Annotated in this window: 73 protein-coding genes (1 of these 73 cut by a window edge); 31 read left to right on the top strand and 42 right to left on the bottom strand. The window is 35.2% G+C overall.

The features are described from left to right. The 3 genes from CG11_RS15635 to CG11_RS15645 all read right to left on the bottom strand — a co-directional run. Positions 1-305 carry the 5' portion of a hypothetical protein gene (locus CG11_RS15635; protein WP_052597719.1) on the bottom strand. 91 nt of this gene lie to the left of the window's left edge, so 305 of the gene's 396 nt are visible here — the first part of the coding sequence; it begins with the start codon at positions 303-305; its stop codon lies off the left edge, out of view. Positions 306-397: 92 nt separating this feature from the next. Further along, positions 398-1,150: a bifunctional 2-polyprenyl-6-hydroxyphenol methylase/3-demethylubiquinol 3-O-methyltransferase UbiG gene (locus CG11_RS15640; protein WP_052597720.1), complete on the bottom strand. Its 753-nt coding sequence runs from the start codon at positions 1,148-1,150 to the stop codon at positions 398-400. A gap of 6 nt (positions 1,151-1,156) precedes the next feature. Beyond that, the gene (locus CG11_RS15645) at positions 1,157-1,663 is read right to left on the bottom strand and encodes a hypothetical protein (RefSeq protein WP_052597721.1); all 507 of its coding nucleotides are present in this window, start codon (positions 1,661-1,663) and stop codon (positions 1,157-1,159) included. 603 nt (positions 1,664-2,266) lie between these two features. Here CG11_RS15645 and CG11_RS15650 point away from each other — a divergent pair. From CG11_RS15650 to CG11_RS15665, 4 genes are all read left to right on the top strand, one after another. Further along, positions 2,267-2,713, top strand: a complete 447-nt coding sequence (locus tag CG11_RS15650) for a hypothetical protein (protein WP_052597722.1) — start codon at positions 2,267-2,269, stop codon at positions 2,711-2,713. Positions 2,714-2,779: 66 nt separating this feature from the next. Beyond that, on the top strand, positions 2,780-3,196 hold the full coding sequence (locus tag CG11_RS15655; RefSeq protein ID WP_052597723.1) for a hypothetical protein: 417 nt from the start codon (positions 2,780-2,782) through the stop codon (positions 3,194-3,196). 4 nt (positions 3,197-3,200) lie between these two features. Then, complete coding sequence (locus CG11_RS15660; RefSeq protein WP_052597724.1) at positions 3,201-4,085, top strand: FKBP-type peptidyl-prolyl cis-trans isomerase; 885 nt, start codon at positions 3,201-3,203, stop codon at positions 4,083-4,085. A gap of 13 nt (positions 4,086-4,098) precedes the next feature. Further along, entirely contained in the window at positions 4,099-5,103 is a 1,005-nt protein-coding gene (locus CG11_RS15665; protein WP_156039793.1) for a tol-pal system YbgF family protein, read from the top strand. A 66-nt stretch (positions 5,104-5,169) separates the two neighbouring features. Here the strand turns inward: CG11_RS15665 and CG11_RS15670 are convergent, their stop codons facing one another. Then, complete coding sequence (locus CG11_RS15670) at positions 5,170-6,963, bottom strand: acyl-CoA dehydrogenase family protein (RefSeq protein WP_052597726.1); 1,794 nt, start codon at positions 6,961-6,963, stop codon at positions 5,170-5,172. Between the two features lie 475 nt (positions 6,964-7,438). Here CG11_RS15670 and CG11_RS15675 point away from each other — a divergent pair, with 475 nt between their 5' ends. Then, positions 7,439-8,206, top strand: coding sequence for a TatD family hydrolase (locus tag CG11_RS15675; protein WP_052597727.1), 768 nt, complete (start codon positions 7,439-7,441; stop codon positions 8,204-8,206). Positions 8,207-8,321: 115 nt separating this feature from the next. Here the strand turns inward: CG11_RS15675 and CG11_RS15680 are convergent, their stop codons facing one another. Continuing rightward, positions 8,322-10,706: an outer membrane beta-barrel family protein gene (locus tag CG11_RS15680; RefSeq protein ID WP_052597728.1), complete on the bottom strand. Its 2,385-nt coding sequence runs from the start codon at positions 10,704-10,706 to the stop codon at positions 8,322-8,324. Positions 10,707-11,071: 365 nt separating this feature from the next. Here CG11_RS15680 and CG11_RS15685 point away from each other — a divergent pair, with 365 nt between their 5' ends. Further along, positions 11,072-12,106, top strand: a complete 1,035-nt coding sequence (locus CG11_RS15685; RefSeq protein ID WP_052597729.1) for a sensor histidine kinase — start codon at positions 11,072-11,074, stop codon at positions 12,104-12,106. On the opposite strand, the gene CG11_RS15690 is transcribed toward CG11_RS15685, so the two are convergent. Continuing rightward, the gene (locus tag CG11_RS15690; RefSeq protein WP_052597730.1) at positions 12,103-12,798 is read right to left on the bottom strand and encodes a LytTR family DNA-binding domain-containing protein; all 696 of its coding nucleotides are present in this window, start codon (positions 12,796-12,798) and stop codon (positions 12,103-12,105) included. The two genes, CG11_RS15685 and CG11_RS15690, sit on opposite strands and share 4 nt — an antisense overlap. Positions 12,799-12,938: 140 nt before the next feature. Here CG11_RS15690 and CG11_RS15695 point away from each other — a divergent pair, with 140 nt between their 5' ends. Beyond that, the gene (locus tag CG11_RS15695; RefSeq protein WP_052597731.1) at positions 12,939-13,373 is read left to right on the top strand and encodes a DoxX family protein; all 435 of its coding nucleotides are present in this window, start codon (positions 12,939-12,941) and stop codon (positions 13,371-13,373) included. Positions 13,374-13,449: 76 nt separating this feature from the next. Here the strand turns inward: CG11_RS15695 and CG11_RS15700 are convergent, their stop codons facing one another. The 4 genes from CG11_RS15700 to CG11_RS15715 all read right to left on the bottom strand — a co-directional run bounded on the left by CG11_RS15700 (position 13,450) and on the right by CG11_RS15715 (position 19,428). Further along, positions 13,450-14,778 carry an ABC transporter permease gene (locus CG11_RS15700; RefSeq protein ID WP_072011002.1) on the bottom strand — a complete coding sequence of 443 codons (1,329 nt, stop codon included), beginning with the start codon at positions 14,776-14,778 and terminating at the stop codon, positions 13,450-13,452. A 6-nt stretch (positions 14,779-14,784) separates the two neighbouring features. After that, a complete protein-coding gene (locus tag CG11_RS15705; protein ID WP_052597732.1) occupies positions 14,785-16,557 on the bottom strand; it encodes an ABC transporter permease subunit in 1,773 nt (590 codons plus the stop codon). Positions 16,558-16,786: 229 nt separating this feature from the next. Beyond that, positions 16,787-17,581 carry a universal stress protein gene (locus tag CG11_RS15710; protein WP_052597733.1) on the bottom strand — a complete coding sequence of 265 codons (795 nt, stop codon included), beginning with the start codon at positions 17,579-17,581 and terminating at the stop codon, positions 16,787-16,789. Between the two features lie 281 nt (positions 17,582-17,862). Beyond that, positions 17,863-19,428, bottom strand: a complete 1,566-nt coding sequence (locus CG11_RS15715) for a response regulator (protein ID WP_052597734.1) — start codon at positions 19,426-19,428, stop codon at positions 17,863-17,865. Between the two features lie 1,095 nt (positions 19,429-20,523). Here CG11_RS15715 and CG11_RS15720 point away from each other — a divergent pair. Beyond that, positions 20,524-22,134, top strand: coding sequence for a hypothetical protein (locus CG11_RS15720; RefSeq protein WP_063833126.1), 1,611 nt, complete (start codon positions 20,524-20,526; stop codon positions 22,132-22,134). Between the two features lie 1,025 nt (positions 22,135-23,159). Continuing rightward, the gene (locus CG11_RS15725; protein WP_052597736.1) at positions 23,160-24,869 is read left to right on the top strand and encodes a hypothetical protein; all 1,710 of its coding nucleotides are present in this window, start codon (positions 23,160-23,162) and stop codon (positions 24,867-24,869) included. Positions 24,870-24,936: 67 nt separating this feature from the next. Here CG11_RS15725 and CG11_RS15730 read toward each other — a convergent pair whose 3' ends face one another. The 5 genes from CG11_RS15730 to CG11_RS30210 form a co-directional block, all read right to left on the bottom strand. After that, on the bottom strand, positions 24,937-25,530 hold the full coding sequence (locus tag CG11_RS15730) for a peroxiredoxin (RefSeq protein ID WP_052597737.1): 594 nt from the start codon (positions 25,528-25,530) through the stop codon (positions 24,937-24,939). 25 nt (positions 25,531-25,555) lie between these two features. Beyond that, positions 25,556-26,443 (bottom strand): leucine-rich repeat domain-containing protein, encoded by an 888-nt coding sequence (locus CG11_RS15735; protein ID WP_052597738.1) that lies wholly within the window; start codon positions 26,441-26,443, stop codon positions 25,556-25,558. A 17-nt stretch (positions 26,444-26,460) separates the two neighbouring features. Further along, positions 26,461-27,498 (bottom strand): uroporphyrinogen decarboxylase, encoded by a 1,038-nt coding sequence (hemE, locus tag CG11_RS15740; protein WP_052597739.1) that lies wholly within the window; start codon positions 27,496-27,498, stop codon positions 26,461-26,463. 324 nt (positions 27,499-27,822) lie between these two features. Continuing rightward, positions 27,823-29,880, bottom strand: coding sequence for a polyphosphate kinase 1 (ppk1, locus tag CG11_RS15745; protein WP_052597740.1), 2,058 nt, complete (start codon positions 29,878-29,880; stop codon positions 27,823-27,825). Between the two features lie 587 nt (positions 29,881-30,467). Then, positions 30,468-30,644 carry a hypothetical protein gene (locus CG11_RS30210; protein WP_156039794.1) on the bottom strand — a complete coding sequence of 59 codons (177 nt, stop codon included), beginning with the start codon at positions 30,642-30,644 and terminating at the stop codon, positions 30,468-30,470. 775 nt (positions 30,645-31,419) lie between these two features. Between CG11_RS30210 and CG11_RS15750 the strand changes: the two genes are divergently transcribed. Together CG11_RS15750 and CG11_RS15755 are read left to right on the top strand one after the other, a co-directional pair. Beyond that, positions 31,420-32,007, top strand: a complete 588-nt coding sequence (locus CG11_RS15750) for a hypothetical protein (RefSeq protein ID WP_052597741.1) — start codon at positions 31,420-31,422, stop codon at positions 32,005-32,007. Positions 32,008-32,238: 231 nt separating this feature from the next. Beyond that, on the top strand, positions 32,239-33,129 hold the full coding sequence (locus tag CG11_RS15755) for a hypothetical protein (protein ID WP_052597742.1): 891 nt from the start codon (positions 32,239-32,241) through the stop codon (positions 33,127-33,129). Positions 33,130-33,227: 98 nt separating this feature from the next. Here the strand turns inward: CG11_RS15755 and CG11_RS15760 are convergent, their stop codons facing one another. Next, the gene (locus CG11_RS15760) at positions 33,228-34,586 is read right to left on the bottom strand and encodes a hypothetical protein (RefSeq protein WP_052597743.1); all 1,359 of its coding nucleotides are present in this window, start codon (positions 34,584-34,586) and stop codon (positions 33,228-33,230) included. Positions 34,587-35,524: 938 nt separating this feature from the next. Here CG11_RS15760 and CG11_RS15765 point away from each other — a divergent pair. The 3 genes from CG11_RS15765 (at position 35,525) to CG11_RS15775 (ending at position 39,795) form a co-directional block, all read left to right on the top strand. Then, positions 35,525-37,795 carry a M48 family metallopeptidase gene (locus CG11_RS15765; protein ID WP_052597744.1) on the top strand — a complete coding sequence of 757 codons (2,271 nt, stop codon included), beginning with the start codon at positions 35,525-35,527 and terminating at the stop codon, positions 37,793-37,795. Positions 37,796-37,851: 56 nt separating this feature from the next. Beyond that, positions 37,852-38,673: a hypothetical protein gene (locus tag CG11_RS15770; protein ID WP_052597745.1), complete on the top strand. Its 822-nt coding sequence runs from the start codon at positions 37,852-37,854 to the stop codon at positions 38,671-38,673. Positions 38,674-38,766: 93 nt separating this feature from the next. After that, positions 38,767-39,795, top strand: coding sequence for a hypothetical protein (locus tag CG11_RS15775; RefSeq protein WP_052597746.1), 1,029 nt, complete (start codon positions 38,767-38,769; stop codon positions 39,793-39,795). A 95-nt stretch (positions 39,796-39,890) separates the two neighbouring features. On the opposite strand, the gene CG11_RS15780 is transcribed toward CG11_RS15775, so the two are convergent. Continuing rightward, on the bottom strand, positions 39,891-41,288 hold the full coding sequence (locus CG11_RS15780) for a S9 family peptidase (RefSeq protein ID WP_052597747.1): 1,398 nt from the start codon (positions 41,286-41,288) through the stop codon (positions 39,891-39,893). A 351-nt stretch (positions 41,289-41,639) separates the two neighbouring features. Here CG11_RS15780 and CG11_RS15785 point away from each other — a divergent pair, with 351 nt between their 5' ends. The 7 genes from CG11_RS15785 (at position 41,640) to CG11_RS15815 (ending at position 48,185) form a co-directional block, all read left to right on the top strand. Next, the gene (locus CG11_RS15785; RefSeq protein WP_052597748.1) at positions 41,640-43,760 is read left to right on the top strand and encodes a hypothetical protein; all 2,121 of its coding nucleotides are present in this window, start codon (positions 41,640-41,642) and stop codon (positions 43,758-43,760) included. Positions 43,761-43,818: 58 nt separating this feature from the next. Then, positions 43,819-44,391 carry a sigma factor-like helix-turn-helix DNA-binding protein gene (locus CG11_RS15790; RefSeq protein WP_052597749.1) on the top strand — a complete coding sequence of 191 codons (573 nt, stop codon included), beginning with the start codon at positions 43,819-43,821 and terminating at the stop codon, positions 44,389-44,391. 49 nt (positions 44,392-44,440) lie between these two features. Next, entirely contained in the window at positions 44,441-45,358 is a 918-nt protein-coding gene (locus CG11_RS15795) for a sterol desaturase family protein (RefSeq protein ID WP_052597750.1), read from the top strand. 165 nt (positions 45,359-45,523) lie between these two features. Further along, the gene (locus tag CG11_RS15800; protein WP_052597751.1) at positions 45,524-46,003 is read left to right on the top strand and encodes a hypothetical protein; all 480 of its coding nucleotides are present in this window, start codon (positions 45,524-45,526) and stop codon (positions 46,001-46,003) included. A 70-nt stretch (positions 46,004-46,073) separates the two neighbouring features. Next, positions 46,074-46,940, top strand: a complete 867-nt coding sequence (locus tag CG11_RS15805) for a GyrI-like domain-containing protein (RefSeq protein WP_052597752.1) — start codon at positions 46,074-46,076, stop codon at positions 46,938-46,940. A 116-nt stretch (positions 46,941-47,056) separates the two neighbouring features. Further along, positions 47,057-47,239 (top strand): hypothetical protein, encoded by a 183-nt coding sequence (locus tag CG11_RS15810; RefSeq protein ID WP_052597753.1) that lies wholly within the window; start codon positions 47,057-47,059, stop codon positions 47,237-47,239. Positions 47,240-47,276: 37 nt separating this feature from the next. Then, positions 47,277-48,185, top strand: coding sequence for a sterol desaturase family protein (locus CG11_RS15815; protein ID WP_052597754.1), 909 nt, complete (start codon positions 47,277-47,279; stop codon positions 48,183-48,185). A 79-nt stretch (positions 48,186-48,264) separates the two neighbouring features. Here CG11_RS15815 and CG11_RS15820 read toward each other — a convergent pair whose 3' ends face one another. The 18 genes from CG11_RS15820 to CG11_RS15895 form a co-directional block, all read right to left on the bottom strand. Then, positions 48,265-50,901 carry a TonB-dependent receptor gene (locus CG11_RS15820; protein ID WP_052597755.1) on the bottom strand — a complete coding sequence of 879 codons (2,637 nt, stop codon included), beginning with the start codon at positions 50,899-50,901 and terminating at the stop codon, positions 48,265-48,267. Positions 50,902-51,112: 211 nt separating this feature from the next. Beyond that, on the bottom strand, positions 51,113-52,300 hold the full coding sequence (locus CG11_RS15825) for an HEXXH motif-containing putative peptide modification protein (RefSeq protein WP_052597756.1): 1,188 nt from the start codon (positions 52,298-52,300) through the stop codon (positions 51,113-51,115). A gap of 67 nt (positions 52,301-52,367) precedes the next feature. Then, positions 52,368-53,648, bottom strand: coding sequence for a hypothetical protein (locus CG11_RS15830; RefSeq protein WP_052597757.1), 1,281 nt, complete (start codon positions 53,646-53,648; stop codon positions 52,368-52,370). Positions 53,649-53,692: 44 nt separating this feature from the next. Further along, positions 53,693-54,985 carry an HlyD family efflux transporter periplasmic adaptor subunit gene (locus CG11_RS15835; protein WP_052597758.1) on the bottom strand — a complete coding sequence of 431 codons (1,293 nt, stop codon included), beginning with the start codon at positions 54,983-54,985 and terminating at the stop codon, positions 53,693-53,695. Beyond that, positions 54,975-57,221, bottom strand: coding sequence for a peptidase domain-containing ABC transporter (locus CG11_RS15840; RefSeq protein ID WP_052597759.1), 2,247 nt, complete (start codon positions 57,219-57,221; stop codon positions 54,975-54,977). The genes CG11_RS15835 and CG11_RS15840 overlap by 11 nt, the downstream gene beginning before the upstream one ends. A 224-nt stretch (positions 57,222-57,445) precedes the next feature. Then, positions 57,446-57,628, bottom strand: a complete 183-nt coding sequence (locus CG11_RS15845) for a hypothetical protein (RefSeq protein ID WP_052597760.1) — start codon at positions 57,626-57,628, stop codon at positions 57,446-57,448. Positions 57,629-57,998: 370 nt separating this feature from the next. After that, positions 57,999-59,270: an aldo/keto reductase gene (locus CG11_RS15850; protein WP_052597761.1), complete on the bottom strand. Its 1,272-nt coding sequence runs from the start codon at positions 59,268-59,270 to the stop codon at positions 57,999-58,001. 57 nt (positions 59,271-59,327) lie between these two features. After that, positions 59,328-59,882, bottom strand: coding sequence for a hypothetical protein (locus CG11_RS15855; RefSeq protein WP_052597762.1), 555 nt, complete (start codon positions 59,880-59,882; stop codon positions 59,328-59,330). Positions 59,883-59,975: 93 nt separating this feature from the next. Next, positions 59,976-60,188 (bottom strand): hypothetical protein, encoded by a 213-nt coding sequence (locus CG11_RS15860; RefSeq protein WP_052597763.1) that lies wholly within the window; start codon positions 60,186-60,188, stop codon positions 59,976-59,978. Beyond that, the gene (locus CG11_RS15865; RefSeq protein WP_052597764.1) at positions 60,169-61,164 is read right to left on the bottom strand and encodes a hypothetical protein; all 996 of its coding nucleotides are present in this window, start codon (positions 61,162-61,164) and stop codon (positions 60,169-60,171) included. The genes CG11_RS15860 and CG11_RS15865 overlap by 20 nt, the downstream gene beginning before the upstream one ends. A 127-nt stretch (positions 61,165-61,291) precedes the next feature. After that, entirely contained in the window at positions 61,292-61,477 is a 186-nt protein-coding gene (locus CG11_RS15870; RefSeq protein WP_052597765.1) for a hypothetical protein, read from the bottom strand. An 80-nt stretch (positions 61,478-61,557) separates the two neighbouring features. Then, positions 61,558-61,734 (bottom strand): hypothetical protein, encoded by a 177-nt coding sequence (locus CG11_RS30215; protein WP_156039795.1) that lies wholly within the window; start codon positions 61,732-61,734, stop codon positions 61,558-61,560. A 49-nt stretch (positions 61,735-61,783) separates the two neighbouring features. Beyond that, positions 61,784-62,779, bottom strand: coding sequence for a grasp-with-spasm system SPASM domain peptide maturase (gene gwsS, locus CG11_RS15875; RefSeq protein WP_052597766.1), 996 nt, complete (start codon positions 62,777-62,779; stop codon positions 61,784-61,786). Between the two features lie 608 nt (positions 62,780-63,387). Then, positions 63,388-63,579, bottom strand: a complete 192-nt coding sequence (locus CG11_RS15880) for a hypothetical protein (RefSeq protein ID WP_052597767.1) — start codon at positions 63,577-63,579, stop codon at positions 63,388-63,390. Positions 63,580-63,636: 57 nt separating this feature from the next. Continuing rightward, entirely contained in the window at positions 63,637-63,846 is a 210-nt protein-coding gene (locus CG11_RS15885; RefSeq protein WP_052597768.1) for a hypothetical protein, read from the bottom strand. 422 nt (positions 63,847-64,268) lie between these two features. Next, positions 64,269-64,445 carry a hypothetical protein gene (locus CG11_RS30220; RefSeq protein ID WP_156039796.1) on the bottom strand — a complete coding sequence of 59 codons (177 nt, stop codon included), beginning with the start codon at positions 64,443-64,445 and terminating at the stop codon, positions 64,269-64,271. 296 nt (positions 64,446-64,741) lie between these two features. Next, on the bottom strand, positions 64,742-65,035 hold the full coding sequence (locus CG11_RS15890; protein ID WP_052597769.1) for a hypothetical protein: 294 nt from the start codon (positions 65,033-65,035) through the stop codon (positions 64,742-64,744). Positions 65,036-65,323: 288 nt separating this feature from the next. Beyond that, positions 65,324-65,818: a histidine phosphatase family protein gene (locus CG11_RS15895; protein WP_052597770.1), complete on the bottom strand. Its 495-nt coding sequence runs from the start codon at positions 65,816-65,818 to the stop codon at positions 65,324-65,326. Positions 65,819-66,116: 298 nt separating this feature from the next. On the opposite strand from CG11_RS15895, the gene CG11_RS15900 reads away from it, so the two are divergent. From CG11_RS15900 to CG11_RS30385, 3 genes are all read left to right on the top strand, one after another. Continuing rightward, positions 66,117-66,500: a BlaI/MecI/CopY family transcriptional regulator gene (locus CG11_RS15900; protein WP_052597771.1), complete on the top strand. Its 384-nt coding sequence runs from the start codon at positions 66,117-66,119 to the stop codon at positions 66,498-66,500. A gap of 107 nt (positions 66,501-66,607) precedes the next feature. Beyond that, positions 66,608-67,846, top strand: a complete 1,239-nt coding sequence (locus tag CG11_RS15905; protein WP_052597772.1) for a M23/M56 family metallopeptidase — start codon at positions 66,608-66,610, stop codon at positions 67,844-67,846. Between the two features lie 28 nt (positions 67,847-67,874). Continuing rightward, entirely contained in the window at positions 67,875-69,650 is a 1,776-nt protein-coding gene (locus CG11_RS30385) for a M56 and MltD domain-containing protein (protein ID WP_197043865.1), read from the top strand. Between the two features lie 158 nt (positions 69,651-69,808). Here the strand turns inward: CG11_RS30385 and CG11_RS15915 are convergent, their stop codons facing one another. Continuing rightward, the gene (locus tag CG11_RS15915; RefSeq protein WP_052597773.1) at positions 69,809-71,920 is read right to left on the bottom strand and encodes a Tex family protein; all 2,112 of its coding nucleotides are present in this window, start codon (positions 71,918-71,920) and stop codon (positions 69,809-69,811) included. A gap of 598 nt (positions 71,921-72,518) precedes the next feature. On the opposite strand from CG11_RS15915, the gene CG11_RS15920 reads away from it, so the two are divergent. Beyond that, positions 72,519-73,091, top strand: a complete 573-nt coding sequence (locus tag CG11_RS15920; RefSeq protein ID WP_052597774.1) for a Crp/Fnr family transcriptional regulator — start codon at positions 72,519-72,521, stop codon at positions 73,089-73,091. A 211-nt stretch (positions 73,092-73,302) separates the two neighbouring features. Further along, positions 73,303-73,704 carry a DoxX family protein gene (locus CG11_RS15925; RefSeq protein WP_052597775.1) on the top strand — a complete coding sequence of 134 codons (402 nt, stop codon included), beginning with the start codon at positions 73,303-73,305 and terminating at the stop codon, positions 73,702-73,704. A 115-nt stretch (positions 73,705-73,819) separates the two neighbouring features. Here the strand turns inward: CG11_RS15925 and CG11_RS15930 are convergent, their stop codons facing one another. Both CG11_RS15930 and CG11_RS15935 read right to left on the bottom strand, forming a co-directional pair. Continuing rightward, a complete protein-coding gene (locus CG11_RS15930) occupies positions 73,820-74,986 on the bottom strand; it encodes a T9SS type A sorting domain-containing protein (RefSeq protein ID WP_052597776.1) in 1,167 nt (388 codons plus the stop codon). A 128-nt stretch (positions 74,987-75,114) separates the two neighbouring features. Continuing rightward, positions 75,115-76,152 (bottom strand): murein L,D-transpeptidase family protein, encoded by a 1,038-nt coding sequence (locus tag CG11_RS15935; protein WP_052597777.1) that lies wholly within the window; start codon positions 76,150-76,152, stop codon positions 75,115-75,117. 421 nt (positions 76,153-76,573) lie between these two features. On the opposite strand from CG11_RS15935, the gene CG11_RS15940 reads away from it, so the two are divergent. From CG11_RS15940 to CG11_RS15960, 5 genes are all read left to right on the top strand, one after another. Further along, positions 76,574-76,948, top strand: coding sequence for a cupredoxin domain-containing protein (locus CG11_RS15940; RefSeq protein WP_052597778.1), 375 nt, complete (start codon positions 76,574-76,576; stop codon positions 76,946-76,948). Positions 76,949-77,205: 257 nt separating this feature from the next. Beyond that, a complete protein-coding gene (rplU, locus tag CG11_RS15945) occupies positions 77,206-77,511 on the top strand; it encodes a 50S ribosomal protein L21 (RefSeq protein ID WP_052597779.1) in 306 nt (101 codons plus the stop codon). A gap of 53 nt (positions 77,512-77,564) precedes the next feature. After that, positions 77,565-77,813 (top strand): 50S ribosomal protein L27, encoded by a 249-nt coding sequence (gene rpmA, locus CG11_RS15950; RefSeq protein WP_052597780.1) that lies wholly within the window; start codon positions 77,565-77,567, stop codon positions 77,811-77,813. 209 nt (positions 77,814-78,022) lie between these two features. After that, entirely contained in the window at positions 78,023-79,327 is a 1,305-nt protein-coding gene (gene der / locus CG11_RS15955) for a ribosome biogenesis GTPase Der (RefSeq protein ID WP_052597781.1), read from the top strand. Positions 79,328-79,476: 149 nt separating this feature from the next. Further along, positions 79,477-80,397 (top strand): DUF1295 domain-containing protein, encoded by a 921-nt coding sequence (locus CG11_RS15960; protein ID WP_052597782.1) that lies wholly within the window; start codon positions 79,477-79,479, stop codon positions 80,395-80,397. Positions 80,398-80,618: 221 nt separating this feature from the next. Here the strand turns inward: CG11_RS15960 and CG11_RS15965 are convergent, their stop codons facing one another. The 4 genes from CG11_RS15965 to CG11_RS15980 all read right to left on the bottom strand — a co-directional run bounded on the left by CG11_RS15965 (position 80,619) and on the right by CG11_RS15980 (position 84,829). Beyond that, entirely contained in the window at positions 80,619-81,416 is a 798-nt protein-coding gene (locus CG11_RS15965; protein ID WP_052597783.1) for an ABC transporter ATP-binding protein, read from the bottom strand. A gap of 5 nt (positions 81,417-81,421) precedes the next feature. After that, complete coding sequence (locus CG11_RS15970; protein ID WP_052597784.1) at positions 81,422-82,387, bottom strand: ABC transporter permease; 966 nt, start codon at positions 82,385-82,387, stop codon at positions 81,422-81,424. 11 nt (positions 82,388-82,398) lie between these two features. Next, positions 82,399-83,937: a phosphate ABC transporter substrate-binding/OmpA family protein gene (locus CG11_RS15975; RefSeq protein WP_052597785.1), complete on the bottom strand. Its 1,539-nt coding sequence runs from the start codon at positions 83,935-83,937 to the stop codon at positions 82,399-82,401. A 199-nt stretch (positions 83,938-84,136) separates the two neighbouring features. Beyond that, positions 84,137-84,829: a hypothetical protein gene (locus CG11_RS15980; RefSeq protein WP_156039797.1), complete on the bottom strand. Its 693-nt coding sequence runs from the start codon at positions 84,827-84,829 to the stop codon at positions 84,137-84,139. Positions 84,830-85,162: the final 333 nt, after the last annotated feature.

Raw genomic sequence — 85,162 nt, forward strand, 5'->3', positions numbered from 1 at the left:
AATGCTTTCCAAAGTGTACCATCAGCACTCAAATCCAAGAACTGAAAATCACCGGACTCTGCTATTGCTGTAATATTTCTCCATTTCAATTCTTGCAAACGAAAATTGCTATTAGGAGGCACAGAAGTGATCACAGCACTATCTCCTTTTGCTATATGTATGGTCATGCTATCTGACCGAGCATCCGTACTACTCACTCGCAACCAATTGCCTACGAGGATTTCTACCCCATGCTCAGGTGTTGCTTTTTCACAAGCCATGAACAACCAACAAAATACAATCCCTATAAAATATCTTTTTTTCATTTTATACTCTTTGTTTTACTTATTTCACTTCACACAAAAACACATCACCTTAATTACGAACAATACACACAAAGCGTTTGGGCTAACTTTTATTAAATATCTTCTTTCGATAACTTAACATAGTAAGTCATGGCCTCTTCCAAGTTAGCTTCTTTTATAAATTCCATCTGTTCATAATCGACACGCCCACCTGCTTGAATATCCATCAATTGCAATCCTGTTCCTTCCAGCAAAAGTTGAAAATCTACAGGAGTATAACAACGTAAAAATTGACGAACGACCGTATTAGGGTCATCCTTACGCCACCAACTATCTACCAATCGAGCCTCCAAAACATCAAAATTATATTGCCGAAAACAAGCTCCTAAATCCATTGTCCTACCATTGGCAATCCCAGCCCAATACCAAGTTGCCCCTACCTCGATAATAATACTCCCATTAGGCTTTAACCAAGCTGCCATTCGTCTTAGTAAATTTCTTTGATCTTCATCCGTTCCTATCCCAAAACTATCAAAATAGCAAATCAAATCAAATTGTTCTTTGTAAGCAAATGTATAAAAATCGCCTTGTTGAATAGCAATTTCCACCTTCATTTGATGACTTAACTTTTGAGCATGCCACACCGATTCTTCCAACAACTCAATCATACTCACCTCATGCCCTAATTCTGCCAAAGCAATTGCTGTTTGCCCCCCTCCTGCTCCCAGCTCTAAAACTTTTTTAGCACTTGAGTCTGTCATTTTATTGAGCAACAACGCCCGTTCTCTATGACTTTCTTCAACAGGTCCCAGATACACACCAAACCATTCGTTTTGCGCCTCATAAAAGGTTTTCACCCAATCCATTTCTTATTAATTTTTATCATCTATAATCAAATGTTCTGATAAATCTTTATCTATCAATTGTATCTTTTGTATATTTATATAACAAGCAAATAAGACAGTCGTACACGTTAATAATACCCAATACCCCCAGTCAAACATCCTTAAGCTTGCCATTGAAAAACCACGATCATATAATGCATAAAGTGGCAATAAATACACCACACTTCCAACGCCAAAGAGAAAATAATTGATCATTCGTTGGCGAGTGGAATAATAGCGTTTCTTAATGGTATATTTATAAAATGCATAGCCCATAATAGGCAACCAAAATAAAGTACTAAATACTAAGGTTATGATGATCATCACATCTATTGGCGCACGTCTTCTTTCTAAGTAATAAAACTCAAAAATTTTCCAATAAACTTCTGTCCGATTATGCCCCTCTAAAAATGGACACAAAAAAGTTCCTACTCCTATAACAAACGTAATCCAAAAACTCTTTTTTATCCGTTCAATTTTTTTATCCTCATCCATTTTTTAATCTGTTAAACCAATCTACCAAGCCTTTTCAAAAATTAATCGTTCGCCAAGGTAACCTTTTATACATTTTGAAAAACACCCCAAAATGGTTATTGTGACCACTCTTATCTCCACAAAAAGTGGTCTAAAAAACTCTCTTTTACAGATTATTCGCAATATCTTTTAAAACCACTACTAAAAACAGATTACCTAAAAAGCATATCATCCTAATTATCAACAAGATGCTTTCTTCTATTTTTTATAGAACCCGAAGACTCACGAAGTAAAAACTAAAAAACTAAGCTTGCCGAGTAGCCTTCACGAAGCTAATCAACGGAGTATTATTATTTTATACAAGCACTTTATTAGCCAACTACATTACTAGTATAGGCTATTTCAGTAGTGCTGTTCAGTTGATAATCAGTCTTATACAATCAAACCTCACAAAATTTTAACAATCTAATTATCAACTTAATACAAGGTACTTTTTTAAGTTTCCTGTTAAAAAACATAAAAATTAGCACACTATTCACTAAAGTAAAATAGCAAAAATCCCTAACTTTGAGGCACAACAAAACAGATAGACTCATATTTTGACCACTTGAAAAAAATACACTTATGTTATCAGGTATTAGACATGCTCATTCAGGGCTTCGATGGATTGTTCTTATTTTGCTACTTCTAGCCATTGCCAATGCTTTTAGTGGCTGGCGCAGTAAAAAATCTTATACTGACAAAGACAAAAAGATCCATCTTTTTGCCATGATTTTTGTTCACATCCAAGTACTTATTGGTTTTATATCTTATTATTTAAATTTAGGTGGCAAAGTCAACTTTGGAGCCATTAAAGAAAGCTCAATGATTCGATTTTTTACAGTCGAACATATGACCATGATGCTAATTGCCATGATTGTTATTACAATTGGGTTTAGCCGTTCTAAGAAAATAAAAGAAACCCCATTACGTTTTAGACTTGTTTTTATGACCTATTTAATTGGCTTGGTGCTCATTTTAGCTGGTATTCCTTGGCCATTTAGAGCAGCACTAGGTGCTGGTTGGTTCTAATTTGACTCCATTTTTTCTCTTCTAATTGCTACAACGGCAATTAGAAGAGGATTTAACGATATATCAATGGCTATACTAATCAATAAGTTATCTCTCTTTTTATTTGTTTTACTTTTTATAATCAGCTGCTCTCCTAAGCCTACCCAAACCCTAGATGAGCTTTATGAGAAAACGATTTTCACAACAGACACATCAAAAACTAAAGTAAAAACAGGCGACAAAGTTACTATTTATTACTGCCTCAAAAATAAAGATAAAGTCATTGCTAGTTCTGATGATGCCATTGAACCTTCTGTTATCACAATACCCCCAAACGAAAGTCTAGATAAATTCCAATATCCACTTACTTGGTTAGGATTAGGAGATAGTTGTGTCGCAACAATTGATGCTGCCGATGCAAAACTAGAATTATCTGCCTACAAAGAGCATTTTAATGCTGGAGACAAGGCAACATTTATATATAAAGTATTGAAGATTAACTAATTTTATGCGCCCCACCTTCTTTTTTCTATTATCAATTTTATTTATACTCAACAGCTGCCAACCCACCATTTGGCGCAAGCAAATCAAAGGCTTAAAGCCTTATAACAAACATGAATTTTGGTATGAAAAAGTTCCCAAAACATCCACTAATCGCCTTCCCAAAGTAGGTGAAGAAGTTCGAATTGACTATACCTTAAGAAAAGGAGATAAAATTTTAGATCATTCCTATGATAATGTTTATCCTGTTTTAGTACAAATTCCAGAAGAACGTTACGACAACTTTTTCACCAAAGCACTCAAATTGATGGCAGAAGGAGACAGCCTTCGATTGTTAATCCCTGCGGCAGAGGTTCCAGAGTTATTAGGTCAGTATGTATTAGAATTTGAAGAAGAAGATTTGGTTACATTTACTTATAAGATGCACCAAATTAAAAGCCAAGCTGATCTTCAAGCAGAAATTTTAGCAGAACAAGTTTACTTAGATTCTGTTCGTTTGAAAATTCCAGAGTTAATTGCTCAATTTGACAAAAAAGAACTCCCTAATTTACAGACAACGCCATCGGGTTTGTCCTATCTAATTTTTGAAAATGGAACAGGACCTAAAGCAGCTTTGGGCGATGCGGTTAGTGTTCATTATATTTGTTTTTCTAATACAGGAAAAATTGTTGACGATTCTTATACCAATATGGTTCCTTTGTCTTTTATTGTTGGAAGTCAATCTTTGATTGAAGGTTGGTCAGAAGGAACAACTTTATTAAGCCAAGGCGGAAAAGCAGTCTTGTTTATCCCTCCTAACTTGGCTTATGGTACTCAAGGCAATGGCGATGCCATTGCTCCCAACTCTTGGGTTATCTTTTTTATCGAGTTAATGGATGTTCAAAAAAAATAAAACTACTACCAAAATGAGATACTTACTTTTGCTACTCGTATTATTCGCATTTACAGCCTGTAATACAGAAAGAAACAATCAACGCGAGATAATTACAGGAATGGAAGCTGCTGTAGCTAAAAATACGGAAGATAAGTTTTTGCGTCCTTTGATTGCCAATTACCTCCAATATTACAAAGATTTTAAAGAAGATGAAATGGCACCTATTTATCTTTATCGTTGTGCTGTTTTGTACTATAGACTTCATAATCATGGAGAGGCATCCAAACATTTGGAAACGATTTTGAGAGAGTATCCCGAAACGCCTATTTTGGAAGATACCTATCTTTTTTTGGCAATGATTCAAGCCAGTCCTGTGGGAAGAAAATCTCGTGCCGAAGAAATATACAAGGAATATTTAGAAAAATATCCACAAGGTAAAGGTATTGCCGAAGCCAATTATTTTTTTCGACCAGAGAATGAGAAATTACAAGATCGAATTGACGAAGTATTAAAAGAAATTAACAGCCTTCCAAGAGGTGCTAGTCCTAGCGAAACGGTCTTAAAAAAATTGATGTTTTTATATGCTAATTTTGTTAAAAGCAATCCAGATAGTCCTCTATCGCCTACGTATTGCTTACAAGGGGCTCGGTTAGCTGTTCGCTTAGAGGAGCATTTGATTGCAATACAGTTTTTAGACAAGATCTATACAAGTTACCCTAAATTTGAACAATACGCTGATGCAATGTTGATGTTAGCCGTTGAATACGATACCAACATTACGCTTTATCTTCGCAAAAACAAGGTTGTTTCCTCTCCTTTAAATGATAATATTACAGCTGCCAAATTAAAAAATATGGATGTAATTGCAGAAGGGGGGAAATTATATAAAGAAATTATTGAGCGTTTCCCCAATTATGAAGTTGCGGAATCTGCTCGAAGTGGCTTAAAAAATCTAGGAAAAGAAACGGAAGCTGTTGTCGAAGAATTTATTCGAGTTCAAGACTCTATTCAAAATGCTACACTAAGCCCACAGTAAAATAAGAAGGCTGTTGAAGCACCTCGCTCCAACAGCCTTTTGTTATTTATTCGATACAACGTATGTTTATTTAAAACAGTATTGATTAGCCTCCAACAATTGATCTGCAATTGTTCGACGCAATTCTTTAGTATTCAAAAACTCATGCTTGGTAAAACGCTTAATTCCTAGCATAATCATACGCTTGGTGTCTCCATCCGCCCAAGCAGCAACTGCATTTTTAGCATGAATGCCACAACGTTCAATCGCATCGTTCACATACAATTGAGTCATTGCTATTTCTGACTTACAAGCTTCCTCTCCTCGAACACTGCATGCTTTTAGCGTTGCTAAAATAGCTGATTCACAGACATAAATTTCAGACATAATATCTGCTAAATTCATTAAGATTTCTTGCTCATCTTGTAATGCTTGCATTAATTTCTGAATGGTAGCTCCTGCTACTGCCAAAAATAGTTTTTTCAAGTTGGCAACATATTTTTTCTCATCTGCTAACAAACCACTTGCCATATCTCCCATTGAAGGCATTCCTGTCAATTCTTTTTGAACAGCCATAGCAGGAGTCATCATATCCATTTCTCCTTTTAGAACACGTTTCATCAACATATCCACTGTCAACATACGATTGATTTCGTTGGTACCTTCAAAAATACGATTGATACGAGCATCACGATAAGCACCAGCCATATGCATTTCTTCTGAATAGCCCATTCCACCATGAATCTGTAAACCTTCGTCTGCACAATAATCCAAGCATTCTGAACCATATACTTTCAAGATAGCACACTCGATAGCGTATTCTTCTGCTGCTCCCAACAAAGCATCTGCTAGAGGTTTTCCTTCTTCTGTCAACTTATGCTCCATTCGAGAAATATCTCTTCCTGCGCGATGCATTGCTGATTCTACAGCGTAAATACGAGTTGCTTGCTCTCCTAATTTGTATTTAATTGCTCCAAATTGACCAATATTTTTGCCAAATTGTTTGCGCTCATTAGCATATTGAATAGATAAAGTACTCAATGTTTTAGAAGCACCTAAAACGCCCGCACACAATTTGATACGACCAATATTCAAGATATTAAAAGCAATTTTGTGCCCTTTTCCTATTTCTCCCAACAAGTTTTCTACAGGAACTTTTACATTCTCGAAGAATACTTGACGAGTAGAAGAACCTTTAATTCCTAGCTTTTGCTCTTCTGCTCCTAAAGAAACACCTTCCCAGTCTTTTTCTATAATAAACCCTGTAAATTTATCTCCGTCTACTTGTGCAAATACGGTAAATACATCTGCAAATCCAGCATTTGTAATCCACATTTTTTGACCATTTACAATGTAGTGCTTTCCATCTTCAGACAATACCGCCTGAGTTTTGGCAGACAAAGCATCTGAACCAGATGTTGGCTCTGTCAAACAATAGGCAGCAAACTTATCTCCTGCAATGCAAGGTGGCAAATACTTTTGCTTCTGAGCCTCTGTACCAAAATACAAGATTGGCAACATTCCAATCCCTGTATGTGCTCCATGCGACAAGGAGAAAGAACGCGTAGGTGCCAAAGCTGCGGTCAAAGCCATGTTGGTCTCAAAGTTTTGCATAAACCCTCCATATTCCTCAGGAAATGAAGTTCCCAACAATCCCAAGTCACCAGCTTCTTTTAGTAGCTTTTTGGTCAACTCCAAATCTAATTTTTCAATTTGATCTGCAACAGGAAGTACCTTTTTATTCACAAACTCATTGGCCATTCCTAAGACCATATTCTGCTCTTCTGTCAAATCTTCTACTATAAATACACTGGAGGGATCTGTCTCTGTTATCAAGAACTCACCACCTTTCAATAGCTTTTGCTCTGTGTCCATCATCATAATTTTAATTGATTTAATTGTTTTGATGTATAATTGATTAACTTTTTGGTTAAATTTTCTTTCAAAGAAACGAACAAAACTAGTAAAATGTTCCGTAAAAAGAAATTTTCTTCTAAACTTTCAGTAAGTTTTGAAAATAAAATTTCTTTAACATTTTGCTAAAGCATTGTTAATATTTCCATTCGCTCCATTCAAACAGCAACGTAGTTCCTCTTTTCAACTCTATTTTATTACCATTCACAGGTTGCTCTTGAACTAATTTTGAGCGTTCGATGTTGGTAGCGATGAACAACAAAGTACATCAATAGCTTTGTACGACAACCATATACTTATACCATTCTCTATTGTTTTTTTTTATACCTTTGAGGCTTTTAAGCCAGTAGGCAAAAAATAATAATCCTCCATCTATTTGATAGATAGTCTATCAAATTATATCAACAATCATCAAAAATTATACTTATTCACAAATAACCTTATGTTAGTAGATACACACGCACATTTATACGCCTCTCAATTCAAAGATGATCGAGCAGAAATGATTCAACGTGCTTTTGATAATGGCATTGAGCATTTATTTTTACCCAATATAGACGCTCAATCTATCGACGGTATGCTAGCTTTAGAAAAAGCTTATCCCAATCAATGCCACGCTATGATGGGCTTACATCCTTGCTCTGTCGATGCTGATTATAAAAAAACACTCGCCATGATGGAAGAATGGTTCGACAAACGTCCTTTCTGTGCTGTTGGTGAAATTGGTTTGGATTATTACTGGAGTAAAGAGTTTGTTGCTGAACAAAAAGATGCATTTCGCACTCAATGTCGTTGGGCAAAAGAACTAGATATTCCTATTGTCATTCATGCCCGCGATTCGCTAGACGATTTAATTCAAATTGTAAGAGAAGAAAAAACCGCTAATTTTAGAGGTATTTTTCACTGTTTTGGAGGAAGTCTCGAACAAGCAAACCAAATCATTGAATTAGGTTTTTTAATGGGTCTAGGAGGTGTTTTAACTTTTAAAAAGGCAAACTTAGGTGCCGTTGTTGAACACATTGATCTAAAACACTTAGTTTTGGAAACGGATGCTCCTTATCTGACTCCAACTCCTTATCGTGGCAAGCGAAATGAAAGTGCTTATATTAAGATTATTGCCGAAAAACTAGCAGAAGTCAAAGGAATCTCCGTAGAAGAAGTCGGCAAGGTAACCAGTGCTACAGCCCTAGAACTGTTTGGTGTTCAATGATTGTTCTAACACTCATATACTTCTCTGAAAAATAAACGGAATAATATTAATGTTGAATGGTATCCAATAGTACCATTCAACATTAAGTATTTCTCAATTTTTGAATCCTTAAATCCTAACGACGGCGACCTCCCGAATACTCCATGGCTTCTCCTTTGCCAAATCCATAGCTAAATCCAAGCGTTATAAAACGTCCACGTTGTCCAAAACTATAGATATAAAAATCCTCTTGTTCTATTTCTGTTTCTCGAACACGAGTCGCAAAAAGATCTCGCACGCTCAAACTTATAACAGCTTTTCCTTTCAACAACTTTTTGCGAACGCCTAGATTCAAAGCAAAACTCTGCCCTACTGTACTTTGTACGGTTTTATATTTAGAACGGTAATCTCCCATCAGTTCAAAATCAATATCATAAGGCAATTGAAATTTCGTTGTTAATTTCGTTGACCACTGGTCTGCCTTAAAATCAAACTCTGCGGTACCAAAGGTTCCTTGACGGCTAAAATAGTTATAATTAAAATCACCATTAATCGTTAACCATTTCAATGGTGTATACTTCGCATTAAACTCTACTCCTGTCGCATTTCGTTGACCAATATTCATTGGCATAAATGTATTAACATTGTTCTCAAAAGTAGATACTCGTTCAATGACAGCTGTTGTATAACGATGGTAGACACTCAAATTCAAAGAGAGTTTATCTAGAATATAAATTCCTGTCAGTTCATACGAGTCTGTAAATTCTGGTAATAAATCAGGATTTCCAGAACGTATCGTAAAGTTATTTCGAATATTAAAGAAAGGGTTCAAATCCCATAACCTAGGTCTGAATATTCGGCGAGAATACCCCGCCTGCATAGAGAAACGTTCGTTAATTTTGTAAGAGGCATGGGCACTAGGAAACAGGTTGGTGTAATTTTGATTGTTCGCCTCGTTGGTATTCACCAAAAAGGTTCGTAGGTCGGTATTTTCTACTCTCAAACCTATTTTAACGCCCCATTTTTTATCTTCATAAGAGCCCGTTCCATAAAATGCCAATACTTTTTGATCGTATTCAAATACATTCGTTAGTCCTTGGTTCAGTACCCAGTTGTCATTAATCAGATCAGAAACAGCATAGTCATTGCTAATATCCATGATAACATATTGACTTCCCAACTCCATCTTAACTTTCTTACCAAAAGGCTTTACATAATCTGCCTGAAACGTATATCGTGCCTCTTTAAAAGCTGTATTGGTTTGTTGATAGTTATTCTCTAAATTTCCTGATGTGGTAATATTTTCAAACTCTGAATTTTGCGCTTTACTAAAGAAATTACCCAAAGCACTAATTTGTAGGGTATGTTCCTTGTTGTCTTTAAACTCCCCTTTATAAATCAATTCATATTGCCCTTTGGGATTGGTTGCCCCTGTCGTTTCTTTTCGATACCACTCTGCTACTGTAAAGTCATTGTTGTCTATCTCTTTAAAATTTGTTTGAGAGGGTTGGCTTTCTATTTCGTAAGCAAAGTTTCCTGATAAGGTTAGCACATTACGATCATTAATATGATAATCTGCTCCTAACAAAACATTAAAAAAAGTTTCGTTCCTATATTCCACTCCATCGCTCAAAATACTTGTTCCAGTAACTAAGTTTCGATTGATATTCTCATTATTTCTTGGCAAGGAACGATACCCTGCTCCTATTTGACTAAATAAATTAAATTTCTCTGTTCGTTGATTTAAACTAAACCCGATGCTATGGTTATGAGGATACCCCGTGTTTAAAGAAATGGAGCCGTTTACCCCCTTTCGCTCTTCTTTTTTTAGAACAATATTGATAATGCCAGCCGTTCCTTCAGCATCGTACTTAGCCGATGGATTGGTCACAACCTCTATTTTTTCAACCATATCAGCAGTGATTGTCCCCAAAGCATTGCTCTCATCGCTTGCCAAAATAGATGGTTTACCATTAATCAATATTTGTACCCCACTCGTTCCTCTCAAACTAACTTGCCCCTCAATATTCACATCGACAGAAGGCACATTATTTAATAACTCCAAGGCGCTTGCTCCCGTACTACTCAAATCCTTGCCAACATTAAATACTTTTTTATCCAACTTGAACTCCATTTGAGATTTTTCTGCACGCACAACCACATCTTCCAACACCTCTCCATCTTCTGAGAGTTCGATTGTTCCAACATCTATTTGATTTCCTTCTAGAGATAGGTTGCTTATTTTTTGCGTTTTGAATCCTATAAAGCTAATTTCGATGTAAAAATTATTAGAGTCTACTTCTAATTCAAAACTCCCATCTTCTTTTGTTGTTGTTCCTGTTATGAGTTGTTTCGTTTGCTGGTTTGCCACCATAATCGTCGCAAACTCGACGGGCTGTTGGCCACTTTTTTCGATGACTTTGCCAAATACTTTTAATGGCTTGGATTTTTGAGCCCATGCATTCTGCTCAAAAGCAAAAAACAGCACCATACAAAGTGTGAAACTAATGATCGTTTTCATTGTAACGAATTGTTTTAGATAAATTTATAGTGTTTAAAAGAGCAACTACCTAATCCCATAATCTTGTCATTTACTTTATCGATATCTTTGGTTTTTAGTGCTGCTTTACAAAGAACGAAGGATAATTCTAAAAAAGAAAATGAATTCTTTGAACAGCATTTTTAATTGGACAAACAACATTCTTAACTCATATTAGGGTAACTCCCTCCGTTGAACCACAAAAAACTGTCGTTTACCTGATTTGTGTTGAAATCACGCAAAAAAAAGTTGTTATTTGACATTGGTAATTCGATTATGCCAGATCATAAAATCGTTGCTTAGTCCTAAAACAGAATCATAACAACTAAAAAGTTAGTACACTACTAATGAAAGCGTATTTAGAAAAAATAGCCCCTTTTTTCAAAGAATTTATTTTCCAAACCATCCTAACTTTTTTGGTATTTATCTTCTATGCTATTGATCGAAAAAACCCTCAAATAGAAGCCTACGAAATTGCCTTTTTTTTGAGTTTGGCAACTTCTGCATTTCTAATTAACTACATCTTACTTCCCTGTTTTTTTTATGCAAAGAAGTATTTTCATTTTGTTGTAGGTTTAGGAATTGTCATTTTAGCCGCTGTATTGATGGAAGAACTCGTATTGGAGAAAATTTATTTTCCAGATACAAGAGGGCACCGATTTTCTAGTATTTTCTATACCTCAATCGGAATTTTGCCTGTTGTAACGATTCTAGTAGGGTTTAAATTTTGTTGGGATTTGATCGAACAGCAGCAACAACTAGAGCACCTAAAGGCGATTGTACAAGAAAGCGAATTGCAATATTTAAATTCTCAAATCAACCCTCATTTCTTATTTAACAACCTCAATAATTTATATGCTCACGCCATTGAAGAATCGCCTCAAACCCCTGAAATAATTTTAGATTTATCCGCTACACTGCGTTATATGCTGTACGACTGCAAGGCTACCTCAGTCCCATTAAAAAAAGAAATCGAACATCTAGAAAACTTTATTCGCATCAGCAAATTGCAAATTGAAGATAGAGGTCATATTCAATTCCACTACCCTGACTTAGCGCAATATTATGAGATTGCACCTTTAATCTTGATTGTTTTTGTTGAAAATGCCTTTAAACATAGTACTGCTAGTCAAGTGGCACAAATTACAATTAATGTTCAATTAGAAATCACTGCATCTGGATACTTAGAATTCACATGCACCAATTCTTTTGACAAACAATCCAATACAAAAAATTTATCGCATGGAATTGGTTTAGCTAACGTCAGAAAAAGACTACAATTACTCTATCCACAAAGCCATCAATTGGACATTCAAGAAAATGGGCAAATGTATCAAGTCTTTTTGTCCTTGCAATTGAAAAGCAAGCGCCCAGTACCCTAAGTTTTGTACAACTGATTAAGGAATGTTTCTTTGTAAGCTCTACCAATAGGAACTTTAGCTCCTCCTATCAGGTAAGCACAATTGCCAGATATTTTCTCAATATGCGCGGTATTAACGACAAAAGACTTTTGTATCCGTACAAATTGCTGGTTGTCCAAACATTCTTCCCAATAACGCAACGGTTCTGAAGATAGATATTTTTTCTGCGCCAAAAATAGCTCTGTATAATCTCCGTCAGATTTTATATATAAAATATCATTCACCTGAATCTTGATGTGATCGTATCCCGATTTTATAAATAAGGCATCTGGGAAAGTAGTTCTTTTTTCTGAATTAGAGGGGGGGATACTCTGAGGAATCTTGGCAATTGCCTTAACAAAACGTTGAAAAGAAAATGGCTTTAATAAATAATCTACAACACTCCATTCATAGCTTTCTAGCGCATAATCGGGAAATGCTGTCGTCAATATAATATGTGGCGGATTCGTGATTGTTTCTAAAAAATCAAGACCTGATATTTTAGGCAAGTGAATATCTAAAAAGATAACATCAACAGAGTTGGTTTGAAGAAAATTGATGGCTTCAATTCCATTCGAAAAAGTAGCGTCTAGTGTTAAAGCACCTACTTCACTGATGTACTTTTTCAAGATTCGCTGAGCAGGTGGTTGATCTTCTATTATAATACAATTCATTGTTCTATTGATAAGGAAAGTAAAAACAGAAAACAAAGTTTGTTCTCCTATTGTTCCAATTTCATAGCCTCATTGGCTCTAAAAAAGCTATATATCATTAATTATCAAAATAATCTTCTACAAATTAAATTATTCTTATAATGAAAGTACTTAATTTCCTCTTAATTGATTTGCCCCCTAGAAGCAAGGATGCAGGCTTACTTTTTTTACGTCTTATTATTGGTGGCGGAATGCTCTTTGGGCATGGAATTGGCAAGATGAAAATGCTCTTTGGAGGTGGAGCAATCTCTTTTCCTGATCCATTAGGAATGGGCGTTGAAATCTCTTTATTTTTAGCTGTTTTTGCGGAAGTACTCTGTTCTATTCTTATAATGCTAGGTTTATTTACTCGAGCAGCCCTAGTTCCGTTAATTTTTACAATGTTTGTTGCTTTATTTCTGGTTCATTTGTCAGACCCATTTCCAAAGCAAGAAAAAGCCATTCTGTATGGAGCGACTTATATTGCTTTATTTCTGCTTGGACCTGGACGTTATGCCTTGGACGAGCAACTAAAAAAGCGAATTGGAAAAAGATAATTTTTTTTGCAATTCGCTCAATCAGTTCTTAAGTTCAATGCTTATTTAAAAGCCCCTACTCTATAAGGGGCTGCCCTTATTCTCTTAATCGAGGATCAAGTGCTTCTGTTAAACCTTCTCCTATTAAATTGAAAATGGTTACCGTTATAAAAATGGCAAACCCTGGAAAAATTGCCAACCACCAAGCAGAGAATTTATCTCTTGATAGTTGTAATAATGATCCCCAAGTAACTTGATCATCTGGGATTCCTACTCCAATAAACGATAGAAAGGCTTCTGTTAGAATAGCCGTGGCTACTCCAAAAGCAATGGCAATCAAAACAGGTGCTAAAGCATTTGGCAAAGCATGGCGCCATATAATTCTAAACTCACTATATCCAAAAGCTTGAGCAGCTTCAATATATTCCAAACGTCGAATTCGAAGCAATTCTGCTCGAATAAATTTTGCGATACCTGTCCAACTTACAGTTCCAATAATAACCATAACAAATAGCACAGAAGGTTTTTCTATAATAGCAACGATGGCTAAAATTAAAATCAACAATGGAATCGAGTTTACTATTTCTATAAAACGCATCACAATAATATCTAAAGCAACCGTAACCTTTTTACCCAAGAAAGGAATTCGTTTTAGTGGTATTGCTAACAAATTCGCCAAAGATAACAAACCGATAAACCACGCAAATATAACGCCTAAACCGCTTAGTAAGCGCCCTTCTCCAATCAAATCAGCGATGACATAACCATTTGTAATAAATGCATAAAAAACAGCTAATATAAAACCAATTATATTCAAGGCAATTCTAATCCTAGAAACCTTCAAACGCTCATCACCAAAATACCCCGAAATAGCGCCAAAAAACAATCCAATCAATGTTGCTATAGACATCGCAACCAAACCAACCAACATAGCAGTTCTAGTTCCATGAATCATTCCTGCTGCTACATCTTGTCCAATTCGTTCTGTTCCCAAATAGTGCCAACCTCGGTTTGTCCCCTCCTCAAAATTTTGCTCTCCAAATGGGCTTTTGAATTTATTATTTTGAGCATCTCTGGTTGTTGCAGAGTAAGTAATTGGAGGAAAGATAGCGTAGTCATAGTCCTGCTCTAACCATTTGGTCGAGATAAATTTTTCGTCCCATGTGGACAAACCTAAATCAACTAAGTATTGATGAAAAATAGGAAAGTGGGTCTCTCCATCTAGTTCACAATAAAATGGACGTTCGTTCGCTATAAAATCAGCAGAAATGGCTATAAACAATATCACATAAAAAACACGTAACGACCATACAGCCAACCTATTTTTGAAAAACTGTTTTCGAACAATTGCCCAATAGCTTCTATCTTCCGACTCTTCAATCGCCTTAGCTATTATATCCGTTCTTTTTTTATTTAGAAAAAACATACTTATTTATTTAAAAGATACACGTGGGTCCACAATAGCATATAAAATATCTGCAATCAAATTACCAATCATGGTCAGTATGGCGGCAAACATTACAATTGTAAACACAACAGGCCAATCTCTTGATGTAATAGACATCAATACTAGTTGTCCCATTCCTGGTATGGCATAAATCAACTCGATGGCAATAGACCCCGACAATGCTCTTGGAAAAACCGAACTAAACAACGTAATAATTGGGAATAAAGAATTTCTAAAAGCGTGTTTCCAAACTACTTTTCGTTCGCTCAATCCTTTGGCTCTTGCCGTACGAATATAATCTTGGCGAATAACGCCCAGCATAGAGCCTCTCATTTGACGTGATAAATAAGCAAACGAACCATACGTGATGCAGAAAATTGGCAGGGCAAGGTGGTGTGCTGCATCCCAAAATTTCATCCATGTAGTAGCATTAGGATCTTCTACCAAATCCAAATCTTGAGCCCCACTAGTCGGAAACCAATCTAATAACTCGCTGTATTCTGCGGTAGTAAAGAAAACTAATAAAATCGTCCCAATCCAAAAACTTGGCAAGGAATACAGAATGAACAACACCGCTGTATTAATGTTATCAATCACCTTTTTTCCTTTTAGTTTCCACAAAGCACTCTTAACCCCCAAAGGGATAGAAATCAAATAGGAAATTAAGATGGCAAAAAAGTTCATGATCAAAGTCCAATACAAAGCATCCTTCATTTTGAGTGACACCTGCTTTCGATCAATATAAGAAAGCCCAAAATCACCTCTTAAAAATCCTTTACTAGCATATCTAGTCAAATTGGCAGACAAACTATCTCGTTCAGAAGACAAGACATTCAAAGATGCCTTTAAAGCTTCCTGATCCTGTAAGTATTGTTCAATTTGTAGTTCATTGGTTGCAAACACTTGACGCAAACTATCTGGATTGGCATTCGTCGTCGCACTATCTAATTCTTGCTGAATCGTATAATTTCGACCTCTCAGCTTACTAATAGAGTTATTTAGACGTCTTTTTTGAGGCACTAAATCTGTAATTTCAGTAGACAATTCCTCTATTCTATAATGGCTAGAACTATCTACTTTGCTAAACCAAGGATAATCGCCAAACATCCAAGTGTGATATTGAGAGTTGAGACCATACCATCGAACCGCAGGAAGATACAATTGTAATCTAGTGGGATTGTTTTTTAGATAGTTATATTTATCAATCAAACTATTCCAATCTTCTCGAATAGATTCCATGCCATTGTTTGGGGTTGCCAAAGAATCTTTTAGTAAATTCAGTTTAAACTGAATGGCACCATCTTCATACTCATTAAACAAATCATTAATACAGTTTCTTGCTGTACGTTGTGTAGAATATCGAGCATCTTCAACATCTGCAGATTTGTAATGGATAGCTTTTAACGTTTCGTAATAATCCATTACAGCTGCCGAATTTCCATATTCATCAATCAATCGACTAATGGTTTCTCGATGGTTTCGTTTGTTGATCGTGTATAAATCGGTAGGATAAGCCGCAGAAGTAAACAAGAAATAAAAAGCAGGCTTGTCCAAGCCCAAACTTGCCGCCACCTGTGCATATGCTTTTTCTCCGTTAACCAAATCAGATCGTTGTCCAACGCCATTGCTATCATTTCCTCCCATTACAACCAACACAGGGTCACCTGGCGCCATTTTACTTAAACCAAAAATAAGTAGAGAAATGACAAAAAAGGTTGGAATAAAAATCAATATACGTTTAATGATATATTGAAACATTGTTTCTTATTATGTGTGTATTAGCCTATAAAATTTACGATGATTTTGGTTGTTCCAAACAACCTTTTAGACTCCTATTATTTTTCCATAGAGTCTATTTCTCCTAAGAGCCTTCAAAAATAGAGAATCCTTTTGTATTTAAGGAACTTTGTTTGAACGATTTTAAAGAAAGTTGTTTGTCTTACGCCCTATGACGAGAATTCTCCTTCTTTCTGTCTTCCTTTAGAATCTATCCTTGAGATGCCCCTTTTTTTAGTACCAACAAAGGGATAATCGTCTCAAAAGCCATCTTTTGAGCTTTGCTATATTGTAGTATCTTTTGAAATGTATTTCGAACAGACGCAACTGTGACTAGCAAGTGAAGGTTATTATTATACGAAAAAGCATGCAAAGCAGACGCATAATCCTCTATCACCACATGGTTTTCGCCTTCAACATCGTCATACTTTCCTTGTGGTAAATGAGTTACGTATAATTTAGCTTTAAAAGCTGCGGCAATTTCTTTTACTCTAGGATATACCGCTTGCCAAGCTGGGTTGACAGGAGTAACGTAGGCAATGTTTTTAATTTCTTGAAAAACGATTCCTTTAGGAACAACCAAAACGGGTACATTTACAACGGCTTCTATGGTTGTAGAAATGATGGTCCCCCAAATAATTTTCTTAAAACTACTGCTACTATCTTTCGTTCCTATAACAATCAAATCCAAATCTTTCTGCTGGTTGGCATAGGTAGCAATCATTTCTTTAGCATATCCCAACTCTACTTCTTGGCTAACTTTCACCTGTTCTACTTCAAACTCATTCAACCAATTTTGAAGCATACGCTGAGCAGCCTGTTTCTGTTCTTGTAACAGTTGATGCCGCAAAATTCCAGGTACTAAAATATCCATATTAGGCTCACAGATATGCAGCAAATCAATTTCAGCTCCAAATCGTCGAGCAATTGCAAGAGTGTATTCAAAAGCTTTTTTGGAACTTTCGCTACAACTAGTTGGAAATAGTATTTTTTTAATCGTTGGCATATTAATTTATCTGTAAAACCTGTTTAATAGATGAGCTTTATTACCTATATTAAGATTCAAAATAGCATTGCAGGACAATATACTATATCTTCATTCAAAAATCAAGCTTTGTAATTTTTTATATTAGAGATTATTACCGTGCAATAGAACACATGTATAAGATTTTTTTTTGCAAGGCAAAAGGTATTTTGGGTTTTCTCTGCGTTCTCTAATTAGATAGTTAAAAATGGCTATTCCTAAACGAAATAGCCATTTTTTTGAAGAACAATATAGTCTGTCAATTATAATTTGCGGCTTCTCAACTTAATAATTGGTATGATGATTTCTTCCAAAGAAATCCCTCCATGTTGAAAAGTATTTTGATAATATTTATTGTAATGATTATAATTATTAGGGTAAAGGAAAAATTTATTGTTTTTAGCAAAAATAAACGTCGAACTTACATTAGGCGTAGGCAGTTTAGCATCAGCAGGGCGGCGTACATCTAGTACGTCTTTGCGATCGTATTGCAAATTTTTTCCTACTTTATAACGCAAATTAGTCGTTGTTTCTCTATCTCCAACAACTTTAGACGGCTCGTTGACACGAATACTGCCATGATCTGTTCCTATGAATAACTGAACATCGTGTTCGGCTATAATTTTTAGTGCCTCCCAAATCGCAGAGTGAGAGAACCAAGAACGTGTCAAAGAACGATATGCTTTTTCGTCACTTGCCAATTCTTTTAAAATTTCCATTTCTGTACGAGCATGAGACAACATATCTATAAAGTTATAGACAATGGCTGTAAAATCATTATTCAAGCAATTCTGAATCGTATCCACCAACTGCTTGCCTTTGTCTACAGTAGTTACTTTATAATAAGCGTGTTTAACAGGTTTGCGGAAAGTACGTCGAATTTGCTCTGAAAGCAATTTTTCTTCGTGCATATTTTTGCCACCTTTCTCATTGTCATTCAACCAATAATCGGGATAATACTCTTGAATTTCGCTTGGCATCAAACCTGCAAAAATGGAGTTACGACTATACTGCGTTGTCGTTGGCAAGATGCTATAAAAATAATCTTCTTCTTCGATTCTATAATACTCCGACACAATCGGCTCTATCATTTTCCATTGGTCGTAACGCAAATTATCTAACAACAAAAAGAAGGTTGGTCGATCTGAATTCACATCAGGAAAAACCATAGACCGCAGCAAATCATGCGACATAACGGGCGCATCATCATCGTTATTGATCCAATGCAAATAATTGCGCTCTACATATTTTGAAAACTCTGCATTTGCTTGCTCTTTTTGAGTAGCCAGAATTTCCGCCATGCTTGTTGTATTGGATTCATCCAATTTGAGTTCCCAATGAATGATCTTTTTATAAATTTCTGCCCATTCTTGAAATTCTAGACCACTATTGATTTCCATAAAAATTTTCCGAAATTCTTGCTGATAATCTGTAGCCGTTTGTTCGCGCACCAAGCGATCTGAGTCAATCAATTTGCGAATTGAAGTCAATATTTGTACAGGGTTAACTGGTTTGATTAGATAATCGCTAATCTGAGAACCAATAGCCTGTTCCATAACGCCCTCTTCTTCATTTTTGGTAATCATAACCACGGGCACACTTGGCAATATTTCTTTGATTCTAGGCAAGGTTTCTAACCCTGTTATACCTGGCATACTTTCATCCAAAAAGATGACATCAATGTTTCCCATATGCTCCTCGACTTCCTCTATTGCATCGTGACCATTCGATACCGTAATCACTTTGTAGCCTTTTTTTTCTAGAAACATAATTTGAGGCTTGAGCAATCTAATCTCATCATCAGCCCACAGTATTGTGATATTGTCCATTTAGCTTAAGAATTTGTAAAAGTGAAATAACACTACTTTTCTCTTACAATAAGAGATCATTTGTGTTGTTTATTTATAAATGCCTTGAAAGTGTAGAGGTACGCTCAATAAGCTTGGTTTATTTTTATTTAGTTGTCCATTAACTCCTTCTAATCTTACCTGTTTCACACAAGTCTGTTTGTTACAAATACCTCAACAATTTTTTAGAGATATATTCTTATAACTCCATAGATGGTATTTAAGTATTGACCAAACTATTTTTATTGCTCCCTGTATGCATTTATTAGATTGCAACTAAACATAGTTAAGATGTAATTTTAATGGCTTCTTGTTTCTTGATTTATTCTAATTGGTTAGAATAGAATGACACGTTTTTGCAAGTGCTGGCTAAAGATAGTCTTTAAACTTAAAAAAATCAAGTTTAGTATAATGAATACTTCGTGTATTTTTTCATTTTCTAGACAAAAAAGAAAATCTCTCTTACATCAAATTAATTATCAAAACATTAGCAATTTTAGATTTCTTAAAACGCATCACGCTCATACAATACAACCCAATGAACTAAACAGCAGTTATCTAATGACATAAGCCTACTTACAATAAAGTTAACTTTTTGCCCCCTTTAAACCACCTACATACACACCTACTAATCAACACAAAATAAAAAATAATTAAATAAATAAAATTTTAAATAAATGTATAATACATTTCATTTTCTTAGTTTTTCATATTATATTAACCTATAATTGAAGAAACGAAATTTGCATAACCCTCAAAAAATGTCTTATTTCCCCTGTACCTCTCAAATTAAATACCCGTGATTTTGTCTGAATGTCCCTTACAGACAAATCAGAATCCTACTACTTACACCTGTCCATAATTCCATTTATTCCCCAACTTGTTGTAAGTAAATTCCTCTTTTAAAACCTCCCCTTCAATATTAAAAAATAGCTCTTGTTAAATGTAACGACATTTCAACAACAGGTTTCCTATGTCCATAACATTACTTAACCACCAAACCTAACAAATATGAATATGAAACATTTACACCAATTCGTACTTCTAACTTTTTTCTATTTTTTATCTTATTCTACCATGGGTCAAACAAGACCTGATAGTGATGGCAATACACAACAATCAGGCACTTGTCTGGGGTGTACTATTAGCAATGCAATACAAGCTAGAGATGCTTCTTCTACCACCTTTGCGACTTTTGATGTTACAGGGTTACCCGTAGGCATTTTAGGTTTTCTCTCTAGAGATTATAATTTTAGCTCTAACCTTTCTATCGATGAAGAAATTACTATTGATTTCCAATTTTCGGACAATAGCTTATTAGCCTCTCTAGGAACAAATGTTGCCACAGCAATTATTTTCGATCGCTTACAGATAGAATTACTGGATGGTACCAATTCAATTGCGACATATGGTGGCAACGGCTTGCTTTCTAACCTTGCTACGGTAGACGTTCTCAACCCATCTACAGGTAGTTTTCAAGTCATTATAAAAGTCCCTGCTAACAATGTCAACAAAATATGTATTAAAACAGGAGCGTTGGTTTCTCTTGGAGCAGGCGTCAGCCCATCCAATTTGCTTGTATACGACATACGTTCCTCAATCACCAATCGTTATTATGCATCTAGATTTACAGGCAACTCTGGGCAAGTTGGTGCTTCTTTATTGTCTTGTATCAGTTGTGGTGTAACTCAAGAGGCTTTGGCTACAACCTACCTGTCTGACCCCAATTTAGAATACGCTCGCTATAGATGGGATTTAGGGCTTACGTTATTGGGTTCAGAGTATCAATTCGCAGAGTTTGACTGGGGCGCAAGTCCTAATTACAATTTTTTGGGTGACCAAGATGGTATTCCAGATGCGCTCGTACTCACTCTACAAGAATCTAATGTAGCAGATTTAGGCTTATCAGACTTAGGACTCAACTTATGGAACTCAGGAGGAATTGAGCTTTTTGTCACGTATACTGATCTAACAACTGAAACGTATAATAACCTTTCCAATTTTTTAACAGCCAAAGCATTGGGACTACATTCTGGTAGATTTGATATCATATTTCATATACCATCTAGCAAAACTGTCGATCAAATTGAAGTAAGGCGAGTTGCCCCAACAGCGGGCTTATTTTCTGAATTAAGATTATATTCCATATATAGCATCCCCAACGATTTACTACCTTTGGAGCTTGAAGCATTTGATGCGGTACAACACAAAAATTGTGTACAATTAAATTGGTCGACCCAACAGAAAGATATAGACTATTTTGAAATTGAACATTCTACTGACGCCATAGAATTTACTTCTTTAGGCGTAGTTGCTGCAACTAGTGCCTCTCTCTATACTTTTACTGATAACCAACCTGTACCAGCTCACAACTATTATCGGTTAAAAGTTATCGATGAATATGAGGAAGTTCAATACTCTCCTATTAAGAATGTTCATTTTAATGTTCCCAACTCTTACCACATTTATGCACAACAGAACCAACTCTTTATCAAAAACAATACTCCAATAACTGAAAAAGCCATTATTACTATAATGGATCTAAATGGTCGTGTCGTAAAACAATTGATCCAAAACAAAGAAGAGCGGCTTACTATCGTAGATTGCAGCACTTTAGGGCAGTTATTTGCCATTAGAATCAAAAACTCTCAAGGGCAGTTTACTAAATTAATTTCCATCGTAGAGTAAATAGATTCCCCTCACAAAGAGTAAACATATCTTTGCGAGGGGATATTTTGTTAGTGTCTTATTCTTTTTTCATAAAAATAGATTGACCAAAAACAATAAAAACCATAAACAATTACTAATCAACCAATATTAAATCAACTAAAATAAAATACTAATAAAAAAAACTCGTAACAACACTTGTTTTTTTATATTTTTTTTATTACATTTATATAAAGTGAGGAATCCTACAAAGGAATTCACTACTTTCTCACCTCAATAATTTTGTATTTTTAAATTAAAATCTTATTTAATTTAAAACAACTTCATACTAAATTTTTTATAAACTGAAGTTACGTTTACTTTCTTCACACTTCATCATAGGTAAACATTTTAAAACAATACAAAATACACAAGTACTAGAATATCCGCATGCAACTTGCTCATGAGCATTCATTGTATTTGTGAAAACAAATAAGCAACACAGATTCTTCATACACGAATGGACTGTTATGCATTTTTAGGTTTCTCACATGATACATTTAATGAATTAACACAAGCACAGTTCCTATTTAGTCACACACATTTTATTAATAGCTAAGTTGTTAAGTCATCACTACACCTAAACAACAAGCCTAGTATGCGCTCTATTATTATGTTCTCACAAGCATAATAACTGAATAACCCATATACTCACTTTATTATTCACTCTAAAAAAAGTCGTACAATGATCACACAAAACTACTTCTTACCAAATCAAAAATGCTTGTTATTCACACAAATTGAGTTTTCTCATTGTAAAACAAAGTAATTTTTTGTCTACAGCTGTAATATAAGCGAACGTACGGGATTTGTTTTGTCATCTTTCTATCCCTAACAACAAAACACCTCCTTGCCTTCTTGCTTAATCATAAGTCTTAGTGTGTACTGTAAGCACAGCTGTGTTCCTCTTTCATGTCCCTCGTCATGTTTAAACGAAACCATTATTTGTCTGATAATGGACAGTACCCGTATGTCCCTATTTTATTAAAAAATGTAAATTAGAACCAATGAACACATTACTGAAAAAAATATTACTACCCATTGTCATTTTATTATTGATCCAAGAAGCTCAAGCACAAACACGCCCAGATAAAGATCAAAACACACAACAATCTGCTACCTGTATTGCTTGCAATGTTGTCTCATCAGAAAATTCGTATGATTTAAATACCAATACTTTTTCTACATTTGATGTCTCTCCATTGCTTATTAACGTGTTGGGCTACATCTCTAGAGATTATTGCTTTCCAACAGACCTTCCTATGACGGATGAAATTAAGCTAGAGATGTCTTTTGATGATCCTAATATTTTTGGCTCACTCATTTCAACGACAGCCAATGCTATTGTATTCAATAGAGTAGAAATAGAACTGCTTGATGGGAATACTGTTGTCGCTAGATATGGAGGCAATGGGTTAGCGAGTCGATTAACAGAAATCGACATTATCGACATTAATACCTCCAGATTTAATATGGTTATAAAAGTTCCAACAACTACTGTTGATGGAATCCGAATCAAAACAGGAGCTCTAGCCGGTATTGGCACAGGAATTACTCCAACTAATCTAAATGTATATGATATTACTTCTACAATGACTAATCGTTATTATGCTTCCAGATTTACAGGACACTCAGGGCAACATGGTGCTTCACTATTGGTCTGTTTAAACTGTGAGGTAGCCCAAGAGAGTCTTGCAACAACCTACTTTGCAGACCCTAACATGGAATACGCAACTTATCGATGGGAACTCGGTTTGAGTTTACTTGGTTCAGAGTATCAATATATAGAGTACGACTGGGGAAACACTCCTAATTATGATTTGTTAGGAGATCAAGATGGAATTCCTGATGCACTTACCTTTGTCTTACAAGAAGTCGATCTAATTGATATGGGGCTTGCTGACTTGGGAATTAATCTTTGGAATAGTGGCGGTATTGAATTTCTAGTGACTTATACAGATTTAACTAGTAGCATATATAGCAACAATTCTAGTTTTCTCAATGCTAAATCTATTGGTAAAGGATCTGGAAGATTCCAAGTTGTCTTTGATATCCCGCAAGGCAAAACAGTTGATCGGGTTGAAGTTCGACGAGTAGCCCCTAGTATTGGCTTGTTTACAGAATTAAGACTTTATGCCATCTTCTCAGTTGTTGCAGGTACACTCCCGCTAGATTTATTAAGCTTTGATGCTCAAAAAGAACAACAAAATGGCAATGGAGAACAAAAAACTGTAAAACTACACTGGACTACTGCGCAAGAACTTAATGTAAGCCACTTTGAAGTTCAACGATCTAGAGATGGAATTGAATTTGAAACAATTGCCGAAATAAAAGCAAAGAATCAAGTCTTTAATAGTTATACTAGTACGGATTATTATCCTATGCTTCAAGACAATTACTACCGTTTAAAAATGGTTGATGTTGATTTAACAACGACTTATTCAAAAGTTAGAAACATTCATTTTAATGGATCTGATTCTTATCATTTATTTCAGTCCTCAGATGAGTTAGTTTTACAAACTAGTGTTCCTCTAACAGAGGATGTAACCATACTAATAGCTAGCTTAGATGGTAAAGCATTGCATCAAACTATTTTTAAAAAAGGTGAAACTATTGCTAGGATAAACACAAGTTCATTTGGTACTGTTTTTCATGTTGTCTTAAAAGAAAACACTCCACAAAATACAGGTTTCTCTCAACTAGTCTATAACAGATAAATAGTATGCTTTTTCAGTTTCATTTAGTAAAAAAGCTATTCTCAAGTAGAGGATAGCTTTTGTATTTTTATTTTTTTATCAACCGTTCAATGTGAGGCTTTACTTCGGTATAGGTATGTGTTGCATCAAAAGCACTTGCTCCAATAAACACTTGCTGAATCACCCCCTTTTGATCTATCAAAAATGATGTTGGATACGTAGAAACATCCATTTGTTTGGCAATATCTGCTCTATCTGCTACTACTGGATAGCGCATATTTTTCTCGGTCACCAATTTTTCGGCTACTTCTTTTTTATCCGTTCCTACCGAAAGAACTACCAAGTTTTTACTTTTATACTGCTCCTGTAATTCATTAAGACTAGAAATCTCCGTTATACATGGCTTACATGCAGCAAACCAAAAGTTCAACAGAACAATTTTGCCCCCCATATCAGCCAAATTATATGTTTTCCCCTTTAAGGTTTTTAGAACCAATTCTGGAACTTTAGTACCAATGTACTTATTTTTTTTTCGATCCAAATATGCCTGAAACTCTTGTTCCCCCTTGTCTACTTTTCCTGTATTTCGATTATTATTAACTGAAATATTAGAAGATGATTGGCAACCGATAAACCAACAGCAGGCTGCCCATACTAGTATATATTTTTTAAATCTTGTCATAGCAAATTGTTCTTCCTATTTCATATCAATCAAATTTCCAATAAGGTTTATCAAAGTCTACATCTGGTAGCCAATCTTTTAAATTATCTAAATTAAACTTAGCCACTACTTCAGGCAATTCTAAATCTCTTAATCGATAGAGACGCCCCAACATTCTAGGTTCTATATCAACCATGGGGTTGTGTTGCATTTTTAAGACTTCTAACCTCTTAATATCACAAACAGAGCGAGGGCAATTTTTTAGTTCGTTAGAAGTTAAATCCAGAATTCTCAAATTAACCAATTGTCCTAGATCCGCTGGCATTTCGGTTAATTTGTTATTGGATAAATAAAGTTCTTCCAAACTAGTTGCATTGGTTAAGCTTTCTGGAAGAAAGTTCATTCGACAATCTTCAACATACAACCGCTTTAAATTAGGCAATTCGCTGGCCGCAACTAGCACAGGGTGCTGATTCCAATAATGCTTTGCTTTCCATTGCAGTTCTTCAATCCGTTTAAACTTAGGCAAAATAGCAGCAAAGGTTGCAATTTCGCTATACTGCCCAAAAAACTTGGGGCTAATAATTAATTGTTCGAAATGATTTAAGAAAGCATCGTTTTCCTCTTTTTCTGCCCAGAAAGTCATTTTTTCTGCCGACTGCTCAACCATTCCATACATTTCATCATCCCACTCCAATTCTAAGCCCAACATAAACATAGCTGCCAACTCATGATTGCTCATATCGTCGCTTGCAATAAGCTGCTTAATCTGTGCAAACTGTTGTTCTTCCTCAGACAAGGGATTTTCTTCGACTAGCACTTCTGTCTCCATCGGTTGTGCCTCCTCTTCCAATATTTCTAGCTCTGTTTTCTCAGAAACAGGCGGCATTTCGTTGGGCAAAAACCACTGTCTTATTTTCGAAAAAAATCCCATGTCTTCAATTTCTATAATTATAAGTTAGAAGCGTAATCAAACGACTTCACGGTATCCACAAATGCTTTAACTCCATCTAAAGGAGTATCAGGATACACCCCATGACCTAAATTTGCAATATGATGAGGACCATAAGCACGCAACATTTCTTGTGTCATAGACCGAATTGTTTTATGATCAGCATACAGGGCACAAGGATCCAAATTTCCTTGTACAACTTGTGTTTTTCCCAACAAAGAGCGAACATCTTTAGGTGTCTGCAACCACCCCAGCCCCACGACATCACAACCTGCTTTTGCTATTTCTGGCAAAGAATGCCATGCCCCTTTTGCAAATAAAGTTACAGGAACAACATCAATAGCCTCGGCAATTCGTTGCATATAAGGCAAAGAGAACGTTCTAAAACTATCAGGCGTTAACACAGCTGCCCAAGAATCAAATACTTGAATTAAATCTGCGCCCGATTTAACCTGTTCTCTTAAATAAGCAATGGTAGAAGTGGTAATTTTGTCTAGCAATCGATGTGCTAAAGCAGGATTTTGGTACAACAATTTTTTAGCTTTAGAAAAAGTCTTACTTCCCTGCCCCTCTAACATATAACAAAAGATGGTAAATGGAGCACCGGCAAAGCCAATCAATGGTACTCTTCCGTTAAGTTCCTTCTTGGTCAATTTCAAGGCATCATAAACATACCCCAATGTAGCAGCAGCAGCTTCTCCTTCAAACAAAGCATCAATATCTGCTTCTGACTGAATTGTTTTTGGAAAAAACGGTCCTTTGCCTGGAATCATTTCGTATGGCAGCCCCATCGCTTCTGGGATAACTAAAATATCTGAAAAAATAATTGCGGCATCTACTCCCAACTCGTCAACAGGTTGAATCGTCACTTCGCAAGCCAATTCTGGTGTTTCAACCAGTTCTTTGAAACCCGACAAACTAGCTCTCAATGCTCTATATTGTGGCAATATACGCCCAGCTTGTCGCATCAACCATACGGGGGGACGTTCTGTTTTTTCTCCTCTTGCTGCTCTTAAAAATAAATCGTTTTTTAACATTATTTTACTTTATATTTTAGTTAGTAGTTTGCTATTCTTTATTTCTAACAATAGTTCGTTGAAACCACGCAGTAGCAGCGAAGCTAAACTTTATCAGCTTGATAATTAGCAAGTTGTGCGTTTGTTGCGTTTTATGTTAAAATTTTGATTATCAAACTAATATAAATGTGCTTTTTTATCTTTTTGGTAAAAAAGTAAAAAATCAACGAACTACTATTCTAATTGACCTGTTACCAACCAATTGCTGCTCTTCACAGTATCAAAATTGTAGTCTTGTCATTTTTCATACCCCAAAACCGCACAAATTTAGACAATTACTGCTTTCTATTTATCTGTTTTTCGTAATAATTTATCTTGATAATACACATACATCTGATGTTGTGATCTCCTTGGAGAAGAATCGTTGTGCTTATACTCATTCTTTTGCTTAGCGTCTATAATCCGAGCCTTGACATTGTCTTTGAATTGTATGTTCAAAAAATCCTTGATTTCTTTTTGCAAATCTTTGGCATAAATCGGGAACGCACATTCAATCCTATAGAATAAATTACGTGTCATCCAATCGGCAGATGAAAGGTATATTTTTTCATCTCCATTATTATGAAAACGATAAATTCTAGTATGCTCCAGAAAGCGATCAACGATACTAATAATTTTTATATTCTCACTAAAACCACTTTGATTGGGAACCACACTACAAACCCCTCTAATAATCATCTTAATTTTCACCCCTGCATTGCTAGCCTCATACAAACGAGCAATCATTCTAGAATCTTGAATACTATTCAACTTCAAAGTAATTGCAGCCTTTCTACCAGCCTTGGCGTGTTCTATTTCTTGTTCAATTAACTGGTATATATTTCGTCGCATTCTAAACTGCCCAACCAACAGATGTTTAAACGGCTTTTCTGGACGTTTTTTGTACTCCAAAAAATCAAAAACCTGCTCTACTTCCTTTGTCAATCGTTTATCAGCCGTCATAAAACCGAAATCACTATAAATTCTAGCCGTATCTTCGTTAAAGTTTCCCGTCCCCATATAAGCGTAATGCTTAGATTTTCTAGTAATCAGCAACAGCTTCGCATGAACCTTGAGCTCAGGAATACTATAAATTACTTTTGCTCCCCAAGTTTCTAGCCGTTCTGCCCAGTACAGATTGGCTTCTTCGTCAAAACGAGCCTTTACTTCCATAAAGACCATTACGTTTTTACCTTCTTGAATAGCAAAACGCAAAGCAGCAACAATTCTTGAGTCCTTAGCAACTCGATATTGTGCAATTTTAATGTCGGTCACCTCTGGGTCCAAAGCTGCTTGCTCCAACAAACGAATAACATATTCGTATTTTTGATATGGAAAATGCAACAAATGATCCTTTTTCTCTATAACTGGAAACAGCTTGGGTTGGTTGTGCAAATCCACATGATTAAGTGGAGGCAAAGGAATATCTTGTAATTCTCGAATCCCAAAGTTCGGAAACTTGAAAAAATCATAATTGTTATGATATCGACCTTCTGGTTGCAAATCACCTTCTTTCACTTGCAAAGCTGCCGTCAAGAAATTCAATGTCCTATTCGACATCCTTCTGTCATATACAAAACGAGTCCCTCGCCCTATCGTCCTCTTTGCAATTCCCTTTCTAATTTTCTCAATTAAGTTTCCAGTATATTCGTCTTCTATGTAAATATCAGCATCTCTCGTCATTTTGATAGAATAGGCATCCCGAATATGATACCCTGGAAACAAACGAGGCAAACAATATCGTACCACATCGTCTAAGATAATAAGCTCTTTTCGTTCTGCGTTGCGGCTAGGCAGTTCTATAAATCGTGGAAATTTTTCAGAAGGTATTCTCACAACAGCATATCGATTGATATGACCTGCTGTTTTTAACCGAACTGCTAGATATATGGCATTACTAGGCAAAAAAGTTTTAATCTTATTTTTTACCAACAATATGGGTTGTAGATGTTGTATTAATTTTTCTTCAAAAAATCGATCTAAAAATAAATTATGATAAGATTTTAAATTTTTAGGGCGAAGTATATAAATACTGTGTTTAGCTAGTTCTGGTAAGATTTGCTCTTTGTAGATCGAATCAAACTCCAGTTGCTGCTCTGTCACAATTTGGCGAATTCGCTTCAAAATCAACTCTGGGGAAAAATCCATTTGACTCTTGGTCTTTTTTCCCAAACGAATCAAAGCTTTGATAGAAGCAACGCGCACTCTAAAAAACTCATCTAAGTTGGAAGAATAGATACCTAAGAATTTAATTCGTTCAAACAACGGTACAGACGGGTCTTTTGCTTCTTGGAGTACCCTATAATTAAATGAAAGCCAGCTAATGTCTCTATGTATAAAAGGAATATCTTTTTTGTTAAACATAAATGTATCGTTTTTCAATCATTTAGTTGATTTCTAGATTCCTAAATAAAGGGGTAAAAGCTTATTTGTGTAATAACTTTAACAACTTTATTTAAACAATCATCCAGAATAAATTATATCAAATTGAGCAGCAGCACATTGTACCTCTGCTATTCAAAGTATTAAAAAGATGATTACCAACTTCATAGCATTTAAAAAGTCCATAACAGCAACCAATATCTATCCATACTAACTCATGCCTATAAAACATACAACTCTCCCCCTGTCCAATGGTGGTTTTAATCAACCAAAGAATCGTCTTATATCCCTCTAATACCCAACGCTCAAATATCATATAAAAAACAGCATATGGGTTATCAGCTGCATAGCACTCCCAAAGCAATATTAATATAGTTTAAGTAGACCAATGGAATTATTTAAACAATTGTTTAGTTTTCTAATTCGGATGAACTATCTCAGTAGTAAAAAAATAAAAATTTTGATGCTGTATTATACACCAAAAGTAACAAAGGATTTTATAATTACAGCATAAACAGAAATGAAAAAACCGATAGATTAGAAGTCTTCTTTTAGTTCTTTTGCATTTTTTAAATATTTATTGTTTTTATAGGTAAAATACGCAAGTCTAAAACACTGTTAATTTGAAGGACTTGGCACAAATGAGCCGTTTCATGGCAAAAATGAAACCACTTGCTCTCTTTTTTTTTATTACTTTTGTAGTAATCGTAATTATAAGCAAAATCAATTGCCAATAAAGTTTTCATTTTTTAACAAAAAACAAATGAAGCTAAATTATCATATATAATCATTATCAACCTGCGAGAGCTTGGTACAGTGTACCAAAGGCATAGCCAAACAGTGCGACTTCGTGGTTTATAGAATTTTTTATGGACGATTACTTATGTAAAACTAAAAATACTAAAACACAAATACATAATTCAGTAGAATTTTCATTTACTCATAACAATCAACATCAAAAAATCAATTAATTACTTTTTTAAACACCCAAAAACCCTAAGAGTAAAAATCTAATGGATTATCAAAATGAGGGTAACAATACGATTGTTTCCTCCATAAACAAAAGCAAGAAACGAAACGCACTTACACACTGTTAATCAAACTCTTGCATTACAATATATTCCCAACACATTAAGCAGAAAGAAGTATAATTTTGTACAAGCACTCTCAGAAACGATATCAAAATGTTATTGAGATTAGCAAATGAAATGATTATTCTTACAACCACGTACAGAGAACTTGAACTAGACCAATCAAATACAGCAGCGTACTTTCTGCTCTATTTAGTAAAGAAACCTATTTTTAAACCTGCTTGAAACTTGAAATAAAAAATTTCAAGATAAGTATCTGTTCATAAAAAACATAGATAAAAAATAATCTTATTTTTAGTGCTAATCGAAGGAAAAGAGTACTATTGTTTGTAATGCTACTACATGCTTATTATTATTTTTCCTTGAACGATCACTTAAATTAAACTATTGGGAATCAAACACTCCATGTATATCCAGAAAGATTTGAAAAATGACTAATTTATCCAAATACGCCGTTGCAACTATTCTTTTGTTATCTTTTTTGCCTCTAGGGTATCAATTCTTGAGCCAAGGAATGAGTGCAGAAGAAATTTTTGCTGCTAACTTTACAACTGAAAAAATTTCAGATTTCAAGAATCAACGTGGCTTTGATGAAACACAGGACAAATTGAATTCAAAAGAACTTGAAGCAGAAAAAAGTGCCCGTATCCGTTCCAAAGCTATTATTTCCTATAATGGAAAAAAATACTCGGAAGCAATTAACTTATTTGAAAGTTATCTAGCCTCTAATGCATTCATCAAAAATAAATCAAAAATTGAGCTTTATTTAGCCAAAGCTTATTTAGCTGATAACAAACCACTTGAGGCAAAAAAAATACTAACAACCATAATAAAAACAGAAAAAAAGCGTATTAAACAAGATGCAGAGTGGTATTTGGTACTAACTTTGATTAAAGAGGATAGTGTAGAGCAAGCAAAAGCAGAATTGAACAACATTCTGAATTCCCAAACACCACATGCTCACAAAGATAAAGCGCTGAAGTTGCAGCAACAAATTGACAAATACTACGTACAATAGATATATCTTTTATAATGCTTCTACATTTAATTACCTCAAAAGAAGAAAAGTCTTGTCTTTGTATTCTTGTCACTTTTGTATCAAACTTCTTCTTTTTTTGACTAAATAAGGTTAGATTGCATTTGCTTATTTAAAGTTTTATTTTTTTTGATAATAAAAATCAAATAATTATCTTTACAAAGCATTATCTTATCTTACAAATTCTGTAATTTGACTAAAAACTAAAATTTTATGGTTGTAAGAACTGTACTCAGATTCACTAAATGTTTAGCTCTAATTGCCCTTGTTATTATGTTTTCTGCCGATGACGCTGATGCTCAGCGTGGAAAGCGAGGTAAACGTGGTAAAAAAGGCAAAGGGGGAGAATTGACAATCTTAAAAAACTTGCCTGAGTTTTTTGTAAACGATAATCTACTACCTAAATATTTAAAAGTCATTTATAAAAAAGACGCTGCCCGTTTGGCTCTTCGTCTAATCAACAAAGAACAACGTATTTCAAAACAAACGATACGTGTGCCAGAGGAGTTGGTGCAAGCTATCTACAATGCTTTGGTAGCGGTTCGTACTTCTGATTATGGTGCGATTGATACCATTTCAACCAAGTACAACGTTCGTTCATTTCCTATTCCTAATGTAGAAAGTATCATTTTGGTCTTTGAACACGATGCTCCTTGGGTGGAACCACTAAAACAACGCCAAGACACCACAGGAAGTGTTTCTATCAATAACCTCATTCGAGAATACAATTTAGTAATGACTCGCATGGTTTATCTTGACGAAGAACGAGCAGGGTTGGTTCTTCAATCTAGAGAACCGTTAAATATGCCTGCTTTAATGATGAAGTTCTTTACAAGCGAAGGGGTTGGTTCTATTGAAGAAATTTTACCTTATGGAGATGGCAATGATATCAATATTGCTCGTACGAATGACGGGTGGGAAATTGTCTACAGTGTTAAATTTGGTAACTGTGTGAACCAATGTCAAAAATTCCATGAATGGAAATTTACGGTAAGCGAAGGAGGTGAAGTTGCTTATATCGGTGGCTCTGGACATACAATTCCGCCTTGGATTAATGCCAATGCACAAGCAAAAAAATATCCTGATGTTCTAAAAAAGAACTAAGTTGATTATAAAAAATAGATAAAAAAAGCTTTCTACAATGTAGAAAGCTTTTTTTATTAGGTATTAATAGCACTTAAAAATACTTCTATAAATGAAATTTAGTCGTCCAACTTAGAAAATAATCCCAAACTTGTTTGCAATGAATCCTTCGCCTCAGGTGTCAAGTGCAAAGCAAATGGCTCGTAGGGCAAGTGATAATCATGTGTTGTTAGTTTCCAGTATAAAATTCCTTCTAAGTTAATTCGCTGCTCTTTAACCACCTCATACAAAGCATCAATCGCAAATTTTCGTTCTTCCCAATCTGCTTCTTCCCTATCCCAAACAATAAGACGCTCATTCTGATTAGAGCCGACTACTGAAAAACCAAAACCTGTCCAAGGTTCTATAGTCGTATTTTTGCGGTTGATATATCCTAGTTCTGTAAAAAGCATCGGTTTATCTTTTAAATCATGCTGGGCACGAAAAGCATCAACTTGATCAAATACATTTTCCCAACCTCTTTTTAACGTTTTTTGCATCTTTTGAGGACTCACAATTGTTTGATTGGCATTTCTAAGCGCGAAGTAAGCATTGATTCCTATAAAGTCTAAGTCATCCCAAAAAGCAACTTCATGGTAATTATCAAAATTAGCCGCATAAGTTAGCTTTCCTTTATAAATTGTTCGGACTTCTTTGATTAGCTTCTTCCACTGATAAAGAGCTTGTTTTCTCCTTTGATTCATCAAAGCCAATCGGTTTCTTTTTCCTGCAAAAGTCACTTGCTGCCCCCATGTATGATTGTATTTGATGCGGTCGTCTATATAGGCTCTTAAATTTTTATAATTATCATAACCTCTTACCCACAAATCTTCTTCCTTGAGTTGCTTTTTATACTTCAAAGCTCGCTGTTCAAATTTTCTTTGAGCAGGCACACTATTATAATAGGCATACAAAGAAGGCATTGAGTTCACTTCAAACGTGGAAACTAAAGCATTCATTTCGCTGCCAATACAAAACACATCGACTCCTTCTTGGGCAGCAATAGTAGCCCACTTCTTGGCAAAAGCTTGATATCGACCAAACCAATTGACCAACAAACTATCGTTCTTGGGCAATACCATACCGTGCCACATAAAACGATTGCGAACAAAGGCGTGATCTAAGGATACTCGAAGAATCAAAATAACATGTAAACCTGCTGCTTTGGCTGCTCTTATTTCAGATAATACCCCTTGATTTTGATCATCAAAACTCAAAGAATCACTGTCCCACTCTCCTTGTTTAGCATATATGGTTACCTCAACAGTATTCATGTTTGCATCTTGCAACATCTTAACCCAGTCCTCATTATTTGCTTCATTAATTTGAATACCGCCTAAATAGAACGTATCTGGCTGATAAGGTGCCTTATACTGTTCTCTACTAAATAACAAGAAAATAAGTGGCGCAATAAAAACGACTAGTAAAATTTTTTTCATAATAGAAAGTTATACAGACTATAGGAGGCTAAAAGTTGGATTCAAAAACACAATTCAAGATGCACAAAAGTCTGCTCCTCTAAATAATCTTTATGGTGGTCTTTTTAATCAGTTGTTTAAGGTTACTTTCTGAGCTTTTGTTGATAAATTTTTGATACTTCTCTTTTTAATACTACTTAGCGGTGCGGCTAATCTTATGCAACTTTCTATCGAAATAATGTTTTAAAAGTAAGCTAACGAGCATTTAGGTAGTACAGTTACCATGCGTTATATGAACGCTGTACAACATACCAAAAGCAAAAATGGGTAAGGTTATGCAAACTATTCAGCAGTTTTCATAAACGCTATTTATTAAAATTTGTCGAAGAAGACCTTTACAATATTTATAAAAGTAAACTAGTGCTTCTTTCAAATCTCCTACAATCAATCTACCTTAGAACGACCGATTGGTACAAATCTAACATTTACCTTTATCTTTAACTAAAAAACGCCTCTTAATTAATCCCTTGACCAGAAATCTGACGATTTCCTGATTGGCACACCTTTAAACTCCTCATATCCCAAAGACCAAACATTTGCTATTAAGATAGCAAAGTAGTATCTTTGAACACCGAGTATAGAGTCAAAATTCAATTGATTTTAACTTCAAGTAGACGTCTTATTCACAATAGTCTATTAACAAATACTAAAGAAGTAAATAATGCGTCAACGATTTTCTTTTATCAAAAACACATTGTATAAATTTTGATATTGGGACACCCATAAACATTCCTATATAAAATAGGAACTTATAATCAAATGTTAAAACCTATCGTTTTTGAAAGTATCTTTCTCAAGCGTATAAAGGTCAATTATCGTTTTAAGTTGAGATAATGCCATAAACTACATTCCTCTCCCTTAAACACTAATCTATTCAAATCACTAGAACTAAAAAATTCATGTTAAAGTACACAATTTCCCTACTGTTAAGTCTTTGTTTCTGCGCTTGCCTATTGGCTCAAAATGTTGATTTTGACAATTATGAATTGTTAAAAAGCACAGGTACGATTCCTCAAGAATTTTTAACTCCATCGTCAGAAAAGTACAAGAAGGAGTTGGAAAAAGTAAACCAAGAGGCTAAAAAATCAGATCAAAAAGATGAGAAACAATTTTATTTAGAAAGTAATTTTGTTGTTGATGATTTGTTACAAAGTGCCAAAGTTTTGTTCAACGACCCAATTACTCAGTATATCAACCAAGTTGCTGATGAACTCTTAAAAAATGATCCAGAACTCCGTAAAAAGGTACGCTTCTACGCTGTTCGTTCGTCGGCTGTAAATGCATTTGCTACCAATCAAGGAATTATTTTTGTCAACATCGGGCTGTTAGCACAATTGGAAAATGAAGCTCAGTTGGCTTTTATTTTAGCTCATGAAATCTCCCATGTCCGTCATGGTCATGCGTTAGATATGTATATGGAAGCTCAAAAAATCAACCGTTATTCTAGTCGATCTGATTTGCTTGAAAACACTTCTTTTGACGATAAAATGGTCGCTACTAATTACTATTCCAAAGAACTAGAAACTGCCGCAGACAAAGAAGGGTTAGACTTGTACTTAGCTAGTCAATATAGTTTAGATGATTTAGATGGCGTTTTTGATGTTCTACAATACTCCTACCTACCTTTTGACATCTTAACTTTTAAAAAAGAATTCTTTGAGAATGAATTCATTGAATTTCCAGAAGATTATTTTTTGCCAGAAGAAGAAATTAGTGAAATTAATGGCGAATACGAGGAAGATGAATCGAAAAGCACACATCCTAGTATTGATAAAAGAAGGGCAGCCTGTGCCGATATTGTTGCTAAAAACAGCTTTGCCAATCGCCAATCTTTTATTGTTAACAATCAAGAAGCATTTTTAAAAATTAGAGACATTGCTCGTTTTGAATTGGCTTATTACTATTTGCATGCCTTTAGATACCAAGATGCGATCTATGCTTGCTATATTTTGATGCAAAAATATCCTAACAGCTTCTTTTTAAAGAAAATAATTGCTAAGTCACTTTACGGCTTTACAAAATTTCAAAATGAAATAAAGGGCGTAAAAACCTATTCTATTTCTTATAGCAATGAGGGCATAGATTCTGAATACATGAGCAAGAGTGCTTACAAGAAAATAGAGGGTCCTTCTCAGCAGGTATACTATTTCTTATCTCAACTAAAACCAAATGAATTAACGGTATTTGCACTCCGTTATATTTGGGACTTGACAGCAGAACATCCTAATGATAGTGAGCTCAACCACATCAAAGAAGACTTATTCTTGGAGTTGGCTTACCACTATGACAAACGCTCTGAGTTTTCGACGCAAAGTATCGTTGAGGTTGAAGTGGCAGAATTAGCAAAACAACAGCAAGATAGTATTGACAAAGCTAATAACAATTCTACTTCTAATAAGAAACTGTCCAAATACGACAAGATCAAAAAACAAAAAAAGCAACAAGAAGTTATTACAGAGGATGAGGTTGAGGAGAAAGATTACGAAATATATGCTTTTAGAGATATATTAGAGTCCGAAGAATTCATCGACTTATTTTCTAAGGGACAACTTGAAAAAAAGGAACGAAACAATCGCACAGAATACTACAATAGTCATGAAGGTAGAGCTGAAATGCGTCGACGCAAAAAACGCAATGCCGTTGCGCTTGGAATTGATTCCGTTTTGGTATATGCTCCTTACTATGTTAAGATCATAGATGGTAGAAAAACTAAAGTCGATCATTTGACTTCAGAGAAGAATCAAGCCCTGCTGACAGATTTACTACTCAAAAATGCCCAACTTGCTAAATTGGATGTTACGTTACTCAACACAGCTAACTTATCCAATACCGATGCTGAAGCGTTTAATGAACTTCGTGTTTTGTCTGAATGGATGTCGCAACAAAATCGTTTTGGCGGAAGTCTACTCATGAAAGGCTTTAATCAAAGCGCAACAGATGCTATTGTCAAAAAATATGGTGTTAAGTACCTTCTATTTACTGGAATTGCATCCCTTCAACGCCGCAAAACACATTGGATTTATTGGTCTGTTGTTTTTGATTTGACAACGGGACGCTATAGTGTTATAAAAGAAGATTATTACAAAAGAAAAGATACCAAAACGCAATTAAATGCACATTTATTTGATGCGCTGTTTCAAATAAAATCTAAACCCAAAGCAGGTTATTAACCTCATTTTCTAAATTTTAAATATTGCTCTTAGCACCATCATACAATTATAAAACCATGAAGTATTTTTTAATTTTTGTAATTACCCTTTCTTGCTTAGCACAGTCTACGTCTATGCAAGCCCAAGTTCCTGGCTATCAAGGGAAACGTTTTTTTATAGAACTAGGTGGTTCTTTCTTTTTTAACCTGGGTTACCCTACAGCTCAAAACAAAGGACCAAAATCATTTCCGTTTGATGCTCATACGGGACATTTTACCTTAAAAGATCGTTATAATATAGGTTTACAATATGTAGTTGGAAGAAAACAAAGTCTCAAACTAGCCTACAACTATCAAGTATCTGGTTTGAATGTTACGACCTCTACTCCTAGCCTATTTCAGTCAAGCAGAGATATTCACAATCTATTTTATCAACTCCATGCTCATGACATTAACTTGGGTATTAATTTATATGGAAGAGCCACTGCCAATCTTGCCCCTCTAGGTTTTTATTGGGACTTTGGATTGCGTTTTGTATTTGTAAATGGCAACTTGAGAGATCAACGCGTAGAATATGCTGACAATAGAGCCGATAATCGACCTTATCCAGATCAAGTAGCTGCATTGACGCACGAAACTTCTACGTTTATGTTGGGTGTTGCAGCTAGTTGGGGCTATCGAACTGTTATTGCCGACCGAATAACCTTTCGAGTTGGAATTGAAACTACTATTTTCCCTCAATACATTTTTGTTGGAAATCCTGGAGGTCCATTGCCCACTCCTTTTAATATAAGTGGCAATAATCAAGAAATCCATGTTTATCAATTAGAAACCATCCGCAGCATTCAAGATCGTTACCTTTTTGGGATACATATTGGAGTTGGTGCGCTACTCTTTTAGATGTGCCAATAATTTGGAGTATTATTTGAGGCTAAAAATATATTGTCCATTTAAACCTAATCTAACTCTTATCCTGATTAAATCTATTCTATTATGAAACATCTATATTTAAGTTGCTTGGCAATCGTTTTGTTGCTAGGTATTGGTAGTTGTACCAAATACGATCCAATCTATGGAGTTGCTGGCAATTCAGCAACCAATTCTGTTGAATTGAAAAAGGACTTGGCTTATATTCATCGCAACGATATTTACTTAGTTAACGAAATACTATCTGAGCGAAAAAAATTAACTAGTTCTCCTACTAGTTCTAAAACACATATAGCTCTTAGTCCTAAACACGATAAAATTGCCTATTTAAATGCTAATAAAACGCCTGTTATTATTGATACAGTAGGAGCACAAATTGCTGTTTTAAGTCAGTACAACAACGTTTCTGATATTTTTTGGCACAAAAACAATGGCAACCCAACTTTGGTCATTTTGGTAAATAATACCATCGAATTTTATGGTCCAAGCTTAGCCATTAGTAGTGATCCTTTTAGTTATGCCTTTCCTTCTGATGTAACATTTCGAGCCGTTGATGCTCTATCTATTAATGATAATCTGGATATTCTATTTACTTATAGATTTCAACGTCCATTTACCCCCACTTCGTCTTTAAGAAAGTATTATCATGGTGTTGGTGTTAATTTTAGCAATAGCAGTCTTGGCAAACAATTTGCTACAGAAGATGGTGTTTATTCACCTTCTTCGTCTTCTTATAGCAGTCAATCCTATCCTTATTATCATAGTATTACCTATAATGAAGCGAGTGATAATGCAACGATTGGTCTGATTACCAATGGGAGCGAAAATAACTATACGGCTTATTCAGTTGCTGCTTATAGTTACCAAGGAAGTACCAACCGTATAACTACACAAAGTACAACCTTAAATAATGCTGAAAATTATTATAAAGAGACGAATAGAGGTAGTGTTACGGCTAATCCTTATCAACTAAGAAAATACTTGGTCAATCTACCTCCTGGCGTTCCCCCTCCAACAGGAACTGCCAATACCTATACTATTGATTTTTTAACTCAAAATAATTCTGCGCCTACTTATTTTGATTGGAATCCATAATACAAAAATGGGATGTCACAACAAATTGTTCGACATCCCATTTTTATTTTATCCTAGTAGTCAGCGATTAGCTTGAGCAATCCAAACTATTGTACCTATTGCTTTTTCATCCAATCTAAAACCAACTCCATCGCAACAGGTGAAAAGGTTTCTTCAATCTTAACATATTCGTCTACTGCGCCTGTTTCGGCTGTTTGAAAGAGGTGATTTAAATTAGGTATGGCAACGGTTTTTACCTGTTGATTCTTGGCCATTTTCAAAGCTGCTTCGATAGCCTCTAAGTTAGGAGTAGCAGCAACTTGCAAATCTTTTTCTCCATTGATTGCCAATACGGGGCATTTTACCTTTTTTAAATATGCTTGAGGCTGATAGCGAATAAAATAACGCATCCATGGGCTATGTACTGTTGAAACGGTTTGCCTCAAAGCTCCCTCACTAAGCCCGACAGCCTTTCGAGTTTCTTCATCTAACATCTCTACATCTCCTCGCACCATTTTTACAATATCTCCAACTCCTAATTCATCTTTTTTGTCTTGTATAATTGCTTCGTAAATTTTGCGAGTTACCTTTTGTGTTCCCTCTATCGCTTCGTCACTCAAGCCTTGTTGTTTCATAATATCATGGCTTTGTCTTATCAACAATTCATTGCCAGGAACTCCAGGACCTGCCAATAAGACAATAAAAGCAACACCTTTGTTTTTACTGGCAACCATCGGTGCAATCATTCCTCCCTCACTATGTCCTACCAAGCCTATTTTTTTCGCATCAATGCGATCATGTTTTTTCAAAAAATTAAATCCAGCCTCCACATCTGTTGCAAAATCCGCACTAGTTGCTTTGCTAAAATCACCTTCAGAACTACCGACTCCTCTATCATCAAAACGCAAAACAGCAAAACCATTTCTAGTCCAATAATCTGCCAAAACCCAAAATGGCTTGTGTTTTAAGATAGTCTCATCTCGATCTTGTGGTCCTGACCCAGAAATTAAAATCACCGCAGGGTGTTTACCATTTCCTTCAGGAATGGTTAATGTGCCTGCCAATTTAATTTTGGCTTTTTTATTTTCATATTGCACCTCTTCAATCGAATAAGGAAAAGGGGCTTGAGGTTCTTGTGGACGAGCTAATTGCTTCGTTTTACCTTTTTTCAATTCCAAAGGAAACGATTGACCTTGTATCCATTCACCATTTATTTGCTGTTTATCATCGCTCAACTCACCGACAAATTTTGCCTGTGCTGCTTTCAAACTCATGCTAATTGTTTTATCTTTTTGAATAACCACATCATCCATTTTCAGGTCATAAGCCATTTGATCAGGGCTATCCATTAACGCAGTCCAAGTATTGTTCTCTCCTTTTTTAATATGAAAAACAAGGCGAAGTTCTTGCATGCCAACATTCAAATTTCCTTCCCAAGTTCCTTCCCAATCATTCTGAGCCCAAAGGCTTGTCGTCATCAATAAAATAAGGGTGCTAATTATTAGGTGTTTCATTGTTTGTAGTATTAATTTGTTGATAATTGTAAAACAACCTTTCTGTAGGACTAATCTTACATCAAGTCTTTTACCATACTTTTAAGTTTTATTTTTATTGTAACAGTAGTTACATTTTTAACATTTAGACATTTATCTAAATATATAATTAGAACTACAAAAGGGCAAAAAAAGTTCGCTCAAATCACAAATTTTATTCTAACTCAAAGAAAACCCTTTAGAGATCCTATAAAAATCGTTTTCATTCAGAACTTTATTCCTTAACTTACATTCATTAACAACAATTATCATCTCATTCCATTTGCTCTAAAATTCCATACGACAGACCAAAGATTAAAAATTGTTTTGCCCATGAAAGTTTGGATTCAAAATAATAGCTCTACTCCCATTCAACTTCACGAAACACCTCTAGCAGGTGGTGGCGAGGGAAATCTATACAACATTTTATCGCCTAGCAATTATCAACACTTGGTTGCTAAAATTTATCATCCCAAACGCAGAACAACACTTAGGCATCAAAAAATACGCTATCTACAACAACATCCACCGAAACGATTCCCTGCAAATAGTCCAATTACGTTAGTCTGGCCACAAGAATTGCTATTGGATGCCAACAATCAATTTGTCGGTTTTCTAATGCCCAAGGTTCTTGGTGAAAAATTAGAATTATTATCTCTACCAAATATTCCTAAAAAACATCTGGCAACTTGGGAGAAATTTGACTTTGAGGTAGATACCAAATTAAAAAGACGCTTAGATCTTTGTTATAAAATAGCATCTAGCATCCAATACCTTCACAATACCGAGCGTTATATTCTAGTCGACATGAAACCTGACAATATCATGGTCAGCCCTGATGGGAAAGTTGCGTTGGTGGATTTAGATTCTGTAGAAGTCGTCGAAAATGGGACAACTATTTATGATGCCCCTGTTGCAACCCCTGAATATACTCCGCCAGATAGTTATTTAAAAAATAATGCGGTCGATCCTACCCAAGAAGACCCTTGGGATCGTTTTGGAATGGCTGTTATTTTTTATAAACTTCTATTGGGAATCCACCCATATGCAGCTTCTGCCAAACCTCCTTACGATCAATACACGGGGCTCTATCAAAAAATAGAACAGGGTTTATTTGTCCAAAATCCTCTCATCCGTCCTCAACTATTAACGATTCCTGAGCGACATGAACGACACCAAAAGTTGCCTCAAAAAATTCAGCAACTGTTTGAACGTTGTTTTATAGATGGGCACCACACCCCCTTTGCTCGACCAAGTGCAGAAGAATGGGTTCGAGTATTGAGAACGTACAATTTGGAGCGAACGTTATCTGATGAGCAAATTAGCATTCCCACTATAGCCCTTCAACAGCTGCCTAAAAATCTTAATTTGGATCAACTCTTTGTGATTCCTGCTACTCGATCTATTAGCCCTGCGCCCAAAATTCAGATAAAAAAGCCAATAGAAAAAAAAGAGTTGCAACAAGCAATGGGGCTTACTCATAGTCAAGACCCTAAGAAGGTTCAATCACAACGTTTCTTTAATTTTGTTGTTCTCTTGTTAATTCTTGTCATTGCAGCTGCCTTGTCTATTATGATGCCTTGGTTTTTCGCAGCGCTTATTGGGGCGATTGCTTATTTTGGTTTTAATTATTTGACTTATAGAAGCCGAAAATATGCCGACAAAAAAGATACCATCAAAAGCATTCTTAATAAGCAAATGCAATATTTTAATGACTTAATTCAAACAGCTGAGAAATATGAAAAAAGTATTGCCAATTATTTACAAAAAATTGCCACAATACAAGCCAAGACCCCCAAAGAGTACATTAAAGATTGTATAGATCATAAGACCATCATCCAAAATAAAATCCATGCTTTTGCAACTTTTGTCAAACAGGAAAAACATAAATTAAGCCAACTTCGACAGGAAGAAAAAGCCCACTACGAAGAATTATACGATTATTATCATCAAAAAATAGAAACTCAAACGACCCTCCCCGCTTTAACAGCACAGACATTGCGCCAAAAAATATTGCTATTAAAACGAAAAAAACGCCTCCATGAGCTTAGTCAACAAGACTTAGAAAAGTACAATGATCATCTGCAAATTTTAGAGCAGCTTTTGACACAACAGGAAATCGAGTTGGCAGAATTGGAAAGTAATTATTTTGAAAAAACACAAGATATCATTTACCGTTGTACGCAAAAGCACCAAGATTTAATAGAAGATATCAGGCGTTATCATCAATTAATAGGTAAAGAAGAGGAAAAAAGGATTAAAATTACAATTGAGGAGCAACGAATTAGTTTACAGCAACTCGAACGTTTAGAATATGATTTGCAGCAATTAGAAAAGCCTATCCAAGATCAAGTTGGAGCTTGTCGCCGTGCGAAAAGAGATGCAGCGCTTTATAAAAAAGTAAATTATGGGCGACATTTATTAGAAATGATCGGTTTGGTAAAACCTTTGTAAGGTATTAAAGCGCATCTAATTTTTTACACGATTACTTTTTATTTATAAATCTAAATCTATGAATTTTGAAACAATATGGAAGGAATACAATCCGCAACTAGCTTCTTTTATTCAAAAAAGAATTGAAGATCAAGTTGCTGCACAAGATATTTTGCAGGAAGTAGGTCTCAAGTTATTCAATAAGCTTCATTCAGAAGTAGCTATTAAAAATTATAAGGCATGGCTTTTTCAGGTTACTCGACATACCATTGCTGATTATTACAGAAAAAAACAACCTGTACTATCTTTACCTCTTGACTCCAATCCAGACAATCATTCTGGTAATTGTGTTTGCGACTTATCCAGTTTTGTCATTAAAAATTACCTTCCAGAAAAATATGCGACTCCCTTGCACCTAAGCGATATTGAAAAAATGCCTCAAAAAGAAATTGCACAGGTATTAAATTTGAGTCTAACGGCTACTAAATCTAGGATTCAGAGAGGGCGGAAACAATTAAAAGAATTAATTTTAAACTGTGTAGATATTTCTTATAACAACAAAGCAGAAATAACTGATTTTCAGCTAAAATCCGATTGTCATTTGCCCATCAAATTGTTAGATGAGATCAATAGATTAAAAATAGTTTTCTAATTCTGCATCTTTTGGGCGATGGTATACGACTACAGAAGAAAAGAAAATTATGAATCTATCAACTTTAGTCCGTCTTATCGTTCTGCCATTCCTTCTAACAGTCAATGCTACAATAGCCTACTTGGCTGTCGCCAATCAGTGGAGTTTTGAATTAACTGCAAGTCTTATTTTTGTACTTACTGCAATTTACATTTTCATATTTGAACAATTAATCCCGTTTAAAATACACTGGAATACTTCTCGCCATAAAATTGGCACAGATTTAAAACATTTATTACTATCTACCATTGTTTTTGATGCTTTAGGAAAAACAATGGCGTTGTCTTTTGTTCTTTGGGTTAAACAGTTATTTTTTCAAACGGTAGAATTTTGGGAATCACTTCCAATGATAATCGTTTTTGTGGTTGCCGTTTTATTGGGCGAACTTTTGCCCTATATCTATCATCGAATCAGTCATGTAGGAAAAAAAGGCTCTTATTGGAGTATGTTTTTGTGGAAAATTCATTCCATCCATCATTTGCCCTCATCGTTAAACTGGTTTAAAACGAACTGGATGCACCCAATTAATATGTTTCTAAATTCCTTTTTAAAATTAATGCCGCTGCTGCTATTAGGTTTTAGTCCAGAAATTATTTTTTTAGTTGGAGTGCTGCACGTTGTCATTGCTTATATTTCTCATGCCAATATTGATGCCAATACTTTTTTCTTGGATTATTTAGTGGTTACGCCCAAAATTCATCGGTTCCACCACAGCCAAGTCTTAGCAGAAGCCAAAAACTTTGGGAATATTGTACCTTTTTGGGATCTTTTGTTCCGAACTTATTACAATCGACAAGGAGAGGTTGATCAAGTAGGTCTGCTAGAAAGTCACATTGATTACCCCAAAAATGAAGCCTATTTGAATCAAATGATATTTCCTTTTACCAATATCTTTAAAGACTGCTGTCAGACTAGGACAAAAGATTAAACTAGTTCTGCTCTTTCCTTGACTTTACTAGTTACGATACAAAGATGCTTTTTATAATAAAAAGTTATTATAAAAAGAGTACATTCATGTTGTTAATGCGTTGTGGATTTTCTGTTTTTGTGAGAAAAATCTGCAAAGCAACCCTATTAAAAAGCATCTCAAGACATGAACAGCAAAACAATTGTACAATTAATCATTTACAGCATTTTTTTAATTGTCTTATCTTCGGGTAGCACTTACTGGATGCTTGGGCACAAAATCATTGCTCCTGCCACTGTTCGTATTGATACTCCTAATAATAATTGTGATATTCGTACATGGTATAATTTCCAAGTATTAGCCATTCCCAAACTAAATGAATATTGGTTGAGCCAAGGAATTTCATTAGAGGAACGAGCCCTCAAAGCCTATACCCTGCGACACGAAGCTAGAATTCATGCTCGACATATGATGCCCAACAAAGATGAAGTTGCCCTGCTTCAAAAACGTGATTTGGCTAAGTATGGCAATCCTAATGGACCAACATTTGACTACCTAATGGAGAAAAACCAAGGGCAAGGAATGTCAATGGAAGAAGCATACGAACGAATTATTCAAACAGCTAGCCAAACCAATAGCAACTATAATTTGGATTGTGATGCCTAAAAAGAAAAACAACTTGTCCAAAAAAGACAAATTTCTTCCTTTAAATTAGCATAGTTTTACCTCTAAAAAGATGCAGAACAAAGTACAGTTGGACAACTATAAAAAATTGATGGCTTATCTCGACCAACATTTTAAGGAGGCTATTAATATCAAACGTATCGAAGAAATTTGTCACTATTCTTATCGAAATATCAATCGAATTTTTCAAGCAATTCACGGCGAGACAATTGGCAAATACATCAAACGAATTCGCCTCGAAAAAGCAGCAGAATACCTCAAATATTCTTCTATTAAAATATCCGACATCACTTTTGAAGTGGGCTTTGAAGATATTGCAGCATTCAGCAAAGCATTCAAAAAAAGATACCGCTGTACGCCTTCTGCTTTTCGAAGCCGATGCCAAACACTTCAAGATATTACGAGAAAAACACTATTTCCTTCCCACAACGAAAGAGAACAACTATCTTATAAAATCGAGTATTTGCCGCAATTTGAAACCTTATATCTAGAATACAAAGGAGCTTATGACAACATTTCTGAATTACAACAAATGTGGGAACATTTTTTCACCTACCTAGAGCAAAAAAATTTATATTCAGAACAAGCTATTTTTATGGGCGAATGCTTAGACGACGATGCTATCAGTGATGCGATTCATTGCCGTTATCGACTCTCACTTCTTTTAGATCGTCCTTTAGACTTTCAGCCCGATGGGTTATTTCAAACCAAAAGGCATCCTCAACAAAAATATGCTAAATTCATTCATCAAGGATCTCACGAAACCTGCCCTGAAACATATCAAAAAATATATGCCTTTTGGATGTTTGATGTTGGTTTAGAACTCAAAGATGCGCCTACGCTTGAATTTTATCCCAACGACCTTCCTTCTACACCTATCAACGAATTGATTACTGAAATATACATCCCTATCGAGTAGCTTGTCGGTAATGAACTAGAACCTTTTTTAACAATAAAGCTCGACAAAATAATTGTTTCTTCCAAACTGTCCAAAATGGACAAAAAAGTATGTCTTTATTCCTCTAGTTTTGCTGTATGAATAAATCAACATACACATTTGACAAATATTGGTACTTAGGTTTTTTAGGCTTTGTAGGCATCTATGAATTGCCTAAAGTCATTGTTTATTTTCAAGGAGATGGTTCCGTGTGGGATCTTGCCAACTTACTATGGTTTTTCTGGTTTTTGCATTTCTTGCCTCAAAAAAACACCCCCTAAGTCACTTTTTCGCTACCAATATTTAAAAGAATATTTTATGAGCTTTGATCAATTAACTTATTTATTTGATACGGCAGGTATCATGCGTTACGTTGCCTATTTTTTTATGTTTAACCTTGGGTTGGTTGCCTTTGAAATAGCCTTGGATTTATGGACGTCTAGGCAAAGAAGATGGGGCGATTCCATTGCCAATATTAGTATCTTCTTTCTAGGTTTGCTGACAGAACGAATTGGTTTAGGTATCTTTGGAATTCTTTTCCTTGTTCCAATTTCATGGATAACGCCTTTTCATATTCCTCTGAATACAGGAACTTGGGTGATTGCTTTTTTTGTAGCAGACTTTACTTATTATTGGATGCATCGCATGGAACATGAACACAGGATTTTATGGGCTGTACATAGTGTTCACCATTCTTCAGAGGATTATAATTTAACTGTTTCAATGCGGTTGAGTATTATCGAAAGTTTGTTTGAATGGATTTTCTTAATTCCAATGATTTTAATTGGCTTTACTCCTTTTCAGGCTATTGTAAGTCTTATTTTAGTGGCACAATTTCAAACGTGGATTCATACCGAACGGATAAGAAAATTAGGCTGGCTAGACGAAATTTTTAATACACCATCTGTTCACCGAGTACACCATGGTTCTAATACTCAATATCTTGATAAAAATTATGGTGGGGTACTCATTGTTTGGGATAAACTATTTGGTACGTTTCAACGAGAAGATGAAAAAGTCGTTTATGGTTTGACCAAAAACATCCATAGTAACAACCCCATTGTAATCAATTTTGTTGAATTTAAACACATTTGGAATGATGTTAAAAAATGTCATTCTTGGAAAGATCGGCTAAAAATCATCTTTGGTGGACTAACTTGGCGTCCCGATTATTTTGAAGACAATTCATCGTCCACGCCTTCTTCAAAACAAACAACTTCTAAATAACGATTTCAATTAAAAAATGCTTCATTCTGAATGTGCAACCATTCAAAATGAAGCATTTCAAACCATCAATGACTAGCATCTAATCAATTCCACCACCACTTCCGCCTTCGCTTCCACCATCGCCACCACTGTTCAAACGACCAGCATTTTTTGAGCGACCATCACGCACATTAACCTTACCAAAACGATAAGAAAAACGCAATTCAAATACAGGAGATTCCCATTCTCTTTTTCCTACTTGATAAAAAGTATTCCCATCGGCCGTTTCAAATTGATAACGTCCACCCAAGATAGGGTTTTGAACACTCAATGTCACTGTTCCCTTGTCTTTTAATACTTTTTGACTAATAGAGAACGAATTCCATGTGTATCCCCCTGTCCAACCTTGGGCAACTCGTGTTGGTATGGAATACCAAGCATATGCAGAAATACGCATACCAAACTTAAACACAAAATTCATATATGCATTAACATTTCCTGCAATAGCATTCAAGGTATAAGCAGCATCTATGTTTGTTCCGTTTTGTATATTTTGGTACACCGAACCTGTAATTCCAAAATTGAACCACTTATAAGGTGCAAATCGTGTCACAACCTCTCCTCCCCACATATGGCTAGTACTAAAGTTATATTGTGTGACAACAGAAACTCCATCCGAACGCAAGGTTCTTAAACGCTCCATTAGATCGGTGTTGTATTTATAGAATGCGGTTAACATAATGGTATTTCCTCCTTTCCAATAATTCACATAACTCAATTCTACAGCATTGGTATATTGAGGCAACAAATAGGGATTTCCATATCTTAAATTCAAAGGATCACTATAACTTGGGAATGGATTTAAAGCCCAAGAAGAAGGACGTTGAATTCGTCTACTAAACCCTAACTGTATTTGTTGATTTTTAGCCAATGCATAAGACAAATTAACGGTTGGAAAAATACTAGGATAGTTATTGACAAAAGTAGAATCGGTAGGAAATACCAATCTAGAATTGGCTAATGTATATTCGCCTCTCAAACCCAATTTGTAATTAAACTTACCAATCTTATGTGCAAAGGTTACATACAAAGCGTGTACTTGCTCTTGGTATTGAAAGTTGTTGGTTCTTCCTGTATCATTAATCATTTGCATTTGAGTATAATCAAATGTTTCTGATTTAAAATCATTGCCAATCCATCTAATATTCCCTTTGTACCCTGCTTCAAACTTCATCTCCTTGCCTAGAGGATGCGTATAATCAATCATCACAGTACCTTGGTGCATTTTATTGTAACTTGCCGTTTGTTGAGAATCAGGCGTGTTGTTAATTTCCGACCAGTCGGGGGTATACAATTGCTCTGAAAACGTTTCGTAACTAGCATTATCATTCATGGAATATTGCAAATCAATAACCAGCTCCTGTTTGTCCCCCATTGTTCCCGAACGACCACTCGCTCGACCATCTCCATGTCCACGCCAATGTCTACGACCACCTCCTGAATCTTTAGAATTATCTCGACGAGGTCCTGCCCCACTTTTGTCTTTTTTCTGTTTAAAAACTTTGGCATAGATTAGATTGTATGTCATGCTAAACCTATTCCGATCCCCATCGCTCAAACGCTCGTTAATTTGTGTTTTGTCTTGATTGGCATCGAAGAAATCGTATTGAATGCGGTTGTTATTACCACCACCACTTGGGCGGAGGCGCGCAGCTACTGTTAAGGTATTGTAATCGTCAAAATAATAGTCCATACCAATTCTAGCCATACCACCGTTTCGAATGCGAGTTCCATTGGTATATTGTTCCAAGAAAGAAGTGTCTTGTGGCGCTGTTGTACGGCGATAGTTGTATCCACGGCTTAAATTTTCACCATAGTTATAACTAAAATTAGAAAAAATATTGATCTTATTATTTCTAAAATTTAAGCTCAAACCTCCTCGATAACGCTTAAAAGGATTCCATGTAGAAGTCCCGACCGATACATTTGCAGAGCCTGTGAATCCTTCCAACACGTTTTTTTTCAACACAATATTAATAATTCCAGAACCACCTTCAGGATCATACTTAGCAGATGGGCTTGTAATTAACTCTATTTTCTTGACGCTATTAGCAGGCAATTGGTCTAGAATTTCAGCTTGACTATCGCCTGTCAACCCCGTTGGTTTTCCATTGATATACACTTGAACTTCCGAGCCACGAATTTTAACAGCTCCATCAAAATCTACTTCTACAGTAGGGGTATTTCTTAGAATTTCGGTAGCATTTTCACTATCGCCTAGATTCGTTTTGTCAACATTAAACACCTTTTTGTCTAAACCCAATTGAAAAACAGCTTTATCGGCAGTCACCTCCGCAATTTCAAGTGTCGCCGCCGTTGGGCTAACATAAATTTTCCCTAGACTCGCAATTGGCTCATTTGGTGGTAAGGCAACAGGCTCTATAGTATACGTTTCATAGCCCATATAATTGATCGTTACTCGATGTCTACCAATGGGTAATTTATCTATTTCAAACTTTCCTTTTTCATCGGTAATAACTCCTCCAACTAAAACCGAGTCTCGTATCCTGAATACAGACACCGTGGCAAATTCTAGTGGTTTGCGGCTAACAGAATCGTATACGGTTCCTGTAATTTTAGCGATTTTAGGCATTGATCGACCATCTTTGCCTCCTGGCTGAGCCAACAATAAAATACTAGTTGATAGGACAAAAAGTAGGGTACATAAAACTTTCATAATTTATCGTATTGGTAAGTAAGTGTTCCTAATATAGTGTTCTAACATCAATTGGGTGGACTTAAAATGATGTTCAGACACACTTTTGTTCTAATTAATTAGACAGCTCTCTAACCACTTAGTTTAATACAAAGTTACGATAAACAGACGATGGGGCATTTATTTTAGATGAATAGCTCTTTTTCTTCGATTTAGCCGATCAATTATACACTCAACCTTTGACCAAAGGGTTGTCCGCTTTAAATTTTTGATAGTTAAAAACAACAGGATGGGTCTGCATGTTATAATCAAAAAATGACGTATTTGCCTTTATATTATGATCCAACTGTTGATAATAATAATTAAACAATGCTTTTCCTTTTGGCGTAAATACTTGATCCAATGGAACACGTTCTAAACCTATATTATGTCGTTTCTTGTTAATAGCAATACGCCCTTCCAATTCATACAATAACTCTACATCAAAAGGAGGCTTTTGCTTGAGAAGTTGCAACAACAAATCGACAATACGCCCTGTTGTATAAATACCATGCAAGGCACTGTATAGTGTTCGGCGGTCATAGTTGGGTACAAAATCACCTACTGGACGATTGTAATCAACTAAAAATAATGCTTGTGTATCGCAAGTCATGGCATTAAAAACCGTATGCGAACATTGGTGAATAAGTTCTTCTAAGAAAAAGGCTACAGTACTTTGTGCATTTACGTTGAGATAAATTACGCCATGTGCTTCTCTTGTTGCAAAATTACGAAGCTCTGGCGACGAAAATAAAAGGATACGCCGCGTTGTAGCCGCATAGAATTTAAATTCTTCAGGAAAATAAGTTTTCAAAATTCTAAATGCTTCTTCCAAAGCAGATTGATGCGTTTTTATAGAAATATTATCTTCTTGCAATACTTTATGAATAGCTGTTGGACTTACATTCGGCCAAGCTGCAATCAATCCCTCTGAATAAGCATCCAAAGAAGTACTAATTTCAACATTAGGAAGTACATCTAAATAATGCAACGCTTCCCACTCAAATTCAACATGCTGACCGTTTTGCTCCAAATATATAACTTCTGCCTTAGCATCATAATTCAATTGTAATAAGGTACTTGGAAAAACTGTCTTGAGGTAACCATATTGAGGTAAGTAAACGACGCCCCTTTTATTCGTGTATACCTCAATATTAGAGGGGCGATTCTCCTTATCATAATATCCAAACAAAATTTGTTCTCGATTATAAGGTACTGTTTTAGAAGTGCAGTACCCAAATAACATAGGCTCCAAAAAAATTGTATCGTTATAAAAATCCAGTCGGTCAAAAATACTTTCGTCTTCTTGGTACAATGCTCCTTTAATAATATCACAAAACGCCCCTTGCCCTTCTTCTAATCGTGTTGTTTCATCTTTCATGACTGTTCTTTTTTCTATTAATATTTAAACTACTTAGCTATGCTGCTACTGTGGGATCGTGGATTTTTTAAATTTTTATCATTTTGGCATCCAATAATTCTTGCAAAATAAATAGCAATTGGCGCTGTTCTTCTTTGGCAATGTCTTGTAATTCCAAAACCTCAAGTATCCTATTAATACTAGTGCTGCCATTGCAATGTAACAGCATTTCATAGACAACCTCTGGCAATTGATAGGCAGCTTCATCTAATGCAATACTATATTCATACTCAATTGGAGCACCTTGGTTTAGGACAGCTGTTTTTTGTAAATTAATGGAAGAATTTAAAGACAAACAACTATCTACATTTAGAGCAGCTGTCTTAGATGCAACAGGTTTTTGAGCAATAAAAAACCAATTTTCATACACTCGATGGCGCATACTATTGGGATTAAATAAGTGCTTGGTCTCTAAAAATTCATCGCATAAAATACGATAGCCTTTTTGAGCAAAAAACAAACGCACTTCCTCTGCTGTCAACATTTCTTGAGAGTTATTAAAAAAATACTCTAGAGGTCCAAAATGAATAAATACCCCCTCCTCTACCAACAAATAATCAATGATTCGATCATAGAGTTGATGCAAAGGCAGTACATCCGTAAAATAAATAGAATGGATGTGCTGGATGGTATTGGGTTTAAAAGGAAGTTTAAGGGCATCGGCTACAAAAAAGTGTACTTTTGATGCTATCGTATCCAACTCGCTGGTTGTCATTTCTAGACGAACTCGCTCTACCGTATCTTCAATTTTTCGACAGTTGCGTTCTACTTTTCGGAGTACCTCCCATGTTTTTAATTGTTGCAAACGCTCGATACACCAAATCATCAAGACTGAAGCATCAAAAGCTTCTACTTGTTTATAATTAGGCGCAAGATTGACAGCATATTTTCCTGTGCCACATCCTAAAAAAAGAGCGGTGGCAGCTGAGCAATCCAGCTCTAAGTCTACTAATTTTTGTACGATTGATTTTGTAATAACTTCTTCTTGATAGGCTGGCTTGACTGCCCAATCTCGAATTAAATAGTTGAACGAAAATGTTCCTATGCCCTTATAATCAAAATTCAATACCTTGGCATCAAGCATGGCATCTTTAGACACCAAGGGGGACAAAGCTGATTTAGCTGTTGCATAGAAATCCTTGTAGAACAAGTTTGCTTCTTTTAGCAAGGCACAACGTCTAGGGTGCATGCCTGTTGAATCGTCTACCGTTTCTGCCCGACGTGCCATATTTTCATGAAACACCTCCATTCTAACAAGATAATTCAACCAATAAACCTTTTCTTCTTCTGGCAAATAATCAAAAACCATTTCTTTTTATTTTCATTCTTTTGGAAGGATTGAATTTTCCTTTCCTAATTCAAATCCAAAAAGTTAAATATTCGGCGCAATAAAGAAAGCTTCTCTGTAATCACCTCAGCAGTTCCTATTAATTCTTGTTTGGCTTCTAACTCAATATTAGCACTCGTTTTTAATTGTTGAGGCAAAGCAACTTTCAACAAATAGTTGCCATCTTTTGGCACGCTCGTTATAGAGAGAATATGTCCTTTTAGGGTTCCAAATTCTCGATGAGGATAGTTTAACAATTTGATTAAAACCTCTTGTTTGATCTTTACTTTTCCTGAGTTGGCAATGGGCATTTTCACCCAAGCATAATAAGTCTGTTTGCCTATCGGGCTAATGGTAAAAACATGCTGCTCTTGTGCCAAAAATTGCCGTTTAGAACGAATGTCATACATATTTAAAATCCCTTCGACAGGGGCAGATAAGACATTTTTTTGCTCCCATTCTTTTAATAAAAAAAGAAGGCGATTATAGCTACTCAAAATGTTGTTTCGCAATTGTAAATATCGGTCCGATTGCTCAATGACCAAAGAAGAATTTTCTTTGCTAATGACCTGCTGTTGGAGTTGTGCATTCAAGATCGAACTATTGAGCTCCTCTACTTGACTCTTTAACGCCAACCACTGCATTTCCTTTTGCTCTACTTCTATCTTGGCAACAGCCTTGTCCTCAAACAGCAACTGCATCCGTTCATAATCTCCTCGAACCAACTTCAATTCTTGCTCTAGCAATCGCTTTTGACGTTCTAAGTTCAATAAAATTTCATCTAGGTTCTTGGTTCGATTTTTATTAATTCCGATTTGTTGAAATTGAGGATTTAGCTTTTGAAAGAGCTGATATTCACTAATATTCCTAAATAAATTTAAGTACTCATCATTCAAGTTTCCCAAACGCAATTGATCGTCTAGGCGTATTTGCTCGATTTGCTCCCAAAATGTACCTCCTTCCAATTTTTGAGTAAGTTCCATAAGCTTCAGAATACTTTTATAATCTGCACTATTATTTAAGATTAGAATCCAAGCTCCTTTTTGAACCTTTGTCTTATCTTCCTCCAAAATATAAGCGATCTGTCCACTGCTTTCGCTATAGACCTCTATTGAAGGATTTTCAGTCAGAACTTTTGCTTCTGACACAATGACATCTGGATATTCTATTAGCCAAAGCCCCAATATCAAAAGGAAAAAGACAACAAAAAAAACCGTGTTGCCCCATCGAACAATCCACGATGGTGTTTTTTCCAAGATATCTTGAAAAAAGTAACTTTTATCCTCAATTCGGATGATTTTATCTTTATCAATTGCCAAGTTCGAGTTGATTTTTTATAAGTTGATAATAATAACCTTTGTTAGAAATCAATGTTTCGTGTGTGCCTACTTCTTGGACACTGCCTTGATCCAAGACAACAATCTGATCGGCATTTTTTACCGTACTCAATCGATGAGCAATGACAACCACTGTTTTACCTTGACAAAAGGCATTCAGGTTATCAATAATAATGCGCTCATTATTAGCATCTAAAGCACTTGTCGCTTCGTCAAAAAACAAAAATTCAGGATTTTTATAAATTGCCCTAGCAATCAATAGTCGCTGCCGCTGTCCACCGCTCAAAGTACGCCCAGTAGATCCAGCAGGACCAACCATAGAATTAAATCCTGAGGGCAAACTATTGATGAGTTCTTCAATATTTGCTAATTGGACAGCTTTAAGTAATTGCTCTGTGTCTACCATTTCGTTTGGAGCAGATTCAGTAATATTGTTGGTAATATTATCTGAAAAAATATAGCCATCTTGCAAAACCGTCCCACACAACGAACGCCAACTTTGCGTATCAATATGATTGAGATTCGTAGAGCCAATTTTAACCGCTCCTTCGGTTGGTAAATATAATTTTAAGAGTAATTTGATAAGTGTCGTTTTTCCTCCTCCACTTGTTCCAACGATAGCCGTTGTTTTGCCTTTGGGTATCTTGAGATTGATATTTTTTAATACAAAATCATTAGCACTACCACTGTAAGAAAAATTAAGATTTTCAACAATAATATCTTCTGATTTTTTGGGCAACGCCAATAAGTTGGGAGCATTCAAAACAGCTTCTTCTGGGCTAACAAACTCAATTTCTTCAAAGCGCTCTACACTCAGTCGAGCATCTTGCACAAGCCTAAAAAAACCGATTAGACTTAGCAAAGGAGTATTTACTTGCCCAACGATATATTGTATGGCTAACATTGTCCCTAAGGTAATTTTACCTTCAATAACCAATAAAGCTGCTGTAAACGTAATCGCAATATTTTTTAGTTGATTGATAATGTCGCCTCCTATCGATTGAAACAAACCTAGTTTTAAAGTAGAAACGGCATTCTTATAATATTGGACCCTATTTTTTTCCCAACTCCATATATGCCGATTTTCAGAGGCATTGACCTTGACCTCTTGGATGCCATTTACTGTTTGAATTAAGGTTGAGTTGATGCTAGAAGACGCATCAAAACGTTTAAAATCTAGTTCTTCTCGCCGCTTCATAAAAAACCATACCCAAGCTGTATAGGCTATAATTCCTACTGTAAAAATCCCTAGAATTATCAAGCTGTAATAGGCTAAAATAAATAGAAAGACAAAGGCATTAACATAAGAAAAAATTTGCCCTGGGGCAGCATTCAAAAAATTTTCGAGGCGATTGGACTCATTGATTCGTTGCAAAATATCTCCTGGTGTCTTGCCATCAAAAAACGCTACCGACTTTTTTAATAATTTGGTTAAGTAATCTGACGTAATTAACATACTGGTTCGAGCACCAATATACAGCAACAGCCAACTCCTGACGATATTTAGAAAAGAGGCACTCAGAAAAAGAACCAACTGTGCCAACAATAAAATGTATACAAATTGCAAATCACCATAATTGATTCCTTTATCAACCAAGGCTTGAGTGACAAAAGGAATAATTAATTGTACAACCATTCCGACTAGAACTCCAATAAAAACTTGTACAATGTATTTTTTGTGTGCCGATAAATAGGGCAATATGATAGCTAATCCTGTAGCGGGTTCGTCCTCTTCTTGTTGATAAAAACTTGCGGTGGGTTCCAACAAAATTGTCATCCCTCCTTCGCTACCATCTGCTCGACTACTATTTTGCCATGCTTTGATGAATTCTTTTTTCTTATATACAATACGACCATAAACAGGATCTGCAACGTATACTTTATCTTTTTTTATTTTATAAACGATGACAAAATGCCGGTCTCGCCAATATACAATACAAGGCAAAGGTGCTTCTACTGCTAGCGTTTCATAATCAATCAAGGCAGGAATAATATGAAAGCCCAAGCGTTCACCAGCTGCAATCAAATTTTTGGCAGAGACACCGTTCGGACCAATCTTGCATTGGTACCGCAAATACTCCATGCTAAAGTTTTTTCCATAAAACTTCGCCAACATTCTCAAACAGGTCGGACCACAATCAAATCGGTCGGTCTGCTTAAATACAGGAAATTGTTGTGCATAAAAAAGCGATTTGATTTTATTTTTTATACCGAGCATAAAGTATTGGAATCTGTTTAATTTAGGGGACTTTGTATTCGTTTTAATCTAGTAAACAAGGACAATAACGCACATAGTATCTATTAGTAATCCGCTCTTTTGCTAAAAGCAAAAAGCGGATTACCAGTAAAACTAAGACATATGACAGGTCGATTTTTTTATAGCAGAAGAACGATTCTACTCTCTTCTGTTAACTTAAAAAGCCCCATCATAAAAGAAGATTATTACACAAGATTCTGTTGAAAAATATCTCCACCTCTGTCACCGCCATTGTTATTATCAATGTCGTCATCATGACAATCACCTAGTACTTGACCCAACAATTGATCGACTTTCGATTCTGTTGTTTCATCAGCTTGATTCGTCAATTTTTTTGCTTTGAAATCTTCTAATTTTAATCGTTTCATTTTTTAATTCTAATTTTAATTGTGATATAAATTTTTATGCACGAGTTATTAAAGATATTGTTCAGATGCTTTAGATTAAAAATTATCTCAACATCACATCTTTATTACTCATATTAATCAAATATATCATCTAAAGAAAAATAGAAAAAAAACATTATTTGGGCATTCTCAAAAATTACTGGCATATTTTCGAGCATTAAAAACTGATAACAAACACATTAAACAATTAAAAACTTTTTTAAAACTACTATTTTCACTTTGAATCATGATTTCTATTTTTGTAGAAAACCAATGCATCTCCTCCATTTTTTTTCTTTTTCATTGACAAATCATCAAAACTCCCCCTACCCCTAGAGCGCATTTAAAATGACTACATTAGCTTGGTAAATGCTCCTTCTAAAGCCATTACATATTGAGGTTTTCGTAAGCCCACCAAGATATGATTCAGATGAAAATGATTGAGATAAGCATCACAAGCTGTCAAAACACTATTGGATTTTAGTGGAATGTCCTCTTGTTTAAGAAATGCCTTGGTTTTAGTCGTTTGATTCTTGTGTGCATAACACGTTGCGTGATCTTTGACAGTCTGAACAACATCCTCAATTAGACTGGTTTCTTCTTCATAAATTAACTGTAAAAAAGGAAGCAAGTGCTTTTGAAAAAAAGTTTCAACAGCCTCTGCTGCATAAAAATGAGTATAATGCTTTTTTAGCAAAACCATGGGTTCAAAATCATCACTACTGCTGTTCCCATTTGTTAGTGTTTTAATTCTCGATTCTACTTGTGTTAGCAAATCATTCAAGCAATTTTGAGCATCCTCTTCCTTCCAAGCTTCCAAGCTTTTTTCATGTGTTACCAACCTAAATTCCATTCCATTATCGTTCATATTCAGCGGACGATTGCCAATAGCTATCAATCCATTTTTATGAATTAAATCCAATAATGACTGCTGATCATAATTTTTTTGAAGAGCAGCTTGCTCTTTAAAATTAAATGGAAATTGAACCACTTTGAAGTGATGATTTTCTTGGATAGATTTGACCATACTCAACAATTTCTCAAAATCAATAGATTCCTCTTTTGATGGGTCAAATAAAGCCCCTGAACTAATGCCATAATAACGAATTTTGCCCTCTACTACTTTTTTCTCTAAGAACTTGAAAGCTCGCTCTATAGCCTGATACAGATAAGTAGTAGAAGCAAGGTTTTTGCTTTGAAAAAGCCGCTCAGGGTTGTGCAACAAGTAAGCATCAAGATACTCTCTTCCAATCTTTTTTAAACTAGATTCTAATTGATAGGCTATAAAATTCGGATCCAAAGAATAGGCAAAATCTGCTTCTATTTCGGCTTTCTCAATAGCTTTCTGATTCACATAATTGACAAAATCAGAACTTTGTAAGGTTTGTGGTGGAAAGTAACCTGCTTTAGAAATAATAAACAACTTACCTGCAAACTCAGGATATTTTTTCAAAAAATGACCAATAAGTTCCTCTGATTTGCCTTTCTGATAATTTGTAGCCGTATCAATTAAATTATATCCAGCCTCTACAGCCGTTTTTATTGCTTGAAAATGAATCTCATTGTCTACATTCATTCTATAAGTCCCAACACCTACAGATGAAATATCCTTTAAGTTAACCATTTGATACTTTATATTTTATTTACCAATAGACTAGTAATTCTGAATTGGAACACACTTTTACTGAATCTCTTCTAACTCACGAAAGCTCCTTATAAATTTTCCTCTTTCCAAATAGAATAATCTAGCACTTGCAGTATCATTTATCGATAAATCAGCCAAAAACTTTTTTAAGTAAGATGTGATTGTATAACTTTTGTAATACGTTACATCTACACCAATAATAGGATACTCAAGGTTATAATATGCCTTCATTGGTCTACTGTCATAATAATCTGCAACAGCATAAAATACAATGCCTTTGTCGTTCATGTATTGTTGCAATCTATCCAAACCATAGCAATATCGACTCGTGCAATGTGGACTCCACAAATAAATTACCGTTCGTTCTTCTGTCTTAATACACTGCTGCAAATCTTTGCCATTTAAGACTAAAACTTTACAAGAATCAGAGTATTTAGCTTCACAGATTCCTTCGCTGTCAGCAATGACTTTAAGCAAGTTTGGGTCACGCTTCATCGTTTTTTTGTACCCAGAGAAAAAACCTTGAATTTCGATGGAACAAGAATAAGTAATAAACATTACAAGAATGATTAAAAAAATATTTTTTTTCATCAATTTTAATTTTTTGATAACTAGTTAGTAATTAGTCATACTGCTACGTCATAGTTTCAAATCATTTATCGACAACGAGTCTATCCCTACCTGTTATAAAATATTTGAAATAGGTTTTTGGAATGTTCCAACAGGATAGCATTTTGTATTGTGCATCTTGCAATAAACCTTTTCCTTTAAATAAGGAATTTTAGCAGACGCATTTTGAGCAATAATTTTGCTCAAAAAGAAATTTACAGGCAATTCTGTTCTTAATTCTGTTGGATAATAGTAAGTCTTTTCCTCCTTAGGTTCTTTCACTTCCATAAACTAAATATTGAGCGATTTTTTGATTGATAAAATAATTGCCACTGCGAGAAACATTGCCATATTGCCCCCATGGGTTCACTTCCAAAAAAACAGTTCGTCCGTCCTTGGTATGAATCAAATCCAAAGAACCAGAAACCAAATCTAATTCATCCATAAATTGCCTCAACTGGTTCTCCAACGCTTCCGACAATTTGTACTTAGTTTCTCGAAATGCCCTATCTTTTGAACTGGTATCCCGAACATCAACCCGCTCCGATCCCTTGGGCGTAAATATCGCAATAGGATAAAACTGACCATCCAAATAAAAAACCCGAATATCAAATGCAATATCTAAGCGTTCTTGAAAAAGAGAAACCATAAAAGAATCGGGAATTTCCTCTAAAGCTGTTTGATCAATATTAGCTACATACATAGTCGCTGCACTTTCTCCATCCGATATACGCCTAGATTCTTTAATTGGCTTCGTAATCGCGCCATTGTTTTCTTTAAAAAACTCCAATAAGTCCGCTTTATTGGTTGTTACCAATGTATCTGGAATATCAATCCCAATAGATTTGGCAATTAGTAAGTTGTTTATTTTTTCTGGCTCGCTAATAATTCGATGACCAATTACCTGCTTTGCTTGTTTTTTTAACAACTCATAAAAACCTTCTTTTGCGTAGTAATGCTCTTCTTTTAAGTGATTATTGACTTGAGCGTCTATTTCCTGCCCTCGCCCAACTTCTTTTGAAAAAATAGCGTAAGTATCTTTTCGAAACCAAATAGAAGTAACTTCCTCGATACTAAATCTCTTATTGGAGTCGCTATAATTAGCTTGTACTTGATTTTTGTTAAATCGAAAAGAAGTTTTCGTTTGATAACCAAACCATTCTAAACCATTGATCCTTCTATAATCAACTTCATAAGTATGCGCCAACCAATCAATGACTTTATTAGTAGAAATATCTTCCTCGCTAGATGCTATGATAATCATTAATAATTAAGTTTAAGATGACGGATAAAGACGTGCTTTATCCGCCTTTGCTGATGCAAAATTAAGAGCGCATCCAACATTCAAACTAAGCACTATTTGTTATTTTGAATACGCTCCAAGTTAACTTCTATTGTATAATACCATCGCCGCCATTGGCAGAACGTTCATCACAAGACAAACCAACTCCACACCAATCGCAACCACTTATATCATGACAATCTCCCAAGACCTGTCCTAACAAGTGATTCGCTTTGGTCTCTTTTTCATCTTTTAAGTTCTTCAACTTAAAATCATCTAATTTTAATCGTTGCATTTTTTGAATTTTTAATTGAACATTGATTTTAATAAATAGGTCAAGAGTTAATGGTGTTCTAACAAATAACTAGCACTCGACTATGCTTCTTCATTACCCGCAGGAATATCCAAACCATAAAGAGGATTTCCAACAGGAATACATCTAGGTCCATCATGGCAATCGCCCAAGACTTGCCCCAATAACTTTTGAGCATGCTCTCCTTCTTCATCTTTCAAGTTTTTTAACTTGAAATCATTTAATTTTAATCGTTGCATAATTTTAGATTTATAAAGATTTAAACAATACTATTCCTAACTCCTTATATTAAAGCGTACAATACTCCACTTTTCGATAGCTTCCCTGTTGAAACTCTACATCCGAATTGCTAACACAACAGTAACGAAACGAGCATTCACAACACCTTTCAATCTTGTCATTGGTCACAAACCATTTTTCCTGAAAATCAGGACGATTGACAACTTCCTTTAAAGTTACTTCTGTTATATTCCCCCAACTTTTGGCATGGCTCAAATAATTTTTAATATTGCCCTCTGCATCTACACAGACTTTTCTATTCAAGCCTACATTGTGTCGCTGAGCTTCCATAAAAACATAAGAATTAACCGTCAATCGGTCAGGGGTGATAATCTCTGAAGGATCTAATCGAATATCTTTTTGTAGTAATAATATTGTAACTTTTCCATCTTTCGACTCCCAGCAATCATTTTTTGGGCTTCCATATATTCTCAACAATCCAACTCGTTTGTACCTCCCCATTAATTCTAACAAGACCTCTTTATCTAAACTTGGACGATATGGCATTATCCAATCAACTAGTTTAATTCTAGTCGTTTCAAAAGCTAGCATCAACTTTTCTATTGTTGACCATTCAAAGTCAGCTTCTAACCGTACTTGAATGGCATCGCAACCCAAGTTTTGAAATTGCTCGACTAAATTTTCAAAATCAAATTGACTAGTTGCATTGAGTTGAATGATTCCATTTGTAATCACAGCAGGAGCCATCCATTCCAAGTCTAATTCAGGAAAACTTTCGGGATTACTGGTGTAAAAGCCTAGAGACTGCTCTATAAATTGTTCTAAAAAGTTTTTAAGCTCTTCTTCTGAAACCTCTAACAAAATACGCTCTATTTCAGACAAACTATTCGTTTTGCAAAGACGCAACAATTCATAATGATCGCCTGATATAGGATATAATTGCTCTTTTTCTATATCGTAAATTAGACTGCTATCTTTCCCTTTTACAGGAATGCAAGACGAATGAAGTTTAAACCATGTTTCTTTTTTATTAATTTCCATCATAATAATGCTACTCTGTGTATTTTGTGTTTTTTATCGAAAACAAGCAACTAACATTACTCCGTTAAAAAATCGTATTAGTTTATTGCATGAGTGCTTCGCAGTTGATTATCAGCAAGATGCACTCTTGTTAACTTTTATACTAAAAGACTGATAATCAAACTAATGCAAGATGCTTTTTTACGTTTTTACTTCGTGAGCCTGCGGGTTCGTAGGAAAACTAAAAAACTAAGCTTGCGCCCTCATGACCAGAGGGAATAATCAACGGAGTATTAAACTAAATGATAAGCGTTTTATAATTGTAGGCAATACCTATATATCTATCCAGTATCCAATTCTATTTATGGAACAACATTTACAATTCACATAACAATATCATCCTCAAATATTCTATAAGGCTTATTAAGTTCAGATGATCCAAACAGTGTCCACAAAACCCTATCATTCTGACAGCACCGCTCTACGTGTAACCAATAACCAAGCATATTAATGTTTCATTTAAGGGATTATAAAAACTATTGAGTTCATTTATTCTGTAACAAATTGCAATTATGCCATATAGAAGTCCTTGAGTCGAGCTTCACCTTACCCAACCCAAAGACTTCATTTACTTAAAGAATAGCACTTGGCTTTCCTCCTCCTCCAGAACGCTCATCACAACCTAAAGCATCTCCGTAACAGAAATCGCATTGAGGCTCGTCATGGCAATCTCCCAAGACCTGTCCCAACAGTTTTTCTGCCCTCTTCTCATCAACTGCATTCAAGTTTTTCAACTTAAAATCATTTAATTTTAATCGTTGCATTTTTTGATTTTTGTCATTATTAAATGAAGCAGCACCGCCTTACTCTTAATAGAGCTATTATTGTGCATTACTAGATAATTCATTGCTACCTCCTGTTGATAAATCATCTGCACCGATAAAGGTACCATCAGGCAAAATAATGGGAACTAGAATAGAGCCTTCGTCATGACAGTCTCCCAAGACTTGTCCCAACAATTTCTGAGCATTTTTTTCATTTTCACGATTCAAACTTTTCAGTTTAAAATCATCTAATTTTAATCGTTTCATGATTTAATGATTTATAAAGATTTAAAAATAATAACTAGAATGTAGCGATAAAACGCTAAATGGAAGTAGAGCAGTACACGCTTCAAACGTTCCAAGAAATACTATATCTGACAGAGGTTCATCATGACAATTTCCTAAGACTTATCTTACATTACTCCGTTGAAACCACGCAGTAGCAGCACAGTTAAGTAAAAACGCAGCGCTCACGTAATCAATGGAGCATTAATCTTAGTAACTGATTCATTTCTTGCTTTTATTCTTCTTCCAAGTTTTTAACTTAAAGTCATCTAATTCAAATCATTTCATCTTTTTGTGATGTTATAAAATCCCTTCACGTTTCTCAGAAATACAACGCAAAATAGAATACTCAAAACTCAGTATCATCTAACGCTATATCAATAAAGAGGTGACTACAATTCGTCTTATCTAGGATTTAGTATTTCGCCTGTTTCACTATTATGATCAAAATGCATCACCATTATTGAGTAAGGTTCATCATGACAGTCTCCCAAGACTTGTCCCAACAATTTTTGAGCATTTTTTTCTGTTTCATTATTCAAACTTTTCAGTTTAAAATCATCTAATTTTAATCGTTTCATTTTTTAATTTTTTAATTATAAAAGATACTCTTTCAAGGGGTATCTGTGTACTCCCCCTTTATTTTGGCTGTCAAAAAACATAACAACACTAATAATAATTCATATTCACATATAACATGATTTAACCATACCGTTTCTCCTTCAGTAAGCACACAGAGGGGTTCTCTTCTCAAGAGAATTCTATTCAATTGAAAGAGTTATACTATAAAGCCAATGGCTAAAACATCATTTATTTTTAGGAATTCACTCCATTTAGAAATTCATGGAGGAATTGATAGAGCAAACTAGTTTAATTTTTAACGCATAACATCGGTATACTTTCCTATTGTAAAACGTAGTCGCTTCGTTAGCAGTAGTTTTTTATAAAACAGAGAATGGACAAAAGAAAATAGTTGCTTGGGTGTAGCAAATAATCCATGGAAATATCTTTGTCTCAATTGCACTAATTTATTTCCACAATAGCTTATCCTATTCATCCAATTACAACTACCTTCATTGGCAGTTTGTAATCTTGGAGAAAGAACTTCACCATATACACTTATTTTATAAGTTGCATCATTTATAGGTGCTAAATATTCTAAATCAACCATTTAATAATTTGGGTTATATTTTGCTCCTTAATCAGTTTGAGATTGGGGGCTCTACATTAAGAATGCTAAAAATAAAATATTGGTGTTTTGATAAATAGGTTTATAAGAGCCTAACATTGTTATCAAAATATTCACACAATTAAAAATATAGTTTGTTCATAAGAGGTAAAGCAAAGGTAGCAGTAGTAGAAAAAAAAATCAAACCAACTTTAATGCTTTTTTTATAGATCCAACTCTCTAAACCACTCATAAAAACCTAATTATCAAAACGTTGACATCCAAACAGAGTTATAGATACTTTTTGGGATATTCAAAGAATACTATTCTTCCATTTTCTGCGGAAACATCCTTCCACCTATTTACCTTAAATTCAATAGCGACAACACCTGTTGTAGGTACGTTATCTATTGGTGATTTTGCATAGAGATTTGCAAATTCTGTGTAAGAAAAATTATGCCCAAACAACATAATAGCATCCAAATCATCGTGCCAATGCTCTATTACTTGGAACAAATCAGGCACACTAGCCTCATAAACCATTGGGTTGATTTTGATTCTATTTTTAGGATAATCTAATGCTTCGGCAAAAGCAAAAGCAGTGGCTCGTGCGCGCCTTGCTGGACTAGATATTAATACATCGGGATCAATCCCCTTTTTATACAAAAGTTTTCCCATAAACGGAGCATCTCGTTTTCCTCTAGAATTTAAAGGACGATCAATATCTGACAAATGCTCATCTTTCCAGCTGGATTTTGCATGGCGTACTAAGTATAATGTCTTCATAAAATTTTTTAGCGATTAAAAATTGGCTCGATTTACAACAACAACTTCCCCCCCTATAAGATAAAAATTTTTGGTACAGAGCAAAAGTTTTACACAAGACTTAGCAATCATCCTATTGCTTGCCCATTCATACCTTTCTTATTCATGAGAATAAAAACAAGTGATACTAAGTTTACAGTATCATAACACTAAAAATCAACCTTTGGTTTAGAAGCATTTTTGGCTTAATTTGAAAATAAAAATCAACATTACTATAAAAATAGTTGTATTACTATAAAAATAGTCATACATTTGAAACATGAAAGGATTAACAAAAGCTGAAGAACAAGTAATGCATCATCTATGGGCGTTAAAAAAAGCGTTCCTAAAAGATATTGTAGATGCTTATCAAGACCCTAAACCTGCTTACACTACGGTATCAACAGTGATTAGAGTTTTGGTTAAGAAAAAATACATTGGTTTTAATACTTATGGAAAAACCAACGAATACTACCCTCTTATTAGTCAAGAGGAATACTTTTCTGGTTTTTTCAAAGGTTTTTTTGCACGATTTTTTAACAATTCAGCGACTCGTTTCACTTCTTTTTTTGCAAAAGACAACGAGTTGACAATAGATGAGTTAGAAGAAATGAAACAAATTATAGAGCAACAGATTGCTGATAAAAAACGCTTTGATAAATGAGTCTAATTCGAGGGTTGGTTATTTCTGTAGGCACCCTAACAGTGCTACTACTTTGGTACAAACTAACCATTTGATCAAAGACAACTTTCAAAGCACAACGCATTGCTTTGTGCTTCATTTTAGTTGCTTCTATTTTGTTGCCTTTCATACCTGTAGAATGGTTGAATCGCTCTTTTGTTCCTGTGCTTTCTACTTATTGGGAAGACATGGATTTCATAGACAATTGGGTTAACGGTACACCTATTTCTGATGTGCCTATAGATCAATTATCATTCTATAATAGCATAGACTTCCAACCAATACTTCTATCCTTATATGGAATTGGTGTTGTCGTATTCGGAAGCCGATTTTTAGTACAACTAGGACAATTATTGAGGTTAGTTTTACATTATAAAACCATCCACGAAAACAAATATCGTTATGTCCTGATAGATTCTCCTAATTATGCTGCAGCATTTATGCATTATATTATTATTAGCAAGCATATTTGGGAAGCAGAAGATAAATTACCCATTGTCCAACATGAACGCCAACATGTTGATTTTTGGCATAGTATAGATCGTTTTTTGACCGAGATTTTATGCGTTTTTCAGTGGTTCAATCCTTTCATTTATTGGTTTCGAAAAGAGTTAATTGCACTGCACGAATTTCAAGTTGACCAAGCCATGATTCGCAATGGCGTAGATACCATTCAATATCAACAACTCATTGTTCAACATGCTATTTCGTCTAAGTCATTAGCATTTGGAAACCATTTTAGCCATTCATTAACTTTAAATCGTATTAAAATGATTGCTCAAAATAAATCGTTCCCTATATCCAGCATATATCGTATCTTATTTCTTATTCCTGTAACAACAATATTATTCACTCTATTTGCTTTTCAAAGCACGATTTTCACGAAAGCTCCAACTCCCAATACACTAAATATTCAACCTACTAATGGGGCTTTTATTTTACCAATAGAAAAAGGCAAATACAAAAAAACGATTGGTTATGGTCTGCGAATGCATCCTATTCAAAAAGTTAAAAAGCTGCACAAAGGAGTAGATTTTGCAGCGCCTTTGGGTACGCCCATTTTAGCGGTTCAAAATGGACAGGTCTTACGAGTCCAACATTCCCAAAAAGGCTATGGAAATAACGTTGTTCTTCAAATTAATGAAACGACTCAAGTAATGTACGCTCACATGGATTCCATCCAAGTAAAAGCAGGACAACTCTTGGTTCAAGGAAGTGAGATTGGAACGGTTGGCTCAACAGGTTCGAGTACCAACCCACACTTGCACTTTGAAATCGTTGTTGAAGGTCAAAAAGTAGATCCTAAGCCTTTCTTACCCAAGTACTAATGTTTAGTTCTTGACAAAACAGCTATTTATGGACTTAATGCGATGCCTTTTAGTTTCTGCTTCAACACTAAGTTTGCTCACAATTATTTATTACTTGGCAATTCGTCAGAAAACATCTATACGTATACGGCGAATCAGCCTATTATTTATACTAATAATAAGTGTGCTTTTACCCTTTATTAAAGTTGAATCAAATGTTGACTTTTCCTTCACCTTTGATACACTTTTTGGCACACAAATTACAGAACAATACAGTCTAACCGAAGATGATTTGGCACACGAAATAGTGCCTACTGTAAGTTTGATTGGGGCAAAAGACTCGATACTTAGTGCTACTGCTTCACCAGAAAAAATTGCGACCCCCTCTTCTTCTAACCAACCCAAAATCTACTGGTTGCTTGTATTGTATGGGCTAGGTTTGTGCATTGTAAGTGGTCGCTTTTTAATTCAATTATTTTATTTTTTTTGTGCTGTTTTTAGTCACCATAACATAAGAAAAGATGGTCATTGTTTCGTCTTACTCCATCAACCCAATTATGCCGCTACCTTTTTGCATTATATTTTAATTAGTAGAAATATTTGGGAATCGAAAGACAAAACATTAATCGTCCAGCATGAGTGTATCCATGCTAATTTAAAACACAGTATTGACCGTTTTCTAACCGAAATTGTTTGTCTTTTTCAGTGGTTTAATCCTTTTATATATTGGTTCCGAAAAAACCTAATTGAGGTGCATGAGTATCAAGTAGATCAAGTACTTATTGATCAAGGAGTAGATGCGATACAGTATCAACAACTCATTGCCAAATATGCCTCTCTATCCAATCAGTTTGCTTTTAGCAACCATTTTAGTCATTCATTAACATTAAATCGTATCAAAATGATCGCTCAAAATAAATCATTTCAAAAACATACTGCTTTTCGTTTATTTTTACTGCTTCCTGTCATAGGTTTGTTATTTTCATTTTTCAGCTTTCAAGCTCCCAAAACAGCAACAAACCTTCCAACAGGAGATGGCGTTACAGCACCTCCTATTCCTGAACAAGTTGATTTTGCTGGAGAACTTTTGCCTATGGATAATTTTGATGCCAAAGAGCGCTTTGACCGTGAATTAATTGCCAATTGTTTTCGTCATTCATCTACACTACTATTTCTAAAAAAGGCGAATCGATACTTTCCTATTATCGAACCTATTTTAGCCCAACAAGGCGTTCCTGATGACATCAAGTACTTGGCAGTAGCCGAATCAGCATTATCCAACGCCACTTCTCCTGCTGGTGCCAAAGGATTTTGGCAATTTATGCCTCAAAGTGCCAAAGAACGAGGATTAGAAGTTAATGCGGAGGTAGATGAACGCTATCACTTAGAAAAAGCAACGGTTGCCGCTTGTCAGTATCTAAAAGAGGCTTACCAACAATTAGGCTCTTGGACATTAGCTGCTGCTGCTTACAATATGGGAAGCCTTGGACTCAGAAAGCAATTAAAAAAGCAAGGCGGAACAAGCTATTTTGATTTGGATTTAAATGCTGAAACAGCTCGTTATATTCTTAGAATTATGGCTATAAAAACCATTATGCAAGCTCCAGAGACCTATGGTTTTCAGCTTTCTCAAAAAGATCTCTATCCTCCAATGCCTCGTTTCAAGGCAATAACGGAAAAAGGCAATATCCCTGATCTGGCTGCCTATGCTCAGAAACACCATATTTCTTATCGAATGCTCAAGTTATATAATCCTTGGTTATTGGATGCAACCTTGAGCAATACACAAAAACGTACGTATACCATCAAAATACCCATTAAGTAAATAATTAGAGGTATATAAAACTTAATACTCCATTGATTTTTTAATGGAGTAATGTAAAAATTAAACTGCTTTATTTTAAACTTATTCTTTGCAATACAAGTTTAAAATAAAGCAACCTAATTAAAATACTTAGCTAAATATAGGATACTAGGATCCAATTAATCTATTAAAGACAATTGAATGCGCTTGCGTCCTAAATCTACCTCCATTACAGTTACTTCTAGTTCTTGTCCAAGCTTTAATACAGTCGCTGGGTCGTCTACAAATTTGTGACTCATTTTTGATTTGTGAATCAACCCATTTTCTTTGATTCCTATGTCTACAAAAGCACCAAAAGCCGTAATATTCGTTACAATTCCAGGCAATTTCATCCCTGAATTTAGTTCTTCGATTGTACTAATATTAGCAAAAGAAAAGACTTGGCGTGTAGAACGAGGATCACGCCCTGGTTTTTCTAACTCTCCTAGAATATCTTTCAAGGTTGGCAAACCTACTTTTTCAGAAGTATAAGTATGCAAATCAATTTGCTTGCGCAACTCTGCATTTGCAATTAAGTCTTCTACCTTACATTTAAGGTCTTTAGCCATTTGCTTAACCAAAGGGTACGACTCTGGATGTACGGCTGTGTTGTCCAATGGATTTTTAGCATTTTTAACTCTCAAAAACCCAGCTGCTTGCTCGTATGCTTTGGCTCCCAAGCGAGGCACATCAAGTAATTCTTTTCTACTTTTAAACGAACCATTTGCCTTGCGATACGCCACAATATTACGAGCAATACTATACCCCAACCCTGACACATACGTCAATAAATGCTCACTGGCAGTGTTCAAATCAACCCCTACAGCATTCACACAACTCTCTACAACAGCATCTAGTTTGGATTGCAATTTCTTTTGGTCTACATCGTGCTGATATTGTCCTACTCCTATCGATTTAGGGTCTATCTTCACTAACTCAGCCAATGGATCCGCCAAACGACGACCAATAGATACCGAGCCACGCACTGTAATGTCTTCATCTGGAAATTCTTTGCGAGCAATATCTGATGCAGAATAAATAGAAGCTCCACTCTCGTTTACCAAAAATACATCTACTTTATTCGGAAATTTCAAGCCACGTACAAAAGCTTCTGTCTCTCTACCAGCTGTTCCATTACCAATAGCAATCGCTTCAATATTATATTTTTGAACCAAACGAGTTAGAATACGTTCTGCTTCTGCTGTTTTGTTACGAGGCGGTGTAGGATAAATTACCGCATGCTCTTTTAAGTCTCCTGTATCTGAAAGACACACTACTTTACATCCTGTTGCAAAACCTGGATCTATGGCCAAAATACGCTTTTGTCCCAAAGGAGAAGCCAACAACAATTGACGCAAGTTGGTCGCAAATATATTGATAGAGTGTTCGTCTGCTTTTTCTTTTGCTTTGTTTCTAAATTCTGTGCTAATAGATGGTTTCAACAAACGCTTATAAGCATCTGTGATGGCATCGGCTACCACATCCTCTACTTCGTCCTTGCCACCTTTTAGATAAATTCTATCCAAACTCTCTAGAGGACGGAACTCCTCTGGCTCTATGTTTACTTTCAAGAAGCCTTCCTTTTCAGCTCTCAAGATCGCCAACAACTGGTGTGGTTGTACTCTATCCAAAGATTTTTCAAACTCAAAGTAATCTTTATACTTTATGGCTTCCTCCTCTTTTGATTTTACCAATTTAGCGACACTCTTAGCGTATCGTTCAAATTGACGACGAACAGCATTCCTAGCTTTTTCATCCTCATTGATCCATTCTGCAATAATATCCTTTGCCCCTTGCAAAGCATCATCAACATCTACTACCTCTCCTTTTACAAACTTTTGTGCTTCTTTCGATACATTCCCAATTCGCTGTTCCAAAAGTAATTTTGCCAATCCCTCTAATCCTTTTGCTCTAGCTTTTGCGGCACGAGTTTGGCGTTTCTTTTTGTATGGCAAATAGATGTCTTCCAACTCTGTCAAATCAAACGTACGTTCAATTCTAGATTTTAATTCAGGTGTCAGTTTTTCCTGTGCTTCAATTGTTTTTAGAATAGATTCCTGACGTTTCAAAATATCCTTTTGACGTTCCCATTCTTCAAAAATTTCCATGATGGCTACCTCATCTAAACTCCCTGTTGCTTCTTTTCGATAACGTGCAATAAATGGAATGGTTGCTCCATCCTCAAATAATTCAATGACATTTTCTACTGGCTTTGGACTTAAGTTTAATGCCTGAGCTATTCTGTTTATCATACTTTTTAATCTAATGTGTTGCTTACTTTGTTTATAATCGTTACAATTTATAGTAGTTCGTTGATTTTTTTACCAAAAAGATAAAAAAACACATTCATATTAGTTTACTTCGTGAGCGCTGCGCTTTTAGTTAGCTGCGCTGCTACTTCGTGGTACTGCGTGAGCGCTTTGCTTTTAGTTAGCTTTGTTACTCCCTACGATCGTGAGCTCGCATAGCTCGGTTCACTGTTACTGCGTGGTTTCAACGAACTATTGAATTTACTTACTTGATGAATATCTACAATCGTATAATTGTAACTCTTCTGCGTAAAAGAGCATCAAAAATAAGTATTTTGAGAATAAAAATCAAATGAATAAAAGATTGGTTGAAAAAGAGATTTATTCCTTAGAGCACTGTTTTTTCTCAAAACTATATCACACTAATAATCAACAGCATACCATCCAAGCCTTCTGAACCTTAAAATACTGACGATTAATTGCGTAACGCTCATGAAATGCAAGATAGTAGCTATTTAATACTAGATGCTTTTTATGTTTCTTGCTAAAAAAGTAAAAATTTAGCTGGCTATCATTATATTATACCAAATAAGTAAATACAATGGAGCCATTAATCAAACATCTAAAAAATCAAGTCTCTATTCCTGACAATGAATTGGAAGTAATTTTACAAAAATTTGAACAAAAACAGTTTAGAAAAAAAGAGCATTTGCTTCAGTATGGAAATTTAGCCCGATACGAATTTTTCGTAATTCAAGGTTGTGCACGAGTATACATTACCGATTACAATGGAGTAGAGCACAATTCATTTTTTCCAGTAGAAAATTGGTGGGCAGGGGATTTAAAGAGCTTTATCAACAACAGCCCTGCTACTTTTAGTATTCAAGCATTAGAAGACATGACTGTCTTGGCTATAACCAGTAAAAACTGGAAAATTTTAATAGAAGAAGTTCCTAGCTTTTTGAAGTACTCTCATGCTTTATTTTTAAACTCTGTTATTGGGCAGCAAGATAGAATTGTTCAAAGTTTGTCCTTTACCGCAAAAGAACGTTATGAATTTTTTATCCACCAGTATCCTCACTTGGTTCAACGAATCACTCAAAAACACATTGCAAGCTATTTGGGCATCACACCTGAATTTTTGAGTATTTTAAGAAATAGACGTACCAAATGATTTCTTAATCTAGTTCAATTTTTTTCTTATTTATTTTTCAGACCTTTGTTTTCTGCTCATAGATTTTTGGCTATTAAATATATAGCATTTTCAAAGTTGTCTTTAATTATTAAAAAATCAAGCGATCATTCAAAAAATAATTTTCAAAAACAGAGAAGCTAGTTGATCAATTAAGGTCTATTAGTTCTACCTCTTATCAAAAAAAAAGAACATGAAAAAGAACACAGATCTAGGATTATTAGTACTTAGAATTTCTATCGGAGTTTTAATGTTGTTGCATGGTATTGGAAAACTAGGAGGAGGTCTGGGCTTTATTGAAAGCGTTTTAGCAGACAAAGGAATTCCAACCTTTATTGCTTATGGAGTTATAGTCGGAGAAGTTCTTGCTCCTATCGCTATTTTAGCTGGCTTTAGAACTCGAATAGCAGCGGCTATTTATGCCTTCAATTGTTTGGTAGCAATCTTATTGGTACACATGGGAGATATTTTCACTTTAAACCAACATGGAGGTTGGGGCATTGAATTACTAGGACTCTATTTGTTTGGTGCAGTTGCTTTGTTTTTTACAGGAGCAGGAAAATATGCGATGTCCAAAAACAATACTTGGGATTAATCTGCTTGATTACAATACATAGCAACAAAGCTAACTATTGAATACAATAAACAGCCTGCTATCTCACTTTATAGTTGCCTAGCTAGCAGACTGTTTATTCTCTTACGAGTAATTATTACTTATGTATTTCGAGGGTTGCTCGTTTAAGTATTTTACCGACTTGATTTTGCAAGATCAGAATATAATGGCCATTCTCAATAGTACGTATATCTACTACATGATTCTCATTTTGAATGTTGGATGTTGACAAAACAACCCGTCCCAACATATCTACCAACAATAAGTTATAACCATCAGTAGGCAAATCAGCAGCATTCATTTTTATTTGCACCTGTTGTTGCGCAGGGTTTGGATAAATTTGCGCAGCAATTTCATCTTCCACATAACGAACATCAATGGTGTTTGGTGGGTTATTGATGGTGGTATCCAAAAACTCGATATTAGTCACCATTGTTTCTGCACTATCCAAGGTTAGGCTTACCAAAGGTTGTTTTACGCCTTCGGACAAAAAATTGTATTGTACTGTTGTTCCTCTGGTAGGGAAAGGCAGTTGTATAAAATTGGCAACATTAACCCATTGGTTTCCTAAAAAAGGTACATTCACGCTTACTTCAAATTTCACCTCAAACTCTGTCACTACTTTTTGACGCAAAACGTCATAAGTACTGTCTGCCATAGCGCAAGTTCCCCATGCATCTACAACTCTATCTTCATCTCCATCAATTGCAATTCGAACAGAATCAGGACTCAAACCAAATGGCAATCCACTTACTAAAGAATCAATTAATTGGCGCAAAAAAGGCACGCTATCAATATGTTCGCTAAATCGAAATGCATATACATCAGATGCCATGTCGTTATACGTTAATGGAACTACCTGTGTAACATGCGTATTGGCAAAAGCATTGACAAAAGAAATTCCTAATATCTCAAAACCTCCTCCTATACGTTCCATTTGAGTAGCGGTCACATCGGTATAGGCTACCCCTACTTGCCCTAGAAGTGGCTGTAAAATATCTGCATCTGAAAATTGCGTATAAAAACCGCCTGTTGAGGCAGCCTGTATCGTATCATAATTGGTATTTATGGCCACCAGTTGCGAAAAATCCCAAGCGGTTGCAGTGGCACTAGGGGGGGTAATCGTAAGGGAAGAATCTACAGCAGTAGAAATCGAAAGAATATCGCCAGCTTGCGGAAAACTAATCGACGTGTACGTAATTTGTCCAAAACTCGATCCAATTATTAAGCAAGAGATCAAACTCAGTAGTAGGTATTTTTTCATGTTTGTTTTGTATATTTATATGATAAGAAAGGGGCGGTTCTTCTATCAAAAATACACATTATTGTGAATATAGCACAACAAAATTAGATAATTGATTGACATTAAAAATCCTATGCTGGTATGCTAACTTATTTTAGACTATAAATGCCTTTTGCCGTAATTTCTATATTAGGCAATGCTTGATTTTTTTCAAAATAGGTATATATAGGTGCCATACTTGCCCATAAATCTCTAAATTCTTTGTTATCGGCAAAACGGTTGTTCAATGCTTCCATATTGTCCCATGTTAGACGAGTAGGAAAAATATGGATTGGAATTTCTTGTTGACCTTTATCTTTTGCTTCTGTTGCTAAAATATATACGTTAGGAATTCTTAAGTCTGTAATCGCCAAACAACCGATAGAAGCGTCCGTTCCATGAATACAAATTGCCCCTCCCAAATCCGCTTCTTTTGCATTTCTAATCTTATCTGCAGCATTGGGATAGTTTAATCGCAATGAAATCTTAAAAGTACTCTCTGGATTAAAATAATCAATATAATATATCCCTTCTGGAACTTGGTGGTCTCCTTGACGGCGCTTAGGTCCCAAACGACTCGTGCCTTGATAAAAAGGATAACTTGTAATTAATGTATAATGTTTTTTAGTTTTAGGTTTTGCCCACAACTCCAGCCTTCCTTCCTCTTTAAAGGCACGTAAATATAGATCTATATCAAAAGAATAAATTCCTTGGGTAGCCAACAACTGCTTCACTTGTTTAAAATTGCTCTGATAAATCGATTGCACATTGTCAAAAGAGAGTTGTTGTTGTTTGAAATGTCCTGATTTCAAATCCTCCCAATGTTCTAGTGAAACAGTATCCAAAGCAGCTATATCTAACCAATAAGCCGTTTCTAGTGATTCTTTTTCTGCTGCTATTTTCTTAATTTTAGCATCTGATAATAACAATAAACTATCCATTAGTTTTAATTCTGCAACAACACTATCTGGTAAGTCTCCATAAATTGATGCATCAGACATTATTGCATCTTCCTGCAAGGGTAAAACATTCGTATCAACAAAGGCATTTTCAGACTTCCTTGCGAGTATCCTTTCTTCAGCAGGTGCTTGGCAACCAAGCACCCACCATAAACCTAAGTATAAACTTATAATTCGATAAATTGCCATAGTATTCTCATTTCATTTCCCTCATAATTCATTATTAATCAAAAGATACACTTGTGCGAAGTTCACTTTTTGAAATATTGTTTTTAAAGAGAAAATCTAGTAGCAATTCTTTAGTATTATTCTACCACACCTTATACAAAATATTGTAATTAAAAATTTTTTAGCTAATTCAACTAAAGGCTTTTCTACGCATAATGCAGGTTGCTTTTGGGGGTCAGCTATTAATTTTTAATAACAAAGGTAATTTAGCCAACTTCTAGGGAAAAGAAGCCTAACTCTAAGCAAGCATAATGTCTCATCTTTGTATTAAGTAATTCAAATACACATTATTAAATCATGAAGTTGCTGGTCTTAACACCTGTTATTGAATTCAAATTCAGAAGATACAATACCTAACAACTTCAGTTAAATTCTTATTACAATGAAAAATAAATTATTTGCAATCGTTATTTTGGTTATGGGCTTTGTTAGTTTGGGTTTTGCACAAGACGCAATGCAAACTCCAGTGATAAAATTAGAGCAAACACCTGGTAAGTTTACGGTTCAAAGTTTAACTTTAGAAGCAGGAACATATCAATTCGAAATTGCAAATGTTGGGGTAGATCACGAAATAGGCTTTGTCATAGCTCCCAAAGGTAAACCAGAACAAAAACATCATATAAAAGAAGGATATGTGCAAAAAACGATCAAAGATGGCGAATCCTCATTGACACAAAAAGTTACTTTAAAAAAAGGGGAGTACATCTATTTTTGCCCATTGAATCCAACAGAACAATATAGTTTAACCGTCAAATAACAAGAGGATTATAGAATGTTGGTTAATTAGAGTTTGCCACAGTTGACGAGATAGTGTTAGCTGTGGTATTTGCTATTCAAACGCTAGCTTTTATTTAAAAGCTCTTTCCTCCAAGTCCTCTATTTGGGTTTTAAACGATATTTTTGAGTTAATTCTCAAAAAAAACACTAATTACTTACATTTTTTTTGATTCTTTCCCAAAGAAGACTATCTTTGTGACCTATTTGTGATTTGTAGATAACAATTTAATTAAAAAAATGTACGCAATAGTAGAAATCAAAGGACAACAGTTCAAAGTGAGCGAAGGACAAGAGATCTTCGTAAATCGCTTAGAAGCTGCTGAGGGTGATAAAGTTACTTTCGACAAAGTACTCCTCGTAGCGAAGGAAGGAAACTTCCAAGTAGGAACTCCTAGTGTGGCAGCAACAGTAAACACTACTGTTCTTGAGCAAGTAAAAGGTGATAAAGTCATCGTGTTCAAGAAAAAACGCCGCAAAGGATACCGTCGCAAAAACGGACACCGTCAGCAATTCACAAAAATCAAAATTGATAGCATTGCATAATGCTGGATCTTATTATTTAACCTTAAGTCAATAACTTATAAAAAGTATAAATCATGGCTCATAAGAAAGGGGTAGGTAGTACGGATAACGGACGTGATAGTAAAAGTAAACGTCTTGGTGTCAAATTGTTTGGCGGCCAGTCGGCTATTGCAGGAAATATCATCGTACGTCAACGAGGTACTAGCTTCCACCCAGGTAATGGTGTAGGAATAGGTAAAGACCACACTATCTTTGCTTTAAAAGATGGTATCGTTGAATTCAAAAAAGGATACAAGAATCGTACCTTCATTCATGTAGTATAATTACACTACCAATGATAAAAAGCCATTCCGAACCTGATTCGGGATGGCTTTTTTTAGGTTCAAAGTATATTAAAAAAATCATTTTTTTGGTGCATTTACTGACTAAGTAAGTGGTCAGAAAAAATAAGAACAAAAAATGGGATTATTTTTTTTTGAACGATTACTTACCTTATAATAATAAGGTACCAAGAAAAATTAAAACATTTATAATGGGCAATTTAGTAGCTATTGTTGGTCGCCCCAATGTTGGTAAATCGACCTTCTTTAATAGAATGCTAGGGATGCGCAAAGCTATTGTAGACGATGTTAGTGGCGTCACTAGAGATCGTCAATATGGTTCTTCAGAGTGGAATGGTCAACAGTTTATGTTGGTAGATACAGGAGGTTTTATTGGAGACTCAGAAGATGACTTTGCAGCAGCTATTCGCACTCAAGTTCATACTGCAATTCAAGAAGCGCAAGTCATTCTTTTTGTTGTAGATGTCAACACAGGTGTCACCGATTTGGATGAGCATCTTGCAGAAATCTTGCATCGTACCAAAAAACAAGTATTATTGGTTGTCAACAAAGTAGACAACAGTGCCCGCCATTTGGATGCGCATGAATTTTGGTCTTTAGGTTTTGACAAAATGTTTCCTATTTCTTCTAATTCAGGAAGTGGTACGGGAGATTTGTTGGATGAAGTCATACGACTTCTTCCTGAAGAAGAATTGGTCGAAGACGAGCTTCCTAAGTTTGTTATTGTTGGTAGACCCAATGCAGGAAAATCATCGTTCACCAACGCTTTGTTAGAAGAAGATCGTAGTATCGTTACCGAGATTGCTGGGACAACTAGAGATAGTGTTCATGCTAAATACAGCAAATTCGACAAAGAATTCTTGTTAATTGATACAGCAGGGCTTCGCAAAAAGAAAAATGTTTCTGAAGACTTGGAGTTTTACTCAGTAATGCGTGCTGTACGCTCTTTGGAAAATGCAGATGTCTGCATTTTGATGCTGGACGCAACCAAAGGGATTGAGGGACAGGACTTGAATATATTCCGTTTGGCTATTAAGAACAACAAAGGGATTGTTATTTTGGTCAATAAGTGGGATTTGGTAGAAAATAAAGAAACCAATACGGCAAAAGATTTTGAAGATAAAATTAGAGAACGTATTGCGCCATTCAATGACGTACCAATTGTATTCATTTCTGTATTAGAAAAGCAACGTATTTACAAAGCAATCGATGTTGCCTTAGAAGTATATCAAAATAGAGCGACTCGTATTAGCACTTCTAAACTAAATGAGTTCGTGCAAGAAATTGTTGCTGCACATCCACCACCACCGCATCGTGGTCATTTTATTAGCATCAAATATGCAACACAGATACATACTCCTTATCCTGCGTTTGCCATGTTTTGTAATTACCCGAAACACATTAAGGAGTCTTATAAAAACTATTTAGAAAATAGATTTAGGGAACAATTTAACTTCACAGGTTCACCCGTTGTCTTTTTCTTCCGACAAAAATAGAAATCTTCTATACGATTTATTATGCCATTAGAAATATCTTCTAATGGCATTTTTTAACTTCAATACTCCCCTATCCCAAAAGTTTTGTATAGATTTACTAGTTGTTTACCCTGAGCAAACCTTATCCAAAAACTATAAAATATAATCAAATGTTAGTTACGATAATTATCTTAATCTTTACACTTTTGGTTGTTCCTTATGTAGCCTTCAACTATGGGACTCCGCTAACCGAACTGCAAGAAATGATTCTTTGGGATAGTTCTTATATTTTAATTGGTGCTACCGCCTATTGTTTTATTGTCGGAGAATTAGCACGCAATAATAGCCAAGTCGATAAATTATGGAGCATCATACCAATTGTCTATGCTTGGTATATTACTTATGCAGGAGGTTGGGACAGCCGTATGGTTCTGATGTCCGTTTTAGTAACTATTTGGGGCATCCGTTTATCTTTAAATTTTGCCCGTAGAGGTGGATATTCCATCAAGTTTTGGGAAGGAGAAGAAGACTATCGTTGGGAAGTCCTGCGCCAACGACCAGGCTTTAATAATAAGGCAATTTGGTTTCTCTTCAATCTTTTCTTTATTTGTGCCTACCAAATGACCCTGATTTACTTATTTACGTTACCTATTTTAACTGGTTTGAGCGAAGCGGCTCCTACTGGTCTTATTTGGACTGATTATTTGTTGGCAGCCTTATTTATCTTCTTTGTTATTATAGAAACTATTGCCGATCAACAACAATGGGTTTTTCAGACCGAAAAATACCGTCGTATCAATGCCAATGAAGAACTTGGAGAATATGCACACGGTTTTATTAGAACGGGACTTTGGGGCATTATGAGGCATCCTAACTATATGGCAGAACAAGCCATTTGGATTGTATTCTATTGCTTCAGTATTGTCGCAACAGGTGAAATTTTAAACTGGAGTATTGCAGGGGCTTTATTACTCGTTATTTTATTCAAAAGCAGCTCTGACTTTTCAGAAAGTATTACTACCAAAAAATATCCTGAATATAAGGAGTATCAAAAAACAGTTCCTCGTTTTTTGCCCTTTACCAAATGGTAATATTTGCTAACAATCGAAGGATTTTATTTCTGAAATCACCTTGTTTTGATTACTATCAATAGCTCCTCACAACATCGCCCAAGACGGAAAGAACCATCTTGGGCGATATCGTTTTATAGACATTATCTACATTAATTGAGATTAAAGAGTACTTTAAGTACTTGTATCAACTTCGTCCCAATCTTCTATTTCTAAACAACAGTCTCCTAGGCTCGACCACCTTATTCTGTATCAATCTGCATCATTGCATCCTCTACCTCATGCACCAATTCATCAAATCGAGGCAAACGCTTTGTTGCCCTTGTTCTTTGGAATGGTAAATCTACATGAATTTTTTTAACGAAATTTGATGGCGCATGCTTCATAATAAAAATATCATCCCCCAAGTATACTGCCTCCTGAATATCATGTGTTACAAAAAGAATGGTTGGATTAAACTTTTCCCAAATTCCAATCAGTAAATCTTGCATTTGCAATCTAGTTTTGATATCCAATGCGCCAAACGGCTCATCCATTAACAAAATTTCAGGATTAGACATTAGACTTCTAGCAATCGCAATTCTCTGCAATTGCCCTCCCGACAGATTGGGATATTGTGCATATTTATCATGATGCCCCTCCAAACCAACCAGTTGAATCATTTCCATTGCCTTTTCGTCTCGTTCCTTTTTTGGAACACCTTGAAATCGTAAACCAAGGCTAACATTATCCAAAACCGTCATCCAAGGCAAAGAGGAGTATTGCTGAAAAACCATACTTACTCTATTATTAGCGCTGACAGGTTCTCCCTTTACCAACACCGTTCCCTTCGTTGGTTGTTGCAATCCAGCAATATATCTCAGTATCGTAGACTTTCCACATCCAGACATGCCCAAAATACAAGCAAATTGTCCTTGCATGGGCTTGTTTTCTATTAATAAATCTAAATTCTCAATAATCTTTGTATCGCCATAGGACTGATCAACCCCTCTTAATTCTATCAAATTTTCAGCTGAAGTATTTTCAAACTTTAATCCCATAATATTTAGTGTTTGTTCACTTTATTAACGTGTTTGTGAGGGAAAAGCATGCGATCTATCAGAACAAAGAGTTTGTCCTGAATAACACCAATTACAACAATAATAATCAAAATTGCAAAAGCCTTATCAATTCTACTTTGCCGTTTTGCTGTCCAAATCAACTCACCAATTCCTCCCCCTTTGTTCAACATCTCTACAATAGTAATATACGTCCATGAAATGGCAGTTAAAACTCGAATATCATCAACTATTTTAGAAAACACATAAGGCATATATACCGTTCTCACCGTCTGCCAAGAGGTTGCGCCCAATGTAAAAACAGTATTTAGATATACCTTTTGTACTTCGTCAATTCTTTGTATAATAACAGGTATCAAGTAAACAATAATACCAAAAGCTAAAAAGGTAACTTTCATGCTGCTTCCTAATCCCAACCACATAATAAAAATCCCTGTAACAGCTGTTAATGGTATGAAACGATAGGAATTTATAATTTGGCTAAACAAACCTCGAAATAGAGGAATTAAGCCTAATAAAAACCCTAAAGGAATCGAAATAAGTATTGCTAATAAATAACCTAAGACATTGAGTTTGATAGAATAGATGGTATTGCTCACCACATCATCGTTGTTATTTAGATCAGGAAAAGCCTGAATTACTTGCATAGGAGAAGGCAACAAAGGATACACTTTGTTGCTCTTTAGTCCATAGCTCTTTATTTCTTCAGTACTTAACTTTTCTAATTGATCGTATTCTGCAATTAATAATGAGTCACTTTCATAATAAACTCTTTTTTCTAGAGCAAGCGTACTCACATCAATTTTATCATCTTGAGTAATCACCTTTTGAGCTAAAAATTCGGCTAGACCAAACCAAAGCCCAATTAGAATAACTACTCCTACCAACGAAAGAATAAAATTATCTCTAGAAGATAAACTTCCTCGTAATTCGAATAAATTTTTAGTATTCATAAAATGAGCGATTAGTCAGTAACCAATTCAAAGTCTGTTCGTCTATTCTTAGCTTTACAAGCATTATTTTGATTTTCCTCACAACCTTCTACAGGTTTATTAGGACCATTTCCTACAATAATAAAACGATTAGCAGGCATGTTATGCTCTTCAATCAAATAGTTCGCAACAGACTGTGCTCTCTTTTTTGACAACTCAATATTCGATTTTGTAGAACCTACATTATCTGTATTCCCTTCGATTCTAATACGTGCATTAGAAAAAGCCTTTGCGATAGGTGTAAATTTAATATCAATCAGTTGCTTAGCATTATCATCAATTTCGTACTCTCCAGTTCTAAAACTAATACTAACTTTTAGGGTTGAAATAGATTCTTTGGTTTCTAAATCTTCGCTCACTTCTGTAAATGTCTTTTCTTCTTCTGCCTTGTGTTCAGCACCAGAAAGCGCAACACTGTTAACTAAATCTTTGGTCGATAATAATCTCCAACTTTTTGCGCCACTCGTATTATACCCCAACTCATTGTACTTCACTTTCATTTTATTATACAAATCCTCGCCAGTCACTCCATTATAATCTGTGTTAAGCCCAAAGAAATCTCTGTTATCTTCATGCGTTGCTAGACGTACGTTATTAATAGCATCATAACAGAAACCTTCAGGCTGAGACAAGCCTTTTGCCAAAATTTTAGCTGCTTTTTTCTTATTCTCTTCAGAAGCATTCAATTCAGCAGCACCAGTCATCCACCCCTCGTACAAATCTTTTAATTGATCTTTATTTTTTTCAATAAACTCTTTCTTAGCAACAAAAACATCTGCAATAATATGCGTTGCATTTTTAGTACTTTCAAGCACTCTAGAACCAGCTACTTTGCTGACACAATCAATATCATCTGGACTCCAAACCACAGCAGCATCAACCGTATTACTTTTGAACGCATCAGCAGCATCAATTGCACTTGGTACTTCTATAATTGTCACATCTTTGGTAGATAAATCTCCTGCTTCTAATAGCCAAATCAAAAATGAATGAGAAGGAGTCATTGGAGCTACAGCGATTTTTTTACCTTTTAAGTCACTCACTTTTGAGATCCCTCTTCTAGCAACAATGGCATCTCCCCCACGACTCCAGTCTGCTTGAAAAACAACCTGAGGCTGATACTGTGCCAATCCCTCAACCTCTGTAGGAAAGGCGTCAATAGTTGCCCACATCAAATCAATAGAGCCATTTTTAAAAGCATCTCTAGAAGCATCAAAATCATCAATTACTTCAAAATTAACCTTAAACCCATACTCTTTAAAAAACCTAGATTCAGTATTAGCCTTGAAACCTTCATTAAAATATTGTCCTCCAGCATAACCTCCCCAAGTAACAACACCAATATTTATTACATCCTTATAACCTTCTTTTGTTGCTGTTGAAGTTCCATCTGGTGATGAAATTTCACTTGTTTTTCCACCTGCAAATAAAGTATAAGCATAATAGGCTGCTCCTGCTACGATAATTGCAATTAATATTTTTGACAAGGGAGTTAATTTTGCTGTCGCCATAATTTTAATAAGTTCTAAGTGTGTCTAATTTGTTTGTAAATAATAGTGATAATAAACTTAATATACAGCTCTATTTTCCTTATTTGAGTACTATTCAGATGAAAAGAATAAAGGCAAACTTTTCAATAAAAGTAAGATTGGATTGAAGCTATATATCTACAAATTGCTGAGTTACTACATAACATAAGATATGTATCTTTTACTTTAAATATTCCTTCATTCTAGCAATATCTATTGTAAACTGAGATTTTAAATAATCAAAAGAAACTTTAAAATCATTTTGATTTTCAGTCAGTTCCTTTTTGGCATCTTTTACTTTATATTTTAAATCTGTGATTTGGTTTTCATGCGTCTCGATTTCTTCTGTCAGCTTTTTAATCAAAGCTTTTTTTTCTTGAATCGTATTTTTAAGATCCGCTATTTCTTCTTCCTTTTTACCGACACTTTCTGTGATTTTTTTTTCAAAATCTGTGTTGACTTTTTCATTTTCAGCATCAAGGATAGATACGTAAAATGCCGCACTTTTTAGTAGATCATCTAAAGTGACCCCCATTGTTGAAGCTGTCGCAAATGCAGATCGATATTTAGTAACTTCATTCATTGGCATTTTATCCAATGCTTTTAATGCTTTTTTATATTCAAAATAATCAAAGCCTTCTAAATCATTCTTTTCAACCTCTAATAATAATTGTTCAATAATTTGATTATCTACGACTCCTTCCTTTTCAATCATTTCGCCACTCAACGCAGCTTCTAATTTCTCATCAAAATCATCAAAATCATCCAATTCTCCTAAAAGATACTCTGCATTTTCGACAGAACTATCTGAAGTTAATTCTTCCTCTTTTTTTTGATTATCCTCTGTTGTTTCAATTATAAATAAAGATTTCAAATTTTTGAACATCTCAAAGCTATTTAATCTAATGTAAAAATGAAGGTGAAACAAATAATTCACCAATCTTGTGTAAGATAATCAAAAAAAGAACGAAAAAATCTTTTCAAAGGTTCCTTTTTTAGTAGAATCCTTATTTTTATTCACATGTAAAATTGGTAAATTATTTATCACAACAAAAAAAGCGGCGATAAAATCCTATAGATCTTATCGCCGCTTTTGGCATATCGTTCCTAACTTTTCAACAGACTTTTTAAGAAAAAAAAAGAAGGCGGTGACCTACTCTCCCACCATAAGGCAGTACCATCGGCGCTGAAGGACTTTACTTCTTTG

The sequence above is a fragment of the Aureispira sp. CCB-QB1 genome (assembly GCF_000724545.1).
In the GTDB taxonomy this organism is placed as follows: domain Bacteria; phylum Bacteroidota; class Bacteroidia; order Chitinophagales; family Saprospiraceae; genus Aureispira.

Excerpts from the sequence above, each read along its gene's own strand:
- CG11_RS15640 (WP_052597720.1), bottom strand. The coding sequence starts at position 1,150 with ATGGATTGGGTGAAAACCTTTTATGAGGCGCAAAACGAATGGTTTGGT.
- CG11_RS15645 (WP_052597721.1), bottom strand. The coding sequence starts at position 1,663 with ATGGATGAGGATAAAAAAATTGAACGGATAAAAAAGAGTTTTTGGATT.
- CG11_RS15650 (WP_052597722.1), top strand. The coding sequence starts at position 2,267 with ATGTTATCAGGTATTAGACATGCTCATTCAGGGCTTCGATGGATTGTT.
- CG11_RS15655 (WP_052597723.1), top strand. The coding sequence starts at position 2,780 with ATGGCTATACTAATCAATAAGTTATCTCTCTTTTTATTTGTTTTACTT.
- CG11_RS15660 (WP_052597724.1), top strand. The coding sequence starts at position 3,201 with ATGCGCCCCACCTTCTTTTTTCTATTATCAATTTTATTTATACTCAAC.
- CG11_RS15665 (WP_156039793.1), top strand. The coding sequence starts at position 4,099 with ATGAGATACTTACTTTTGCTACTCGTATTATTCGCATTTACAGCCTGT.
- CG11_RS15670 (WP_052597726.1), bottom strand. The coding sequence starts at position 6,963 with ATGATGATGGACACAGAGCAAAAGCTATTGAAAGGTGGTGAGTTCTTG.
- CG11_RS15675 (WP_052597727.1), top strand. The coding sequence starts at position 7,439 with ATGTTAGTAGATACACACGCACATTTATACGCCTCTCAATTCAAAGAT.
- CG11_RS15680 (WP_052597728.1), bottom strand. The coding sequence starts at position 10,706 with ATGAAAACGATCATTAGTTTCACACTTTGTATGGTGCTGTTTTTTGCT.
- CG11_RS15685 (WP_052597729.1), top strand. The coding sequence starts at position 11,072 with ATGAAAGCGTATTTAGAAAAAATAGCCCCTTTTTTCAAAGAATTTATT.
- CG11_RS15690 (WP_052597730.1), bottom strand. The coding sequence starts at position 12,798 with ATGAATTGTATTATAATAGAAGATCAACCACCTGCTCAGCGAATCTTG.
- CG11_RS15695 (WP_052597731.1), top strand. The coding sequence starts at position 12,939 with ATGAAAGTACTTAATTTCCTCTTAATTGATTTGCCCCCTAGAAGCAAG.
- CG11_RS15700 (WP_072011002.1), bottom strand. The coding sequence starts at position 14,778 with ATGTTTTTTCTAAATAAAAAAAGAACGGATATAATAGCTAAGGCGATT.
- CG11_RS15705 (WP_052597732.1), bottom strand. The coding sequence starts at position 16,557 with ATGTTTCAATATATCATTAAACGTATATTGATTTTTATTCCAACCTTT.
- CG11_RS15710 (WP_052597733.1), bottom strand. The coding sequence starts at position 17,581 with ATGCCAACGATTAAAAAAATACTATTTCCAACTAGTTGTAGCGAAAGT.
- CG11_RS15715 (WP_052597734.1), bottom strand. The coding sequence starts at position 19,428 with ATGGACAATATCACAATACTGTGGGCTGATGATGAGATTAGATTGCTC.
- CG11_RS15720 (WP_063833126.1), top strand. The coding sequence starts at position 20,524 with ATGGGTCAAACAAGACCTGATAGTGATGGCAATACACAACAATCAGGC.
- CG11_RS15725 (WP_052597736.1), top strand. The coding sequence starts at position 23,160 with ATGAACACATTACTGAAAAAAATATTACTACCCATTGTCATTTTATTA.
- CG11_RS15730 (WP_052597737.1), bottom strand. The coding sequence starts at position 25,530 with ATGACAAGATTTAAAAAATATATACTAGTATGGGCAGCCTGCTGTTGG.
- CG11_RS15735 (WP_052597738.1), bottom strand. The coding sequence starts at position 26,443 with ATGGGATTTTTTTCGAAAATAAGACAGTGGTTTTTGCCCAACGAAATG.
- hemE (WP_052597739.1), bottom strand. The coding sequence starts at position 27,498 with ATGTTAAAAAACGATTTATTTTTAAGAGCAGCAAGAGGAGAAAAAACA.
- ppk1 (WP_052597740.1), bottom strand. The coding sequence starts at position 29,880 with ATGTTTAACAAAAAAGATATTCCTTTTATACATAGAGACATTAGCTGG.
- CG11_RS30210 (WP_156039794.1), bottom strand. The coding sequence starts at position 30,644 with ATGAAAACTTTATTGGCAATTGATTTTGCTTATAATTACGATTACTAC.
- CG11_RS15750 (WP_052597741.1), top strand. The coding sequence starts at position 31,420 with ATGACTAATTTATCCAAATACGCCGTTGCAACTATTCTTTTGTTATCT.
- CG11_RS15755 (WP_052597742.1), top strand. The coding sequence starts at position 32,239 with ATGGTTGTAAGAACTGTACTCAGATTCACTAAATGTTTAGCTCTAATT.
- CG11_RS15760 (WP_052597743.1), bottom strand. The coding sequence starts at position 34,586 with ATGAAAAAAATTTTACTAGTCGTTTTTATTGCGCCACTTATTTTCTTG.
- CG11_RS15765 (WP_052597744.1), top strand. The coding sequence starts at position 35,525 with ATGTTAAAGTACACAATTTCCCTACTGTTAAGTCTTTGTTTCTGCGCT.
- CG11_RS15770 (WP_052597745.1), top strand. The coding sequence starts at position 37,852 with ATGAAGTATTTTTTAATTTTTGTAATTACCCTTTCTTGCTTAGCACAG.
- CG11_RS15775 (WP_052597746.1), top strand. The coding sequence starts at position 38,767 with ATGAAACATCTATATTTAAGTTGCTTGGCAATCGTTTTGTTGCTAGGT.
- CG11_RS15780 (WP_052597747.1), bottom strand. The coding sequence starts at position 41,288 with ATGAAACACCTAATAATTAGCACCCTTATTTTATTGATGACGACAAGC.
- CG11_RS15785 (WP_052597748.1), top strand. The coding sequence starts at position 41,640 with ATGAAAGTTTGGATTCAAAATAATAGCTCTACTCCCATTCAACTTCAC.
- CG11_RS15790 (WP_052597749.1), top strand. The coding sequence starts at position 43,819 with ATGAATTTTGAAACAATATGGAAGGAATACAATCCGCAACTAGCTTCT.
- CG11_RS15795 (WP_052597750.1), top strand. The coding sequence starts at position 44,441 with ATGAATCTATCAACTTTAGTCCGTCTTATCGTTCTGCCATTCCTTCTA.
- CG11_RS15800 (WP_052597751.1), top strand. The coding sequence starts at position 45,524 with ATGAACAGCAAAACAATTGTACAATTAATCATTTACAGCATTTTTTTA.
- CG11_RS15805 (WP_052597752.1), top strand. The coding sequence starts at position 46,074 with ATGCAGAACAAAGTACAGTTGGACAACTATAAAAAATTGATGGCTTAT.
- CG11_RS15810 (WP_052597753.1), top strand. The coding sequence starts at position 47,057 with ATGAATAAATCAACATACACATTTGACAAATATTGGTACTTAGGTTTT.
- CG11_RS15815 (WP_052597754.1), top strand. The coding sequence starts at position 47,277 with ATGAGCTTTGATCAATTAACTTATTTATTTGATACGGCAGGTATCATG.
- CG11_RS15820 (WP_052597755.1), bottom strand. The coding sequence starts at position 50,901 with ATGAAAGTTTTATGTACCCTACTTTTTGTCCTATCAACTAGTATTTTA.
- CG11_RS15825 (WP_052597756.1), bottom strand. The coding sequence starts at position 52,300 with ATGAAAGATGAAACAACACGATTAGAAGAAGGGCAAGGGGCGTTTTGT.
- CG11_RS15830 (WP_052597757.1), bottom strand. The coding sequence starts at position 53,648 with ATGGTTTTTGATTATTTGCCAGAAGAAGAAAAGGTTTATTGGTTGAAT.
- CG11_RS15840 (WP_052597759.1), bottom strand. The coding sequence starts at position 57,221 with ATGCTCGGTATAAAAAATAAAATCAAATCGCTTTTTTATGCACAACAA.
- CG11_RS15845 (WP_052597760.1), bottom strand. The coding sequence starts at position 57,628 with ATGAAACGATTAAAATTAGAAGATTTCAAAGCAAAAAAATTGACGAAT.
- CG11_RS15850 (WP_052597761.1), bottom strand. The coding sequence starts at position 59,270 with ATGGTTAACTTAAAGGATATTTCATCTGTAGGTGTTGGGACTTATAGA.
- CG11_RS15855 (WP_052597762.1), bottom strand. The coding sequence starts at position 59,882 with ATGAAAAAAAATATTTTTTTAATCATTCTTGTAATGTTTATTACTTAT.
- CG11_RS15860 (WP_052597763.1), bottom strand. The coding sequence starts at position 60,188 with ATGGAAGTGAAAGAACCTAAGGAGGAAAAGACTTACTATTATCCAACA.
- CG11_RS15865 (WP_052597764.1), bottom strand. The coding sequence starts at position 61,164 with ATGATTATCATAGCATCTAGCGAGGAAGATATTTCTACTAATAAAGTC.
- CG11_RS15870 (WP_052597765.1), bottom strand. The coding sequence starts at position 61,477 with ATGCAACGATTAAAATTAGATGATTTTAAGTTGAAGAACTTAAAAGAT.
- CG11_RS30215 (WP_156039795.1), bottom strand. The coding sequence starts at position 61,734 with ATGCAACGATTAAAATTAAATGATTTCAAGTTAAAAAACTTGAAAGAT.
- gwsS (WP_052597766.1), bottom strand. The coding sequence starts at position 62,779 with ATGATGGAAATTAATAAAAAAGAAACATGGTTTAAACTTCATTCGTCT.
- CG11_RS15880 (WP_052597767.1), bottom strand. The coding sequence starts at position 63,579 with ATGCAACGATTAAAATTAAATGATTTTAAGTTGAAAAACTTGAATGCA.
- CG11_RS15885 (WP_052597768.1), bottom strand. The coding sequence starts at position 63,846 with ATGAAACGATTAAAATTAGATGATTTTAAACTGAAAAGTTTGAATCGT.
- CG11_RS30220 (WP_156039796.1), bottom strand. The coding sequence starts at position 64,445 with ATGAAACGATTAAAATTAGATGATTTTAAACTGAAAAGTTTGAATAAT.
- CG11_RS15890 (WP_052597769.1), bottom strand. The coding sequence starts at position 65,035 with ATGGTTGATTTAGAATATTTAGCACCTATAAATGATGCAACTTATAAA.
- CG11_RS15895 (WP_052597770.1), bottom strand. The coding sequence starts at position 65,818 with ATGAAGACATTATACTTAGTACGCCATGCAAAATCCAGCTGGAAAGAT.
- CG11_RS15900 (WP_052597771.1), top strand. The coding sequence starts at position 66,117 with ATGAAAGGATTAACAAAAGCTGAAGAACAAGTAATGCATCATCTATGG.
- CG11_RS30385 (WP_197043865.1), top strand. The coding sequence starts at position 67,875 with ATGGACTTAATGCGATGCCTTTTAGTTTCTGCTTCAACACTAAGTTTG.
- CG11_RS15915 (WP_052597773.1), bottom strand. The coding sequence starts at position 71,920 with ATGATAAACAGAATAGCTCAGGCATTAAACTTAAGTCCAAAGCCAGTA.
- CG11_RS15920 (WP_052597774.1), top strand. The coding sequence starts at position 72,519 with ATGGAGCCATTAATCAAACATCTAAAAAATCAAGTCTCTATTCCTGAC.
- CG11_RS15925 (WP_052597775.1), top strand. The coding sequence starts at position 73,303 with ATGAAAAAGAACACAGATCTAGGATTATTAGTACTTAGAATTTCTATC.
- CG11_RS15930 (WP_052597776.1), bottom strand. The coding sequence starts at position 74,986 with ATGAAAAAATACCTACTACTGAGTTTGATCTCTTGCTTAATAATTGGA.
- CG11_RS15935 (WP_052597777.1), bottom strand. The coding sequence starts at position 76,152 with ATGGCAATTTATCGAATTATAAGTTTATACTTAGGTTTATGGTGGGTG.
- CG11_RS15940 (WP_052597778.1), top strand. The coding sequence starts at position 76,574 with ATGAAAAATAAATTATTTGCAATCGTTATTTTGGTTATGGGCTTTGTT.
- rplU (WP_052597779.1), top strand. The coding sequence starts at position 77,206 with ATGTACGCAATAGTAGAAATCAAAGGACAACAGTTCAAAGTGAGCGAA.
- rpmA (WP_052597780.1), top strand. The coding sequence starts at position 77,565 with ATGGCTCATAAGAAAGGGGTAGGTAGTACGGATAACGGACGTGATAGT.
- der (WP_052597781.1), top strand. The coding sequence starts at position 78,023 with ATGGGCAATTTAGTAGCTATTGTTGGTCGCCCCAATGTTGGTAAATCG.
- CG11_RS15960 (WP_052597782.1), top strand. The coding sequence starts at position 79,477 with ATGTTAGTTACGATAATTATCTTAATCTTTACACTTTTGGTTGTTCCT.
- CG11_RS15965 (WP_052597783.1), bottom strand. The coding sequence starts at position 81,416 with ATGGGATTAAAGTTTGAAAATACTTCAGCTGAAAATTTGATAGAATTA.
- CG11_RS15970 (WP_052597784.1), bottom strand. The coding sequence starts at position 82,387 with ATGAATACTAAAAATTTATTCGAATTACGAGGAAGTTTATCTTCTAGA.
- CG11_RS15975 (WP_052597785.1), bottom strand. The coding sequence starts at position 83,937 with ATGGCGACAGCAAAATTAACTCCCTTGTCAAAAATATTAATTGCAATT.